This window comes from Pseudomonas sp. NPDC089741 (assembly GCF_044748825.1).
Classification (GTDB): domain Bacteria; phylum Pseudomonadota; class Gammaproteobacteria; order Pseudomonadales; family Pseudomonadaceae; genus Aquipseudomonas; species Aquipseudomonas helmanticensis.
Genome location: NZ_JBIVGT010000005.1, coordinates 169,648 through 279,789, shown reverse-complemented (window position 1 = coordinate 279,789; position 110,142 = coordinate 169,648). Strand labels below are relative to the sequence as shown.

Below are 110,142 nucleotides of genomic sequence, written 5' to 3'. Positions count from 1 at the left end.
AAGTTTGCCCAGCTGCGGGATGCGATTGATCACGATGCCCATCGCGCAGCTCCACTGGTAGTCGATCTGCACGCCTTTGAGTGCCGGGAAAGTCTGCTCGATGCACGGGCGCAGTTCGGCGGCGATATCGCGTGAATCCTTGCCGCTGTAGTTGGCGCCGCCACCGAACAGCAAGCGGCCATCGGCGGTGAGGCGGTAGTAGTCGAGGACGAAGCGGCAGTCGTAGACCGCGAGGTCTTCAGGGTTGATCTGTCTGGCCAGATCGCCAAGCGGCGCGGTGGTGACGATGCCGCCCATGGCCGGGAAGATCTTGCCTTTCAGCTGACCGGGTTCGAGCTTGTGATAAACGTCGCCGGCGAGCATCACCTGATTGGCATCAATCTGCCCGTGAGCCGTGCGTACGCCAGGTGTATCCCCGTGAATGATCTCCAGCACTTCGCTGTTTTCGAAGATCAGGGCGCCGAGGCTTTCTGCCGCTCGCGCTTCACCGATGCACAGGTTGAGCGGGTGCAGATGCATGTTGCGGGTGTTCTTGATCGCGCCGTGATACAGGTCGCTTTGCAGCAAGTCGCGCACCTGGCTGCGATCAAGCAGGCTGACCTCGTCGCCCAGTCCGCGGCGCACGGCTTCTGCGTAATCGCTGCGCAGATCGGTCATGTGGCCGGGCTTGTACGCCGCGTGCAGATGACCGTGTTTGAGGTCGCACTGGATGGCGTATTTTTTCACGCGCTGCTGAATGATTTCATGCCCGCGCCAGCGCAGGTGCCAGATGAAATCATCGACGTCGTCACCGAGTTTCGCGCGCATCTGTTTGCGCATGGCGCCGTCGCCGGAAAGGCTGCCGGTGACTTGGCCGCCATTGCGGCCGGTGGCGCCCCAGCCGATCTTGTTGCTCTCGACGATGGCGACTTTCAGGCCTTTTTCGGCGAGTTCGACAGCGGTGGCGACGCCGGTGAAACCGCCGCCGATGATCACCACGTCAACCTTGTGCCGGCCTTGCAGGGTCGGGTAATCGGTGTCCTGGTTGCGGGTGGCGGTGTAGTAGGAATTGCAGCGTTCGGTCATGTTAAAAGTCCACACAGAATTCGAATTCAGTACGCGGTCCCCTGTAGGAGTGAGCCTGCTCGCGATGACGGTGTGTCAGATAGATATTTGTCAACTGACACACCGTCATCGCGAGCAGGCTCACTCCTACAGAGAATAGGGTGAGGCTTTAGGCTTCAGTGAGATACCAGCGCCAATCCTGCTCACCCACTTCAGCCATGAACTGCCGGTACTCGGCACGTTTCACCGCCAGATACACGCCAAGAAATTCCTGCCCCAAGGCATCCCGCGCCCAGGCTGATTTTTCCAGCGCCTGCAGTGAAGTCAGCCAATCGGTCGGCAGCAATTCCTTCGCTTGCGCGTAGCCGTTGCCCTCGACCGGTGCACCTGGATCCAGGTCTTCACGAATGCCGCGATGAATCCCGGCCAGAATCGCTGCTGCCGCCAGATAGGGGTTGGCATCGGCACCGCAGATGCGGTGTTCGATGTGCCGGGTGTGGGCCGGCCCGCCCGGTACGCGCAGGCTGACGGTGCGGTTGTCGACGCCCCAGGTCGGCGCCAAAGGTGCGTAGCTGTTGGCCTGGAAGCGACGATAGGAGTTGGCGTTCGGGCAGAACAGCAACAACGTATCGAGCAAGGAGGCGAGCATGCCGCCGATCGCCGTGCGCAGCAGCGGGGTGCCGGCCGGATCTTCCGAGGCGAACAGATTACGTCCCTCACCATCGGCCAGACTGACGTGCATGTGCATGCCGGTGCCAGCCAGGTCATCGAACGGTTTCGCCATGAACGTCGCTTGCATGCCGTGCTTGTGCGCCACGGCTTTGACCAGCCGTTTGTAACGCACGGCCTGATCCATCGCCGCCAGCGCATCGCCGTGTTCGAGGGTGATTTCCACTTGGCCCGGCGCGTATTCGGAGATCGCCGTGCGCGCTGGAATGCCGTGCAGTTTGCAGGCGCCATAAAGGTCGGCGAGGAACGGTTCGATCTGTTCCAACTCGCGTAAACCGTAGACCTGGGTGTGTCGCGGTCGCCCACCGTCGGCGTCCAGTGCCGGTTGCGGTCGGCCGTTGTGATCGCGTTTGGCGTCGAGCAGATAGAACTCCAGCTCGCAGGCCATCACCGGGTGATAACCCTCGGCCTTGAGGCTGTCGATGACCTTGATCAGCAAGTGTCGTGGGTCGGCGATGCTCGCCGGCATGCCCTCGGTCGGGTGCATGCTGACCTGTACGGCAGCAGTCGGGATCTGCCGCCATGGCAGGCGCACCAGACTGCCTTCCAGCGGATAGGCGCGGCAGTCGATATCGCCGACGTCCCAGACCAGACCGGAGTTCTCGACGTCTTCACCTTGCACGGTCAGACCGAGGATGGTGCTCGGCAACGGGCGACCGCTTTCGTAGACGGCGAGCAGTTCTTCGCGGTGCAGCAACTTGCCGCGCGGCACACCGTTGGCGTCGAGGATGAACAACTCGATCATGTCGATATCGGGGTTCTGTTCGAGGAACAGGCGGGCGTCTTCAATGGCTGCGAATTTCATGTTCAATCACTCACGATGGCGCCGCACAGGCGCGCAGATTCGGGCCGGACACGACGCAGCAACAGGCGTGGGTGTCCTGGCAGGGATATCAAAAAGAAAAGGTATTTCGCTAATGCCCGATTGTCAGGACTGACTCTGAACCTGTGGCGAGAGAGCTTGCTCCCGCTGGACTGCGCAGCAGTCGCCGGCGTTTCAGATCAAGAGCGAGGGCCGCTTCGCGCCCCAGCGGGAGCAAGCTCCCTCGCCACAATGGTCTCGCCGTCAGGTTGATCGCTGACTGGCAGGCATTAGCGATTTAAAGGGCGATATCCGGCGGGCGTGCGGAGTGACGCAGCTTGGAACGGCGCAGGGCCATGGGGAGATTGACGATACGATTCATGCGCGGCCCCTTTGGCAGAGGATGCACACAGCGGAGACGTTCAACGATTTTAGTTGTTGTGGTGACGTGCTCATAACGCGTGTTTCCGTTGGCGGAAAACGTCGGTGGCGGGATTGACTCGCCGACCGGTGTGCTCTGGATAGTAAGGGGGAATCTGCGGGCGTGTAAACGAGCAATGTGAAATATCTTGAACACCTGCTTGTGACCTCCAGTGCAGGCAAGATTTGGCAGGAGTCCTGTGGTGAGGGGACTTGCCCCCGTTGGGACGCGAAGCGGCCCCAAAAAAGCTGGGCCTGCTGCGCAGTCCAACGGGGGCAAGCCCCCTCGCCACAGGGTGGTGTTTCACACTTCAACCCCAAACAACGTCCGTGCCTCGGCAAAACACTTCTCGGCAATCGCCGATCGCGGTTCGGTCTTGCGCATCACCAACCCCAACGGCGCGAGCACGCTGGCGTCCGGCAACTGCATGAACGACAGGTGTTCGATCGGCTCTTCCAGGCCACTGTCCAGCGGCATGATCGCGCAGCAGAAACCTTGGTGAATCGCCTGCAACAGTTGGTACGTCGAATCGCTTTCCAGAATCGGCTGTGGATTGAGTCCACGACTGCGGAAGCTCAGGTCGATGGATTTGCGGTAATGCATGCCGGTGGTGATCATCCCCAATGGCAATTCGGCGGCGTCTTCCCAGCTCATTTGCGTGCCTTCGAAATGGAAATGTCGATTGTCGTAGAGCAGGCCGACGCGGGTTTCGCCGATCTCGAAAAACTCGAAATAGTTCGGGTTGACGTGGTCCAGGTAACACACGCCGAGGTCGAGTTGATTGTTGCCCAGGCCGGCGATGATCTCGTCGGAACTGAGCGAAGACAGACTGAATTTCAACTCCGGATAAGTCCCCGACAACCCCTGAATGTAATTGACCGGATTGAAGCTGCTCAGCGGCACCAGACCCAACCGTAAGCTACCGACCAGTTGCCCGCGACACGCCGCCGCTTCCGCGAACAAACCGTCATGGGCCGCCAGCAACGTGCGTGCCCAGGCCAGTACGCGCTCGCCGGCCTGAGTAAAACCCTCGAAGCGTTGACCGCGATTGACCAGCACCAGGTCCAGCTCATCTTCCAGATTACGCAGGCGCATCGACAGGGTTGGCTGGGTGATATGGCAGCGTGCAGCGGCCTGGCCGAAGTGGCGGGTTTCATCCAGTGCGATCAGGAACTTGAGTTGTTTGATGTCCACGACGGCACCTGCTCGATGGGGAGTTTTTGATTGAGTATTGACGCAGATGGGTACAGCGCACGGAAAGTGCAGGCTGCGACGATCTCATCTGGGTGCCAGTTCGTCCAATCGGTTGTACTGAAAGACCTGTCGATCACCTCTATCAGCCCCGATTTGATCGGCTTGCAGCGCCGTCGAAGTGACCGATAGAGCAGGTCGATAGGGTGGTTGGCCAGAGTGATTAGACAGTACTGATAAGTGGCACTTAGGCTGCTCGGCAATCTGATCAATGACTGCCGGAGAGTGCCATGAGCGCCAAAGCGGATGCCCTGTTTGTCCCCCTGAACATTGCCGTACTGACCGTCAGCGATACCCGCGACTATGCCAGCGACACGTCAGGCCAGTTGCTGGTCAGTCGTTTGCTGGAAGCCGGTCACACCCTGAGCGAGCGCAATCTGCTCAAGGACGATCTGTACAAGATCCGCGCTCAGGTGGCGAACTGGATCGCCGACGAGGGCACTCAGGTGGTGCTGATCACTGGCGGTACCGGCTTCACCGGGCGTGACAGCACGCCGGAAGCGGTGGCTTGCTTGCTCGACAAGCAAATCGATGGTTTTGGTGAGCTGTTCCGCGCGATTTCGATTCTCGATATCGGCACCTCTACCGTGCAAAGCCGTGCGTTGGCCGGGCTGTCGAACGGCACGCTGGTGTGCTGCCTGCCGGGTTCGACCGGTGCTTGCCGTACTGCATGGGAAGGCATCCTCGCCGAGCAACTCGACAACCGTCATCGCCCGTGCAATTTCGTCCCGCACCTGAAAGCCGTGCAAGCTTGCGGACCGCGCGGATGAGCCGTTCGCCATTGATGCCGGTCGAGGATGCTCTCGAACAGTTACTGGCCATGGCCGATGCGCAACGGCTGGCAGACAGCGAAGTGCTGCCACTGGAGGACGCGCGTGGCCGGGTGTTGGCCAGTGATCTGATAGCGAGCCTCGATTTGCCGCCGTGGCCGAACAGCGCCATGGACGGTTATGCGTTGAACCTGGCTGATCTGGATCAACAGCCGCTGACTGTCTCGCAACGGGTTTACGCGGGTGCCGCTCCGCAGGCGTTGTTGCCGGGAACTTGTGCGCGCATTTTCACTGGGGCTCCTGTACCGCCGGGCGCCAATTGTGTGGAAATGCAGGAAAACGTCGAAGTGCTGGACGATGGTCGCGTGCGGTTTTTGCAGCCATTGAAGCTTGACCAGAACATTCGTGCGCAAGGTCAGGAGAACCGCGTCGGCGATATTTTGCTACGCGCCGGTAAACGCCTCGGCCCGTTTGAACTGGCGGTGGCGGCGGGCCAGGGGCTGGCGCAACTGCATGTTGTGCGGCGCCCGCGCGTGGCGTTGTTGTCGACCGGCGATGAACTGGTCGAGCCGGGCCAGCCGTTGCGTCCTGGCAGCATCTACAACAGTAATCGCATATTGCTCGGGCACTGGTTGCGTGAGCTGGGTTGTGCGGTGATCGATGGCGGAATTCTGCCGGATCATCCGGCGCAGACACGGCTCAAGCTTGAACAATTGCAAGCCTCTGCCGACCTGATCCTGACCACCGGCGGCGTGTCTGCCGGTGACGCCGACTGCCTTGGACAAGTGCTGCGCGACAGCGGCAAACCGCTGTTGTGGAAACTCGCGATCAAACCCGGAAAGCCGCTGACGGTGGGCCATTTCGGCGTGGTGCCGGTGATTGGTTTGCCGGGCAATCCAACGTCGGCGCTGGTAACCTTTGGCTTGCTGGCGCGACCCTATCTGCTGCGGGTGCAGGGCGTGGAAGAGGTCATGCCGCTGAGCTTCACGGTCAACGCAGGTTTCGATTGGCACAAGGCTGGCGGTCGTCGTGAATACCTGCGGGTAAAGCTGGACGCGGGCCATGCGGTGCTCTATCCAAACCAAAGCTGCGGCGTAATGCTCGGCGCGAGCTGGGCCGACGGCCTGGTAGAAGTCCCCGAAAACAGCACGCACAACCACGGCGACCCGCTGCGCTTCATCCCCTTCAACGAACTGTTCTGACCTCCGCATGAATGCAAAACCTGTGGGAGCTGGCTTGCCAGCGATGGCGGTCGGTCAGCTGAAATTGATGCTGGCTGACACGGCCTCATCGCTGGCAAGCCAGCTCCCACAATGTTTTGTGGTGTTCGTAATTCGGCGGTGTACACAGACCCTGTAGGAGTGAGCCTGCTCGCGATAGCGCCAGACCCGCCGACATGCCCGTTGCTGATCCACCACCATCGCGAGCAGGCTCACTCCTACAGTGGTTTTGGGTCGAGACAGAGATCCACTTGCAAGCCACAGTGGGGAAAGGAGATCAGCTCAGGACATAGTCCACCGGCTTCAGCGCCGGCGGTACTTCGGCGCCAAGTTCGGCGAGGATGTCGCGTTCGATGGTGCGCACCAGCGCATCGGTCGGCAGGTCGTTTTCGTCGCGGCCGAAGGGGTCTTCCAGCTCGTCGGCAATCGCATCCAGGCCAAAAAACGTGTAGCTGACAATCGCCGTAAACAGCGGCGTCAGCCAGCCCAGCGGTTCGGCCATGGCGAACGGTAGCAGGATGCAAAACAGATAAATCGTCCGGTGCAACAGCAGCGTGTATGGAAACGGCAGCGGCGTGGTTTTGATTCGTTCGCACACCGCTTGCGCTTGGGTCAGGCTGGTCAGATGGTTGGCCAGCAGCATGTAGCGCCACTCGCTCAACTCGCCGTTTTGATGCAGATCGGAACACTGCTGGCCGACCGTTTGCAGGATCCGTCCGCTGTAGTCCGGCGTCTGCGGATCGGGTTTCGGCGTGACCCACTGGCTGCTCGCGTCCGCCTCGCTTTCCTTGCGCAACCGCGCGTTCAGCGCATGGGCGAAACCGCACAGATTAAGCAACAACGGCTTGCGCGCAACCGACTCACGAATCACATGGGTTTCGCGAATCACCGAGCGAATGTGCACGATCACCTCGCCCCACGCTTTGCGCGCCTCGTACCAGCGGTCATAACAGGCGTTGTTGCGAAAATTCATGAAGATCGACAACGACAAACCGAGCAAGGTAAACGGCGTCGCGTTGACCTTGGTGAAGTTGCTCGGATGGAGGATTTCCACCAGCACGATGGCCGAAGCCAGCAGAGTCACCATCAGCGTGCGCAGGGCGATGCGTTTGGCGATCGAACCCTTGAGGGTGAAGAGAATGGCGAACTGATTGACCTTGGGCCTGATGATCATGTTGTGCGGTTCCGATACCCATGGAGATGGCGGATCAGCCGCCGGTCATATTCATGAAGCGCACGACCTGGACATCGTCGTTCACTTCGAAATTATGTCAATACGGCTTGAGTTTCGTTGCCATCGATGATGGCTTTCTCCAGCCGTTGCGGTTGCCCCGGATAGGCGCGCAATACGGCTTTCAAATCCACCGAATGCTCGTTACCCAGACACAGTAGCAGGCGCCCTTCGACGGTGAGGCGCAGGCGGTTGCAGGTGCCGCAAAAATTGTGGCTGTGCGGGGAGATAAAACCCAGGCGAATCTCCGGCGCCTCGGCCAGCCGCCAATAGCGCGACGGACTTTGAGGAGTTTGGTCAGCGCAGGTTATGAGCAACTTTCAATGCCGTCCAATCACTGTTAATGACCGGCTGATTGATCCCGTCGATGATGAAATTCTTTGCCTCGAAAGCGAAATCGATGGTGAATATGCCGGCCCTTTCGTGAGCAAGCCCACTCCCACTCCCACCTTCGATTTCGGCAATGCCCCAACCCTCCATTCACCTCTAATTCACTGTGGGAGCGGGCTTGTCAGCGATGGCGGTGGGGCGTCGACATCAATGCTGAAGGGGGGGGGCTCATCGCTGGCAAGCCAGCTCCCACAGGGTTTTGTGTCGGACAGAGATGATGGGTTTGCACCGATCATTGTAGGAGTGAGCCTGCTCGCGATGGCGGTGGGTCAGTCGATGGCGATGTTGTCTGGGCCGGCCTCATCGCGAGCAGGCTCACTCCTACAGAGAGTTATTGCGCGCCGAACATCGCGGTCCAGTAGATGCCGGCGCTGCTTTTCGGATCGGTCGCGTAGGCGGCGCCGAGTTCCTTGTATTGCGGGTTCATCAGGTTGGCGCAGTGGCCGGGGCTGGCGAGCCAGCCTTCGACGACCTTGTGCACGGTGTCTTGCCCGGCGGCGATGTTTTCGCCGACCAGTTGGCCGCTGTAGCCGGCGAGCTCCGCGCGGTCGCCCGGGGTGCGGCCGTCGCGGTCCTTGTGGTCGAAATAATTGTTGTTGGCCATGTCGCGGCTGTGATCCTGAGAGATCGTGCCCAAGGTCGCATTCCAGGCCAGCGGTGCAGCAGCGGCAAATGCCTGACCGCCGCACTGACGCGCCTGACTGCGGGCGACGTTGAGTTCACTCAGCAGCTTTTGCCCTTCACTTTGCCCATCACCAAGTCTGGCCGACAGCAGCGGTCGCGCCAACACGATGCGCCAGTCACGGTCGTCGCGGCTGACACCGACATCGACAAACTGCGGATCGAGCACCACCTGACAGAAGCTTTCCTTGATTGCCTGCATCGCCGACGCCGCATCGCGCGGACCGTTAAGGGTGATCGCCTGCACATTGACCATCGGATAGCTCGCGCTGGCCATGGCTTGCTGCAGATCGACGGCACCGGTGGCGCGAAGTCTCAGCCGGGGATCGGCCGACAGCGGTGGCAGTTCATTCGACGCCTGAGTGCCGCAACGCTGCGGCTGGCTGCGATAGCTGTTGATCGATTCGATCAGTTGCGACTCATCGCCGGCCATGGCCGGAATGGCCAACAACACGCCTGCGGACAACGCGGCACAACGCAAAACGAATGGCATGAAGCGCATGGAAATCTCCCTTGAGCTGAATGCGCCCATGATGCGCGAAAGGCCCCCGGTGGGTGCAATGTCTTTTTCTTCATCCGAGTGTTTTTTTCTGCGCAACTTTATCTGGCAGTTTGCCGTCTACACTCAGCGAAGACCCCGGGAGCCGGGCGTCTCACCCACGCAACACCTTGCCCGATGCGGGCGCTGCCGGAAGAAACGACATGGGATTGAAAGGCTGGGCGGGTTGTCTCGTATTCACCCTGTTGGCAGGCGCAGTCTGGGCCACCGATCAGGCCCCGGTCAAAGCCAAGGCCGAAGAGAAAGCCCAGGTGCTGGAAGAGAAAGCCGCGGACAAAGTCAGTGCCGCCCCGGCACCAAAATCCGAGGCCATCACGCCCACCGAAGTGCAAGCCGTCGACCCGGCAGGCACTGCACCGCTGGACGATCCGATCACGTGTCTGGCACGGAGTATCTACTGGGAAGCCAAAGGCAAGGACACTCCGGAAATGGAGGCCGTGGCCAACGTGGTGATGAATCGCCTCGGCCACGACGGTTTCCCCGGCACCGTTTGCGAGGTGGTCAAGCAGGGTTCGGAAACCAAGAGCTGCCAGTTTTCCTGGTGGTGCGATGGCAAGCCCGATCAGGTCAAGGAAGACGCCGAGTACGCGCTGGCCAAGGAAATCGCCGGCAAGGCCTTGAACCGGCAGCTCCCGGATCGCACCCATGGCGCACTGTATTTCCACGACCGCAACGTTCATCCGAGTTGGGCCAAGGAATACACCAAGACCGCCGAAACGAAAAAATTCCTCTTTTACAAACCGGCCGGTGGCGACGCGCGTTAGGCGCAGACTTGCCGCACACACTCGCGCAACCAGCGATGCGCCGGATCGGTGTCCATGCGCGGGTGCCAAAGCATCGACACGCTGATGTCCGGCATCTCGAATGGCAGGGTAAAACTGTGCAGGCCGGTGCGCAGTTTGCTGGTGTGACGTTGCGGAACGGTCGCGATCAGGTCTGACTCCCGCACCAGCGTCAGCGCCGCCGAGAAACCGCCAAATGAGGTGACGATGTCTCGCGTCAGTCCGAGCGCAAGCAGCGCTTCGTCCACAGGGCCGCTGCTGCGGCCGCGTCGTGAAATGAGAATGTGCTCGCCGCCGGCAAAGCGCTTGCTGGTGATTTTTCCCGCGCTCAACGGATGCCCCTCGCGTACCACACCGATCCACTGATCCTGAAACAGGATGCGGCTGTGCAGCGTCGGGTCGGTGCTGTCGTCGACCACGCCGGTTTCCAGATCGACGCGGCCTTCGCGCAGCGGCGTGCTGTCCTTGTCGGCCTTTTGCACAAAACGCAGGCGTACACCCGGCGCTTCTTCGCCGATGCGCGCGAGCAGGGCGGCGGCAAAGGTTTCGACAAAACCGTCGGTGTTGCGCAGGGTGAAGGTGCGTTGCAATCGGCCCGGATCAAGCACTTCGGCCGGCCGCAGAACCGCCTCGGCCTCCTGCACCAGATGACTGACCCGTTCGCGCAACTCCAGTGCGCGCGGCGTCGGCACCAGGCCTCGTCCGGCTCGCACCAGTAACGGATCGCCGGTGGTTTCGCGCAGCCGGGCGAGGGCGCGGCTCATGGCCGACGGGCTAAGCCGCAGGCATTTCGCGGCGCGGGCGACGCTGCCTTCGCGCAGCAATACGTCGAGGGTGATCAGCAGGTTGAGGTCAGGCGCGCTCATGACATGGCGTTCCATGCAGGTATCGAGTGCAAAGCATGCGTCTTGCGCCGTGTGTTGTCGAGGCTCAGGCTATGGCGATTGACCTTTGCACTGCGAGCCCGCCATGCCTCGAGAATCTCTAAGCACTCCCGCCCGATGGGCGCTGACCAGTCTGGCCCTGTCGATGTTGATGCCGTCACTGGACACCAGCATCGCCAACGCCGGCTTGCCGATCCTCGCGGCGGCGTTCGATGCGACGTTTCAACAAGTGCAATGGATCGTGCTCGCCTATCTGCTGGCGATCACCACATTGATTGTCAGCGTCGGGCGTCTCGGTGATGGCTTCGGTCGGCGTCGCTTGTTGTTGACCGGGATCGGCATTTTCACCAGCGCTTCGTTGGCCTGCGCATTGGCCCCGGGACTTGCCTGGCTGATCGGCGCACGGGCAGTGCAGGGCGTCGGTGCGGCGATCATGTTTGCCTTGACGATGGCGTTGGTCGCCGATGCGGTGCCCAAGGCGCGGGCGGGCAGCGCGATGGGTTTGCTGGCGACGATGTCAGCCACCGGCACCACCCTCGGGCCATCGCTGGGTGGACTGTTGATGGCCCATGTCGGCTGGCAGGCGATTTTTCTCCTCAACGTGCCATTGGGTTTGCTCAATGCGTGGTTGGTGTATCGCTATCTGCCGGCGGATCGGCCAACGGGGCCGCGTGTCGCGTTTGATTATCCTGGCAGTGCGGTGCTGGTATTGACGCTGGCGGCCTATGCGCTGGCGATGACGCTTGAAGGTTTCACGCTGCCGTTGCTGCTGGCCAGCCTGGGCGGCGCGGGGTTGTTCCTTGTGGTCGAGAAGAGGGCCAAGGCGCCGCTGATTCGCTTGGCGCTGTTCAGCGACCGTCGATTGAGCAGCAGCCTGGCGCTGACCTTGCTGGTGACGACCGTGATGATGACCACGCTGGTGGTCGGCCCGTTTTACCTCAGTCGCGGGTTGGGACTGAGCAGTGCCGTGGTTGGCTTGGCGTTGTCGGTCGGGCCTTTGTTGTCTGCGTTTGGCGGGGTGCCGGCCGGACGTCTGGTGGATCGCTTCGGTGCGCGACGGATCGTGCCGGGCGCGTTGCTTGCGATGGCCTGTGGTTGCGGTTTGTTGGCGCTCCTGCCGATGAGTCTGGGGCTGTCGGGGTATTTGTTGTCGATCGCGTTGGTCGCCGTCAGTTATGCGTTGTTTCAGGCGGCCAACAACACCGGGTTGATGGCTTGCGTCGGTCAGGATCAGCGTGGCGTGGTGTCGGCGATGCTCGGGCTGGCGCGCAACCTCGGCTTGATCACCGGCGCGGCGGTGATGGGCGCGGTGTTTGCGCTGGCGGCGGGGGATCCGACGCAGGCGCCCGCAAGCGCCATCGCCAGTGGTTTGCACATTACCTTTGGCGTCGCGGTGGCGTTGATGCTCATGGCGTTGATCATCAGCCGAGCGCCGTTCAACAATAGGAGCGAGCCTGCTCGCGAAGAGGCCGGCAAAGCCAGCATCGCTGGTGACTGACACTGCGTTTTCGCGAGCAAGCCCCTGCTCCCACGGGGGTTTGAGCTGGCCAAAGATTCAGGCTCAGCATCACTCATTGTGGGAGCTGGCTTGCCAGCGATGGCGGTTTCACAGTCAATGACGATGCTTGGCGGGCGGGGAAGTAGAGTTCGAAGCAGGTCTCGCCATCCTCACTGCTTGCGCTATAACGGCCCTGATGCAGTTGCATGATGGTCGCGACGATCGACAGGCCCAGACCATTGGATTGCGCCGAGCGTTCGCGGGACTGGTCGACGCGGTAGAAGCGCTCGAACAGTCGCGCCAGATGCTCAGGTGCAATCGTCGCACCCTGATTGCGCACCCGCAGATAACTGCCATCCACTTCGGCAATCGCTTCCACCTGCACCGTCGAATCCGCTGCGCCGTACTTGATCGCATTCGCGCACAGATTGGCCAGCGCCCGCCGCAACAGCATCGGTTCGGCCCAAATCACGCCGCTGCCACGCGCCTCGATGCACACGCCGACATCCGCCGCCAGGCCTTCAAAGTAATCGGCGATGCGCTGCATCTCATCCGCCGCGTCCAGCTCCTGACGCTGGCTCAGGGCACTGGCCGGGTCGGTGCGCGCCAGAAACAGCATGTTGTCGAGCATCCGCGTCAGCCGTTCCAATTCTTCGACGTTGGAGGCGAGCAACTGCTGGTAGGCCTCGATGCTGCGGTTCTGATGCAGCGCGACCTGGGTTTCGCCGAGCAGATTATTGATTGGCGTACGCAGTTCATGGGCCATGTCGGTCGAGACCTGGCTCAACTGCGCAAAGCCTTTGGCGAGGCGATCGAGCATGGCGTTGAACGCCTCGATCATCGGCAGTAATTCGCGCGGTGCGCCGTGGCTGTCGAGGCGCTCGCCGAGGTTGCCGACACCGATGCCATGCGCATGTCTGGCCAGGCGCCGCAACGGCAGCAAACCCCGATACACCAACAGGCAACCGATCAGCGCCAACACCAGCGCTGCCAATGACGCGAGGCCATAAACACTCAGGCGGTAATTGGCGAGCATCGCCGTGCGCTCGCTCATCAGGCGCCCGGTGGTGACTTGCAGATTGCCCAGATCGCCGGAATCAATCCGCGCCGCCACCGCCGAAAACGGCACGCCGGCGACGCTCGGCAGATGCTGCACGTCCTTCAACGTCATCGCCTGATCGATGGGCACCGCCGGCAACGTCGGCGTGGCCAGATTGCCCGGGTTGACCACCAGCAGCGGCGGTTGCCCCGGTGCGCCGATGGTCAGCAGCGCTTCGCGGTTGCCGAGCATGTTCTGGAACAGCGCCGGTTTGTTCTTGATCAGCTCAAGGGTGTTGCTGTCGTTGAGGAACGTGCGCAATTGATCGACGCGGCTGACCAGCGAAATGTCATCGCGCCGAATCAGTTGCTCTTCCAGCTCGCTGTACAGTGCCGCGCCGAGGCCGGCCAGCGACCCGAAGGCGAGCAGAGCGAACACCAGCGCCAGGCGTAAGGTCAGCGAATATGGGCGATTTGTGCTCATGCTTGCGTGTCGAAGCGGTAGCCGATACCGCGCACGCTGTGGATCAGCTTAAGCTGGAACGGGTCGTCGATTTTCGCCCGCAAGCGGCGCACGGCGACATCGACCACGTTGGTGTCGCTGTCGAAATTCATGTCCCATACCCGTGAGGCAATCAACGAGCGCGCCAGCACTTGCCCGGTGTGCGTGGCGAACAATTGCAACAGCGCAAACTCCTTGTTGGTCAGGGCGATGCGCACCCCAGCGCGCGTGACGCGGCGTTTCAGTACGTCGATCTGCAGGTCGGCGACTTGCAATTGTTCGTCTTCATGAATCGGCCCGCGCCGGGTCAGGGTGCGCAGGCGCGCCACCAGTTCGGCAAACGAAAACGGCTTGATCAGGTAGTCGTCGGCGCCCAGCTCCAGGCCTTTGACGCGGTCGGCGATGTCATCGCGAGCCGTGAGGAACAGCACCGGCGTGTCGGCTTCCTTGCGCAGCCGGCGCAGCACTTCCCAGCCATCCATTTTCGGCATCATCACATCCAGCACGATCACGTCGAAGCTGTGCTCCAGCGCTAGGTGCAGGCCGTCGGCGCCATTGCGCGCGAGGCTGACGCTGTAGCCCAGTTCCTGCAAACCGTTGAGCAGGTAATTGCCCGCTTTGGGTTCGTCTTCGACAACCAGAATATTCATCGATCAGCCTCAATGGTCATTGATGCAGCCGCTGCCTTGTACTTCATAGTTCAGCACATGCTCGCGACCCTGATGGTCGAGGTAATTCAATTGCGCCGGCACCACGCCGCACGCCTGTGAAATATCGGTGCTTGCGAGGACTTTGTCGACATCCAGATTGACGTAGAAGCCACTCTTGTCATGAATCACGGCGGTGTCGGGCATGTTCGCAGCGAAAGCAGAACCGGTGGCGAGGAGGGCGGTGATGGCGAGCAGAAGGGTTTTCATGATCAGTCACTCAGTGGTCGGAGTTGATCGGCATTGGCGCCGGGACAACATCAGGCTACCGAGCGATCCGCACGGCAAACCGACAGCTGAATGACAAAACTGTAATCAAAACCACCCCCTGGAGCTGCCGAAGGCTGCGATCTGTTGATCTTGTTTTTTACAGGCAAGATCAAGAGATCGCAGCCTTCGGCAGCTCCTACAGGTTGGGTTTCAGTCCCGACATTTACGGGGGGCAGGTAATGCGGGTCAGCTGGCGTGGGTATTGAGGATGCTCGCCACCTGTTGCGGCTGGCAATTGAGGTACGGCGAGGACTTCAGCCAGCGTTGATCGGGGTACCACGAGAACATGAACTGGCCATTCTTCAGGCGGTCGATCACTTGCCTGGCAATCTGCGGTCGTACCGCCGGGCAGCCCTGGCTGCGACCGATGCGGCCCTGACGCTTGCTCCACAACGGGTTCACGTAACTGGCGGCGTGGATGACGATGGCGCGGTCGCGGGCCATGTCGTTGAAGCCCGGCTCAAGGCCGTCCATGCGCAACGAATAACCGTGGGTGCCTTCGTAGCTTTCCTGGGTGCGGAACAAGCCAAGGCTGGACTGGTAACTGCCTTCACGGTTGGAGAACTGCGTGGCGAAGTTTTCCCCGGAGTTGGAACCGTGGGCGACCAGATCGCGTAGAACCAACTTCTGTTTGCTCAGGTCGAAAATCCACAAGCGGCGCTCGGTCGACGGTTGCGAGTAATCGATGATTGCCAGGTGGCGCGACGGTTTTGCACCGTTGTTGACCGCACATTGCATGGCGTTCAGCGCACCTTTCAGCGCCTGGGGATTGAGTTCTGGCGCGGCGTGCGCGAGGCTGTTGAAGAGAACCGGCGATGGCTTGCCGGCGGCAAATGCTGGACTGGTCACGGCGACGAGGGTCGCGGTGGTCAGCAGAAGTCGGCGCAAAAACGTCAACATTTATAAAGTGTCCTCACTTGCTACTTGTTTGGCACTTGGCTCCTGACTCCCAGTCGTTACCGGCAAGCCCGTTGATCGAGCCTGACTGTTCAGCGCACCTGATGTAAGGTTGACCGTCATCGAGACGGCCATGGATTGGAGTAAAGCAGTTGTTCAAAAAGTACGCATGCTACTTGAGCATTTGCCTGATCGCTGCGCCGTTTGTCGCTTGTGCCGATGAGCCGCTGACGCCCCTGCAAACGCTGCCAACGCCGCCGGCGGAAATGCCCGTCGAGCCGCAAAGTCCGTTGCAGGCGGTGCTGATCAGCCTGCCGCAGTCATGCCCGGCGATTGCTGCGCATCTGAACGGCCCGGCGCTGTCGCAGTTGCAGGGTTTCTATGAGCAGCAGGACTGGATGCCGGTGTGGGCCAGCGAGTCCGGACGATTGCAGACGTTGCAGGCGCAATTGCAGTTGTTGGCTGACGATGGTCTAAATCCGAAACGCTATCCGGTTGCGCCAAGCGCACCGCAGGACGGTGAGTTGTGCGCTGATATCGACATCAGTCGCTACTACCTGCAAGCCCTGCAGGATCTGCATTACGGGCGCCTGCTGCAATCGCATTTCGAACCGCTGTGGCATGCCGACGACACCCCGCGTGACCGTCAGGCGGAATTGTTGGCGATTGCCGTGCCGGGCATGCACGACATCCCGGCGGCGTTTGACCTCGCCCGGCCACGTCTGGCGCAGTACCAGAGCCTTCGCCACCTGTATGCCGCGCAACGCCTGAAAGCCTTGCCGCAATGGCAGTCAGTCGGTAACGGGCCGTTGCTGCGCCCGGCGATGGAAGACAAACGCGTGCCGGAACTGGCCCAGCGCTTGTTCAACGAAGGCTACCTGACGCATGCCGTCGGCACACCCGGCAACGCCTACGAAGGCGTACTGGTGGAGGCGGTGAAGAGTTTTCAGGCCAACCATTCGTTGCAGGCTGACGGCGTGGTCGGGCCGGGGACGATTGCCGAACTCAACATCAGCCCGTTAACGCGCCGCGAACAACTGCGGGTCAACCTCGAGCGTTTTCGCTGGATGGCCCAGGACATGGAACCCGATGGTTTGCTGGTCAACGTCGCCGCCGCCGAACTGACCCTGTATCAGGGCGGCCAGGCGGTGTGGCAGACCCGCACCCAGGTCGGTCGTGCCGAACGCCAGACGCCACTGCTGAAATCCCGCGTCACCCGGCTGACCTTGAATCCGACCTGGACCGTGCCGCCGACCATCTGGAAAGAAGACAAGCTGCCGGCGATCCGCAAGGACCAGACCTTCCTCAGTCGCCAGAACCTGCAGGTGCTCGACGCCAACGGCCAGCCATTGGCGGCTGCGGACATCGACTGGGACAACCCCGGCAACATCCTCCTGCGCCAGGACGCCGGGCCGCGCAATCCGCTGGGGCAAATGGTCATTCGCTTCCCCAACCCGTTTTCGGTGTACCTGCATGACACGCCGAGCAAGGCGTTGTTCGACAAAGGCCCACGGGCGTTCAGCTCCGGTTGCGTGCGGGTCGAGCATCCGATGCAACTGCGTGACCTGCTGCTCAGCCCGGCAGAAAAGGCCCGCACTGAAACACTCTTGGCGACCGGCACCACGCATGAATTCCGCTTGTCTGCGCCGGTGCCGATCCTGATGACCTACTGGACTGCGCAAGTCGGCAGCGATGGCCACGTGCGCTATGCACCCGATATCTACAGCCGCGACAGCGCGTTGCTGGCGGGTCTCGACGGCGCGCACTGACCCTCAGCGCAGGCGGCGCTGCCAGAAGCGACTGGCCAGCGCCGCATCGACACTCAAACGACCGGCTCCGGCAAACACCAGTGGCAGCAGCGCGGCCAGATAGATCGCCGGCAGCTTGAAGTTGCCGAAGCCTTTGTTGGTGATGGCGTAACCCTGCGCCAGCTCGCTGAGGCTCGACCAGTCGGCCGGCCAGTGCACGGCGGCGGTGGCAACGACGGTCACCACGATCAGCGCCAGCGCGGAAATACGCGTACCGAAGCCGAGCAGAATCGCCAGTGCGCCGATCAGCTCTACCCACATCGACAGCTCCCAGTTCAGCGTCGCCGGCAGGTGATCGAAGGGGAACGGGAACTTGTCCTGAATATCTTCGAACCAGTTCTGGCCGTTGAATTTCTCCAGGCCTGACTCGAAAAACTCCCAGGCGATGAATAGCCGCAAGGTCAATGGCGCGAGCCAGAGTCCGGCGCGGTCGAGGTGCAGGTGCAGGGTTTTGAGGGTGAGCATGGGAGTTCTCCGGTGCGAGGGGGGGAAGTGATTTCGACCGGGGTATTTCAGCGTCGCGGTGTATCGGCGATGTGTCGCCGGCGGTCGGCTTTCCACGCCTGGTGTGTCTGCGCGGTCGCCGTATACATTGCAATACACACGCTTCCTACAGGGGAGCAATGTGTCAGCCTGTGTGATGCGATTCTGTTGCGCAGCGTCTAGCCCCAGTGTCCCCGCGATCCCATGGGGCGAGACTTCGGAACCCGGCATGCAAGCGCTGTTGAACGAGATCCTTGACGCTGTCCGGCCCCTGATCGGGCAGGGCAAAGTGGCTGACTACATTCCCGCCCTCGGCACCGTGCCGGCCAATCAACTGGGCATCGCCGTGTACGGCAACGACGGCGAGATGTACTGCGCCGGTGACGCCGAAACGCCGTTCTCGGTGCAGAGTATTTCCAAGGTGTTCAGCCTGGTGCAGGCCATCGATCATTCCGGCGAGGCGATCTGGGAGCGCCTCGGTCACGAGCCTTCCGGCCAGCCGTTCAACTCGCTGGTGCAGCTGGAGTTCGAGCGCGGTCGGCCGCGTAATCCATTCATCAACGCCGGCGCGCTGGTGATCTGCGACATCAATCAATCACGCTTCGCCGCACCGACTCTGTCGATGCGCGACTTTGTCCGACGCCTGTCCGGCAACCCGCAGATCATGATCGACGGCAAAGTCGCCGACTCCGAATACCAGCACCGCGCGCGCAACGCGGCGATGGCGTATCTGATGCAGTCGTTCGGCAATTTCCACAATGACGTCGAGGCGGTGTTGCGCAGTTACTTCAGCCACTGCGCCTTACGGATGAACTGCATTGACCTGGCGCGGGCCTTCTGCTTTTTGGCCAACGACGGTTATTGCAAGCACAGCGGCGAGCAGGTTCTGACGCGGCGCCAGACCCAGCAGGTCAATTCGATCATGGCCACCAGCGGCCTGTATGACGAGGCGGGCAACTTTGCCTACCGCGTCGGGCTGCCGGGCAAGAGTGGCGTCGGTGGCGGGATTGTTGCAGTGGTGCCGGGGCAGTTCACCGTGTGCGTGTGGTCGCCGGAACTGAATGCCGCCGGTAACTCGCTGGCAGGGATGGCGGCGCTGGAGATGCTCAGCTCGCGGATCGGCTGGTCGGTCTTCTGACCTGATCCGCCAAACACCCCAAACCCTGTGGGAGCCGGCTTGCCAGCGATGAGGTCCTGTCAGTCACAATAAATTTGACTGAACCACCGCTATCGCTGGCAAGCCAGCTCCCACAGGTTTCTTTAGTGTTTGAAGAGGTGTATTTCATCGAGTAATCCGCTACATTTTCCGGCCGCCCTTTGCATGGTGAATCCGCTTAATGTCTCTTGCACTCGAACGTCTCGTCGCTGGCACGCCGATCCCTTTCGCCGGTAACCGCGTCACCGTGGTCAGCCCCGAACTGGCCGCGCGTTTTCAGCCCGGTGACCACCTGCTGGTGGAGCAGGTGAGCGGCGAGTTGTTGCTGATTCCGGTGGCTGATCAGCAAGCAGCGGCGGTGGCAATCGAGCGTGCGGCAGCGGCGTTTACCGCGTTGTCGACGGTCTCGGATGAAGCGATCAGCCAATTTTTCGACCTGTTCGCACAACGCCTTGAGACCCCGCAGTGCTGGGCGAACATTGCCTCGGCCAACCTTGCCGATATCGAACGGGCCAAGGCGCGTGGTCGCTCGACCACCCGCTTGCTCGCCGATGAGCGCATGCGCAACGACATGATCGCCGGCCTGCGCGCCTGGCGTGATGCCGCGCCGACCCGGGGCAAAGTCATCAGCAGCGTCGAACACGATGGCTGGAAGGTCGAGCAAGTCGTCTCGCCGTTGGGCATCGTCGCCTTTGTCTTCGAAGGGCGGCCGAACGTATTCGCCGATGCCGCCGGGGTCCTGCGCACCGGCAACACCGCGGTGTTGCGCATTGGCAGCGATGCTTTGGGCACTGCGCAAGCCATCGTTACTCATGCCTTGAACCCGGCGCTGGCCGATGCCGGTTTGCCGGCCGGTGCGGTGTCGTTAGTGGAAAGCGTCAATCATGCGGCCGGCTGGGCGATGTTCGCCGACCGACGTCTGTCGCTGGCGGTGGCGCGCGGTTCGGGGCGTGCGGTCAGTCAACTCGGCAGCATCGCCCAGCAGGCCGGCACCGCCGTCAGCCTGCACGGTACGGGTGGCGCGTGGCTGATTGCCGATCGTGCTGCCGATGCCACACGCTTTGCGGCGGTGGTGCGTAACTCGCTGGATCGCAAAGTCTGCAACACGCTGAACGTTTGCCTGATTCAGCGCGAGCGTGCGGTTGAATTGCTGCCGTTGTTTCTCGGTGCATTGCAGCAGGCCGGCATCGCGCGTGGGCAAGGCTGCAAATTGCACATCGTCGAGGGCAGTGAAGGTTATCTGCCGGCTGAGTGGCAGAACGCGACGGTCGAGGTGTATCGCGCCGAGGGTTATCAGACTGAGGCGTTGGCCGAGGCATTGGCGGAAGCCGATCTAGGTCGCGAGTGGGAATGGGAGGAAACCCCCGAAGTCAGCCTGATGATCGTCGATGACCTGGACCAGGCGATTGCGCTGTTCAACCGCCATAGCCCGCAGTTCACCGTGTCGTTGATCAGTGAAGATGCGCAGGTGCAGGAGCGCTTTTACAACGCGGTGAATGCGCCGTTCGTGGGCAACGGCATCACCCGTTGGGTCGACGGCCAGTACGCGCTGAACAAGCCGGAACTGGGCCTTTCGAACTGGGAGAGTGGGCGCTTGTTTGCGCGCAGTGCGATCTTGTCGGGTGATGGCGTGTTCACTGTTCGTAGCCGCATGACTCAAGTAGACCTCACGGTAAAACGCTGATGCCGCATTTGGTGATCGTTCCCACGCTCCAGCGTGGGAACGCAGCCCGTGACGCTCCGCGTCACTGGACGCAGAGCGTCCCCTGAGGCATTCCCACGCAGAGCGTGGGAACGCTCAATTGCTCAGGCAGCGTGGGTGGTTTGGGCATGAATCGCGCAAGTCGCCGGTTGTTCGGCCAGCGGCACAAACGTTCGGCGGTCCGAGGACAGCGCATCGATCGAGCCGGTCTCGATGTCATACACCCAGCCATGCAGGTTCAGCAGGCCTTTTTCCTGCGCCAGACGCACACTCGGATGAGTCTGGATATTCGCCAGTTGCGCGATCACGTTCTCGCGCACCATCGAGCTCAATTTCGCCGCGTCACTGGCATGCGTTCGCGCTTCATTCACCACTTTTGCCGACTCGGCATGCTGCAGCCAACCGCTGACGGCGGGCAGGTGATCCATGCATTTGCACTTGGCAATCGCGGTCATTGCGCCGCAGTCCGAATGCCCGCAGATCACGATGTCAGTCACCCCGAGCACCGCCACTGCATATTCTACTGTCGCCGAAACCCCGCCTGGATGCGGGCTGTACGACGGCACGATATTACCGGCGTTACGAATCACGAACAGCTCGCCGGGCTCTTGTTGAGTCAGCAATTCCGGCACCACACGGCTGTCGGAACAGGTGATGAACAAGGTGCCGGGCTGTTGCGTCGTCGCCAGGTGTTTGAACAGTTCGGTGCGTTGCGGGAACGCTTCGTTCTGGAATTTCAGGAAGCCATCAATCAGGTTTTTCATGGTGTTGTCCTCTTAGTTTGAGCAACCGCTGCCGAATTCGCTGTATTGAAGAATGTGTTTGCCGCCGTTGCTGTCCAGATACGTCATCTCGACCGGCACCACGCCACACACCTCGGCAACCGGGGTAATGCTCAGCACTTGGGCGATATCCAGTTGCATGCCGTAGCGGTAGGCGACGGCCTCGTCGGCGGCAAATGCCTGGGCGCAAAAACCGCCGAGCAGGGCCAGGGTCAACAGGATTTTTTGCATGGGGCAGCCTCCAGATGTATTGGGTGACGGGTAGCCATTCGAGGTGGGTTGGCCCGCACGCACGGTGCGGGCCGGTGCGGATCAGAACGGACGCAGCGGCAGGAATTTGCCGTCGAGGGTGACCACGGCGCGGGAACCACCTTCCGGGTCTTCGACTTTCTTGATGTCGAGTTTGAAGTTGATCGCGCTGATGATGCCATCGCCGAACTGCTCGTGAACCAATGCTTTGAGCGTGGTGCCGTAGATCTGGATCATCTCGTGGAAGCGGTAGATGGTCGGGTCGGTCGGTACGCCGCTGAGGCTGCCACGCAGGGGGATGATCTGCATCGCCGCGACGTCTTCAACGCTCAGTTCCAGCTTGTCGCCGACCACTTGGGCGGCATTTTCCGGCAGCGGATGCTGGCCGAGCAGAGCGGCGGTGACGTACGCCAGGCTGAGGCCGGTGCCGTCGGCAAGATCCTGCCACGACAGATCTTTGCGTGCCTTGGCGTCGAGAACGCGGGTGGTCAGGGCCAGGCTGGTGTCGTTGTAGGCGTGGGACTGTTGCATGGTGTCACTCCTTTCAGGGTTGGCTTGCTGTGTGGGAGCAATCTTCTGCCGATTGATCCATAGCGTCCAAGACCGATATACAATGCTTCACATAAGTTCTGCCTATAGATGGTGTGCCCCATGCTGCTGCGACATTTGCGTTATCTGCTGGCCGTTGCCGATCACGGCGGCTTCACCCGTGCTGCCGAGGCGCTGCATGTGTCGCAGCCGACCTTGTCGCAACAGATCCGCCAACTGGAAGAGTCCCTCGGTGTGAATCTGTTTGATCGCACCTCGCGCACGGTCAAACCCACCGATGCCGGCGAGGCTTACATCGAATGCGCGCGCCGGGTGCTGGTGGAACTGGAGGCGGGTAAACGCGCGCTGCATGACGTCAAGGATCTGTCTCGCGGGACGTTGCGGCTGGCGATGACGCCGACGTTCATGGCGTATCTGGTCGGGCCGTTGGTGCGCGACTTTGCGGCGCGGTATCCGGGGATTCATCTGCAGATTTTCGAGTTGTCGATGGACGACATTGAAGCGGGGCTGGCGGATGACTCGCTGGATGTTGCGATTGCCTTTACACCGGTGCGTAACCCGGAGATCGAGTGTATTCCGGCGTTTACCGAAACCTTGGGGATCATGGTCGGGCGCGAGCATCCGCTGTATGACAGTCGCTCAGTGCTGACGCCGGAAGATATCGCTGCACTGGACTTTGCTCTGTTGGCGCCGGACTTCATTACGCGTTTATCGGTGGATGAGTATTTTCGGCAGCACGGGATTACGCCGCAGGTGCGGATAGAGGTGAACTCGGTGAGTACCTTGCTGGAGGTGGTGCGTTGTTCGCCTCTGGCGACGATGTTGCCGCAGGCGATTGCGACTGAGGATCGGGCGTTGCGCCGGTTGCAGCTGGAGAGTGATGCACCGCAGCGTGGGGCGGCGTTGTTGCGGCGGCGCAATAATTATCACAGTTCGGCGGCGGTCGCGTTTGCTGAAATGGTGTTGGGCTGGGGGATGCCTCACCCTAACTCTCTCCCAGAGTGAGAGGGGACTGACCGAGGGATGCTGGAGTAATACGCCGACCTGAAAGAGTTTTGCTGAATCCATAATCAACTCGGTGTTCCGGGTTGACGGATGACTTGAGATCACTCGATCGGCTCCCTCTCCCTCGGGAGAGGGCTGGGGTGAGGGGCTGCAATTCCAGTCACGCCAAATCAATGCATGCGAACAAAAAAAGGCCTGCTTCCTTTAAGGAAGCAGGCCTTTCAATTATTTGATGACTAACTCAGCAGAACCGATCAATCACCCGAACTTCATTGTTGTTCTGCATCGAATCCCACGCCTGTTTCAGCGTTTGCAGAACATTACCGATGAAGTCCCTGTCGGCTGCCGCTTTCTTGCCAACATAACCGTGGCCGCGACGGTACATCTTCAGGCGGGCCAGCAGGTTCTGGGTGTTCTGCTCGAATTCTTCTTCGCCAGCATGGGGCGCCAGGCAGTCGATATGCACCTGACCCGATTTGCTGATCCACAGAATATGGCTGTCGTGGCTGTCTTTCTGCGCAGCGAACATACGAGCCAGTTCTTCGATAGTGGGTTGATTGTTCAGATTCATGATTTTGCCCCTTGACCAGTCTGGTGATCTTTCAAAGTTGATTCGCTAATACAGGTAGCCCATCGGTTAGTTGATCCCTGGCACCGAAACCAGGAATTAAGAGCTCGCCCGTGTGAAGTACGTTGTCATGCATCTGTTGCATGTAGTCGTGTTGAATAACTGCTACGCAATAGCGTCACAACGAGGAGAAGCAGCGAAAACCGGGAGGCTCCTTGACGACATATTCAGTGTCGACCACAAGCGTCTTGAGAATTTTCGCCAGCGCTTCTCGTCCTTGTACTGGACGTTCAGGCCAGGTCAGCTTCTTCAATCTGCCTTGTGGGCAGCGTGTATCCGGAAAAAACAACTCGGCGGTCAGACGAGTTTGCTCAAGCATGTTGCCAGTGTTCCCGATCGGGGAACGTCTTCATCATGCAAAAGCAAAACGACGCCGTCAACGGTTTTGTAGTGATTATTTTTGTTCACTACATATTGTCGGACAAAGCTGTTTTGGAATGAGAAAGGATCCGTTCAGGCAACGGAAAAAGGTGCGCGCAGGGCGTAGAAGGTGCACGGATAACCGTCTACCTCGCGCTGCTGCCGGGTGAATTCACCGCCGCTCAATTGCGGGATCAGCCCGGCCCAGAAGCGTTGTGCCGGCAGGTTGGCGTCGATGTGGAAAATCTGCCATTGACCGGGGATGCGGCTCAAGAGGGCAGAGACGACAAACTGCGCGACGCCTTGGCCACGAAAGCGTCGCGCGATGAAGAAGTAGCCGATGTTGTGGTCGGCGCCGTCGATGTGGGTCTCGTTGTCGACGGTCACGAACCCGGCAAGTTCGTTGTCGACGCGGATCAGAAAAGGTTGGGTCTTCGGGTGGCGCCAGTAGTCGAGTTTAGGCTGGATGGCAAAGAAGCCGTGCTCGGCGAGTTTCAGCGGTAGCCATTGGCTGAAGTCGTGCATGTAGAACTGCATGAGGTTCTCGAGGGTGTCGAGGTCGTCGCGTTGCGCGGGGTGCAGTTCGATGGTGGGCATGGGACTTAACTCACTAACCTGACGAAGCCGTTATTGTGCACTCAACCTATTGTGGCGAGGGGGCTTGCCCCCTCGCCACAGGTTTGGTCGTACTCGTGGTTTTGCTGCGGGTCGATTTGCGTTTCTTCTTCCACGGTGTGGCGGCTTTGCCGGCGGGTGGCGGGCCGCTGATGGTCAGGCTGAGTGCGGAACAGCGTGTCACCTGCTTGCTCATCCACGCCGCCTGTTTGGTGACAAATTCTTCCAGGCTCATCTCGCCGCTCTGCACCATGTCCAGCGCCTGTTCCCAGATCGCCGTGGTGCCGGGGTCGGCAATCGCCCGGGGTACGGCGTCGATCAGGCTGAACGCCGCCGGCGTCGCGGCCAGCGCCTTGCCGTTTTTCACCAGATAACCACGATCCAGCAGACCCTGAATGATCGATGCACGAGTCGCTTCGGTGCCAATCCCGGTAGTGTCCTTGAGCTTCTGTTTGAGCAACGGATCTTCGACCAGTTTGGCCACGTTCTTCATCGCCTTGATCAGATCGCCTTCGGTGTAGGGTTTCGGTGGTTGTGTCCACAGATCCTTGAGCCGCACCTCGGCCACCGCGCATTCGACGCCCTGGTTCAGCGTCGGCAAGGTCTGCGGTGCGGGCGCCTCGCGACCTTTGGCGGTTGCGAGTGCCTCGGGCAGGGCGCGCTTCCAGCCCGGCTCGATGATCTGCTTGCCGACCGCGCGCAACGCTTCACCGGCGCAGTCGAAATCCGCTTGGGTGCGATCGTATTCATGATTGGGCAGAAACTGCGCCAGGTAGCGCGCACGGATCAGCGTATACACCGCACGGTGCTTGCCGCTGAGGCGCTCAAGGTTTTTCGCCGCTGCGGTGGGGATGATGCCGTGGTGGGCGCTGACCTTGGCGTCGTTCCATGCGCGCGACTTGCGCTGAGGTTCGAGAAAGCCCTGCAATGCTTCAAGGCCCGGATCTGCCTGCCGCAGCGCCGCGAGAATCGCCGGCGCTTCGCTGTGCTGGCTCACCGGCAGAAAGCCGCAATCACTGCGCGGGTAAGTGATGACTTTGTAGGTTTCGTAGAGCGCCTGTGCGATGTCGAGGGTTTCCTGCGCGCCGAGGCCGAGCTTTTTCGAGCAGACTTCCTGCAAGGTGCCGAGGTCGAAGGGCAGGGGCGCGACTTCACGCATGCGTTCGGTTTTCAACTTGACCACCCGCGCGGTCTCGCTGCTACCGAGTGCAGCGGCCGCTTGCTGCGCCAGTGCCTGATTCAGGCAGCGATCCTGATCGTCACAGGCATCTGATGGCGCGCGCCATTGCGCGGTGAATGGTGTGCCGTTGTGCAGCAGTTGCACATCGATCGCCCAATAGGCGACCGGTACGAAGTCGGCGATGCTGCGATCACGATCCACCACCAGGCGCAGGGTTGGCGTTTGCACTCGGCCCACCGGCAATACGCCTTGATAGCCCGACTGACGACCGAGCAAGGTGAACAGCCGACTCATGTTCATGCCGATCAGCCAGTCTGCCCGCGAGCGGCCCAGCGCCGAGTGGTACAGGCTGAAGGTCTCGGCCCCCGGCTTCAGCGCGGCCAACGCCTTGCGGATCGATGCTTCGTCGAGCGCCGACAGCCACAAACGACGGATCGGCCCGCGATAACGACAGTGCTCGACCAGTTCCCGGGCGATCATTTCGCCCTCACGGTCGGCGTCAGTGGCGATGATCAGCTCGCTGGCCTCGCCGAGCAGGCGCTTGACCGCTTTGTACTGGCTGGCGGTGCGTGGCTTGACGGTCATTTTCCATTTGTCCGGAATGATCGGCAGATCGGCCAGCACCCAGCGCTTGTAACGGGCGTCGTAGGCATCCGGCGGGGCGGTTTCGAGCAAGTGGCCGATGCACCAGGTGACTGTGACGTCCGTTCCCAGCCAGCAGCCGTCGCCCCGGCGCTTGGCACCGAGTACGGCCGCAATGTCTTTGGCCTGGGAAGGTTTTTCACAGAGGTACAGCCGCATATCCACCATCGCCGATCAAGGTCTGAACAGGTGCACAGAATGGCCGGACTTGGCGCCCGGGGCAACTTTTATCTGTATGGATATACAGATAAAAGGATTGCCGCAAGTGACGGTCAAAACCGGGACGCCGCGCCGCACTATCGAGAAATTGATTAGCGCCAAGGGTCTGCGCCGTGTCAGCGTCGGCGCGTTTGCAAACGCGAGTGACAGGACGATCTCGCCAGTAGATCGCTGTGGCCTGTCGGACACTGACTACCCAGAAACAAGGACGTAAACCATGCTTCAAGCCTCTTCCAACACCAGCACTGCCTTCAGCCAAGTCGACACGTTCAGCCATCTTTACGACCGGGGCGGCAGCGCGCTGGTCAACGGTAAACCGTCGTTCACCGCCGATCAGGCCGCCGATGAAATCCTGCGCAAGGGCCTGTCGTGGGGCGACAAGAACGCTGATGGCAAGATCGACCTCAGCTACAACTTCCTCACTGAAAAACCGGCGAACTACAACGCGAAACTGGGCAACTTCAGCGAATTCAGCGCGCAGCAGAAGGCGCAAGCCGTGCTGGCGATGCAATCCTGGGCCGATGTCGCCAACGTCACGTTCAGCGAAGGCAAGGGCGGCGATGGCCACATGACCTTCGGTAACTACGATGTCAGCACCGGTGGCGCCGCGTTCGCTTACTTGCCGAGCGGCAGCAGCTATGACGGTCAGTCGTGGTACCTGATCAACGATCAATATCAGGTCAACAAGACGCCGGACACCAACAACTACGGGCGTCAGACCCTGACCCACGAGATCGGCCATACCCTCGGCCTGTCGCACCCGGGCGCCTACAACGCCGGTAATGGCAACCCGACCTATAACGACGCCAAGTACGCCGAAGACACTCGCGGCTACAGCCTGATGAGCTACTGGAGCGAAGCCAACACCGACCAGAATTTCAGCAAGGACGGCAGTGGTGCGTACGCTTCGGCGCCATTGTTGGACGATATCGTCGCGGTGCAGAAACTCTATGGTGCCAACTACGCGACCCGCGCCGATGACACCACCTATGGTTTCAACTCCAACGCCGAACGCGATTTCTACAGCGCCTCTTCGGCGTCCTCCAAAGTGGTGTTCTCGGTGTGGGATGGCGGTGGTAATGACACGCTGGACTTCTCCGGCTTCAGCCAGAATCAGAAGATCAACCTCAATGAAGGTTCGTTCTCCGATGTTGGCGGTCTGGTGGGCAATGTGTCCATTGCTTACGGTGTGACTGTGGAGAATGCGCTGGGCGGTTCGGGCAATGACCTGCTGATTGGTAACGCCGCTGTCAACGATCTGTTCGGCGGTGCCGGTAATGACATCATTTACGGTGGTGGCGGTGGCGATACATTGTGGGGCGGTGCAGGGGCAGACACTTTCGTGTTTGGTGCAGCCAGCGACTCGACCATGACTGCGCCGGACTGGATCATGGATTTCACCAGCGGCCTAGACAAGATCGACCTGTCGGGCATCGCCGGTTTCGCCACGGGTGCGGCGTCGCTGAACTTCGTCAGCGGCTTCACCGGGCATGCGGGCGACGCGATCCTGACCTACTTTGCGCAGACCAATCAGACCAGCCTGATGGTTGACCTTACGGGGCAGGGGGCGGTGGATTTTGCTGTGGGCGTGGTGGGGCAGGCGCTGGCGACTGATATCGTTGCGTGATGCCTGAAGAGCGGCCCTCACCCTAACCCTCTCCCAGTGGGAGAGGGGACCGAATGGGGGATATTGGCGAAATTCACCGACTTGAACGATTGGCTTTGAATCCATAATCGACTCGATTTTTCAGGTCGATGGATTTCGCCAGACAACTCGGTCAGTCCCCTCTCCCTCAGGGAGAGGGTTAGGGTGAGGTGCTTTTGAAGTGGATGGGCCGTTCGGCTGTAAACCCAACCCAATCCGAACCGATGGGCTATACCTGAACCGGTCTCTTCGCCGTATTCAGGAGAACCCTTATGAAAAGCTCCGGCCCCAGCCCCGTCATCGCCCTCGAACAACTCTCCGGCTGCCTCTTGGTGAAATTCCACGGCATCCAGGTCGCCGCGTCCTCCCACGTGCTCATCCTCAACGAAGCCAACTACCCGCCGGTCTATTACGTGCCCCGCGAAGACATCGACGAAAAGTATTTCGCCCGCACCGACCACACCAGTTATTGCCCATACAAGGGCGACGCCAATTACTTCAGCCTGCAAGTCCCCGGACATGAGGGCGCCAACGCCGTGTGGACTTACGAAAACCCGAAAGTCTCGGTAGCGCCGATTCGCGATTACGTGGCGTTCTATCCCGATCAGGTCAAGTTCGAAGTGATCAAGGCCGAACCTCAGTAATTCAGATCGACAAACGGCTGGAGCAACTTCGCATCAGGGCCGAAGCGCAGCGTGGTGGTCTCGCGCAGACGGACCACCCTCGGCACAGGTTCTCTTTCTTTCAGGTGTTTTTTTAGTGATTTCAGTTCTTGTCGAGGTCGATGTTCTTGGTCTCACGCAAGAAGATCATCCCCACCACCAGACTCACCCCGGTAATCAGCACCGGGTACCACAGCCCGTAGAAGATATCGCCGGTGTACACCACCAGCGCAAACGACACCGTCGGCAGGAACCCGCCAAACCAGCCGTTGCCGATGTGATACGGCAGCGACATCGAGGTGTAGCGAATCCGCGTCGGGAACAGCTCCACCATCAGCGCCGCGAGCGGGCCGTAGCACATGGCCGAGATGATGATCAGTGCGACGATCAGCGCAACGATCATCGGCTTGTTGATCTGCTGCGCATCCGCCTGTTGCGGATAGCCGGCGAGGGTGATCGCGCCGCGTAATGCCGCCTCATCGTAGCCGTCGAGTTTCACGTCGCCGACGCTGATTTGCACGGCGCTGCCAGCAGGCGCAGCGACGCTGGAGTAGGGCAGGCCTTGCTTGACCAGAAAGGTTTTGGCCTTGTCGCACGGGCTGTCGAATTTGGCCTTGCCGACCGGGTCGAACTGGAAGGTGCAGGTCGCCGGATCCGCCAGCACCGTGATCGGCGCCTGACGGCTGGCCTGATCGATCGCCGGGTTGGCGTAATGGGCGAGGGATTTGAAGATCGGGAAGTACAGCGCGGTCGCCAACAGCAAGCCGAGCATCAGCACCGTTTTGCGCCCGACCTTGTCCGAGAGCCAGCCGAAAATGATGAAGAACGGCGCGCCGATCACCACGCTGATGATCAGCAAGGTGTTGGCCACCGCCGGGTCCATTTTCAGGAACTGGGTGAGGAAGAACAGCACGTAGAACTGCGCGGCGTAGAACGTCACCGCTTGCCCGGCGTTGATGCTGAACAGCGCGATCAGCACGACTTTGAGGTTTTCCCATTTGCCGAAGGATTCGCGGATCGGCGCCTTGCAGGTCTTGCCTTCCTCTTTCATTTTCAGATACGCCGGCGACTCGTGCAGGCTCAGGCGGATCCAGGTGGAAATGCCCAGCAGCACAATCGACAGCAGGAACGGAATCCGCCAGCCCCACACTTCAAACTGATCGCCAGTGAAGTAGCGGCAACCGAGCACTACTAGCAGCGACAGCAGCAGGCCGAGGGTCGCCGTGGATTGAATCCAGCTGGTGTGGAAGCCGCGTTTGCCGATCGGCGCGTGCTCCGCCACGTAGGTGGCAGCGCCGCCATATTCACCGCCGAGCGCCAGGCCCTGGAGCATGCGCAGCACCACGAGGATGATCGGCGCGGCAATGCCGATGCTGGCGTACGTCGGCAAGAGACCGACGCAGAAGGTCGCGATGCCCATCAGGATAATCGTCGCGAGAAAGGTGTATTTGCGCCCGATCATGTCTCCCAGACGACCGAACACCAGCGCGCCGAACGGCCGCACGATAAAGCCTGCGGCGAAGGCCATCAGCGCAAAGATGAACGCCGTGGTGTCGTTGACCCCGGCGAAAAACTGCTTGCTGATCACCGCCGCAAGGGCGCCGTAGAGGAAGAAGTCATACCACTCGAACACTGTTCCCAGTGAGGAGGCGAAGATGACTTTCTGCGTGGCATTGCTGGTGCTGGCGCCGCTCGCGGCGTCCAGCGGCTGAGCGTGTTCTGACATAGCGGTATCCCTCACAGTGATTGTTTTTGTTGTTCCACTGGTGCTCGATGTCCATGAATCAAACGCATGTCCCTGTAGGAGCTGCCGCAGGCTGCGATCTTTTGACTTCGGGACGCGGAGCGTCCCCGGCTACGTTCCCACGCGGAGTGTGGGAACGCTCAGTCAACCAAGATCAAAAAATCGCAGCCTGCGGCAGCTCCTACAGGGTTTGGGCCAGCTCCAATTTCAGGGGGCTGCTCCTTGTGGTGGGGTTAAGGATCAATTGCGCGGCTTTCTCGGCAATCATCAGCGTAGGCGAACAGGTGTTGCCCGAGGTGATGCGCGGCATGATCGAGGCATCGGCGATGCGCAAACCGGGCACGCCGTGAACGCGCAACTGCGCGTCGACCACTGCATCACCGTCATTGCCCATGCGACAGGTACCGACCGGGTGGAAAATCGTCGTGCCGATAGTCGCTGCCGCTTGCTGCAACTCTTCTTCACTTTGCAGGCTGGCGCCGGGCAAATACTCGACCGGTTTGAATGCTTGCAAAGCAGGGGCGCTGACGATGCGCCGGGTCAGGCGGATTGCGTCCGCTGCCACGCGCAAATCTTCCGGATGGCTGAGGTAATTCGGCTGAATCAGCGGCGCCTCTTGTGGATCCGCCGAGCGAATGTCGATGCGCCCACGACTCTGCGGACGCAAATCGCAGATAGATGCAGTGAAGGCGGGAAAACTGTGCAACGGCTCGCCAAAACGCTCCAGCGACAGTGGCTGCACGTGGTACTCAAGATTCGCCGAGGTCTGTTCCGGCCCCGAGCGCGCAAACGCGCCCAACTGACTCGGCGCCATCGACAGCGGCCCGCTGCGGTCATACAGATAACGCAGGCCCATGCCCATCTTGCCCCACACGCTGCCAGCGATCTGGTTCAGCGTGCGCGCATTCTCCAGTTTGTAGATCAGCCGCAGTTGCAGGTGATCCTGCAGATTGCCGCCGACGCCCGGCAACTCATGAATCACGCCGATACCGAGACGCTCCAGCAGTGGCCGAGGACCAATCCCGGAGCGTTGCAAAATGCTCGGCGAACCGACCGAACCGGCGCACAAGACGATTTCCTTGCGTGCCTTGAACTGTTTGCTCTGGCCTTCATGCCGCGCACTGACTTTGGACGCGCGACCGTTCTCCAGCAGAACCCGATCGACTTCAACCCCGGTCAGCACCGTCAGATTCGTCCGGTCACGCACCGGTTTCAAAAATGCCTTCGCCGCGTTCCAGCGCACGCCGGATTTTTGGTTGACCTGGAAGTAACCGCAACCTTCGTTATCGCCGTGATTGAAGTCATCGATGCTGGCAATGCCGCTTTGCTCGGCGGCACTGCGAAACGCGTCCAGAATCGGCCACGACAGGCGCTGTTGTTCGACCCGCCATTCACCCTTGGCACCGTGAAATTCAGCGGCGCCGGCAAAGTGGTTTTCGCTCTGTTTGAACAGCGGCAGCACGTCATCCCAGGCCCAGCCCGGATTGCCCTCGGCCGCCCAGCCGTCATAGTCGTTGGCCTGGCCGCGCATGTAGATCATGCCGTTGATGGACGAACAGCCGCCGAGCACTTTGCCGCGCGGATAACTCAGCGCGCGACCGTTGAGGCCCGGTTGTTGTTCGGTCTTGAAGCACCAATCGGTGCGCGGGTTACCGATGCAGAACAGGTAACCGACAGGGATGTGAATCCACGCATAGTTGTCACGCCCGCCGGCTTCGAGCAACAGCACGCGCTGCTGCGGATCAGCCGACAGCCGATTCGCCAGCAGGCACCCGGCAGGGCCGGCGCCGACCACGATGTAGTCATATTCATCGAGGGAAGTCTGCATTCCCTGACCTCGCTTTTTGTTTTTATTGTCGGACACTCTAGTTGTTAGCTTTCGTTAAAAGAATGTTAGTTTTTGCGCAGCCGCTGTGCGTTTTCAAACAGCCTGCATAGACCATAGCCGACAAGGACACGCCATGTTCGACTGGAACGACCTGCGGTTTTTTCTCGAACTGCAACGCAGCGGCCGGCTGCTCACCGCCGCTCGCCGTCTCAACACCACCCACGCCACCGTCGCCCGCCATATCGAGGCCATCGAAAAAAGCCTCGGCACCGCATTATTTGTTCAGCATGCGCAAGGCTATGAGATGACCCCGGCGGGGGAGGCGCTGCTCAAGCACGCCGAGGCGATGGAGAACGTGGCGTTGCTGGCGCAGGAGGAAATCACCCAGTCGACCGCGCCGCTGGGCAAGATTCGTGTGGGGGTGACGGAAGGGCTCGGGATCAAATTTCTCGCCAGCCGCATGATTGGCCTGTTCGAACGTTATCCGGGACTGGAAGTGGAACTGGTCGCGGTGCCGCGCTTCGTCAGCATCCTCAACCGTGAGGCGGAGATCAGTATTCATCTGGAACGGCCGGCGGCGGACATGCTGGTGACGCGCAAACTCACCGATTACCGTCTCGCGCTCTACGCCAGTCAAAGCTACCTCGACAAAGCGCCGCCGCTGCACAGCCGTGAAGACCTCGGGCGGCATGCGTGGATCGGTTACGTCGACGATTTGCTGTTCAGCCAGGAATTGATGTTCCTCAACAGCTTCTGCCGCAGCCCGCGGGTGGTGTTTCACAGCACCAGCGTGATTGCCCAGCAGGAGGCTGCGCGGTCGGGATTGGGGATTGCGGTGTTGCCGTGCTACATGGCGTCATCTGACCCTGACCTTGTCCCATTGCTGCCGGATGAAAGCATCGAGCGCAGTTACTGGATCAGCACGCGGCGCGAGCTGCACAAGTCGGTGCGGCTGCGGGTGGTTTGGGATTATGTGGTGGGGTTGTGTGAGGCGGAGCAGGGGTTATTACGCGGGCAGTCCTGCAGAACATAGATCCCCTGTAGGAGTGAGCCTGCTCGCGATAGCGGTGTACCAGACAACGCAAATGTTGAATGTTATTGGGCCATCGCGAGCAGGCTCACTCCTACAGGGGAAAGGCAAATACGGGATTGATTTATATATATGGATATCCGTATATTCGATTTTCCGTATGTATTGAGCCTGTTCCATGATCACCCCCACCGAAGTCTTCAAAAGCCTCGCCGACGAAACCCGCGTGCGCGCCATCCTGCTTATTTCTGGTCAAGGCGAACTGTGTGTCTGCGAGCTGATGTGTGCGCTCGACGACAGCCAGCCGAAAATCAGCCGCCACCTTGCGCAACTGCGCAGCAATGGTTTGCTGCTCGATCGCCGCCAGGGTCAATGGGTCTACTACCGCCTCAATCCGGATCTGCCTGAGTGGATTGGTGAAATCCTGCACGTGACCTCCAAGGCCAATGTCGATTGGCTCAAGGACAACGCCGCGCGCCTGCAGAACATGGACGGTCGGCCGGTTCGCGAAGCTGCCTGCTGCTGAATCTGATATCGGAGCGACTCATGCGAATCCTGTTTATGTGCACGGCCAACAGCTGCCGCAGCATCCTTTCAGAAGCCCTGTTCAATCACTTGGCCCCCGCCGGTTTCGAAGCCGTCAGCGCCGGCAGTTTTCCCAAAGGGCAGGTGTTGCCGCACAGTCTGCTCACGCTGCAACAGGCCGGTATCGCCATCGACGGCCTATACAGCAAAGGCAACGATGCCTTTGTAAACAATCCGCCTGACATCGTTATCACCGTTTGCGACAAGGCCGCTGGCGAGACGTGCCCGGTGTACTTCGGCCCGGCGTTGAAGGCCCATTGGGGATTGGCAGATCCGTCGGAAGTGAGCGGCGACGAAGCCGCCATTGCCGCTGCCTTCCACGGCACATTGACGCGCATCGGCCAGCGCTGCCAAGCCTTTCTCGATCTGCCTTTTCAAGCACTCAGCCGCGATGAACTCAAAGCCGCACTCGAGCGCATCGGCGCGCAGTAAGGAGTATTTATGTCGGAACATCTGCCCAACCTCGACGCCAGTTTGTTCGAGGCTGCCAAACCATCGGGTCAAGACCCGCACAAACCGCGCATCCTGTTGCTCTACGGTTCAACCCGCGAGCGCTCTTTCAGCCGCTTGTTGGTAGAGGAGGCCGCGCGGCTGCTCGAACACTTCGGCGCTGAAACACGCATATTTAACCCGTCCGGTCTGCCGTTGCCCGACGACGTCCCTGTCGATCATCCGAAAGTGCAGGAACTGCGCGATCTGGTGTTGTGGTCGGAAGGACAGGTCTGGTGTTCGCCGGAACGTCACGGTGCCATGTCTGCGGTGTTCAAGGCGCAGATCGACTGGATCCCGCTGGAACTCGGCGCCGTGCGCCCGACCCAAGGCAAAACCCTCGCGGTGATGCAAGTCTGCGGCGGTTCGCAGTCGTTCAACGTGGTCAACCAATTGCGCGTGTTGGGCCGCTGGATGCGCATGTTCACCATCCCCAACCAATCCTCGGTGCCGAAGGCCTACATGGAATTCGACGACGCCGGGCGGATGAAACCGTCGCCGTTCTATGATCGAGTGGTCGATGTCATGGAAGAACTGGTGAAATTCACCGTGCTGCTGCGTGGCCAACAGACTCATCTGGTCGACCGCTATTCGGAGCGCAAAGAAAGTGCCGAGCAACTCATGAATCGCGTGAATCAGCGTTCGATCCAAGCGCGCCCGGCCGGCTGATCGCAGCCGGCCCATGCAACTAAATTCTCGCGCCACAGGTCACTCAATCAGCGGAGGTTGCTTCAATTCGCCCAACCTCGAACATCGAAGACGCTGCCTGTGGCCACTCACCTCTATCGTCGCAACAACCTGTCACTCGACAGCCTTAATTTCTTCCTTGCGGATGTGCGCGACGGGCTCGGTCCCTATCTGGCGATTTACCTTTTGGCGGTGCATCACTGGGATCCGGCGTTTGGTCTAGGCGCGGCGCTGAGTAACGGTCTTGCCGGGCTGGTGGTTGAGGCGGCAGGTTACCGTGCGGCGTTTCTGACGTTGGCGGCGGTGGCTGCGGTGGCACTGGTTTTGTTGTGGATTGCGTTTCCCGAGACGTTGCAGCGTTCTGCTGAATCAGGTACTCATCGGAGTGAATTGCCTTCTGCGACTGTGCCTTGAAGAAGATCAACAGATCGCAGCCTTCGGCAGCTCCTACAGGGATGAGGGTAGGAGCTGCCGAAGGCTGCGATCTGTTGATCTGGCTTTATTTTTTCGAACGTGCCGCAAATCGCATTGCCCGCAGGCCAGAAATCCTGGTCGTCCGAGCGTTCGGTCAAAGTCGCTTCGCACTGATCTACTTGAGCCACTTGCCGGGACAACAACGCGCGTCCACTCTATGGCAGTCGACAAGGAGCGTCAGCCGATCCTCCGTCGCGATCACAGGGAGCTTGCAGCATGAGCGAAGACAGCAAAGTCAAAGGCCCGGCGTCCTATTTCCCCTCCATCGAAAAGAAGTACGGCCAACCGATTGATCACTGGTTGAACCTCCTTGCCGGCCTCGGCGACAAAAAGCACATGGAACGGGTCGCCTGGCTCAAGACCGAACACGGCATGGGCCACGGCCACGCCAACGCACTGGTTGCGCATCATCTGGCGAACAGTAAACAGTGAGGGCAGGGCGGCCATTGGCTGCGGCGCTCAAGCCTTTATCACAAGACCCGCAGCCAAGGCGCCACCGATGCCGCTGAGCTTCCACAAGATGCACGCCAACGGCGGCGATTTCGTCCTGGTCGACATCCGCAACAGCGCCAACCCGATCACCAGCGAACTGGCCCGGCGCCTGGGCGACCGTCATCTAGGCATCGGCTTCAACCAGCTCGCCGTGGTGCTCGACTGTGATGATGCCGATGCGCGCCTGCAATTCTGGAACGCCGACGGCTCCGCGCTGGATGTCTGCGGCAGCGCAACCCGTGGCGCCGCCGACCGACTGATGCGCGAGGCCAGTCGCAAATCGATCACGCTGCGCACCCAGCGTGGGCTGCTCACCTGCGAACGCACGCCATGCGGATTGATCGCCGTCGACATGGGCTTGCCGCTTTTCGACTGGACAGCGATTCCCCTGGCCCAGGCATACGACACGCTCGTACTGCCGTTGTCCGGCGACCCAAGCGCCTGCAGCATGGGCAATCCCCACTGTACGTATTTCGTCGACGACCTCGGCAGTGTCGACATCGCCAGCCTCGGCCCATCCCTCGAAAACCACCCCTTGTTCCCGCGCAAGACCAACGTCCATTTCGTGCAGATCATCGACCGCCAGCACATTCGCCTGCGCATCTGGGAACGCAACGGCGGCATCCCGCTCGGCTCCGGCTCATGCGCCTGCGGCGCCGCCGTCAATGGCATCCGCCGAGGCCTGCTCGACCACACCGTTGAAGTCGAATGCGACGGCGGTCCCGTCAGCGTCCACTGGAACGGCATCGACAACGTCACCCTCAGCGGCCCGGTCGAACACGTCTACTCCGGCACAATCCCCGACACCCCCCTGTAGGAGCTGCCGAAGGCTGCGATCTTTTGATCCCCCCACCAACCCACCCAACGAGCCGCCTGCAATTACGCAACATCCAACCGCTGGCAAACGTCGACTCACTGCGCACCTGATCCAGAACGGTTTACCCGGCAGCGGTAACCCGCGCAGCCTGCGCAGGGTGGCGCGACGTCACCAGGCCGATAAAGGCAATCGCCAGCGCCAGGCCAAGAGTGGTGGTGACCTCGGTGCGATGCTGCGGGGTGATCATCATCACCGCCAGTGCGGCGCAGATGAACACGATCACCGCCCAGGTCAGCCAGGGAAACAGCCACATGCGAAAGGTCAGCTCGACGTTGCGCTGCCGCAACACCCGGCGCATGCGCAACTGCGATACCGCAATCGCCAGATACACCAGCAGGGCAATCGCGCCAGAGCTGGCCAGCAGGAACTCGAACAGCCCGGCGGGCATGATGTAGCTCCACACGGTAATCGCCGCGCCGAGCACGGTGCTGGCGATGACGGCTGCGCGTGGCACGCCTTCCGAGGACGTCACCTTCAACACTTTCGGCGCATCGCCTCGACGGCCCAGCGAGTAGAGCATGCGCGAGGCAATGTAGATCGAGGAGTTCATGCAACTGGCCACGGCAATCAGCACGACCACGTCGACCATGAATTTGGCATGCGGGATGTTCATGATTTCCAGGGCGCGCTGATAAGAACCGACCGACGCGAGCAACGGGTCATTCCACGGCACCACCGAAATGACCACGAAAATCGACAGCAGGTAAAACACGCCGATGCGCCAGATCACCGAGCGCGTTGCCTTGGCAATGTTGCGCGCCGGGTCATTCGATTCGGCGGCGGCGATGGTCACCGCTTCAGTACCGATAAAACTGAACATGATGGTGATGAATGCGCCGACCACTGCCGACAATCCATTCGGTGCAAATCCGCCGTGCTCCGCCATCAAACCGCTCAACCCGCTGACTTCGCGGTCGGGCAGCCATCCCATCAACACGGCAAAACCCACGCCGATAAAACCGATGATCGCCACGACCTTTGCCATCGCGAACCAGAATTCGAACTCGCCATATTTCGACACGCTGAACAGGTTGGTCACCACCAGCGCAATGATCGACAACAAAGCGAACAGCCACGCATCGATCTGTGGAAACCATTGGTGCAACACATGGCCGGCGGCGAGTGCTTCGATAGGAATCACCAGCACCCAGAACCACCAGTACAGCCAGCCGATGGTAAACCCGGCCCAGCGCCCGATTGCCTGATCGGCATAGGTGGAAAACGAACCGGTGTCGGGATTGGCCACCGCCATCTCACCGAGCATGCGCATGACCAGCACAACGAGCAAACCGGAGAAAAGATAAGCCAGAAGAACCGCTGGGCCGGCCGCCGCAATGGCATGCCCCGAGCCTACGAACAAACCGGCGCCGATGATCCCGGCGATTGACAGCATTGTTACGTGACGAGGCTTGAAGCCCTGCGCCAATTGGCCACTCGAATCCTTGGAGTTCGGGCTAATCATTGGTTTTATTATTCTCTGCTGATCGACATTCAAGCGGGTTGAAAGGGGCCGCCGAGCATCGTTGATGCTTGCTCAACTTCCACGAGGAAGCCCCTTTCAACCGCCGCAGTTCTTATTAAACCCATCATCGCGATGTGATTATTTTGCTGAAAAGACGCTTCACCTTACCCGGCCTGTCCGCTGATTCAGTAGCCTGATCGCGCCATCTCCGTGTCTGATATCGACACGTAACAAGCGTGTGTTTTCGCTGAAAACCACCCGGTCACTGCGGGGCAAGGGCAATGCCCAAGTTCGTCAAACGCCAACCCCGACCTCCCTGAAACAAACACATCCCCCTGTAGGCGTGAGCCTGCTCGCGAAAACGCCAGCCCAATCACCACAAAATCCAACCCCCATCACAACCTCGCGCACCGCCCACAACGGCGCCGCCACCAACGCTCCAGGCACTGCTGCGAAACACCCCCGACCTCGTTATCGAATGAACGCTCGCAAATCACTGGTCAGCTTATCGATCGCCGCCTTGAAGTCATTCGCCGTGATGGTCTGGTTGGCATTTTTCAACTGGGTGCCGAACACTTTGCGCACGACTTTAGCCACCGTCTGTTGGTTGCTGGCGTCGATGAATTCGGCCTCGATGAACAACTCCGTGTCCTGATCGCGATGCCCCGATATGGCTTGAACACCGCCCACCACTGCGGCGACCGGAATCACCTCATACCACTTCATGCCTTCGTTCTCGGCGTTCACTCCGGTAATCGCTGCCCTCAGGATCAAGGTCTTCGAGCCGGCGGCTGATGCAGGGTTGGTCACCACCCGATACTTCTGCCCGAGTACGCCCTTAGCCTGATTGGTCATGTAGTTCTGCAACTCATCCAGCGTCTTGCGGTTTACCCGCTCGTTCGGCTGCGGTGCCGGATACAGTTCCAGTTTGTTGAAGACCACTGTGGTGTAGGCATTCGGGTTCCACGACGGAATCACCCAGCGCATGGCTTTCTCGCCGCTGGTGGTGGTCACTTCCTGCAGATTGTTGTAGTTGGGCAGAAAGCCTGAATACTGCTGGCGCTCAGTGACTTTCGAAGTGCAACCGCCGAACAAGAGGCTGGTCAGTGCTACGCCGATGAACAGTTTTCGTGACGGGGTCATGGTGTTTGCTCCGAAGGGTGATGGGTCATGTTTTTAAGGGCGGGGCGTCAGAAACGCCAAGTCATGTTGCCGGTCACGGCTTGAATCCAGGCGTTGTCGAACTGACCGGAAGTTCGCGTGCCCGAAGTGGTTTTGGTCTGATCCACCGGCATATCGCCAAGCCAGACAAGTGCCCAGCTGACGTTGATATCAGTGTCCTTGTTGAGCGCATAAGTGGCACCGGTAGCAATGCGCCAGGATTCGCCCATGGGCACGCTGAACGTGCGGTTACCGTCCGAGACAGCACTGCTGTCGTAGGCTACGCCGACATTCCACAGCAGTTGTCGCGTGGCTTGGTACTGAGCGCCGAGCGCCAGTTGCCAAGTGTCTTTGTAATGGCCGTCGATGGTGGTCGATTGCGCGCCGACGGCGCTGGTGTCGACCTGCACCGCGACGTCACCGAACTCGGACCAGTCCTGCCAATTGACCGAAGCGAGGAGCGCCCACTGCGGATCGAGTTGCTGGAAAAGGCTGAGCGTCACGGTTTGCGGCACAGTCATGTCGAGGCGTGTGTCGGTGCCATCCAGTCTCGTCAGCAGTGGTCCGTTGCCCTTGACGTCCAGTCCGTCCTCGAATTCCAGATCGACCTTGCTGGTGTAGGCCAGACCGATGCGCGTACCGGATTGCGGGGCATAGATCACGCCCACATTTGCACCGAAGCCCCAGTCGTTATCCTTGTATTTGAACTGCCCGTCGGCACGGTCGGTCAGGCCGAAAGGCGAGCGGTCGATGGCGGTTTGCGCCTGAAGCATGCCGTACATGGCCTTCACGCCGACGCCTAGCGACCATTGTTCGTTGAAGCGATAAGCCACGCTGGGCACGAACGACAAACCGGCGAGGCTGGCGTTCTGCGCGAAGTAGCGCCCGGACCAATCGTTGTCGTAATTGGCTGCCAGCCCGAAGTCTGCGTAGTTGCCGAAACCTACACTCCAGTGTTCATCCAGTTCATGGCTTATGAAAAAGCTACCGCCCGGAATCGGGTCCAGGGCATTGCCACTGTTGCTGCCTGTGCCGTTGGTGTTGCCGTCGCGATTGAACGACAGGTTGCCGTAGAGCACCTGTAAACCGCCGGTTATTTGCGTGCCGGGCAGGTAACTCATGCCCGCCGGATTGCTGGCAATGGTCGACGGGCCTTGAGCCCGGGCGGCAGCGCCGGCGTTTGCCAGACCGGTGTTATCGGTACCGATTTCGTAGAGCATGATGCCGCCGGCGTAAGCCTGCTGACAGCACAGTGCGAGCAGGGTCAGAGTGGGCAAGGTGGTGGTTTTTATCTGCATGGAAGACCTCGGCAAATGTCCGCTGGGAACATGGGCGACCGGCCTCGGTCACCCATGTTTCGCCTGAAGTGCTACTTGCCCATGGCCGCCCGGGCAGCCTCGATCTTGGCTTTTACCGCTTCGAGGTTGAAGCTTGCGCCTTTTTGCATAGGCGGATATTCAACAGCGGTCATTGCCAGTTTGCTGACCTGATCCTGCACGAATACGAAGCGCCAGAACTGATATTTGAACCACTCGAAATAGGACAGCGAGCCATTGGCTGTGAGGTTTTCGGACCAGCCCATGCGTTCAAAGGGATCGAGCCGCAAATTGGTCAGCACCGGCATGTCTGGTTGTTCCTTGGCGCCGAGCCAGCCACCTGGCTGATTGATAAAACGGTATTTGAAGTCATCGATGCGGATCGCACCGAGAGTACTTTCACCGAAGTAGAAGATTTCGTGGCGATTCGATGGACCATTCCCGGTGATCATCGGCGTCTGGTCATAGCCGTCCAGGTGCACCTTGTAGGTGGTGTCACCGAGCTGTTTGCCCTTGAGCAGCTCTTGCGTAATGTTCGGGTTACCGGCCGCCGCAACGAAGGTCGGGAACCAGTCCATACCGGACATGATACCGTTGCCAACCGTGTTGGCCGGCACTTTGCCGGGCCAGCGAACGATCGCCGGAACCCGGAAACCACCTTCCATGACTGTGCCTTTGCCCATGGCAAACGGAGTTGTGCCGCCATCCGGCCAAGTGAAGTTTTCCGCGCCGTTGTCGGTGGTGAACACCACGATGGTGTTGTCATCCATGCCTTCTTTTTTCAGCTTGGCGAGCACGTCACCGACGATATCGTCGAGCTGCGCCATGCCGGCTTCCTGTTCCGACCAGCCATTTTCCGAGTTGCGCAGTTTTTCATACTTGTCGGAAAGGTGAGTGACGATGTGCATCCGCGTCGGATTGAGCCAGAGAAAGAACGGTTTGTTGTCTTGTCTGGCTTTATCGACAAAGGCAAAAGCCTTGTCACGAATCTCGTCGTCAACGGTTTTCATCCGTTCCGGATAGAGCGTGCCGGCGTCTTCGATCTTCTGTTTGCCGACCTTGCCCCAGCGCGGCATTTCGGTGGTGTCATCGGTGTTGGTGGCCCAACTGTGAACCATGTTGCGCGGACCGAATTTTTCCAGTTGATCCTGCGGATAGTTGGGGTGTGCAGGGTCTTCCATTGCATCGAGGTGATAGAGGTATCCGAAGAACTCGTCGAAGCCATGCACGGTGGGCAGGAATTGATTGAGGTCGCCGAGGTGGTTCTTGCCGAACTGTCCGGTCGCATAGCCCATGGCTTTGAGTGTGGTGGCGATGGTCACCGCTTCGGCGGGAATACCAATCGGCGAGCCGGCCTGACCTACCGTGGTCATGCCGGTGCGAATCGGCAGTTCACCGGTAATGAAGTTCGCGCGCCCGGCGGTGCAACTGGCTTCGGCGTAATAGTCGGTAAAACGCATGCCCTCTGCGGCTAACTGATCGAGATTAGGTGTGCGCCCGGCCATCATGCCCTGGTTATAGACGCCAATATTCGACCAGCCGATGTCATCGCCCATGATGACAACAATGTTCGGCGGGGGCTTGTCGGCGGCCATTGTCAGCTCGGGTATGACCATTGCAGTCAACAACAATGAAACAGAGAACAACCGGGATAAATATGTCGGCTTCATGAGGCGCTCCTGTGTACTTGCGTAAGTACCGAAGACAGGCCCCCCGACCGTCTTGCAACTGGTTATCCCCCGCAGGAGCGTAGGTTCGATCCCTGAAATAGCCAGTATTCTTTTTTCGACGCCAATCAGCGTCTTATGGAAACGGTGACTTTATTTGGCGAATCAGATGAAGAATGTCATGTAAATGACCTTGGTCCCGTTTCCAGCACCCACCACAACCCAACACCTTATTCGGCCAACAGGTAGGAGCTGCCGAAGGCTGCGATCTTTTGATCTCCCCCCGCCAGATCCTTCTACCTCTGGAAGACAGCCAAAATGAAAACCTCGCCTAACAGCGTTCTCAACAACAAATACCAGAGCTGTTTAATAGAAGCCTCCGGTAACTACCCAAGCCCTACAACGCCTTGCGCCGTTGCCTACGACTAAGCCAGAATCCGCCGGCTTGTGCGTCTAGGGCGCGGGTTCTATCGTCTGTCGGTCACTGAAAAGCAGTGATCGGGTTTGGTAGCCCGTCATAACTAGTCGCATCGCGCACCGTTCGCAGACCGCTTCAGGTCTCTGCTCAATGGTGGCCATGCGCAGGACACCTTCGGGTGTGCCGGGTCCTAGTTACCGGTCTACCAACCCGCGTATGGCCGCCACCTTCGTTTGGTAGCGAAAGTGAAGGCTCCTTTTTATTAACTAGGAGTTTCACCATGATCAAACCAACACCCAACCCGCCAGAAACCGACCCCACATCCCCCTACGAGTCCCCCGACTCCAAGCGATTCCACGAAGCCGCCGAACGCGCCCTCAACCACTATCTCGGCCCCGCGCAAATCATGGCCAGCACCCACCAGCCCGAACGCATGTACCTCGCCAACCCGAAGTACGACAACGAATCCCTGCTCGCCAACGCCAGCGAAACCCTCGGCTCCGCCAGCGAAATGTTGATCAACTTCGCCGCCATGCTCGACACCTCCCACCGCAAAACCGCGCTCGGCATCGCCCAAGTCGTGATGCTCGGCGAAATCGCCGTCAACCAAGCGCTGGATAACGTCGAAATCGCCAATTAACCGCCCCCACCGACGAGGGGAAACCCTCGTCGCAACACGCGGTCTCAACAGCGCTGGCACAGGGCCACGGCTTGTGCCTCACAGCCTCGGCTGTCACCCTTCGCGCCGTTCTTCAGGGATCAGAACAAGGAATCACGGATGAGTGGCTACGTACCCAACCCGCCGAAAAATTTTCGTTACGAAGAAGCCAAACCCGTCGATATTCATGCCCAGCGTTGGGCTGAGTATGAGAAACATGGGAAAGAGCCTGCGCCTGAGCCTGAAAAAATCGGCATCGCGTTGAGGATTGGGGTTTTCTTTGATGGGACTGGGAATAATGCGAATAACACGGCGGCTGGATTGCTGTGTGGGGCGCAGCATCCGATTGCGCCGCAGGATATTCCGGCTAGTTGCCAGCCGTATATGAGCGATCCCGACAGTAGTTACGGCAACGATGTCAGCAACGTGAAAAAGCTGAGCGAACTGTATGAGGCACCGCGACTGGCTGAGGGGGCGGGGCCTCGAAAGAAAGCTTTCGGTATGGTCTACGTCGAAGGCATAGGCACCCGGTCAGGTGAAGAAGACAGTAAATTTGGCGCCGGTACAGGACGTGGCGAAACCGGTGTTGCCGGGCGTGTCCAATCTTCTTTCGCGTTGATCGAACAGCGTATCACTGAGGTATTGAATAAAAATCCCGATAGTGAAATTGCGTCGTTGACCTTCGACACGTTTGGCTTCAGTCGCGGTGCGGCAGCCGCCAGACATTTCGCCAATGAGATCGTGCGTGGCAAACAAGGCCCTCTGGGCGAGATTCTTCGCAGCAAATCAGATGTCCTCAGTCCTACCTTTGTTGATCAATACAACCGCGACATCAATATGGGCTTCATTGGTTTATTCGACACTGTACCGTCGATTGCTGGATGGTCCAATTTAGGCAACATCAAAAGTGCAGTCGCAACAGGGATCAAACTCTACCTCGATCGACGTTATTTCACCGACGTTGTGCAGTTGGCTGCGCGGGATGAGTGCAGGGCTAACTTCGCTCTTAATCGAGTAGCGATGGATCATCCGGAAATTGTCTTGCCAGGTGTGCATTCCGATGTTGGGGGCGGTTATCTTGAGGACGCCGAAGAATGTGTGCTCATTAGCCCAATGCAAACTCTAGACATCGGCAAGTACGCGGATGTCACCACCACATCGGTCTACCAGGATGCGGTCAATGTCAGAAACCAGTGGTTAGCCAACGGCTGGCCTTCCGAAATGCTGGAAGTCGTTACTCCACCTCCTTTACTGATGCCGATCAGCCCTCAGGATCGACTGAGTCCTCGAGTCAAACGAGTCTATGCCGCCGTTCAACTCAAGCGTCCGGTGAGTGGATTACTGTCGAGAGTGAGCCTGCGCGTGATGCATCAACTCGCCAAAGCCAAAGGCGTGCGCTTAGAAGACATCCCCGAGACACCAGACTTCGCAGTTCCTGAAGAACTTCAGCCCATGTGTGATCGTTTTGTCTCCGGCGACTACAGCACCACGCCAGAGGAGGAACAAATCCTCAAACTCAAGTACATTCACACGTCCGCCAATTGGAACCATCCGCTTGGCAGGAGAGATGGAAGTGGCATCAGAGCTGTTTATATCAATGCCCCCACGGAAGATGCAATCCGCGTAAAACACCCACACGTACCCGACTGGACGCTTTGGTAATGAAGTTATTTACAGCACTGCTGTGCGCGCTCTTTGTGGCTGGCTGTAATGCCGACCCGCTGTCAGCAAAAAATGACCCTAAGTCCCCATGGTGGGAACTCGGTTTTACCGAACCCAACTACATGAAAGTTTGGGTTGAAGACACTGCTGTGGAAGACATTAAGGGCAAGACGTTTCTGCGCACGGGTGGAGGTTCTGCGTCGGGCGGGTACCCAGAAGATGGTACTGAGTCGGCCCGAGGCTGGGACGGAGTGGGCGCGTCCGCAAAAGCGGTGGTTGGCGCTGGTCTTCCAAAACGAATTTTCGTTCGCTGGCAGTCCATCGTAGAGCCTCAGACCTATCGCGCATGGGTGGACATACCCGAAGAAGCCAGACAATTGATGCTGACCTCGGTCAACCAGCGCTGCGCGAAAACACCAGAGCAGCGGAGCACCTATATTTCATCGATCTATTTGGGGTTGGCGCCTGGAGGGGTTGTGCAGGTTTGGGTCAGAGACGAGTGCCACCATCCGGTCAAAGTCGCGAGAGCACAGGCGGAGATTGAGCCGCTAGGGCCTAGTCAAGGCAAGAACCAAGGGCGCTACGCGTATCCTGTCAGCGAAAAGTCCAAGCGGTATATCGAGAATTTTGGCATCCCTTACGGGAGTTGGTAACCCGTCTGCCAATGAAGCAAATCATATTAACGTTGAGTGGTTTACTGGTAGCTGCCGCCAATGGCCAATTAGCTCACCAATGCCTAATTTCAATTTGATGCAGCCTGTTGACCGCCACTTGAGCTGCGTCCAGTGCGCCTTCCATGTAGCCATTGTGCTCCAATGAGGCCTCAGTGCCTGATACCAGAAGTACATCCGACCAGACATCTTGGGTAGTAATAACGGTGCGCCCGGTGTGATGCACTTGGGTTGCCAAACGATCCCCGTCTGCGGCAGTGAAATCATCCCATGCCCAGTCTTTGATGTAGTGCGCCAGAGGAGTGGTTGCGGCGGTGCCGAACAGCCGCCCCATTTGCTGATTGCAGGCTGCAAGCAGCGCGCCTTGATCCATCGTCTTTCTGACGGATGCAGGTAAGCCAATAAACCCGAACAATGCGGCGCTGCCTGCTGGGTCGCAGGCGTCATGGATTTCCACCATTGGCCCGATATGGCTTTGAGCCGATCCTGATAAACCAGCCGCCCTCCAGAACGGCGCTGAGTACAACGCGACATATTTGGCGTGCGCCGCCATCCAGGTCGGGGTCTCAGCCCACTGTGCCATCCGCGAAGCAGCAGTTGGCGGTTCGAATTCGATGCTCTGAGCCATCAGTCGCAACGGCATTGCACTGATGACATGGGTGAACTCCATGTTTTCCAAAGATGACGATCCATCGGATGCCATTAAAAAGACTCTGGAGTTGCGTAGCGTCACCTTGGTAATCCGGCAGTTCAGGAGAATGCGCTCAGCGGGCACTTTAGTGGCAAGCGCGTCTATTAATTGCTGCACGCCGCTATGGATGCGCATTGAGGTGTTTCCTGATTCCCAGCCAACCATGCGCCTCGGTGGCTGCAGGGATGAGCGCTCCATTAGCGTTGCGCCCTCTGTATGTTGCGCGAAGGTGGCAATCTCAAGCTCTTCTACCAGCGCAGCCATGCGCGGCTGGAAGTCGGGCCACATCCATGCGGGACCCAAGTCATGCCTTGACCCCGGGCCAGGCGTCGATAAAATTCGGCCACCGAGCCGGTCACGAGCCTCAAACAGTTGGTACTCCACGTTCATTTGCGACAACAGGTACGCCGTATAAAGGCCGCTGAGACCGCCGCCTATGATTGCTACCTTGACCGTGTTCATGGTGTTCCTCGAAACGAAAACCCGCAGGCCAATTGCTTGATCCTGCGGGCAGGCTTGTCAGCAGTTGATCACTTGTCGTCGAGTGCTGCGTAGGCGTCCAGCACCCGTGCCGAATAGGTGACGGCCGCTCCAGCATTGAGGGCGATAGCAACGCCCAGCGCCTCGGCGATCTCTTCGCGCGTAGCACCGTGTTTTGCCGCCGCCTTGGTATGCACCGCGATGCAGCCATCACAGCGGGTAGTGACGGCGACCGCCAAGGCGATCAGTTCGTGAGTCTTGGCATCGAGATGACCGGTTTTTGCCCCGGCACCGTCCAGCACTTGTAGGCCCCGAACCGTATCCGGCGAAAGTTTGGCAAGATCGCCAACGCGGCTCAGGAGTGTTTCCCGATAATCATTCCAATCCATCATCATGGCTCGCTCCTTTAGATTCGGCCGGCAGTCACACCGCCATCGACTGGCAACAAGGTGCCGGTGATCCACGAAGCCTGTTCTGAAGCGAGAAACAACATCGCCTCGGCCACATCCGCTGGCTGGCCGTTACGCCCCAAAGGGTGGAAGGCATTAAAAGTCGGTAGCACGGCTGCAACCTGATCTTTGTCCATGAAGGTGTTGTAGACCGGTGTCTCCACCACGGCGGGGGCAACGGTGTTGATGCGGATGTTGCTCGCCGCCAACTCGATGGCCAGATTACGCGTCAGCGCGTGAACGCCAGCGTTCGCCGCTGAGTAAGCAGCCGACGGCGTGGCACCGATGGCTTGAATGGCCCACAGCGAGCCAGTCTGTACGATGGCTCCGCCGCCGCGTTGTTGCATGGCCTTCGCCGCCGCCTGGGCCATGAAAAATTTGCCCTTGAGGATGATGTCGACGAAGCCGTCGTATTCCTGCTCGCCCACTTCCAGGAAGGGTTTTGGATTAAAAATGCCGGCATTGTTGATCAGGATATCGACGCCACCGAACTCGGCAGTTGCCAACGCGACGAGTGCCTGGGCAGTGGCAGGCTGGGAAATATCGGCGGCGAGTGTGCGCACATTAGTGCCGGTCGGGTCGATCTGAGCGGCGGCTTTTTCGAGTTTCGCAGCATCACGCCCGGTAATCACTACGCTGGCGCCTTCGGCAACCAACCGCGCTGCGACCTCTTTACCGATACCTGAACCGCCGCCGGTAACGATAGCTACTTTGGAAGAAAATCTTTTCATCGTTGTGTTCCTTTTGCTAAAGAGAGGGAGTCGCCGGAATGAACGGGTCGACTTGGTCACCGGGCCTTTTGGCTGTAATGCTTCGGCATGGCTGCTATTCTTCGCCCAGTACGCAATGGCGACAAATCAGAAGATTTTTCCAATCATTAAAGAAATTCTTTTCCATATGACTACGCCAACCTATCTCAATGCACTGCGAGCTTTTGAAGCCGCCGCTCGTCACCAGAGTTTTTCAGCCGCGGCGACGGAGTTGCATGTCACCTCGGCAGCGGTAGGGCAGCAGGTGCGCACCCTTGAAGCCTGGCTTGGCGTGACGTTGTTCCATCGCGCATCGAGCGGCTCTACGCGTCTGGTTCCGACCGATGTGGCGAGGGAGGCGCTGCCAGATATACGCGAGGGTTTTGATCGCTTGCGCGCAGGGTTGGAGCGTTTGAAAGAGGGATCGCTTAACACTGGCCTGACCGTAACCGTCAGTCCGGCGTTTGCGGCGAAGTGGCTGCTACCCCGTATCGAGCGTTTCCAGCTGGCTCATCCGCAAACCGATGTCCTGCTGGATACCAACCTGCGCCCGGTGGACTTCGTCGTCCAGGGTGTGGATGTTGGCGTTCGCTATGGCGCCGGACAGTGGCCCGGATTGACGGCCTCCAAGTTGATGGATGAAGAAATGTACCCGGTGTGCGCGCCGGGTTATTCGTTGCTCAAGAAAGGACGGTTGCCGAAGGGGAAGCTTGCCGAAGCGACATTGATCCATGATCTGTCGATGGCGGCTGACCCTGCCTATCCCACTTGGCGTACCTGGCTCGATGCCGCAGGCTACGTGGATATCAATGCCGATCACGGCCTGCGCATCAATAATTCGGCGGCCGTCTTGCAAGCAGCGATTGACAGACAGGGATTGGCGCTGGGGCGCAGTGTGATGGTGCGCGAGGATTTGGCGGCGGGGCGGCTGATCCGCCCCTTCGGTGAAACCACTTGTCCGCTCGCATTTGCCTATTACGTGGTTCACCGTCCAGAAGTGGCGGAGTTGGCGAAGATCAAGGCGTTCCGCGACTGGTTGATCAGCGAAGCCGACGCTTGAGCAGGATCAAGGCGCAGTGCATCGCTTGATCCACAAACGTGTGCCGGCTTGCCCGGCTTGCGCTTGCAGGGGCATGCCTCTGGGCAGGCGAAGCCAGGTCATTCGCTCAAGCAGATCCTTGCCTTCAACGATGGATCCGGCCAGTACCAGAACTTCCATCCCGTAAGGGTTGGCTAAAGACAGCAATGCGCCAGCCTCCAATCGCTCAAGCTTGACTTGCTCGCTAGTGCTACAGAACAGCAACTGTGCAGATGACGTGTCATCTTCGCGCTCAGACTGCACAACGCATTCCTGGGTATCTTGCGGATCGAACTGTTGCAGCCTCACAAATATCACGCAGCCCTGGTCGGAGCGTGGGGTGTGCCGGCTACCTGGAGGGTTGCGAACGTAAGTACCGGCAGGGTAATCGCCTCTCTCGTCCTGGAACGTGCCCTCAAGAACGAAGAACTCTTCGCCACCGGGGTGGCTATGTACAGGGAACACGCTTCCAGCTGCGTACTTTACTAGCGAGGTTGCTCGGGCCTTTTCTCCTCCGACACGATAGAGCATGCGTCGCTCGACGCCGGAGGAGGGAGAGGGCACCCACGGCAGGAGTGCCCCATGCACCAGCGTGCGATGATCGAGATCAGTGTTCAATTGCATGGCTTATAGCTCCGAGCGCCCGCCGTCGACCACCATTTCAGCCCCAAGCATGTATCGAGAATGGTCGCTGGCCAGAAAACATACAGCTTCGGCTATTTCTTCAGCTTGAGCCATTCTCCCTATAGGCACCTGGCTTCCCGTTCTCGAAACGTAAGCAGCAAACTGTTCCTCGGTTTGACCTGATTGGCGATGCAGCGGTGTGATAACCGAACCTGGGCTGACAGCATTGACTCGAATCTGTTGATCCAGCAATTCTGCTGATAACGTGCGAGCGAATGACCGCACAGCGGCTTTGGACGCGGAGAGTAGCGATCTACCGGGCGCGCCAATCTGGTTTAGCCAGGAGGTGTTGAGGATGATGCTGCTGCCTTTGGGCATCACCGGCACCAGCGCCTGCACGGTGAAGTACACACCTTTGACGTTTACGCCCAGCAGATGGTCGATCATGGCGTCATCTGTTGCTGCCAAAGGCGTTCCATAAGCGACCCCTGCGTTGGCGAACAGAATATCCAGACCGCCGAACGCCTGTTCAACCTGTTGGCGAACCCGTTGCATATCGGCCTGAATGCTGACGTCGGCCTGGATAGCAATAACCCCAGAGCCAAGACCGCTGGCGGCTTCCATCAAGCGATTCATATTCTGCCCGGTGATAGCGATCTTCGCGCCGTACGCGACCATCCGCTGAGCCGTAGCCAGGCCAATTCCTGAAGAACCGCCAGTGATCAGTGCTGCTTTTCCAGTCAACATGTCGAAACCCTGTGCAGAAAACATTTCAAGACAGGGTGTCTTGTGCGGTCTCGACTGGCGAGGCAGATTTTTGTGTGGTCATCTAAAGAAAAAATTGCGGGACGGCGGGGTAGTCTCGACCCATCGCATTAGACAGAAATCGACCCAATGCAGTCGTTCTCAAACTCGCGTTATTACAGAGTGTTTTCGAGTGATTAACGTGAGATAGGTTTTGCGTACCCAGTGACCTGATGCAAAATGCGGAATGGTCAATTCAACGCCGAGCCTAGCATGAACGTTATCAGTGCAGCGATGTATCAATCGAAACACACCAGAGCGCCGCATCCGGTGTTTACGATTGACTCCATTCCACTTGGAAACTGGATCAAGGGCGTCATTTACGACGCCATCGGTAACGACGACACAGATGGACTGGTTCCCGCACAAGGCTGGCTGACCGATGACGATCACTCGCGCTACGCGTGGCAAGTTCTCGAACCTAACGCAGAAGACTCCTCGACGATAGTACCGCTATTGATTTGCCCGGATGATATGGACTTGAGCTGCACTGTTGCGGTGGTTGAGCAAGTGATTCGTGGTGAGACTGTAATTTGGGAGCGTTTTGGCAGGGCCGTCGACATCGTTTCCGGCGTCATCACTGCGGTTGCCTGGAATGAAAAAAATCAGAGGGCTTTATTCCAGAAGGTTCAGTTTCAAGACGCGTTGTCAGCATTCAAAAGGCTCACTGAACATGAGTGGGTTTGATCGAACCAGAACAGTCGTTCAAAGTACGACTTGTACCGGCCTGTTCGATCAAGGCACTAGAGAAAAACTCAATATGAATCTGACAATCCGCAACGAACAATCTGAAGACATCCAGCGCATTGCCGCGCTGACCCTCACGGCGTTTGAGCACGAAGAACATTCCAGCCACACAGAACACTTGATTGTCGATGCGCTGCGTCGCGCCGGGCAATTAACTATTTCACCGGTCACTGTGTCTTCGGATGCGACAGGCTGGTACGGGCTCGGGCCAATATCCGTGTGACGAAACCGGCAAGGCCAAGGTATCGGTTCAGCCCTGATGAAAGCCTCTCTGGCGCAGTTGCAAGACCTGGGCGCAACTGGCTGCGTAGTGCTGGGTGATCGTGATTACTATAGTCGCTTTTGTTTCAAAGCCAATGCTGGATTGGAGTTGCCCGGGGTTCCTCAAGAGTATTTCCAGGCGCTTTCCTTCAGTAGTGATTTACTGGTAGGCACAGTGCTGTATCACGAATCTTTCGACGCCACGGAGTAAGCTCTGAGACCACCAGTTGTACATTTTCAATGGGCCAAAAACAGGGCGAGTTGAACGTCTGCTTCTGGCCGAAAGCTGCCCTATGCGCAACTCCCTATCACTCCGAGTATTGCCAAATCAACGAATCCACACACGGCCTCATCCAGAAACAATGTCAAACGCAGCGCTACCCAACACCACCCCATTAACCATCACCCGCACCCCATGCCACCCCACAAAATGCTTGCGCGTCGTAAAATCCTTAATCACCTGCCGCCGCCCCACAACCACCTCCCCAAACCCCACCAAATCCATCACCTTCAACTTGAAAACCTTCCGCGAAACCCCGCCATTCGCCTTCACATAGTCAATCGCATAATCAATCACCAACCGCTGCTCATGCGCCACGGTCGACTTCACCGTAAACGACAAAACAATCGCATCCCCCAGCCGCAACACCGCCGGCTCAACCCGCACATCCAACAACTCAACCTCAGCCTTCGCCCCCGCGCCAATCACCGTCAGCGCCCGCAAATCCCCCTGCTTGATCAAACTCCGCAACGCATGCTTGGCAATCCACGCCGTGTGCTTGTTCTCCAACGACCAACCTTCAATCCTGTCCAGCACCCACTCCGGATGCACCTTCGTCACATCATTCAAATGATTCGCCACCGACTTGCGCACGTACAAACTTTCGTCCGCCTTCAACCGATTCAATATCCCCGCCGTCAATCGCGGGTCCGCCTGCACGGCTTCCAGTCGAAACGACCAAGGCAGGCGAGGGCGGCTGCCTTCGCTGGCTAAGCGACGCACATGGTGATTCTCATCCAAAGCCCAGTCGTGCATCAGTTCCAGCGCGCGTTCCAGATCACTGCGCAGAAAGTGGCGGATGGCAAATTCGGATGAGCCGAACGTGGTGAAGTACTTCAGCGCATCCATCGAGGTAGCAAACGCATGCCCGCCATAGCTCGCGACGTAATGCGGCAGGCACATGCTGACGAATCCGCTGTTCAGCCTTGGCGCGAGTTCACGCAATACATCGAGGGTGTCTTCGTACCCCATCGGCAGCACGGCGTGCAGACTTTCGCTGACACGGGCCATGCGCTGCATCACCGATAGCTCGGCGAGGCCTTCATTGGCGTGCTTGAGAAATGCCTTGGCTTTGAACGCGGGATACACCGCGCTCATTTCGTCGGCGATATGCCGCAAGCGTTCGGCGTTGAAGATTTCCTTGAGGGCGGGAGCGGCAGTTTCGGTGGCGCTCATGGTCAGGTCATCGGTGTGCTGATGAAGGCTTCGAGGCTTTCCGCGTATGCAGTGTATTGGGCGATGCGCGGGTAGCGGTCGTTGTCGATCTGGTCGGGCACGACGAGGCCGGTGAAGCTCCAGGCGACAGCAAGGCTGATGCCGTCCTGGGCGAGGGTGCCGTCGGTGGGCAAGTGGTGGGTGTCGAGTTCTGTTTCCAGCGCGGTGAACGCGGCGGCGAGTTGGCTTTCGACGCGTTCGATCCACGGCTGGTATTGGATGTCGGCCGGGCGCAGGTTGCGTTCGTAGTAGAGCTGCACGGCTTTTTCGCAGGCGGCGAGGCTCAGGCCGATCAGGCGCAGGGCGCGGGCGCGTTGGCTCAAGTCGGTCGGCAGCAAGCTTTTGCCTGTAGCAGATTCGAGGTAGTCGAGGATCAGCGTGGAGTCCATCAGCACCACGCCGTCATCGAGAATCAGCGTCGGCGCTTTGACCACCGGGTTGATCTGCTGGAATTGCTCGAAGTGGCGGAACACCGAGACCGCCTCGTGTTCGAGGTCGATGCCTAAGCGTTTGGCGGAGATCGCCACGCGCCGCACGTAAGGAGAGTCGAGCATGCCGATCAGTTTCATGACGCGTTCCTTCAAGTCGAACCGGTGGGAAGGCATAACCTAGCCGAGCTTGAAGGAATTGTCAGTCGTCGAAGCCGACCTGTTCGTGAATTTCGTCGACCTTGAGTTCCAGGCGATAGGCGACGGCGATGAACAGCGCCTGGCACAGGCACAACGTCGCGCTCAGCGAGCGGAAGGCGAAGGAGCTGCCTTCGTTGACCAGCAACACGGTGTTCGCGCGTTTGGCCAGCGGCGAGAGGTTGCTGTCGGTGAGGATCAGGGTTTTCGCCTGCTGGTGCTGGGCGATGCGCAGGCAGTGTTGGGTTTCCTTGGCGTACGGGGTGAAGCTGATTGCGATGACCAGATCGTTGGCGCGCACGCTGCGCATCTGTTCGCGGTAGCTGCCGCCGAGACCGGAGACCAGGTGGATGCGCTTGTTGGTGTGTTGCAGGTTGTAGACCAGGTAGTCGGCGACCGCGAAGGAGCGGCGCACGCCAACCACGTAAATGTTGTCGGCGTTGACGACGAGGTCGACGGCTTTTTCGAACGCGGCGTCGTCGAGTTCCTGGCCGAGACGTTCGATGCCGGAGAGGGTGGCGTCGATGCATTCACGGGCGAGGTCGCCGCCGCTGGCCTTCTGCGACTTGTTGGCGATCATGCTGCGGATGCGTTGCTGGTAGTTCTGCACCGGCGTGGCTTTGTGCGTGTAGGCCTCGCGGAACAAGGCCTGCATTTCGCTGAAACCGCTGAAGCCGAAGCGCTGCGAGAAACGCACGATGGCCGACGGGTGCACTTCGCACTCGCGGGCGATGTCGCTGATGCGATCGACCATGATCCGGTCGCTCTGCTGGCTCATGTAACTGGCGATGCGTTTGAGCTGGCGCGGCAGGGCTTCATATTCTTCGGTGATCAGTTGCAGCAGGCGCTCGGCATTGATCGGGGGGCTGGCGAGGTCGCGCTCGGACGTTGGCTCGTCGGTAGCCGGCTGATCGGTGCGGGACATAAAGAATCCTTCTGGCTTGTTCTTATAGGGCTGACGAATCGGTCAGCCCCTGACAATAGGTGGGCTGTGCGCAGTCTACAGGGTAGGCCGGAATAAAATCTCCGGCATGCAATCGGCGCTCACGCTGCTGAATCGATGCACTGCGGCTAGGACGGTCGTACAAAAGTTTATTGGAAAAAATATTCCACGTAAAAATTATTTGGAATATTTATTGATTGTTCGGTTCCAGTCGTTTTAGTCTGCATCCACCAAGAGTGTTCGGCACGGCCACCGTCCCGAACGCAGGCTGATAAAAATAACAGGAGCCAGCATGGGCCAGACTCGTTTTGCCAGTGGGCGTCAATTGGATCTGATTTGCCTGGGGCGCCTTGGCGTCGACCTCTATGCGCAGCAAGTCGGCGCGCGGCTGGAGGACGTGTCCAGCTTCGCCAAATACCTCGGCGGCTCCTCCGCCAATATCGCCTTCGGCACCGCGCGGCTGGGCCTCAAGTCGGCGATGTTGAGCCGGGTCGGCGACGACCACATGGGCCGTTTTCTGCTTGAATCGCTGGCCCGTGAAGGTTGCGACGTCAGCGGTATCAAGGTCGATCCGGAACGTCTGACCGCCATGGTCCTGCTCGGTCTCAAGGACCGCGAAACCTTTCCGTTGGTGTTCTACCGCGAGAACTGCGCCGACATGGCGCTGCGCGCCGAAGACATCAGCGAAGCCTTTATCGCCTCCAGCAAAGCCTTGCTGATCACCGGCACGCATTTCTCCACCGACGGTGTCTACAAGGCGAGCATCCAGGCCCTGGATTACGCCGAGAAGCACAACGTCAAACGCATCCTCGACATCGACTATCGCCCGGTGTTGTGGGGCCTGGCCGGTAAGGCGGACGGCGAAACCCGTTTTGTCGCCGATCAGAACGTCAGCCAGCATGTGCAGAAAATCCTCCCGCGTTTTGACCTGATCGTCGGTACCGAAGAGGAGTTTCTGATTGCCGGTGGCTCGGAGGATTTGCTCACCGCGTTGCGCAATGTGCGGCGGGTCAGTGCGGCGACATTGGTGGTCAAGCTCGGCCCGAAGGGCTGCACGGTGATTCACGGGGTGATTCCGGTGCGTCTTGAAGACGGCGCGATTTACCCCGGCGTGCGCGTTGAAGTGCTCAACGTGTTGGGCGCTGGCGATGCGTTCATGTCGGGCTTCCTCGCCGGTTGGCTGGAGGATGCGAGCGACGAGCGTTGCTGCCAGCTCGCCAATGCCTGCGGCGGTCTGGTGGTGTCGCGGCATGCCTGTGCACCGGCGATGCCGACCCGTGCCGAACTCGATTATCTGTTCGACAGCCCGGTGCCGATCACCCGGCCGGATCAGGACGTCACCTTGCAGCGACTGCATCAAGTCAGCGTGCCGCGCAAACAGTGGAAGCAGCTGTTCATCTTTGCCTTCGATCATCGCGGGCAACTGGTGGAACTGGCGCACAAGGGCGGACGCGATCTCGACGCGATCTGCCAACTCAAACAACTTTTCATCCAGGCCGTGGAGCGCGTCGAAGCCGATTTGCGTGAGCAGGGCATTGAGGCCGACGTCGGGCTGCTGGCCGATCAGCGTTTTGGTCAGGACTCGCTGAACGCTGCCACCGGGCGTGGCTGGTGGGTGGCGCGCCCGGTGGAGGTGCAGGGTTCGCGGCCGCTGGCGTTCGAGCACGGGCGCTCGGTAGGCAGCAATCTGATTGCCTGGCCGCAGGAGCAGATCATCAAGTGTCTGGTGCAGTTTCACCCGGACGATGAACCGCTGCTGCGCCTGGAGCAGGAAGCGCAGATCAAGGGTTTGTATCAGGCGTCGCTGGTCAGTGGGCATGAGTTGCTGCTGGAGATCATTCCGCCGAAGGATCTGCCGTCGGCGCACCCGGACGTACTTTATCGCTCGCTGAAACGCCTCTACAACCTGGGCATTTATCCGGCGTGGTGGAAGATCGAGGCGCAAAGTGCCGAGGAATGGCAACAGCTCGATGAGTTGATTCAAGAGCGCGATCCGTACTGCCGTGGCGTGGTGCTGCTGGGGCTGAATGCGCCGGCGGCGGAATTGGCCGCAGGCTTTCAGCAGGCGAGTCAGAGCCGGACTTGCCGAGGGTTTGCCGTGGGCCGGACGATTTTCCAGGCGCCGAGCCGGGCGTGGATGGCCGGCGAGATCGACGATGAAACGCTGATCAGGCAGGTGCAGGACACGTTTGTCGAATTGATCGAGGCGTGGCGCTCATCGCGCAGCTAAGCATTCAACCGAACACTGTAGGAGTGAGCCTGCTCGCGATTGCGGTGCGTCAGGTAACCCTGAATTGAATGTGCCACCGCTATCGCGAGCAGGCTCACTCCTACAGGAGAGCGGTGGTGGTCTTAATGATTGATGTAAAAACAATAAAAGGTGCAGCCATGCCCGCTATCCGAATTGGCATCAACCCGATCTCCTGGAGCAACGATGACTTGCCGTCCCTGGGTGGCGAGACGCCGCTGAGCACGGCGCTGAGCGAAGGCAAGGAGATCGGCTACGAAGGTTTTGAGCTCAACGGCAAGTTTCCCAAGGATGCCAAAGGCGTCGCTGACGTGCTGCGGCCTTACGATCTGGCGTTGGTCTCCGGCTGGTATTCCAGCCGTCTGGCGCGCCGTTCGGTGGCCGAAGAAATCAACGCCATCGGCAGCCACGTCGAGCTGCTGGCGAAGAATGGCGCCAAGGTGCTGGTTTACGGTGAGGTCGCTGACTCGATTCAAGGCCAGCGCATTGCCTTGGTCGAACGCCCGCGTTTCCACACCGAACAAGCCTGGCAGGCATACGCCGACAAGCTCACCGAGCTGGCGCGTTTCACCCTGTCGCAAGGGGTGCGTCTGGCCTATCACCACCACATGGGCGCCTATGTGGAATCGCCGTCGGACATCGACAAGTTGATGGCGCTGACCGGCAGCGAAGTCGGCCTGCTGTTCGATTCGGGCCACTGCTACATGGGCGGCGGCGAGCCGTTGCAGGTGCTGCGCAAACACATCGAACGCATCTGCCACGTGCATTTCAAGGACGTGCGCAAACCGGTGGTGCAACTGGCGCGCAATAATCTCTGGAGCTTCCCCGACTGCATCATCAACGGCACGTTCACCGTGCCGGGCGATGGCGATATCGATTTCGGCGCGTTGCTCGATGTGCTGCTGGCCGCCGATTACCACGGTTGGCTGGTGGTCGAGGCCGAGCAGGATCCAGCCGTGGCGCCGAGTTATGTCTACGCGAAAAAAGGCTTCGACACCTTGCGTGCGCTGCTCGACGAGAGGACCCGCTGATGAGCCTTTTGGTCAAGAGCAACGCCAGTGGCCGAAGCATGGTCGAGTTGGCCAAGGGTGAGTTGGAATACGTCGGGTTCGCCGCGTATCGCTTGAGTCTCGGCGAAACCTTGCCGGTGGCTGCCGGCGATAAGGAGTTGTGCCTGGTGCTGCTCAGCGGGCGCATCAGCCTCAAAGGCGAAGCACCGGGGCAGGGCGCGTTCGACTGGGACAACCTTGGCGATCGGCAATCGGTGTTTGAAGACAAGTCGCCGTTCGCCGCCTATTTGCCGCCGGGCAGTCAGGCCCAGGTGACCGCGCTCAGCGACGTGCAAATCGCCGTGTGTGCCGCGCCCGGCTCGCCCGACCACGCTTTCGGCCCACGGCTGATCAGGCCCGACAGCATGAAGCGCAGTGTGCGTGGTAAAGGCGCAAACACCCGTTACGTCTGCGACATCCTCCCGGACACCGAGCCTGCGCATTCGCTGTTGGTGGTGGAGGTGCGCACGCCGTCCGGGCATTCGTCGAGCTACCCGCCGCACAAGCACGACACCGATGACCTGCCGCATCAGAGCTTTCTCGAAGAAACCTATTACCACCGGATCAACCCGCCGCAGGGCTTTGTGTTCCAGCGCGTGTACACCGACGACCGCAGCATCGATCAGGCCATGGCCGTGGAAAACAGCGACCTGGTCGTGGTGCCCAAGGGCTATCACCCGGTCAGCGTGCCTTACGGCTACGAGTCGTATTACCTGAACGTGATGGCCGGGCCGAAGCGGGTCTGGCAGTTCCATAACGATCCTCAGCACAGTTGGCTGCTCGACCTCTGAATTCCAGCACTTGCACGGAGAACAACAACAATGAGCGACACCCAGGTTTTGGGCCATTACATCAACGGTCAGGTGCAGGACGGCGGCGAACGCATCAGCAATGTGTTCAATCCAGCCACGGGCGCGGTGCAGGCGCGTGTTGCGCTGGCCAGCCAGAAGACCGTCGACGAAGCGGTAGCCTCGGCGCTGCAGGCGTTCCCGGCGTGGTCGGAGCAGTCGTCGCTGCGCCGTTCACGGGTGATGTTCAAGTTCAAGGAACTGCTCGACCGCCACCACCACGAGCTGGCAGAAATCATCAGCCGCGAACACGGCAAAGTGCTCTCCGACGCCAAGGGTGAAGTGACCCGTGGCATCGAGATCGTCGAGTACGCCTGTGGCGCGCCGAACCTGCTGAAAACCGATTTCAGTGACAACATCGGCGGCGGTATCGACAACTGGAACCTGCGTCAGCCACTCGGTGTGTGCGCCGGGGTGACGCCGTTCAACTTCCCGGTGATGGTGCCGCTGTGGATGATTCCGCTGGCGCTGGTAACCGGTAATTGCTTCATCCTCAAACCGTCGGAACGCGATCCGTCGGCAAGTCTACTGATGGCGCGATTGCTCACGGAGGCCGGTTTGCCCGATGGCGTGTTCAACGTCGTTCAGGGCGACAAAGTTGCGGTGGACGCCTTGCTGCAACACCCGGACATCGAGGCGATCTCGTTTGTCGGGTCGACGCCGATTGCCGAATACATCCACCAGCAAGCGACTGCGCGCGGCAAGCGTGTGCAGGCACTGGGCGGCGCGAAAAATCACATGATCGTCATGCCCGATGCCGATCTCGATCAAGCCGCAGACGCTTTGATCGGCGCGGCTTATGGCTCGGCGGGCGAGCGCTGCATGGCGATTTCGATTGCCGTCGCGGTGGGTGATGTCGGCGACCAGCTGATCGCAAAACTGTTGCCACGCATCGATCAGCTGAAAGTCGGCAACGGCATGCAGGGCGACAGCGACATGGGGCCGTTGGTGACGGCTGACCACAAGGCCAAGGTTGAAGGTTTTATCGATGAAGGCGTGGCGCAAGGTGCGCAACTGATCGTCGATGGGCGCAACTTCAAGGTGCCGGGCGCGGAGAACGGTTTCTTCGTCGGGGCGACGCTGTTCGATCACGTCAGCACCGAGATGAGCATCTACCGACAAGAAATTTTCGGCCCGGTGCTGGGCATCGTTCGCGTCCCCGATTTCGCCAGCGCCGTGGCGTTGATCAATGCCCATGAATTCGGCAATGGCGTGTCGTGCTTCACCAGTGACGGCGGCATCGCCCGGGCGTTTGCACGCACGATCAAGGTCGGCATGGTCGGTATCAACGTGCCGATTCCAGTGCCGATGGCGTGGCACTCGTTCGGTGGCTGGAAGCGCTCGCTGTTTGGCGATCATCACGCTTATGGCGAGGAAGGCATTCGTTTCTACAGCCGCTACAAAAGCGTGATGCAGCGTTGGCCCGACAGCATCGCCAAAGGCCCTGAATTCAGCATGCCCACCGCCAAATAACGTCTTTCTGCGGAGAACCACTGTCATGAGCAAACCCCCGCGTTTCGCCCTGAACCGTATGGTCGCGCCACGCTTGTCCCTGCCGGCCTTCATTGAACTGGCGGTAACCCTGAAAGCCGACGCCATCGAGATTCGTAACGACCTCAAGGGTGTCGAGATCGAAGACGGCACCGCTCCGGAGCAAGTGCGTGAATTGTGCGCGGCGAAAGGCATCACCGTGCTGTCGATCAATGCGCTGTATCCGTTTGATGTGTGGAATGACCAGCGTCGTGCGCAGGCCTTGAAGCTCGCCGCGTATGCCCGCGATTGCGGCGCGCAGGGCCTGGTCATGTGCCCGCTGAATGATCGTGCCGACCGCCGCAGCCAGGCCGAACGCGCGGCGGGTTTGCGCACCGCGTTGTCTGAACTGGCGCCGATTCTGCGCGATCACGGCATCCTTGGTTTCGTCGAGCCGCTGGGCTTCGAAGAGTGTTCCCTGCGTCGCAAATACACGGCGGTGGAGGCGATCAAGGCGGTCGGCGGGCTGGATGTCTTCCGTCTGGTGCATGACACCTTCCACCATCATTTGGCCAGGGAGCAGGAGTTCTTTCCCGAGCTGACCGGGCTGGTGCATATCTCCGGCGTCGAAGATGCCGAGGCACCGCTGAACAGCATTCGTGATGGTCATCGCGTGCTGGTGGGCGAGGGCGACATACTCGGGAATGCCGCGCAGATCGAACAGCTGCTCGCCAGTGGCTACGACGGTTACCTGTCATTCGAGCCCTTCGCCGACAGCGTGCATGGCCTGACGGATATCCGCCAGGCCATCGGCGCCAGCATGGCTCACCTGCAAAACTCCCTGACCTGACAATCCCCCGGCCCGAGCCTGCGGCAGCTCCTACGGGGGTAGTTGTACTTTTGAAGGATTGGTTATGACCACAACAAGACTGACCATGGCCCAGGCCCTGGTGAAATTCCTCGATAACCAGTACATCGAGGTCGATGGGGTTGAAAGTAAATTCGTCGCCGGGATCTTCACTATTTTCGGTCACGGTAACGTGCTCGGCCTCGGTCAAGCGCTGGAGCAGGACAGCGGCGACTTGATCGTCCATCAGGGCCGTAACGAGCAGGGCATGGCGCACGCTGCTATCGGTTTCGCCAAGCAACACCTGCGGCGCAAGATCTACGCCTGTTCCTCTTCGGTCGGCCCCGGCGCGGCCAACATGATCACCGCTGCCGCCACGGCCACCGCCAACCGCATTCCCTTGCTGCTGTTGCCCGGCGATGTCTACGCCTGTCGCCAACCCGACCCGGTGTTGCAGCAGATCGAGCAGTTCCACGACTTGAGCATCAGCACCAACGACGCCTTCAAAGCCGTGAGCAAATACTGGGACCGCATCAACCGTCCCGAGCAGTTGATGACGGCGGCGATCCACGCCATGCGCGTGCTCACCGATCCTGCCGAAACCGGCGCCGTGACGCTGGCCTTGCCGCAAGACGTGCAAGCCGAAGCCTACGACTACCCGGATTATTTCCTGCAAAAACGCGTGCACCGCATCGAACGTCGTCCGGCCACCGAAGCGATGCTCGGCGACGCGCTGGCACTGTTCAAAGGCAAGCGCAAACCGCTGATCATCTGTGGTGGCGGTGTGCGTTACTCCGGGGCCAATGCGGCGTTGCAGGCGTTCGCCGAACGCTTCGACATTCCTTTCGCAGAAACCCAGGCCGGCAAGAGCGCGGTGGTGTCCAGCCATCCGCTGAACGTTGGCGGCATCGGTGAAACCGGTTGCCTGGCGGCGAATCTGCTGGCCAGTGAGGCCGATCTGATCATCGGTGTCGGCACCCGTTACAGCGATTTCACCACGGCGTCGAAATCGCTGTTTCAGCACCCGGACGTGCAATTTCTCAACCTCAACATCAGCCCGTGCGATGCGCTGAAACTCGACGGCGTGCAATTGCTCGCCGACGCCAAAACCGGTTTGCAGGCGTTGTCGCAAGCTCTGGGCGATTACCGCTCGAGCTGGGGCGAGCAACCGCGCCAAGCCAAGGCGCAACTGGATGAGGAGGTCGAGCGGATCTATCAGGTCGACTACCAGGCCAAGGATTTCGTCCCGGAAATCAACGACCACATGGACCCGGCCGTGCTGCGTGAATTCATCGAACTCACCGGTTCGTGCCTGACCCAAAGCCGCGTGCTCGGCGTACTCAATGAAACCCTGGCCGACGACGCGGTGATCGTCGCCGCTGCCGGCAGTCTTCCCGGCGACTTGCAGCGCAGTTGGCGCAGCAAGGGCGTCAACACTTACCACGTTGAATACGGCTATTCCTGCATGGGTTACGAAGTCAACGCCGCGTTGGGCGTGAAGCTCGCCGAGCCTGACCGCGAGGTCTACGCACTGGTCGGTGACGGCTCCTACATGATGTTGCACTCGGAGCTGGCGACCTCGATTCAGGAGCGCCGCAAGATCAACGTGGTGCTGTTGGACAACATGACTTTCGGTTGCATCAACAATTTGCAGATGGAACACGGCATGGACAGCTTCGGCACCGAGTTCCGTTTTCGCAATCCCGAGACCGGTAAGCTCGACGGCGGTTTCGTGCCGGTGGATTTCGCCATGAGTGCGGCGGCTTATGGCTGCAAGACTTACAAGGTGAATAACGTCGAAGAGCTGCAAGCGGCACTGGGCGATGCGCGCTTGCAGACGGTGTCGACGCTGATCGATATCAAGGTGCTGCCGAAGACCATGATCCACAAATACCTGTCGTGGTGGCGGGTCGGTGTGGCGCAGGTGTCGACCAGCGCACGCACCGATGCGGTGGCCAAGACCCTTAATGAACGACTGGCCAAGGCCCGTCAGTACTGATTGCCCCTGAATCGAACAATAATCTCGCAGGAGAGAATCGCATGGCTTTGAAGATTGGCGTCATCGGAACCGGGGCCATCGGCCAGGATCACATCCGTCGTTGCAGCCAGACCTTGCTCAACAGTCAGGTCGTCGCGGTCACCGACATCAATTTGCAGCAAGCAGCGAAAGTCGTTGCCGATCTGAAACTGACCGCCGAGGTCTATCCCGACGGCCATGCGCTGATCAAGGCGCCAGAGGTCGAGGCGATCCTCGTCACGTCCTGGGGGCCGAGCCACGAAGAGTTCGTGCTCGCAGCGATTGCCGCCGGTAAACCGGTATTTTGCGAGAAGCCGCTGGCGGTCACTGCAGCCGGCTGCCGCAAAATCGTCGAAGCCGAAGTCGCCCACGGCAAGCGTCTGGTGCAGGTCGGTTTCATGCGGCCGTACGATGAAGGTTATCGCGCGCTCAAAGCGGTGATCGACAGCGGCCAGATCGGCGAACCGCTGATGCTGCACTGCGCCCACCGCAACCCGAGCGTGGGCGAAAACTACAAGACCGACATGGCGATCACCGACACGCTGATCCACGAACTGGATGTGCTGCGCTGGTTGCTCGATGACGACTACGTGTCGGTGCAAGTGGTGTTCCCGCGCAAATCGAGTAAAGCGCTGGCGCATTTGAAAGACCCGCAAATCGTCCTGCTGGAAACCGCCAAGGGCACGCGTATCGACGTCGAGGTCTTTGTGAATTGCCAGTACGGCTACGACATTCAGTGCGAAGTGGTGGGGGAGACCGGGATCGCCAAACTGCCCGAGCCGCAACAGGTGCAAATGCGCAGCGGCGCGAAGCTGTCGAACGCCATTCTGATGGACTGGAAGGATCGCTTCATTGGCGCCTACGACGTTGAGTTGCAGGCCTTCATCGACGGCGTGCGCGCAGGCCAGGTCGGTGGCCCTTCGGCGTGGGATGGCTTCGCCGCAGCGGTCGCAGCGGACGCCTGCATCGAAGCGCAAAACAGCGGGCAGATCGTCAAAGTCACCCTGCCAGAACGCCCACATTTCTACGGCTGATTGATCGTTCCCACGCTCCGCGTGGGCATGCATCCCGTGATGCTCTGCGTCACAACACGGACGCAGAGCGTCCATGGCGGCGTTCCCACGCAGAGCGTGGGAACGATCAACAGGAGAAAGACATGCGCATCGCACTGGATCCTTACATGTACCGCAATCTGTCCCTGGGCAAGATGGTCGACAAGGTTGCCGAGCTCGGTTACGAACACATCGAGCTGTCCCCCCGGGAAGATTTTCTGCCGTTCTACAAGGCGCCGCGCGTCGACAAGGCGCGCATCAAGGAGTTTCGCAAAGCCCTGAGCGACACCGGGGTCAAACTGTCTTCGTTATTACCGATGTACCACTGGGCTGCCGCCGACGAAGGCTTGCGCGTGGCCGCCGTGCGTAACTGGAAACGCGCGATTCAGATTGCCGTGGCGATGGATTGCGAGCTGGTCAACACGGAATTCACCGGTCAATCGGATAACCCGCTGGTGTGCGAAAACCAGTTCATGCGCTCCATGGATGAATTGATCCCCGAGTTCGAACGCGAAGGCATCAAACTGGATATTCAGGCGCATCCGTATGACTTCTGTGAGCGCAACAACGAGTCGGTGGACATCATTCGCGGGCTGGACCGCGACTGGGTCAACTACCTCTATGCCGCGCCACACACGTTTTTCTACGACGACGGCGTCGGTGACATTGACTCGATGCTCAAGTACGCCGGTTCGAAACTCAGCCACCTGATCATCGCCGACACCTACAACCACAAGGCCTCGTCCGGGTTGCGCTATATCGTCAATCCGCCGGGCGTCACCGCCACCGTGCATCAGCATCTGGACATCGGTCAGGGCGAAGTCGACTGGGCAGCGTTTTTCGGCACGTTGCGCGAGATCAAGTTCGACGGCATCGCCACGGTCTCGGTGTTCGCCTGGGAAGACCGGCCGGACGAGTCCAACCAGATGATGCTGGAGCGGGTCAAAAGCGAACTTTGCCGCTGAGGCCGCACCTATCCCTTGACTGATCGTCCCTACGCTCCGCGTGGGAATGCAGCCCGGGACGCTCCGCGTCCCACCAGCGGACGCAGAGCGTCCATTGATGCGTTCCCACGCAGAGCGTGGGAACGATCAAGAAGGAGTCGAATCATGCGTATCGGACTTGTCGGTTACGGCCATGGCGGCCGGTTTTTTCATGCACCGCTGATTAGCAGTTTGTCCGGGGCGACCTTCGCCGGTGTGGTCACGCGTTCCGCCGAGCGCCGACAGTTGCTCGCTGCCGAGTACCCCGGCGTGCCGGCCTTCGACAGCATTGGCCAACTGGTCGAGGCGGGTGTCGATGTATTGGTTATTTCCACGCCGCTGAAGGGGCGGCCGGCGCTGGTGCTCGATGGCCTCGAGCACGGGGTGATGGTGGTCAGTGACAAACCCTTCGCCGCCGATGCGCAACAGGCGCAGACCTTGATCACCATGGCCGAACGCCAAGGCGTGCGGCTCAGCGTTTATCAGAACCGCCGCTGGGATTCCGATTTCCTCACGGTGCGCAAACTTATCGAGTCCGGTGCGTTGGGGCAGGTCACCCGCTTCGAATCGCGGGTCGAACGCTACTCGCCGCAATCGGTGAACAACGGCAGTGGCGGCGGGTTCCTGCGCGATCTCGGCAGCCATCTGGTCGATCAAGCGCTGCTGCTGTTCGGCCCGGTCAGCCGCGTGTACGGCGAACTGGATTACCTGGAAAAAGCGCAGACCTACGACAACGGTTTTTTCGTCTCGCTGACCCATGCCAGCGGAGTGATCTCGCACCTGGGCGGCAGTTGCCTGCAAAACACCCCTGGCCCGCGCTTTCGCGTCACCGGCACACAGGGTTGCTACAGCGTCGATGGCCTCGACGGTCAGGAAGCTCAGGCGTTGGCCGGGCTTTCGCCGAAATCGGCGGGCGAGCGCTGGGGCGTCGAAGAGCATCGCCGTTGGGGCTGGTTCGAACAGGGCGAGATTCGAGAGCGGGTGCCGTCGGAACGGGGCTGCTGGAATCAGTTCTATCTGCAGCTACAAACCGCGTTACACAACGGCGGCCCATTGCCCGTGGAGGCCCGTGATGCACTGGCTGCCACCCGCGTTCTGGACGCCGCACGGCTGAGTGCCGAGCGTGGCCAAGTGATCGATTTGCCGGCGTTCGAAGCGGTTGGAACAAATTTAGAATAAAATTCTAAAATGAGTTGAATTAGAATTAAATTTCCAATAATGTCGTTTGCAGGTTACCGACATCCACGTCCGATCTCAGTTTTGAATGAGAGCAGGGCGAACCAAAAACAAGAAACAGAAACCAGGTACCGTCGATGAAAACCTTCAACGCTGCACTGTCTGTTTTACGCCTCGCGCAACGCTTCTTTCGCGACCTGCCTCGCGCCTCGTTACATTTCTTCGTTCGCCTGCTCTGCGTCGAGCGCAACGGTGCCCTGGTCTGCTGCATCCCCGGCGCCCCGATCGTCCGTTTGCCCGTTCACTGAAATCGTCACGCCTCATCCATAAAACCAACAAGAATGTGGAGAAAGACCTTTCATGAAGACCCCGATCCGTTTCACCGCACTTGCCCTGTCCCTGCTGTTCGCCAGCGGCGCAGCATTGGCCGACATGCGCATCGGCGTGAGCATGTCGCAGTTCGATGACACCTGGCTGACGTACCTGCGCGAATCCATGGACAGCAAGGCCAAGTCCTATCCCGATGGCGTCAAGTTGCAATTCGAAGACGCGCGCAGCGATGTGGTCAAGCAGTTGAGCCAGGTCGAAAGTTTCATCAGTCAGAAAGTCGATGCGATTGTCGTCAACCCGGTGGATACCGCCGCGACCCGCAAAATCACCGAAGCCGCGGTGAAGGCGGGTATTCCGCTGGTCTACGTCAACCGCCGTCCCGATGATCTGAAGCTGCCCAAAGGCGTGGTCACGGTCGCTTCCAACGATCTTGAAGCTGGCGAAATGCAGATGCAGTACCTCGCCGACAAAATGGGTGGCAAGGGAGAAATCGTCATCCTGCTCGGCGACCTCGCCAACAACTCCACGACCAACCGCACCAAGGGCGTGAAAGAGGTGCTGGCGAAATACCCGAACATCAAGGTCGAGCAGGAACAGACCGGTATCTGGCTGCGCGATAAAGGCATGACGCTGGTCAATGACTGGCTGACCCAGGGCCGCAAGTTTGATGCGGTGGTCTCCAACAACGATGAAATGGCCATTGGCGCCGCCATGGCCCTGCAACAGGCCGGGGTCGACAAGGGCAGCGTGCTGATCGCCGGTGTCGACGGTACGCCCGACGGGTTGAACGCGATCAAGAAAGGCAGCATGGCGGTCTCGGTGTTCCAGGACGCCAAAGGCCAGGCTGACGGTTCCATCGACACCGCCGTGAAGATGGCGAAAAACGAGGCGGTCGAGCAGAACGTCTGGGTACCGTATCGCCTGATCACTCCGGAAAACGTCGACACCTTCAAATAGTCCGTCGGTTCAATAACAACAATAAACACGCAAGGTGGCTGCGGCGACCTTGCTGATGGAGTACCTGATCATGTTCGCTTCAGCGACTGCTTCGAGCACCCTCCCGTTGGCGGGCATCCAGCCAGCAACGACCTTTGTCGATGAGCCGTACCTGCTGGAAATCACCAACATCAGCAAGGGTTTTCCGGGTGTGGTGGCCTTGTCCAATGTGCAATTGCGTGTGCGCCCGGGCTCGGTGCTGGCGCTGATGGGCGAGAACGGCGCGGGTAAATCGACGCTGATGAAAATCATCGCCGGTATCTACCAGCCCGACGCCGGCGAACTGCGTCTGCGCGGCAAACCGGTGGTATTTGAAACACCGTTGGCGGCGTTGCAGGCGGGGATCGCGATGATCCACCAGGAGCTCAACCTGATGCCGCACATGAGCATCGCCGAAAACATCTGGATCGGTCGCGAACAGCTCAATGGCCTGCACATGATCGATCACCGCGAGATGCATCGCTGCACCGCGCAATTGCTCGAGCGCCTGCGCATCAACCTCGATCCCGAGGAGCAGGTCGGCAACCTGAGCATCGCCGAACGGCAGATGGTCGAGATCGCCAAGGCGGTGTCCTACGACTCCGACATCCTGATCATGGATGAGCCGACCTCGGCCATCACCGACAAGGAAGTGGCGCACCTGTTCTCGATCATTGCCGACCTCAAGGCACAGGGCAAAGGCATCATCTATATCACCCACAAAATGAACGAAGTGTTCGCCATCGCCGATGAAGTGGCGGTGTTTCGCGATGGCGAATACATCGGCCTGCAACGCGCCGACAGCATGGACGGCGACAGCCTGATTTCAATGATGGTCGGCCGCGAACTGAGCCAGTTGTTCCCGGTACGCGAGAAGCCGATCGGCGACCTGCTGCTGTCGGTACGCGACCTCAAGCTCGACGGGATTTTCAAAGGTGTCTCGTTTGATCTGCATGCCGGCGAGATCCTTGGCATCGCCGGGTTGATGGGCTCCGGGCGCACCAACGTCGCCGAAGCGGTGTTCGGCATTACCCCAAGTGACGGCGGCGAGATTCGCCTCGATGGCGAAGTGGTGCGCATCACCGATCCGCACATGGCGATCGAGAAGGGCTTCGCGCTGTTGACCGAGGATCGCAAGCTCAGCGGGTTGTTCCCGTGCCTGTCGGTCTTGGAAAACATGGAAATGGCGGTGCTGCCGCATTACGCCGGCCACGGTTTTATCCAGCAGAAAGCCTTGCGCGCGCTGTGCGAAGACATGTGCAAGAAGTTGCGGGTGAAGACCCCGTCGCTGGAGCAATGCATCGATACCTTGTCTGGCGGCAATCAGCAGAAAGCCTTGCTGGCGCGCTGGCTGATGACCAATCCGCGCATCCTGATTCTCGATGAGCCGACCCGTGGCATCGATGTCGGTGCCAAGGCCGAGATCTACCGGCTGATCTCGCTGCTGGCCAGTGAAGGCATGGCGGTGATCATGATTTCCTCGGAGCTGCCGGAAGTGCTCGGCATGAGCGACCGCGTGATGGTCATGCACGAAGGCGACCTGATAGGCACCCTCGACCGCAGCGAAGCGACGCAGGAGCGGGTAATGCAGTTGGCATCAGGCATGACGCTCAATAGTTGATCCAATTCCCTGTGGCGAGGGAGCTTGCTCGCGCCGGGTTGCGAAGCGACCCCAAAAAAGCCTGGGCCTGCCGCGTAGTCCAGCGCGAGCAAGCTCCCTCGCCACAAAAGGCTGTCCGCAGATTTCATTTTTGAAGGGTAAGTGGCTATGAACGCGATACTGGAAAACAAGCCAGCAACGGTGCCGACCAAGAGTCGTCGGCGCTTTCCGACTGAACTGAGCATTTTCCTCGTGCTGATCGGCATCGGTCTGGTTTTTGAAGTGTTCGGCTGGATCGTCCGCGACCAGAGCTTCCTGATGAACTCGCAGCGCCTGGTGCTGATGATCCTGCAGGTGTCGATCATTGGCTTGCTGGCCATTGGTGTGACCCAGGTGATCATCACCACGGGTATCGACTTGTCCTCGGGTTCCGTATTGGCCCTGTCGGCGATGATCGCCGCCAGCCTGGCGCAGACCTCGGACTTTGCCCGGGCGGTGTTTCCGTCGCTGACCGACTTGCCAGTGTGGATTCCAGTGATCGCCGGGCTCGGCGTCGGCTTGCTGGCGGGTGCGATCAACGGCAGCATCATTGCAATCACCGGGATCCCACCGTTCATTGCGACCCTTGGCATGATGGTCTCGGCGCGTGGTCTGGCGCGCTATTACACCGAAGGTCAGCCGGTGAGCATGCTCTCCGACTCCTACACCGCGATTGGCCATGGCGCGATGCCGGTGATCATCTTTCTGGTGGTGGCGGTGATCTTCCACATCGCCCTGCGCTACACCAAATACGGTAAATACACCTACGCGATCGGCGGCAACATGCAGGCGGCGCGGACGTCCGGGATCAACGTCAAGCGCCATCTGGTGATCGTCTACAGCATTGCCGGGTTGCTCGCAGGCCTGGCCGGTGTGGTTGCCTCGGCGCGTGCCGCCACCGGGCAGGCGGGGATGGGCATGTCGTATGAACTGGATGCGATTGCCGCAGCGGTCATCGGCGGCACCAGTCTGGCGGGGGGCGTAGGGCGCATTACCGGTACGGTGATCGGGGCGTTGATCCTCGGGGTCATGGCCAGCGGCTTTACCTTTGTCGGTGTGGATGCGTATATTCAGGACATTATCAAGGGATTGATTATTGTTGTGGCGGTGGTCATCGACCAGTACCGCAACAAGCGCAAACTCAAGCGCTGATTCCGAAGCACACTGCAAAATGTGCCACGCCTGCCCGCGTGGCGCAGCCGTTTGTCTTCTATATAAAGCCGCTTGACTGAATTTCTTGCTATAAACGCACTCCGATGACCGCTGTGAAGCCTGTGTCAGAGCAGTTTCCGGGCGTTGTCGGACAAATTCCCGGTATTTACAGTTGCTGAGGCCTCAAGTCGGCCTTAGACTGCCGCCCCTCGTAAATTGAGTGCCGGGTGGCATTTGCAATAAACGATGCCTTTTCGATGACCGCACGCGGATCGCCGAAACGCTCCCTAATTCGCCTTAATGCACGTTTTTTTATAGAGATATCAATGACAAAGGACAAGTTGCTGGCCATGCCGGCAGATGACTACATGAATTCCGAGCAACACGCTTTCTTCACTGAGCTGTTGCAGAACATGAAAGTCGAAACCCACGAGCGCATTGAGCAAAACCGTATCGCCATCGAAAGCCTGGACACTCCGGCCGACCCGGCAGACGCGGCTTCGGTTGAAGAAGAGCGCACTTGGCTGGTCAACGCGATCGATCGCGACCAGCGCATGCTGCCACAACTGGAACAAGCCCTTGAGCGCATCAAGGAAGACAGCTTTGGCTGGTGCGACGACAGCGGCGAGGCCATTGGCCTGAAGCGCCTGCTGATCAGCCCGACCACCAAATACTGCATCGAAGCTCAAGAGCGTCACGAGCAGATCGACAAGCACCAGCGTCAGGCCTGATTCTGTGAGGTGCCCTTTTAATTAGGGGCGCCTGGAAAAGATCGCAGCCTTCGGCAGCTCCTACAGGGGGTTGTTGGGGGCTGCGATCTTTGCTTTTGTTCGTCTGCGATATTCCACGCGGTTCATTGACCTGCTGCAGACCCCACGACTAACGGACCATGGATAATGGCGTTGTAGTGGCGTTTAATGCAGGCACAATAATGAGAACAAGCGTGGGGTGTTGATATGACGAGAGATGGATCTCTGGTTGGGGCTTTGCCTGCACCAGTGCTTTTGCCGAAAAACCGCTGGCTCGCACCGACGTTGCAAAGCATCGCCCTGATGCTGTTGCTCGCCGGCATGACGCTGGGTGAGTGGTCGCTTTACTTGGGCATGCCGTTGGCCGTGCTGATTGTCTGGCTGCCGCGCCTGCGTTCGCGCACGGTCACCGATGTCGCGCCTGCCGATAGCGGCAACGCGATGTCGGAACTGACCCGTGATCTTTCCTATACCACCAGCCATAACGCGTTGTCGGCGGCCGGTGTGGCGTTTTCGGTCAAGGAACTGGCGAGCAAACTCGAATCGCAACTCGATGCGGCAGCACGGATCGTCAGCAACGCCGAGGTGATGATTGCCACCGAACAGGCCACTTCGCAACTCAGCCGAGAAGCGCTGGAGGCCGCGAGCGAGGCGCATCACAGCAGCGCCGCCGGGCGTACCGAACTGGCCGATTCGATCTCGCGGATGCATCAACTCAGTCAACGCGCCAACGCCAGCCGCGAATTGATCGAAGCCTTGAGCGTGCGCAGCGACGACATCCAACGCGTGACGCTGGTGATTCAGTCGATTGCCAGCCAGACCAATCTGTTGGCGCTGAACGCGGCAATCGAAGCGGCGCGGGCCGGCGAGCATGGCCGTGGTTTCGCTGTGGTCGCGGACGAGGTGCGTGGTCTGGCGGCGCGTACCGCGTCGGCGACCGGCGAGGTCGGCGAGATGGTCGCCGACATTCAGCAGCGTACGGCGCAAGTGGTCGAGCAGATCCGCCAACTGTCGAGCGATTTGCACACCGGCGTCGAGCAGGTCGAACACACCGGCCAGCATCTGGACAACATCGCCCGGCTGGCTGCCGGCGTGGAAACCCAGGTTGGCGAAATCGCCCGAGGTGCAGAAACCAACCGCGAACAACTCGACAGTCTGTTCAAGGCTGTCGGGCAGATGCGCAGCGATCTGGCGATCAGTGATCAACAGACCCGGCGCCTCGCCGACGCTGCGGTGCAGATGGAAGGGCAGGCGGAGACCATCAGCGAACGCCTCGCCGAAGTCGGTCTTGATGACTATCACCAGCGTATCTACGACCTCGCGCGGGAAGGCGCGAACCAGATCGCGGCGCGTTTCGAAGCGGATGTCGAGCAGGGGCGGGTCAGCCTGGAGGATCTGTTCGATCGTCAATACCAGCCGATTGCCAATACCCAACCGGCGAAGTTTCAAACCCGCTTTGACCGCTACACCGATCAGGTGCTGCCGGCGATTCAGGAACCGTTGTTGCCGCGCCATGAAGGCCTGGTGTTTGCGATTGCCTGTACGCAGCAAGGTTATGTGCCGACACACAATCAGCTGTTCAGTCAGCCGTTGACCGGTGATGCGCAGATCGATGCGATCAACAATCGCACCAAGCGCAAGTTTGCCGACCGCACCGGCATTCGCTGCGGCAGCCACCAACAACCGGTACTGCTGCAAACCTACACGCGCGATACCGGCGAGCTGATGCACGACCTGTCGGTACCGATCATGGTCAAGGGGCGCCACTGGGGTGGATTGCGTTTGGGCTACAAGCCGGAAAGTCCGCGCTGAGCAATTGTTACCGCTGGTGCAATGAATCTGTGCACGAGGGTTGCTGTTTCCTTGCGAAAGAAAGCATTAATCTGCCTACATAGTTAGGCAGCTAATGATTTCGCGAGGTCAGTATGCAATCAAGAGTCGATGTCGCAGTAATGATCGGCAGTGGCGTGCCCGCCTGTTTGCGCGCATTGGGTCAAAGCGTCTGCTGGGTCGTGCTGCTCAATGGCGAGCGGCGCGGTACCGCGTTCGCCAGTCGCGACGAAGCCGAGGAGTGCAAGGCTGCATGGCTCGCGCAATTGCAAGCCGAGCCGGGCGACAGCCTGCACTGATCCGGATTATTTACCGCGGTGCAGACGCACGTTCAGCTCGTCGACCATCACGGCTTCCTCGCCGTCGGCGCGCAGCCACTCCTTGAGCAATTGCGCCTGTTGCGGCGTCCAGAAGTCGGCTTCGATCAGTTTGATCTCGGCAGCCAGCGGGTGCGCTTCGATGAAGTCGTCGATTGCGCCGTCTTCCGATGGCAGTCCCAGTTGATCGAACAGGGTTTTCAGGTCGTATGCAGGCAGTTCCATCGTGTGCTCCTTGGTGGGTGCGCCGGTATGGCGCAGTCGATCTCTCTCTTTATCTGAGGCAGTCGCTGGCGCGGAGTTCGATTTGTGATTCAAGTGAACGGGCGAGGGCGCAGGCTTCGTTATGATCCTCGCGGAAACCTCTTACAAGTCCCGTCGATTTTTCCTTGATGTGAAAGAAGGCATTGCCGGCAGGGATTACCTGAAAGCGTGGGGTTTGCTCGTATTGCCCGGCGCTGGACAGATCGCTCATGCCGTTCACATGCAGGATGAGTGACGACTTTATGCTGGCGTCAGCGGGCCGGGCGAAGTGAGTCAAAGTGCACATATGAAGTCCTTTTCATGGGGCGGCCGGTATTTACAGGCCGTTTTGGGTAGTCGTAGTGAGCATCGCTGCTCTAGAATCGCCAGTACCTGTTGACGACTGCGCTTATCTAAAGCAATTTTTCGCGAGCGATATGTCGGAAAAGAGCTTTTTTTCGTGAGAATTTTCCCTAAAGTTCGTAGTCAGCTTTCTCTGTGCACCGTTAAGGAATTTTCCTTCGAGTTTTGGCGACATCGGGGCAAGTTTCGCGAGTGACAATCCAGTAGTCTTACGAACCTCGCGATGATTGAGCAGTCTGCTCAGTTCGAGCTTTTTATTTGAGTCACCGGCAGTTCCATCGGCCTGGCCGTTTTTTGCCGTGCGCGTTTTCCGTGCACGGTTTTTTCAGATGTGGGGATGTTTCTTTGGCAGTCAGTAACCTCGATATGCATGCTTTGTTCGTGCTGGGTGATTTGCGTGCAAAGCTGGTCAAGCAGTTCCAATCGCGTTTTGTTTACATCACCGAGCAAAACGCCGAAGGCATCTACGTCGCCGAGATCGATACCGAAAGCGCCTTGGTAGTCGATGACAAACCCGGGCTCAAGCTCAAGGTCGGCGATCATTTCAGCGCTTCGGTCCTGCCCAGCCGTGAAGGCGGCAAGATGGACATCCGTTTTCGCGAAATCAAACTGACGGTCTATGGCCTGGGCGATTACGCCTTTGTCTCGACGGCCGACGGTCAGGCGATTCTGTTCAAGGAAGGCCACAGCGTGGTGACGGTGTTCGCCGCCAATCAACAACTGCAGGAAGGCCTGACCAAAACCCTGAAAGCCGTCACCGCCAAAGCCGCGAAGTGGCGCAAGGGCGAGCTGATTACCTTCAAGGCAAGCGAGTGAGCACAGCGTTGAGTCGCGCCGATTTCCATTCGCAAAACCTCGACAGCGCACGTGATGAAGCCCGCCGCCTGTTTGCCGCTAAGGCCCAAATGCAAGGCGCGTGGCTGGGTTGGGTCGCCGCGCAGATCTACACGTTGCGCCCCGCGGCATACGCCAGCATGGTCAGACGCGAGCTACAAAGCTTGCAGGAAAAGTCTGATTCGTAACCTCGTCCGGGCTCGGGCCCGGAAAAAGCAGGAACCTCGGCTACAGTCAGTTGACTGAGTATTCAGAGGCTTGCGGTCTTCTGTCAGGCCATCCTGCCATTGCTGTGAACAGCACGAGGTGCAATGCATGAACGGATTTCGACGGTTGTTGGCCGCGAGCGTGGCCACATTCGGCTTGCTGACGTCAGCACAAACGGTGATCGCGGCAGAGACGCCGATCCATTTTGCCGACCTCAACTGGGAGAGCGGCAGCTTGATCACCGATGTCCTGCGGATCATCGTCGAGAAGGGCTACGGGCTGCCGACCGACACGTTGCCGGGCACTACCATTACCCTGGAAACCGCCCTGGCGAACAACGACATTCAGGTGATCGGCGAAGAGTGGGCAGGACGCAGCCCGGTCTGGGTCAAGGCCGAGGCTGAAGGCAAGGTCGTCAGCCTGGGCGATACGGTCAAGGGCGCCACCGAGGGTTGGTGGGTGCCGGAGTACGTGATCAAGGGCGACCCGGCCAAGGGCATCAAGCCGCTGGCGCCGGACCTGCGCAGCGTCAGTGATCTGAAAAAATACAAGGATGTGTTCAAGGACCCCGAGAATCCGAGCAAAGGTCGTTTCCTCAACAGTCCGATCGGCTGGACCTCGGAAGTGGTCAACAAGCAGAAGCTGACGGCTTACGGCTTGCAGGATGACTTCACCAATTTCCGCAGTGGCTCGGGCGCCGCGCTGGATGCCGAGATCAGCTCTTCGATCCGTCGCGGTAAACCGGTGCTGTTCTACTATTGGTCGCCGACGCCATTGCTCGGCAAATTCAAACTGGTGCAGCTGGAAGAACCGCCGTTCGATGCCGAGGCGTGGAAAACCCTGACCGACGCCGATAACCCCAATCCGAAACCGACCCGCTCGCTGGCGTCGAAGCTGTCGATTGGCGTGTCGACACCGTTTCAGAAGCAGTATCCGCAGATCACGGCGTTCTTCAGCAAGGTCGATTTTCCGATTGAACCGCTGAACAAGGCGCTGGCGGAAATGAGCGAGAAGCACACGGCGCCACGCGATGCGGCGGTGGCGTTCATGAAGGCGCATCCGGATGTGTGGCAGGCGTGGTTGCCGAAGGATGTGGCGGACAAGGTTTCCGCCAACCTCTAACGGCTTGCCTTATGTAGGAGCTGCCGCAGGCTGCGATCTTTTGATCTTGATTGTTAAAAACAAGATCAAAAGATCGCAGCCTGCGGCAGCTCCTACAAATCGGTTTTTGAATCGGTTTTGTATGGCAGGTTGGTTTTAGAATCGGGTTTGTACGGCCAATTCAAAAGTCCGCGGCGATCCCAGGTAATACGCCGGGGAAACATGCGCAAACTCGGCATACACCTCATTGGTCAGATTGCGCACACGCCCGGTCACGGTGGTGTGCGCGTCGATCTTGTAGCTGAGGAAACTGCCGAACAACGTGTACGACGGCACCGTCATGGTGTTAGCCGTGTCAGCGAACACCGACGCCACATACCGCGCATCGACCCCTCCCTGCCATTGCGGTGAAAAATCATAAGTCAGCCACAGATTGCCGACCCGATCCGGCACGTTGGTCGGCGTATTGCCCTTGCGCGACACCACCACACCCGCGGCATTTTTCTCGGTGAAGTCGTCGTACTGCGCATCGACCCAGGCGAAGTTGCCCTCCGCCAGTAGCTTGTCGGTGATGCGCAACGAGCTGGCAATCTCGATGCCTTTCGACGTCTGTTGGCCGACCGGAATGCTGCTGGCCGGATCGAGCGGATCGGTGACCGCGAAGTCCTTGCGCTCAATGGTGTACGCCGCCACGGTCGCCGAGCCGCGGCCATTCAGGTAATCGAACTTGCTGCCAATCTCCCATTGCTTGCCGGTCGAGACATCGAAGTTCTGCGTGCCGCCCGGTTGCTCGGCGGCTGTGCTGTATTGCAGGTAAACGTTGGCAGTGGGGATGAACTGATAGGTCAGGCCCGCGCGACCGGTGACCGGTTGCCAACTTTGCTTGAAGTGCTTGGGATTGGCGGCGGTCACGGTACGGTGATTGGTCACGTCAAGGTCGATATCGTCGTAGCGCAGGCCGGTGAGCAGGGACAATTTGTCGGTCAGCGCCAGACGATTTTCGACGAACAGGGCCTTGGTGGTGACCTCGTTGGTTTTGTCGCTGATCAGCGTCGGGTTGGTGCCGGGAATGTCATAGAAACGCCCCGGCCGGTAGTTGTTCGGGTCAACCGTGCTCGCGCCTTTGATGTTGAGCGGTGAGTTGGTGGTCTGGTTGACCTTGTATTCGAAACCGCCCGACCACGTCGTATCGAGCCCGAACAGGCTGTTGTCGTGACGCAGTTCGAACTGGTTGCCGTTCTGTTCGCCCTGATGCCGTACCTGATACGCGGTTGAGCGGTTCACCGCGCTGTTGTCGGCGTTGTACTGATAGGTCTCGAGGTTGCGGTAGTCGCGCTGGCTGTCGAGGTGATACAGCGTGTTGCGCAGGGTAGTGCTGTCGTTGATCCGGTAGTCGATGATCGAACGCACCCAGACCGTCCGTTGTTCGTAGCGACCATCCTCGACGTTGTAGTTGTTGAAGCGGTTGTGTCGATCAATTTTCAACTCGCCCGCCTTGGGATTGAGCACCGGGGTGCCCCAATACGGACTGTCTTCGTGCTCGTCCTGATATTCCAGCGCGAGGGTGTGCGACAGATCCGGCGTGAGATCGCTGAGCAGCGAGAACGCCACGCTCCAGGCATCGCGCTCCTGACGGTCGATGTAACCGTTGCTGGTGTTGTGGCTGACATCCAGTCGCGCGTAATGCTGCACGTCAGCGTCAGGCTCGGTCAGGGCATGGTTGAGGCCAAACGCGGTTTCCGTGGTGTCGTAGGTGCCGTAGCTGACGCGGCCTTCAACGGCCTGTTCATCGCGCGTGGCCAGTTTGGTCACGTAATTCAGGGAGCCACCGACGGAACCGGCACCATTGATAAGCGACGACGGGCCGCCGACCAGTTCCACCCGATCGTAGATCCACGCGTCGACCGGCCGCGCGAGACCACCGGAGACGTTGATGCCGTTGAACATCTGGGTGATCTGGCTGCTGGTGAAGCCGCGATAGGAAACGAAGCCGCCGAAACCCGGCGGCGCACTGGCGTTGACTCCGGGCAGGGTGTTGGCGGCGTCCTGGAAGTTTTGCGCGCCACGGCGTTCGATGTCGTTGCGATTGGCGATGGCGACCGAGGCGGGTGTGTCGCGCACGCTCAAGCCAAGCCGCGAGGCCATGCCGCTGGACTGGTCGAGGCTCAGACCGGGTTCCGCGCCGGACTCGCCGTCGATGGTGATGGGCGCCAGATCCACGGTGGATTGCGCCCAGACGTTGACGGACAGGCAGCCGCACAGGCTCGCCAGCAAAGTGAGTTGTTTCATCATTGAATCCTGAATGCTTGTCTAGGAGTCAGCGCACAGACAAACGCCGCGCGTTGGCGCAGTGGGCTGACAAATCAAAAACGTAGAAACACTCAGGCGAGCGGCGGGGCGCGAGGGTTGGCTGAAGGCCAGGTGAAACGGGCAGGCAGGTCGGCGCTGACAATCGGTGCCAGCGGTGGGCTGTGCTGTTCGGGCAGGATCGCCAGGGTCAGGCTGGAATTGAACGCCGGACCCATGCCGCCACCGACGGAACACAGTGGGCAGCCGAACGCCTTGGACAGCGTCGGCAGTTGTTCTTCGCTGGGGTTGCTGGCGAGCGGCGCCTGCGTGGCCGGGTCGACCGTACAGAACTGACCACCGATACCGTTCAGCTGCATGCCGACCATTTGTCCGTGACCGATACTGCAGGCGAACACGTTGAACAGGACGCAGCAATAGAGCATCCAGGCCAGCAGTGAGCGATCGGAACGGGAGAATTTCATGGGGCGGCACTTTACCGTACCGCTGATCGGTCGTGCACTTCAAAAAATGCCGACTAGGATGATTTGTTCAAATCCCTTTCAAGGATTTCAACCATGACCTTGGTGTTGGCTCAATGGCTGGTGACAATTTTCGCAGTAATCGCCTTGATGCATGTGTATTGGGCGTTGGGTGGGCAGTGGGCGGCGGCAGTGGTTGTGCCACAAATACCGGTGGACGGTTTTGTGGCGACGGTGCGCCCGGCGTTCAAACCGTCAGGCTGGCTGACGCTGGTGGTAGCGGCGGCGTTGTTGGTGATTGCTGCGCTGGTGTGCATGCGTGTCGGCTGGGGCATGCCGGCGGTGAATCACAAGGCGTTGCAGTGGCTGATCAGTGCGATTGCGTTGATGATGTTTGCCCGCTCGATTGGTGATTCGAATCTGGTGGGTTTTTTCAAGGAGGTGAAGGGATCGCGGTTTGCGCGGCTGGATACGTGGGTGTATTCGCCGTTGTGCGCGATCTTGGGTGCAGGGTTGTTGGCGGTGGCTTGGGTGTAAGAGCGGGATCAAAAGATCGCAGCCTTCGGCAGCTCCTACAGGGATCAATGTAGGAGCTGCCGAAGGCTGCGATCTTTTACGGGTTAACTACCGCTCTCGGTCCGCCGGCTACTGACCTCAGCCGGCACATCATCCCCGGCCATGCGCTTGCGGAACAACGCCGCCCGCGCCAGCAGCAGCGTAGTTACCGGTACGGTGATCGCCAACAGAATCGGAATCAGCCAGGCATGCACTACCGGCGCGGATTTCAGCGCCGAGAAGCAAATGATCGACGCCAGCGCGACACACCAGGCGCCCAGTGTCGACGCCAGTGCCGGCGGGTGCATGCGCTGGAAATAATCCTTCATCCGCAACAACCCGACTGCACCGATCAGGGCAAACACGCCACTGAGCACCAGCAGGGTCGCCACTGGAATCTCGATCCATAGCGATAATTCAGCATTCATTCGATCACCTCGCCACGCAGCAGGAATTTCGCCAAGGCAAATGAACCGACGAAGCCGAACAGCGCAATCAGCAGCGCGGCCTCGAAGTAAGTGTCACTGGAATAACGGATGCCCAACGTCAGCATCATCAGCATCGCAACGATGTACAGGTAGTCCAGCGCGAGTACCCGATCCTGTGCCGACGGCCCTTTGAACAGGCGGACCAGCGTCAGCACCATCGCCAGCGAGAACAGGAACAGCGTCAGCAGAATCGCGTTCGACAGTAATGGGCTCATTCGAAAATCTCCATCAGCGGCCGCTCGTAAGTGCTCTTGAAGTGCTCGATGAAATGCGCTTCGTCATCCAGATCCCACACGTGCAGCAACAGAATGCTGCGATCCAGCGCCAGCTCCGACCAGACCGTGCCGGGCACCACCGTGCAGATCATCGCCAGCGTCGCCAGGCCATGGGCGTCGCGCAGATCCAGCGGCACTTTGACGAAGCGCGAGCGCGGTGGCCGGCGACCGGCATTGAGCACGCCCCAAGCGACGATCAGGTTGGACATCACCACGTCGCGACCGACGAGGAAGAACAAGCGCAGGATTGTGCCTGGACGGCGAATGCGCGCGCGTTTCGGGCGCAACTTGCGCATCATCAAGGGCGCGGCGAAACCCAATATCGCGCCGAGCAACAGATTGCCCGGGCTGATCGACAGGTTCAGCGTCAGCCACAAAGCCCACAGTGCCAGCGACAACCACGGGGCAGGAAATACACGCTTCATGGCTGCACCTCCAGCATCGCCGCCTTGGCTTCGGGGCTTGGCACCGCGCGGGTGCCGAGCACCGCCATGACGTATTGCTGCGGATTGTTCAGCGCATCGGCGGTGGCCTGGGTGTAGCGCAGCAGCGGTTCCGCCTTGAAGGTCAGGGCGATACTCAGCCCCAGCAGCAGAAAGATCGGCGCGCATTCGAGTTTGCGCAGCAGCGGCGACGGGCGCTCCTCGGGTGTCCAGAAACGCTGGATGCCGAGGCGCGAGAACGCCATCAGCGACGCCAGCCCCGACAGGATCAGCAGCGCCAGCAGCGCCCATGCGCCAGTGGAAATCGGCGCGGCGGTGCCCAGGCCCAACGGATTGAGCAACGCGCCGATCAGGCTGAGCTTGCCGATAAAACCGGACAGCGGCGGCATGCCAATGATCAGCAGTGCGCAAGCGATGAAGCTCAGGCCGAGAAATGCCATGGTCCACGGGATGACCTGACCGACTACGGCTTTCTGCTCGTCATCGAGGTTGATGCCTTTGGGCGGTTGCAGGGATTCCTGCGGACGCGGCAGCAGTTCGCTTTCGTCTTCCAGCGGGATCTCGTTGGCCGAGCGCGAGCGCTCGATCAACTCAGCCAGCAGGAACAGCGCACTCAACGCCAGAGTCGAGCTGACCAGATAGAACAGCGCGGCGCCGATCAGGTTCGGCTGGGCGAAACCGATCGCCGACAACAGAATTCCCGCCGACACCAGAATGCTCAGGCTGGCCATGCGCTCCAGGCGTTGCGCGGCCAGTATCGCCAGCGCCGCGCAGGCCATGGTCACCATGCCGCCGTAGATCAGCCAGTCACCTCCAAAGAACGCCGAGGCACCGGCCTGACCGGAGAACAGCAGCGTCCACAAACGCAGCAGCGTGTAGATGCCGACCTTGGTCATGATCGCGAACATCGCCGCCACCGGTGCGCTCGCCGAAGAATAGGCCGGCACCAGCCAGAAATTCAGTGGCCACATGCCGGCCTTGGCCAGGAACGCTACCGCGAGAATTGCCGCACCTGCGTGCAACAGGCCACGGTCGGCTTCCGGCACCAGTGGAATCTTCAACGCCAGATCGGCCATGTTCAACGTGCCGGTAACGCCGTAGATCAGCGCGGCGCCGATCAGGAACAGCGACGAGGCGAGCAGGTTGATCGAAATGTAATGCAGCCCCGACGACACTCGCGCCCGGCCGGAGCCGTGCAGCAACAGGCCATAAGACGCGGCGAGCAATACTTCGAAGAACACGAACAGGTTGAACAGATCCGCCGTCAGGAACGCGCCATACAGGCCCATCAGCTGAATCTGGAACAGCGCGTGGAAACTCGAACCGGCACCGTCCCAGCGCGCCATCGCAAACAGCAGAGCGCTGACGCCGATGATCCCGGTCAGCACCAGCATCAGCGCCGACAGGCGATCGACCACCAGCACGATGCCGAATGGCGCTTGCCAGTTGCCCGGCAAGTACACGCCGATGGAGCCGGGCACGCCGGTGGTTTGCGTCCATTGCAGCAGCATCACCGAAATGAACAGGCCGACGAGACTGGAGAACAGGTTGATTTTCGCCTTCAACGGCCGGTGCCGCTCGCCAAGCATCAGCATGATGGCGGCGGTCAGCAGCGGCAGCAGGATCGGTGCGGCGATCAGGTGAGTCATCGCCATCATTCTTTAGGCTCCCGGCCGTCGACGTGGTCGGTGCCGGTCAGGCCGCGCGAGGCGAGCAGAACGACGAGGAACAGCGCGGTCATGGCGAAGCTGATGACGATCGCCGTCAGTACCAGTGCCTGTGGCAGCGGATCGGTGTAGTGCAGCAAGTCTTGCGTGACGCCGTCCTTGATTACCGGCTCCTTGCCGATGAACAGGCTGCCCATGCTGAAGATGAACAGATTGACCGCATACGACAGCAGGCACAGGCCCATGACCACCTGAAAAGTCCGTGGCCGCAGGATCAGCCAGACGCCGGAGGCGGCGAGCACGCCGATGGCGATTGCGATGACTTCTTCCATCAGACGGCTCCTTTGCTGGCGACGGACTTGGGCAGCGATGCGGTCTTGTGGCCTCGCACCGATTGGTGGGCGAGGGCGGTGAGGATCAACAGCGTCGAACCGACCACCACGCCGTACACGCCGATGTCGAAGAACAATGCGCTGGCGATATGGATGTCACCGAGCAGCGGCAAGCTGAAATGCCAGGTGTGCGTGGTCAGGAACGGATAACCGACCAGCATCGCGCCCAGGCCGGTGGCCGTGGCGAAGAGCAGCCCGGTGCCCATCCAGCGCAGCGGCCGCAGGCTCATTTGCGCCTCGACCCACTGCGTACCGGCGACCATGTATTGCAGGATGAACGCCACCGACATCACCAGCCCGGCAACAAAACCGCCACCCGGCTGATTGTGTCCGCGCATGAACAGGTAGAACGACACCACCAGCGCAATCGGCAGCAGGAGGCGCACCAGCACGGCCGGCACCATCATGAAGCCGAGCGCGGTGTCGCTGGCCGAACGCGGGTTGACCAGGTCGGTGACCACGTCTGGCGCGAGCAAACGTTGCTGGGCTGGCAGTTGCAGGCTTTCTTTCGGTGGGCGGAAGCGTCGCAACAGGGCGAACACGGTCAGCGCCACGGCGACCAGCACGGTGATTTCGCCGAGGGTGTCGAAGCCACGGAAATCCACCAGCATCACGTTGACCACGTTACTGCCGCCGCCTTCAGGCATGGCGCGGCTGAGGTAGAACGAGGAGATGTCGTTCGGCGTCTGCCGCGTGAGCATGGCGTAGGACAACAGGGCCATGCCGCCACCGACGGCAATCGACAGCAGCAAGTCGCGCAGACGACGAATGCGCGCCTTGCGCAGGCTGCTTGGCAGTGGCGAGACTTCTTCGATACGGCGTGGCAACCAGCGCAGGCCGAGCAGGATCAGCACCGTGGTCACCACTTCGACCGCCAGTTGCGTCAGGGCCAGATCGGGCGCGGAGAACCAGACGAAGGTCACGCAGGTCATCAGGCCGCAGACGCTGACCATGGTCAGTGCCGCGAGACGGTGATACTTGGCTTGCCAGGCGGCGCCGAGGGCGCAGGCGATGGCCAGCAGCCAGAGAGTCACGAAGACGATCGAGCCGGGGATCTTCGGTCGGTCGCCCCAGCTCAGGCTGCTGTGCAGCATCGGGATCAGGCCGGCGAGCACCGCCGCCAATACCATCAGGAACAATTGCATTTGCAGGCGTCGGGTGCCAAGTCGCCGCTCGACGCGGCGGGCCATGCGCATCATCACCACCAGGCTGCGCTCGAACAGGCGCTTGCCGTTGAAACGGCCGATCAGCGGCGGGTATTTGAAGCGGCCACGCTTGAGCTGATTGCGCAGCAGCAGATAGACGACGATACCGCCGGACATGGCGATCAGGCTCATGATCATCGGCGCATTCAGGCCGTGCCAGATTGCCAGGCTGTATTCCGGCAGCACGCCACCGACTACTGGCAGCGCTGCCGCCGCGAGCAGCGGGCCGACGATCTGCGCCGGGAAAATCCCCACCAGCAGGCAGGTGAACACCAGCAACTCGACGGGCGCGCGCATCCAGCGTGGCGGTTCGTGCGGGGTGTGCGGCAGGTCGGTGGCCGGTGGCCCGAAGAACACATCGACAGTGAAGCGCAGCGAGTAGGCAACGCTGAATGTACCGGCAATGGTCGCGACAATCGGCAGCGCCGCTTCGACCCACGCCGTGGCGTTGATGAACACGGTTTCGGCGAAGAACATTTCCTTCGAGAGGAAACCGTTGAGCAACGGCACGCCGGCCATCGAGGCGCTGGCGACCATCGCCAGGGTCGCCGTGAACGGAATCAGTTTGATAAGGCCGCTGAGCTTGCGGATGTCACGGGTGCCGCTTTCGTGGTCGATGATGCCCGCCGCCATGAACAGCGAGGCCTTGAACGTGGCGTGGTTGAGGATGTGGAACACCGCCGCGACGGCCGCCAGCGGACTGTTCAGGCCCAGCAACAGGGTGATCAGGCCAAGGTGGCTGATGGTCGAATAGGCGAGCAGCCCTTTGAGGTCGTTCTGGAACATCGCGCAATACGCGCCGAGCAGCAGCGTACACGCGCCGGCGCCGCTGACGATGTAGAACCATTCTTCGCTGCCGGACAACGACGGCCACAGACGCGCGAGCAGGAACACCCCGGCCTTGACCATGGTCGCCGAGTGCAGATAAGCGGAGACGGGTGTCGGCGCCGCCATTGCGTGCGGCAACCAGAAATGAAAGGGGAATTGCGCACTTTTACTGAGTGCGCCAATAAGAATCAGGGGTAGCAGAACAGGGTAGAGGGCATGTGCGCGAATCAGATCGCCGGCGGCCAGGACCTTGTCGAGGTCATAGCTGCCGACGACATGGCCGAGAATCATGACCCCCGCCAGCAGGCATAATCCGCCGGCACCAGTGACCATCAACGCCATGTAGGCGCCACGACGCGCGTCGGCGCGGTGGTGCCAATAGCCGATCAGCAAGAAGGAGAAGAGGCTGGTCAGTTCCCAGAAGAACACGATCTGAATCAGGTTGCCGGAGATCACCAGACCGAGCATGGCGCCCATGAACGCCAGGAAAAACGCGAAGAAGCGCGGCACCGGATCATCCGGCGACATGTAATAGCGGGCATATAAAGAGACGAGGGTGCCGATGCCGAGGACCAGCATCGAGAACAGCCAGGCGAAGCCGTCCATGCGCAGGACGAAGTTCAGGCCGAGGCTGGGCAGCCACATGAATTCTTCGCGGATCACGCCGCCATGGGCAATTTGCGGGTACAACAAGGCGACCTGGACGGTGCCGATCAAAGCGACCAGACCTGCCAGCAGGGATTCGGTATTACGCGCGTTGTGAGGCAGCACCGCTGCCAGACAGCTGCCAATGAATGGCAGAAGCAGTAGAACTATCAGGGACATAGGCTTCTAATCTGCGGAAGTTTGTGAAGCATCATACGTGCCAGCTCCCCGATCACCAAACGCCAGGATGTCTCAGAATCCTACAAAGTAGTCTGAATAGTTAATGTTTAGCCTTGTTTCGAAGAAATCAAAAGGGCCGAAAAGATCGCAGCCTGCGGCAGCTCCTGCATTGATCCCGTGTAGGAGCTGCCGCAGGCTGCGATCTTTTGATCTTGCTTTCAGTTACTGCTCTCGCTCTCCAACCCTTCATCGACCTCTGCTACAACCTTACCCTTGGTCTTCAACTCACTGACAATCACCGCCGCAACAATCAACCCGGCCCCCACCAGCGCAATCGCCGGCAAGCGCTCGCCGGCAATCCGCCCGACAATCCCGGCCCACACTGGCTCCCCGGCATAGATCAACGTCGCCCGCGTCGGCGAAACACTTTTCTGCGCCCAGTTCATCGCCACCTGAATCGCCGCGCTCGCGGCGCCCAGGCCCAGCGCCGTCACCAGCAGCGTCCAGGAAAAGTCCGCAATCATTTCGCCCGTCGGCACCACCAGCAGAAACGACAGCACCGACGTCGTCGCGAGTTGCACCACGGTGACCCGGCGCACATCCACTTGGCCGGCATAGGTGCTGATCAAAATGATCTCGGCGGCAATCGCGATGGCGCTGATCAGCGTGGCAATCTCGCCGGGAGTGAAATTCAGCGAGGCCCCGGACGGCCCCGACAACAGCATCAAACCGGTAAACGCCAGCATGATGCCGATGCTCGGCATCAACCCCGGTCGGCGCCCGAGCACCAGCCATTGCAATAACGGCACGAAGGGCACGTACAACGCCGTGATGAAGGCTGACTGACTGCTCGGAATCGTTTGCAAACCGACGGTCTGCAAGCCGTAACCGAGCATGATCGCCACGCCGATAAAGGCGCCGGCCTTGAGTTCGAACAGGGTCAATTCGCGCAAGTGACGCCATGAGAACAGCGCCACGATGCACGCTGCCGCCGCAAAGCGCAGGCCAACGAAAAACATCGGCCCGCTGACGGTCATCGCGTGCTGAACCAGCAAAAACGTGCCGCCCCAGACCATGGTGATCAGCACCAGCACGCACTCGGCCTTGCTGAAGCGGGAGAAGCGGAGGGAGGTGGGGGAAGTGTTCTGCGACGTCATGACCTTGCGCACTATAAAAAGGAGGACGCACAATGCGCCCAACGTTGCGCAGTATACTGCCCAACCTCACCAAGTGAGCAATATAGTGCACAAAGATTCGACTCAACGAACCTCCGTTCTGCAACATGTCAGCCAGAATGTTCGACGCCTGCGCCACGCCGCGGACATGAGCCAGACCGCGCTGGCGGAAAAATCCGGAGTCAGTCGGCGGATGCTGGTGGCGATCGAAGCGGGCGAGAAGAATGTCAGCCTGACCACCCTCGACCGCGTCGCCGAGGCGCTCGACGTCGCCTTCAGCGATCTGATCCAGGCGCCGGACGCCCGCGACCCGAGTCGGATCAACGAAGTGGCATGGGCGGGATCGATTCCCGGCAGTAAAGCGGTGCTGCTGTCGAAAGCCACCGCCACCCGCGAAGTCGAACAGTGGGAGTGGTGCCTGCAGCCGGGCGAGGTCTATCCCTCGCAAGCGGATGCCGAGGGCTGGAGCGAGCAGATTTTCGTCTTCGAAGGGTGCCTGACGCTGATGCTCGGCGATCAGCCGCAACAAATCGGCACGGGGGAGTTTTTCATGTTTGCCAGTAACCAACCGCATTCCTATCGCAACGATGGCGAAGTCGCGGCGCGGTTTGTGCGTAATGTGGTGATTTGAATGGCGTGCGACGCGGACATTATGATCATCGGTGGCGGCCTCAGCGGCACGATGCTGGCCGTGCAATTGCTGCGTCAGGCAGGGCGGCGAACAATCCTGATCATCGAGCCGCGTGCCGAACTCGGACGCGGCGAGGCGTATAGCGCAGTCGAGCTGGGCCATACGCTGAATGGCAATGCGGCGCGGATGAGCGTCGATCCGGATAACCCCGATGACCTCACGCAATGGCTGACTGAACATATTGCGGCTGGCGGCTGGCCAGAGTCTGCCGAACAGAACGTGCCGATCAGCGAGCTGTTTCCACCGCGCGGACTGTTTGGCGTGTATGTGCAGCAGCGCCTGGCTGAAGCCCGACGGGTGGGGGCGCAGCAGGGGTCGACGGTCGAGCACATTTGCGCCGAAGTGCTGGACCTGCAAACCGATGCCGATGCGGTGTTGCTCAGCTTGAGCGATGGCCAATCGTTGCGAGGTGCTTGTGCGGTACTCGCCACCGGCATGTTCCCTGCCGCGCGCACTGCGCAGAAACACTCCAGTGGCCTCAACGCCGCCGCGCTGGACCCATGGAACGTCGCGGCCATGCGCCAACTCGATCCGCAGGCGAGCGTGCTGATCATCGGTTCCGGACTGACCATGGTCGACGCCGTGGTATCGCTCGAGCAGGCGGGGCATCGCGGGCCGATCGAGGTGTTTTCCCGGCATGGCCTGTTGCCCCATGCGCGCCGCCAGCCGCCGGCGTGGCCGGACTTTCTCGGCGACGATCAGAGCATACGTACACCACGGCAGTTGCTGCGCGAGTTGCGCCGACACTGTCGTGACGCGATCGCCCAGGGTGTCGACTGGCAGGCACCGCTGGACACGGTGCGGGTGCATATCGCCCGCTTGTGGAGTCAGGCGACTGACGTGCAGCGGCGACAATTCGTACGCCATGTGCGGCCGTGGTGGGAGAGCCATCACCATCGCTCGCCGCCGTTGAGCGCGGCGTTGGTCGAGCGCTTGCACGGCGAAGGGCGTCTGCGGATTCAGGCGGCTTCATTCAAAGGGCTTGAGCCGAATTCGAAAGATGGCATCAGCATTCGCATTCGACGTCGCGGCGAGTCTGAAACCTGCGTGGTGCAGGGGGCGGCGCTGATCAATTCCAGTGGCATCGAATACGACTGGCGCCGAGTGGCGCGGCCGTTGCCACAACAATTGCTGGCGCGCGGCTTGATACAGCCGGGGCCGTTGGCGTTGGGGATTGCGGCGGCGGTTGACGGCGCTGTGCTGGATGCCGATGGGCGTGCGTCCAGCCGGGTGTTTGCGATGGGGCCGCCGTTACGCGGAATGTGGTGGGAGAGTACGGCGGTGACGGATGTGGCGTTGCAGGCGAAGGCGTTGGCGTTACGGTTGGTGGGCTGAGGTTGTTCCTTCAGGCGCCATCGCCAGCAGGGCTGGCTCCCACATTGGATCTGGGTGAGTGCAAAATTTGTGTGCACCCAAATCCCTGTAGGAGTGAGCCTGCTCGCGATAGCGGTGGTTCAGTCATATATAAGGTGACTGACAGATTGCTATCGCGAGCAGGCTCACTCCTACATTTGTCGCGTCGTGGCTGAAAGTGTTACGCCACCACGCGATAACACGGCACATACGCCGCGCCACCCGGCAGTTTCATCCGGTGCTGGGCGACGAAAGCTTTGAGCAGCGCATCGAGCGGTTGCATGATCGCTGCGTCACCACGGATCTGGTACGGCCCGTGTTCTTCGATCAGGCGAATGCCCTTGTCCTTGACGTTGCCGGCAACGATACCTGAGAACGCCCGACGCAGATTCGCCGCCAGTTCATGCGGTGGCTGGTCGCGGTGCAGTTTCAGGTTGGCCATGTTTTCGTGGGTCGGATCGAATGGACGCTGGAAGCCTTCGTCGATCTTCAGCAGCCAGTTGAAGTGAAACGCGTCGTTGCGCTCGCGACGGAACTGCTTCACCGCTTTCAGCCCTTGAGTCATCTGCCGCGCGACTTCGGCCGGGTCGTCGATGATGATTTCGTAGTGCTGCTTGGCCGCTTCGCCGAGGGTCGCGGTGACGAAGGCGTCGAGCTGCTCCAGATACGGCGCGGCATGCTTCGGCCCCGTGAGGATCACCGGGAACGGCAGGCCGGCGTTGTCCGGGTGCATGAGGATGCCGAGCAGATAAAGGAACTCCTCAGCCGTACCGGCGCCGCCCGGGAAGATGATGATGCCGTGGCCGACACGCACGAAGGCTTCCAGACGTTTTTCGATGTCCGGCAGAATCACCAGTTCGTTGACGATCGGGTTCGGCGCCTCAGCCGCGATAATGCCCGGCTCGGTCAGACCGAGATAACGCCCGCCATGAATACGCTGTTTGGCGTGGGCGATGGTTGCGCCTTTCATCGGGCCTTTCATCACACCGGGGCCGCAACCGGTGCAGATGTCGAGGCTGCGCAGGCCCAGTTCGTGGCCGACTTTCTTGGTGTATTTGTATTCTTCGGTGTTGATCGAGTGGCCGCCCCAGCACACCACGATTTTCGGCTCAACGCCCGGGCGCAGGGTGCGCGCGTTGCGTAGCAGGTGGAAAACGTAGTCGCTGATGCCTTGCGAGGTGCTGAGGTCGATGCGTTGGCTGTCGAGTTCGTTTTCGGTGTAGACGATGTCGCGCAGGGCGCTGAAGAGCATTTCACGGGTGCTGGCGATCATCTCGCCGTCGACGAACGCGTCGGCCGGAGCGTTCAGCAGCTCCAGGCGTACGCCGCGATCCTGTTGGTGAATGCGGATTTCGAAGTCCTTGTAGGCTTCGAGGATGGTCTTGGCATTATCGACATGGGCGCCGGTATTGAGGATGGCCAGGGCGCACTGGCGGAAGAGGGTGTAGGTGCTGCCGGATCCGGCTTCGCTCAGTTGCTGGACTTCACGTTGAGAAAGGGTTTCCAGGCTGCCTTTCGGGCTGACCGAGGCATTGATTACGTGTCGTTGGGTCATGCAATGATCCTTAAAACGATGTCATCTCAAGACTAGGCGATGGCATCCGAATAGTGTGTATCCATGAATGAAGATGGCACGATCTGCGCTGTACCGCCATGTCCCCGTTGGACGCTGAAAAGATGAAAAGGAGCCCCAGCATAGCTAAATCCCTCGTAGAGGCGATAATGCGCCGGCGAGTTTTTTCCGTTGCCCCTTTTGTCGCTCAAGGAAGTCATTTGTGATGTTCGAGATTCAGCCAATGGACGCCGCCACTTTTCGCCAGCAGACCCGGCGCAGCACGATCATCATCGCTGTGTTGTTCCTGGTGCTGGCGATGTTGTTTTCCAGCGTCGCAGTGGCGCTGTTCGGTGAGCCTGGTGGCGATAATCTGCGGTTCAACGTCGGTGGAGTGTTCGTCGCGTTCCTGCTGACGGCGGCGTTGCTGCGCGGGCGCTTCTGGAATCAGAGCTGGATGGCCCCGGCGGTGTACAGCTGGCGGCTCAAGCGCAACCTGATGAGCATCACCAATGTGATGCATCAGGTGACGGCAGCCGTCGAGAACAATGATCCAACGGCAATGAAAGTGTTGCGCTTCTATCATCTGGGGCTGACACAAATGCATGAACTGGACGGTAACTCCAGCGATCATGGGCAACTGTGGCGCGAAGTCGAAGCGCACAAGGAGCGGATGCAGGCGTTGGGTCTCGACACTGAGCAGAAGCGACTCGACCCGGCCTGGCTGGAAGCCCTGAAGCAGAAGTCGCGTTGATTACAGCGCTCGGCGCAGCTTCCATGAGCGGATCAAACGGCCATACACCAGCAGGTTGACCGCCAGCACCACGCTGCCCAGTGCCAGTTGAATCTGCGGGGTCAGCCCGGCCGGATAGATGATCGGCCAGACGTAATGCTCGATGAAACCGCCGGCGTATTCGGTCTGCCCGGCGGCGTGGCGCATGAGGTTTTCCCAGTAGGTCAGCGGGCAGGTCAGGTGCAACACCTCGACCGCCACGCCCCAGGCCGCTGCCGGCAAATGCAGCCACATCATACGCGGCCATTTCAGCACCAGCAACCCGCCAAACAGCACGAACAAAATAAAGCACAAATGAAACAGCACCAGCCCGTCGGCTGCGATTCGGTACAGCATGTGGTCTCCCTGACGCGAGTGTGAATGGCGCTATGTTACGCCCGTCAGCGGCTTAAACGTCAGTGCGAAAATCAGCGAATTCGGCGCGCATGCGCCCGTTGTGCTTGGCTTGATAGAGCAGTTTGTCGACCTGTTCGACGAAGTGCAGAGGGTCGTCGCCGGCAGCGGCTTGCGTCGTGCCAACGCCCAGGCTGAGGCTGACCAGCGACGACACCGCAGAATGCGCGTGTGCAATCTGTTGCTGACGAATCAAGTGCAGGCATTTGCGCGCCACCAGACGCGCCGACTCGGCATCGGTTTCCGGCAACAGCCAGACAAACTCTTCACCGCCAATACGCGCGATGAAATCCCGTGGCCGGTTGGCCGCGAGCGATAGCGTCTTGGCGACCTGGCGCAGGCATTCGTCACCTTTGATGTGGCCGTAATGGTCGTTGTATTGCTTGAAGTAGTCGATGTCGAGCACCAGCAGTGACAGCGGTAATCCGCTGCGTTGTGCACTGGCCCACTCGCGTTCGAGAATCGTGTCGAACATGCGACGGTTGGCGATGCCGGTGAGCCCGTCCTGAAAGGAATACTCTTCGAGTTGCTTCTGCAATCGGATCAGATGCTCTTCGGTTTTCTTGCGTTCGCTGATATCGAACATGAAGCCGACCAGCGCTTCGACTTCGCCGTCCTTGCGCACCACGTGCACCACATCGCGGATCCACACGTAGTCGCCGCTGCTGGTGAGGGCACGATAATCGGCTTCATGATCGACGCCGGCACGCGACTGCGACACGCAGAATTCGACGACGTAATCGCGATCGTCCGGGTGCATGCGCTCGACCCAGTCATTGACCCCGACCCAACTGTCCTGCTGCCAGCCGAGCAGGGTTTCGATCTGCGGGCCGATGTAGCTGAAGGTCATGGTTTTCCAGTCGATCCGCCATGGAATGGCTTTGGTCGATTCCAACAGGGTCTTGTACACGTCATTGTCGATAGCGGTCATGGCGGGTTTGGTGTCCTGGGGAAAATGCAGCGCCAGCATGTTGCTAGCATCGAAGGCTTGCAAGCGGTGGGCCGATGAACGGCCAGTCCAAGCGATTTCCTCCAAGTGCGCAAGATTGTTCAAGCCAGAAAACAGCGTTTACTGGCACAGTCTGCGACCGTTTCTCTGGTTGAAGAGCGTTATGTCTGACTCACTTTTGCCGCGCAGTGCGTTTCTTCGCGGCGCGGCGGCGATCATGCCGTTGTCTCTGGCGACTGCGCCGTGGGGGCTGCTGGCCGGTTCCATGGCGATTGAAGCCAATCTCACCCCGCTGCAAGGGCAGGGCTTGTCGAGCATCGTCTTTGCCGGCGCTGCGCAACTGGTTGCGATTGGCATGCTCAAGGGCGGCGCGGGGATTTTCTCGATTCTGCTGACGACCGTGTTGCTGACGTCGCAGCATTTGTTGTACGGCATGAGCATGCGTTCGGTGATTTCACCGCTGCCGGGGCGTTGGCGAATCGGCCTGGGCTTTTTGCTCACCGACGAGTTGTTCGCCTTGACCAGCCAGCATGACCGCCAGCAGTTCAATCGCTGGTACGCGTTGGGCGTCGGCCTGACGTTCTACATCGCCTGGAATCTCTTCACCCTCGCCGGCATCGTTCTCGGCAGCAGCATTCCTGGGCTTGAGCATCTGGGCCTGGACTTCTCGATCGCGGCAACCTTCATTGCCCTGATCACTCCGGTGGTGCGCAACGTGCCGACCGTGGTGTGCGTGGCGGTGTCGCTGTTCTGCTCGGTGTTGTTCAGTTATTGGCAATGGGGTTCGGCGCTGGTGTTGTCGGGGCTGGCGGGTATGACCGCCGGATTTATCTGCAACAAACTCTATCGGGGGCGCACATGATGGTCTGGGCAGTGATTTTCGGCATGGGGATTCTGGTGTTCCTCAACCGCTACGTGTTTCTCGAACCGCGCTTGCCGGTGCGTTTGAGCAGCAATGCCCGGCAGTTTCTCGGGTTTGCCGTGCCAGGCATGTTGACTGCGATCTGCGGGCCGATTGTATTCATGCCCGACAAACAGCTGAATCTGCAGTGGGACAACCCCTATCTGCTTAGTTCGCTTGTGGCGATCGGGCTGGTGATATACACGCGCAGCACTTTGCTCAGTATGTTGTTGAGCATGGCGTTCTTCTTTGTGTTGCGCTGGTGGTTGTAAGTTGGCCGATTAAAACTGTTCTACGCTGTAAGGATGGCAGTTTACTTGTGACGGGAGGTGGGCATGGCGACTGAGCAAAAACATCCGGAGCCGGATGACGAAGACACAGACGAGCCGACGCAAGAGGAAATCGAACGCGAGAAACACAAGGAACAGACATGGAAGCACGACGATGGCAGGGAGCTGTCCGATCCTGATCGCAAGTTCTGACCCATTGATATGAAAAAGCCCCGCATGAGCGGGGCTTTTTGTTCGTTTCAAAGATCGTCCATCTGCGTGAAATCGGGGTGTGACGCCCGATATCCCAAGGTTTTGTCGATCCAGGCATTGAGCTCGTTGACCATCACCGGCGGATGGCCGGGATATCCTTCGAGGGTGGTGCGCAGGATACGTTCGATGTCGGGAACGGATCGCAGGTTTCGGGTTTTGATGTAATGGCCGATAAAACAGTCGAGTTCAAAGCGTTCTGTCATCGACAGAAAAATACACTCCAGGCCGCTGACCTGTTTGATTGCAAAATCGTCGCGCAACTTATTTCTCTGCAAGGCTTGTAGAAGTTGTGGGGAGATTCCTGATTTATTGACTCTTTGGTCAACTGGTATGCCAATCGGAAATGCGGCGCGCATGCTATCCGTAGTGCATCTAAATGTATGTATGACGATTGAAATGTCAGACCAGTGGTTAATTCATTCGAACGCTTGTTTCAAGGGCCTTGATTCAAGAATGAAACACCACCTGTAAAGCCCGTGCGTCACGTGTAGGAGCTGCCGAAGGCTGCGATCTTTTGACTTTGCTGATCAACAGCAAAAGATCGCAGCCTGCGGCAGCTCCTACAGGGGATAGACGCGAGGGGCGCGGAGATATTTAGGGTTGTTCGAGAATCAGGCTCGCGCCTTGATTGCGCGCATTGCCCACGGCTTTGCCGACTTTGTGCCAGGCGAAGTTTTCGCTGCTGTCGCCTTCGAACAACAGCATCTGTTCGGCGCGTTCGACGGGCGTGGCGGGGTCGAGCCATTCGTGCACCAATTCTGCGCAGAACACCACCGGGCGCCGGTCATGGATATCGAGCATGCCGCCGGCACTGTCAGCGGTGATGATCACGAATCCATCGTCATTGCGCGCTTCGGCACCCGGTGTCGGCAACTGGCCGATAGCCGCGCAGAAAACCGGCGCGTGATCGGCGCGACGAATCAGCCACGGCTGTCGGCTTTTGTCCTCGGCATCGACCCACTCGAACCAGTTGTCGACAGGTACGATCAGACGCTGACGCCAGATCGCCCGGAAGAACGGGCCATGCGCAACTTTCTCCACCCGCGCATTGATCGGTGCCGCGCGATCCTTGGCCCAATGCGGGCGCCAACCCCAGCGCAGATTGTCGGCATGCACGCGTTGTTCGTGTTGATGGAGCACCGCCAGCGCAGTGGTCGGCGCCGCGTTGTAGCGGCCCAGCGGTGCATCGCCGACATGGTTGATCAGCGCATCGGGAATGCTCAGCACGGCGACGAAGTCGTGAATGCCACGGTACTGCGAGAGTCTTCCGCACATGAGCTGAACCTCCGGTTGGACGACTTCAGCTTAGTTGCCCTTGCGCATTCAATCCTTGCCGTCTTGTCCGGTGAACGTATCGCGCCACGCCAGCCAGCGTCGTTCGAGCGCCGCGAGCAGGCCGTCGCTGAGTTTGCCCAGCAGGGCGAGGACGATGATCGCCGCCAGGACAATGTCTGGCCGCGACGTTTCGCGACCGTCACTGAGCAGGTAGCCGAGGCCTTTGGTCGCGGCGATCAGTTCGGCGGCGACGAGAAACATCCACGCCAGGCTCATGCCGCTGCGCAGTCCGGTGAACAGGCCGGGCAGGGCGGCCGGCAAAAGGATCCGCCGCACCAGTTGCCAGCGACTGAAGCCGTAGATGCGCCCGACTTCCACCAGTTTGCGATCGATATTGCGGATCGCCGCAACGACGTTGACGTACACCGGAAAGAACGCGCCGATCGCGATCAAAACGATCTTCGAAGTCTCGTCGATGCCCAGCCACAGCAATAACAGTGGCACCCAGGCCAGGCTGGGAATCGAGCGTAATGCGGCAAAAGTCGGTTCCAGGTAAGCCTCGGCCTCGCGGCTCAAACCGACCCATGCGGCAAATACCAGTGCCAGGCTGGCGCCGATGGCGAACCCGAGCAACACGCGAATCAGACTGGCGCCGATGTGTTTCCACAAGGCACCTTCAGCGAGGTCGGTCAGCGTCACGGCGATCTCGCTGGGCGCTGGCATCTGGTAGGACGGCAGCCAGCCGATGCGTACGATAATTTCCAGCGCGACGACGATCAGCAGTGGCAGGGCGAGGCCTTTGAGGCGGCGCTGCCATGCCGGGTTGAAAACGGCGGATGGCCGGCGCGACAAGGCGAGCGGCGCGGGCAGGTCTTTGCTGTGACTGGGCATGATGCAGGCTCCGCTCCCGAGCAATCGGCGGCGCGCGCGGATTGCTCGGGAGTCTGGTCAGTTACTGGCGGGCGACGGCTTGCTGCACACCGCTGTCGAGCAACTGATCGATGACTTGATCGACGTTGACGCCACGGCGCACCAGTTCTTCGGAGACCAGAATTGGCGCGGCAGCTTTAGAAGCGCTGACGTCGTTGGCGGTCAATTGCGGGCTGCTCAGGTCGGTACGTGACAGTTGCAGTTTGGCCACGTCCAGCGGCAATCCGGATTCCTTGGCGAGCAGGGCGGCGAACTCTTCAGGGTTTTTCAGCGACCATTCACGTGCCTGTTCGTAAGCCTTGATCACGGTGTCGATGGTGTGTGGATGCTCCTGGGCGTATTGCTCGGTGACACTGACCACGCCGTAGCTGTTAAAAGCTGGATTGCGGTAGAGCAGTCGCGAGCCAGCCTGCACCTGGCTGGCAGCCATGTGCGGATCGAGACCGGCCCAGGCGTCGACGTCACCCTTTTCCAGCGCGGTGCGACCGTCCGGATGTTGCAGATGGACCAATTCCACATCGTCTTTTTTCAGCCCGGCCTGTTGCAGGCTGCGCAAGGTGAACAGGTACGGATCGGTGCCTTTGGTGGCGGCGATTTTCTTGCCCTTGAGATCGGCAACGGTCTGCAACGGCGAGTCTTTACGCACCACCAGCGCGGTCCATTCGGCGCGGCTGTAAACGTAAACCGATTTGATCGGGCTGCCGTTGGCGCGACTGAGCACGGCAGCGAGGCTGGCGCTCGAGGCAAAATCGACGCCGCCGCTGTTGAGGTATTCCAGCGAGCGGTTGCTGCCTTGGCTCAACACCCAGCTGACTTTGGTTTGCGGCAGAGCTTTCTCGAGGAAACCAAAGTGCTTGAGCACCAGGCTTACCGGTGAGTAATAGGCGTAGTCGAGATGCACTTCCGCTGGAGCGGTTTCAGCCGCGTGCGCCAGCGGTTGCAGGCTCAGGGCCATCGCGCCAGCGGCCAACAGGGTTTTGAGGCGGGTTAACGGAAAGAACGAGGTCATGGGGCGCTCCGGCAAAGGCACAGGTTTCTTATGTCCAAAAAGATATTTTTGTCGAATGCTTCCTGCATCAATGGAATATTGCAGGCTCTGTGCCATGTGTGCTGAGCGCCGGTTTACAAGGCTTTCAGGGATTTACGCGTTTTTCAGTTGTTGCCTGGCGAACAGTCTGGTGCGGCACTGTTGCTGGACAAACAGTCACAATCGTCAGTGATGAGCTTATGCATTAATAGAATTTCAGAAGCGGATATTAAGAGCGTTATGGTCTATGCAATCCCCATTTGCAGGACGTGCCATGAAGCTTTCCCGTTTCCTTCGCAATGCGCTGACTGTCGCACTGATCACCGCGCCACTTGCCTACGCCTCTGAGCCTGTGGTCCTGCATGTCGGTGACCAGAACTACTACAACATCCGCGCCTCGATCGAGGCATCGGGTGTATTGAAAGATGCGCCTTACACGGTCGACTGGAAACACTTCCAGGCCGCTGCACCGCTCGCCGAAGCGTTGCAAACCGGTTCGCTCGACCTGGGCTTTCTGGGCGACTCCGGTTTTCTGTTTCTCGCCGCAAAACAGGCGCCGGTGAAACTGATCGGGGTGTCACGGCAGAATCCGGACACCATCGCCTTGCTGGTGCCGAAGGATTCCCCGGTGAAAACCATCGCCGACCTCAAGGGCAAAAAAGTTGCCTATTGGCCCGGTGCCTGGAGCCAACAATTGACCTTGCGCGCGCTGGAGCAGGGCGGTCTGCCGGAAAATTACGTCGACTTCGTCAAGCTGATGCCGATTGATGCGGCAGCCGCTTTGCCGCAAGGCAGCATCGATGCCTTTCCGGTGTGGGAACCGTACATTTCCCAGCAGATCGTGTTCTCCGGTGCACGGCCGATTCTCACCGCGAAAAACCTGATGCCGGGCCTCAGCGCGATTGCCGCCTCTACGCCGTCCATCGACAGCAAGCGTGCGGCGATCGCTGATTTTCTCGGGCGTTTGAAGCAGGCGCGGGCTTGGGTCGACAGCCACACTGACGAGTACGCCGATCTGTGGGCGAAGAAGGCCAACCTTGATCAGCAGGTATCGCGCCACTGGTTGCGCCAGGCACACATGACCGTAGGCCCGGTGGATCAACAGGCGTCGGCCGATCTGCAAAGCACCGCCGACTTCCTCTTCAAGGTCAAGGCATTGCCAGCGCCGCTGGCCACAGCGGCGATTATCGACCCGTCCTTTGCGCAGGCATTGGCACACTGAACGAGCGCTGGAACCAAACCCTGTGTACCTTATCCAACCTCGGCTCGCAGATCGGAGCGCAGGGATGGATAGGGGCGAGGGAGTTTTGCCAATCGACAACATGACCAGCGCGGTCGGGCTCAAGGCAAAACATGACATCGGCATTCAAATTCATATGCGCAGCGGCCATCGCTCTGGGGCTGGCCGGTTGCATCGCCGCGCCCATCGAAATGACTGCGCAGACCGAAACCCGCCTCAAGGCTCAGGCGCCGGTGCGCTTTCTGCTGACGTTCGATGACGGCCCCAGCGCTTCGAGCTTGTGGAACCCGTCGGCAACAGTGCTCGACAGTCTCAAGGACAATCCGCTGCAAGCGAATATCAAAGCGGTGTTTTTCGTCCAGACCCGTGCGCCCCGGGCCGGCAACAGCGAGATTGGCCGAGGCATCATGCGCCGCGAATACGCCGAAGGGCACATCCTCGGGTTTCACACCGCAACCCACTGGCACACCAATCATCGCTCGCTCGACCCGCAGGAGCTCGAAGCCTCACTGAGCAATGGCACGGCGGACATTGCGGCGATCACCGGGGCGCCACCGACGCTGTTGCGTCCGCCATTCTGGAATTACGACAAACGCACCTTCGGCGCCTATCAGCAGCACGGCTTGCACGTGCTGCTCACCGATTTGAGCGCCAATGACGGCAAGATCTGGGGTTTCAACGCCAGCCCGCGTCGACGGGCGAACCTGTTGCGCCAGCTCTCGGAAGTGCGCGAGCGCATTGCCCTCGGCGAATTTCCCAGCGTGGACGGGGTGACGCCGGTGGTGGTGACCTTTCATGACCTCAACCGCTACACCGCACGGCACACTCGCGAGTACTTGCAAATCCTCCTCGACAGCGCCGCGGCGACGGGCGTGAAACTGGCGGACAAGCCGTTCTATGACGACCACGACGCACTCGAGAAAGCCGCGCTGGCACGCACGGTTCAGCAGAGTTCGGAGTCGGTCGAATTGCCGGGGATCTGGAACTGGATCTGGGATCACGACGCTCATTGAGAGGTTGCGCAGGAAATGTGATGGGCTTGGCATTCTTGTATCGGGCAGGACACAAATTGCTCATCTATGCTCTATCGATCGAATCGATCCATCGCCTGCGAGGCGTCCGTCCATGCTTGCCATAACCGACATTTGCCGCATCGTCGAGTCAGGCTTTCCTGCATTCAAGTGCGACTGCATTCCGACGAACCAGGGACTGCTGCAAATCAAGGTTTATGAGCCAGACAGCGGACGTGTCGAGTTGCTGCTCAATGGGGTATCCCCGGAACACCTCGTCACGATCCGTGACATCTCCAACTTTATCGGTGAGCTGCGCACGGAAATGAGTGCGGGGCGGCGGGCCTTCGCCGGTTAACCCTCATAGACGCCGGCGAAACGCCTCGATGATGCGCACCGTTGCATCGTTGGTGTTCAAGTTGTGCACGGCGTCGAGCGGATGCCAGATGCAATCGACGATTTCGTTTTGCGGGCGCACGTCGTCGATATTCAGCACGGATGCCTCGTAGACGTGATGCCGCGTGCTGCCGGTTTGCAGTTCCATGAGATACAACACAGCCTCGGCATCCAGCCCGGTTTCTTCCTGCAATTCACGCACGGCAGCGTTCGCCCGGGTTTCCCCTGGCTCGACTTTGCCACCGGGCAAGGTCCAGCAGCAGCGGGGTTTGCGCACCAGGAGGACGTGGCGATCCTGTTCGCAAATGACGGTTGCGCGTACTTTCATCTGTTACCTGTTTGTTGCCTGTCACAATAATGTAATGAAACTGCAATATTCGAGCCGCGAGCCCATTTCAAGGTTCCGTCGGAATATGGAGCGCTCGCCTGTGCGAAAAGTGCCAGAGCCCTGACCGGCAATCGCCGCGACGCCCGGTTGGCACCGCAGCGCAAACTCGGTGTAAGGTAAATGCGTGAGGCTGAACCCACCGTTAGCAAAAACAGGAGGTGCCCATGAGCATTGCGATGTTGAACAAGATGCACATGAATGGTTACGACGTGCTCAGCGTAAACAACGGCCCCTGGCGGGTTTGTACCGAGGGCGACCGGCTGGCGTCTTTCGCCAGCAGAGAGGAGGCGCTGGCGTATGCCGCAGCTCTTCCCGGCTACAAAAAACGCTCGCCGCGCGCGCAAAGTCACACGGCCAGTTGAAGCCATAATGGAAAAGCCCCGGTATTTGCCGGGGCTTGTTGTTTGGGCGTTGCCTTGAAGGGTGTCAGTGGACCTTGGTGCGGCTGATCGCCCGGGCCTTCACTTCCTTGGCATACAGTTGCAGCCGTTCCTCATCGCTCTGCAACACTTCGCAAGACCTCAAAACAGTCTGGGCGTCTGCTTCGTTGCCGGATTTGCGCAGTTGTTCGGCGATCCGCTTGAGGTCGACGGCCGACCAACGCAGATCCGATGCGACACTTTGCAGGTCGCGCTGAAGTTCGTGTTCGTATTCATTGAGCCGCATGATCACCTCCGGAACATTCTCGGTAAAACAGAGTAGTCGCATTTTTCAGCGGTCGCAGGTCTCGTCCGTCGCCGGGCTCGGTGGATGTGAAAAATTGTCCAAACTTCCCCCGAAGCGTGTTGCAGCGATGGATGTCCACACAGTTAAACGGTACATTCGCTTTTTTTCAGAACAGGGCAACAGCATGCGGATTTGGATCGGGAGTTTGGCGTTGGCCATGTTGGCAGGTTGTTCGTTGCCGGCATCGCTGGTACCGGGTGAGCCGAATGTCAGCAAGACCAGTGACAAGGCACCCAAGGATTATGCCGCGTGTGTATTACCGTTGTGGCAGCAGGACGTTGCGAAGACCACGCAGACGTCGATCTCCAACGGTTACCGCATCACTGCGCCGAGCATCATCACCGCTGATGAAATTCTCGATGTCGTCAAATACAAGAATGGCAGCCGGGTTTCGTTGTATCAGGGGCCACCGTGGGCGAAGTCCGGCTCGTTGCGCAAATCGGTGCGGGACTGCCTGTAACGATCGCATCGGCGGATAACAATCAGGTGCAAAAAAAGCAGAAACCGGATCAACGGTTTCTGCTTTTTTTTGCTTGCAGGTTCGGCGAGGTTCAGTCGGTGATGTCGGTTAAAGGGATGCTGCCGACGTTGCCCTTTTTCTCGCGGCGCTCCTGAATCCAGTCTTCCACTTGCTGGCCAAACTCCGCCGGCGCCTTGCGGCCAACCTTTCTGGCGATGTCGAGGATGGTCTGTTGCGCGAGGGCTTCTTCCATGCGTTTTTGCGCAGTCATCATCGCGCCGTGGATCGAGCAGGTGCCCTCAATGGCCCATTCCGGCGGATTACCCTCAAACAGGGCGCAACGCCCACGAATATCGCGGCATTCGAAAATATTCTTGCGCCCGTCGATGGCATTGACGATGTCGAGCAGGGTGATTTCGTCTGCCGGTCGCGCCAGGCTGAAGCCGCCGCGCACGCCTTCACTGGCGACCACCAGTTTGCCTTTGGCCAGTTTGGTGAAGATCTTCGCCAGGTATTCCACCGGTACGCCCTGCAATTCGGCGAGATCGCGCACGCTGGCCTCGCGACTGTCGCCGCCGTTGCCTACCAGAAAGGCCAGGCAATGTATGCCGTATTCGACACCTGCACTGTAAAGAGACATAGATAAGTCCGACTTGATTTGTCGTAAATACTATCATCCTGAGCGACCCTCGACAATCTCCTGTGCGGGACCGAATCCCGGTGTTTTCGGGCTTTAACCCAACAAATAAGCGGTAAAATTTGCCGTGTTCAATTTTAAAAGTATCGTTATTTTAGATCAAACCTATCGAATAATCTGACTTGTCGGCTGTATGTCCGACCAATACAGTCGGCGCTATCGGAAGGGCAGCAACAAGCCTCCGGCAAATTTCGTGACACCTCTTTCCACGGTTCGGCTTTTCTGGAGACACACAATGAAGCAGCAGATTCTGGTGATCGGCGCAGGTTTTGGCGGTATGTGGTCAGCATTGAGTGCGACACGCCTGGTTGATCTGCACGGTCGCGACGACGTCGAAATCAGCGTTCTGGCACCGCAGGCAGAGCTGCGCGTGCGTCCGCGTTTCTACGAACCGAACGCCCATCAACTCGCGGCACCGCTGGCGGAACTGTTCGAAGCAGTCGGCGTTCACTTCATCAAGGGTGCCGCCGAAACGATCGATGTCGCCGCTAAAACCGTCGGTTATCGCGATGCGACAGGCGTGCAGCAGGTGTTGCACTTCGACAAACTGGTGTTGGCCAGCGGCAGCGGTCTGGCCCAATCCGCCACCCCGGGCGTTGCGCAACACGCTTTCGACGTTGATCAGATCGAGGCGGCGATCCGTCTGGAGACGCATCTGAAATCCCTCGCGAATCTGCCTGACAGCCAGGCACGCAATACCGTGGTAGTCGCCGGTGGCGGTTTCACCGGCATTGAAACGGCGACTGAAATGCCCGGGCGTCTGCGCGAAATTCTTGGCGAGCAGGTCGACATCAAAGTGATCGTCGTAGATCGCGGGCAGAAGATCGGCGCTTCGATGGGCGAAGAGATCAGCCAGTCGATCATCGAGGCCAGCGCAGAACTGGGCGTTGAATGGCGTTTGGGTGTGTCGGTGCAATCGGTCGATGCTGACGGCGTGACGCTGTCGGACGGGCAACACATCGAAGCGAAAACTGTGGTCTGGACCACCGGCGTACGCGCCAGCTCGCTGACCGAGCAGATCCCGGCCGAGCGCGACAAACAGGGACGACTGCACGTCGACGCGCACCTGAAGGTCATCGGCCAGGACGACATCTTTGCCACCGGCGACGTGGCCTACGCCGCCACCGACGACATCGGCAACTACGCGCTGATGACCTGCCAGCACGCTATTTCGCTGGGCCGTCACGCCGGTAACAACGTCGCGGCGCAGCTTCTCGGCATCGATCCGACGCCGTACAGCCAGCCGAAATACGTGACCTGCCTGGACCTTGGCGCATGGGGCGCGGTTTACACCGAAGGCTGGGATCGCCAAGTGAAACTGGTCAAGCAGGAAGGTAAAACCCTGAAGACCCAGATCAACACCCAGTGGATTTATCCGCCAGCGGCTGATCGCGTGAGTGCGCTGGCGGCGGCTGACCCGATGATTCCTGTGGTCGCGTAACGAAAGCCTTGACCAACAAATCCCGCTCACTGAGCGGGATTTTTTTTGCCTGCACTGATTCCTGCACGACAGGGCTATGACTAAAAGTCATTGCCCCATGATTTTTAATGGTTACGGCCGGCTCATTACCCGGTGTTAAAAAATCGCAAACACAGCTCATCAATAACAACCAGAGAGCGTTTGCAGCCATGTCGCATTTGTCCCGCCGCATTTCCCCACGCCCGTTATTGACCGCGCTCGCCATCCGGCCGGCGTGAGCTATCGAACATCCCTCGTATCGCAAGAGAGTAATGACTGATGAAAGAACTCGACCTGTACATCGGTGAAGGTTTCGAAGGCCCGGGCGTGAACGCCGCGCACATCAACATCCTCATCGGCCCGCGCAACGGCCCGGCCGGGCAGGCGTTCGCCAACAGCCTGGCGTCGCCAAGCCAGGGTCATTGCCCGTTCATGGTGATCGCGCAGCCAAACATTCCGGTCAAGCCGATGACCCTGTATGTGAACAAAGCCGCGATCAACAGCGACCTGCACGGCAATGCCACGTGGGGCGCCTCGCAAGCCGGAATCGCCAAAGCGGTACTCGAAGCGTTGCTCGACGGCACCTTGCCGCCGGAAGCCGAGGACGAGTGGGCGATCGTCACCGCCAACTGGGTCAACCCGGCCTGCGACGACCTCGATGCGGTGTACCAGAACAACTACAACGCCTGCCGCACTGCGATCCGCGCGGCGCTGACCGGCAAGCCGCAAATCGCGCAACTGAAAGATGTCGTGGCGCACATCAGCAACCCTTTCTACACGCCAAAAGCCTGAGGTCCGCGCCATGCAATATATTCGTTTGGGCAACTCCGGCCTGCAAGTTTCGCGTCTATGCCTGGGCACCATGAACATGGGCACGCCAGACTGGAAACCGTGGATCTTCAATGAAAAACAGAGCGAGCCGATTGTCGCGCACGCATTGGCCAACGGCGTCAATTTCATCGACCTGGCGGACTTCTATTCCGCCGGTGTCGGCGAAGAAGTGGTCGGGCGCATCGTCAAGCGCCTGGCCCGTCGCGAAGATCTGGTCATCACCACCAAGGTCGGTTACGGCACCCGTAGCGGCATCAACGCCAGCGGCCATTCGCGCAAGCACATCATGGACAGCATCGACGCCTCGCTGAAGCGTCTGGACATGGATTACGTCGACGTGTTCATGCTGCATTACTTCGACGTGAACACCCCGGTCGAAGAGACCATGGGCGCGCTAAACGACATCGTGCGTTGCGGTAAAGCCCGCTACATCGGTGTGTCGACGATGCTGACCGGGCAACTGGCGAAGATCCTCATGGCCTGCGAGCGCAACGGTTGGGTCAAGCCGATCAACATGCAGCTGCAACTGAACTGCGCCTACCGCGAAGAAGAGCGCGAAATGATTCCGTTCTGCCGCGATCAGGGCATCGGTGTCTCGGTGTTCAGTCCTTTGGCGCGCGGTCTGTTGACCGGTGACGTGCAATCGACCCGTAACCAGACTGACTTTTTCACCCAGCAGATGTACAGCGACGAAGCCTCGTTCGAGATCGCGCATTCGGTGCAGCGCGTGGCCCGTGCTCGCGGCGTATCGAATGCGCAGATCGCGCAGGCGTGGGTGGCCAATCATCCGGGTGTCGATTGCATGCTGGTCGGCGCCGACACCACGGCGCAATTCGACAGTGCGCTGGCCGCACTTGAAACCAGGCTCGATGCTGACGAGTTGCACGAGCTGGAGCGCAATTACACCCCGTGCGACGTGATCAACGACTACACCGCTGGTAAACGCATTCTGCGTTCGGCCCGTCCGGGGCTGGAGCGTTTCACTCTGCAAGGGGCAGTGGCATGAGCGATTTGATCCGTCACGGCAACTTCATCGACGGCCAGTGGGGCAAGGGCGGCGTGACCTATGCGGTGCGCAACCCGGCCAATAATGAGCTGATCGCCGAGGTGCAAAAGGCTGGTGCCGAAGAAACCGGCCTGGCCATCGACGCCGCTAACCGCGCACTGCCGGCATGGCGCAAATTGACCGCGAAGGAACGCAGCCAGCGTCTCAAGCGCTGGAGCGATTTGCTGCTCGCCAACCAAAGGGATCTGGCCACCTTGCTCAGTCGCGAGCAGGGTAAACCGTTGGCCGAGGCGATGGGCGAAGTGGTCTACGCGGCGAGTTTCCTCGAATGGTTTGGCGAGGAAGCCAAGCGCGCCTACGGTGATGTAATCCCGAGCCACAAGGCGGATGCGCGGATCATTGTGGTCAAGGAAGCCATCGGTGTGGTCGCCGCGATTACACCGTGGAACTTCCCGCTGGCCATGGTCACCCGCAAGGTCGGTCCAGCCTTGGCGGCCGGTTGCACAATGATTCTCAAGCCGTCTGAAGAAACGCCGTTGTCGGCCTTCGCTTTGGCGGTGCTGGCCGAGCAGGCGGGTATTCCGGCGGGCGTATTCAACGTCGTTTCCGGCGATGCCGTGGCGATTGGCGGTGCGCTGCAAGCGTCGAGCGTCGTGCGCAAATTGTCTTTCACCGGCTCGACCCGTACCGGCAAATTGCTTATGCGCCAGGCGGCCGACACGCTGAAAAAAGTCTCGCTGGAACTGGGCGGCAACGCGCCGTTCATTGTCTTCGACGACGCCGATCTGGACGCGGCAGTCAAAGGCGCAATGGCCTCGAAATTCCGTAACACCGGGCAGACGTGCGTGTGCGTGAATCGCTTCTTTATCCAGGATGGCGTCTATGAAGCCTTCACCGGCAAGCTCGCCGAAGCAGTCGCAGCGATGCGCGTCGGCAGTGCGCTGGAGGGAGAAACCGAGCAAGGCCCGTTGATCAATGCGGCGGCGCTGGCCAAAGTCGAAAGGCATGTCGGCGATGCATTGGAGAAGGGCGCCACGCTGTTGTGCGGCGGCCGTCGTCACGCGCTCGGCGGTACGTTCTACGAGCCGACCATTCTGACTGAGGTCAGCGGCGACATGCTCATCGCCCAGGACGAAACCTTCGGCCCGGTGGCAGCATGCTTTCGTTTCAAGGACGAGGCCGAAGTGCTGGCACGGGCCAATGACACGCCATTCGGTTTGTCGGCGTACTTCTACAGCCGCGATATCGGCCGGGTCTGGCGCATGGCCGAAGGGCTGGAGGCGGGCATGGTCGGGATCAACGAAGGGATCATCTCGACCGAAGTGGCGCCGTTCGGCGGGATCAAGGAATCGGGCCTTGGGCGCGAAGGGTCGAAGTACGGTCTGGATGACTATCTGGAGATCAAGTACCTGTTGATGGGCGGTCTCTGACCCTCAGCGAAGATCCCCTTTGCGGGAGCGCGCATGCTCGCGAATGAGGTGTATCAGTCAACGCTTATATGAACTGACACTCAGCCTTCGTGAGCAGGCTCGCTCTCACATAAAGTCAAAGCAAGAGCAATCGGTTTCTCCGTCAATAACAACAATTGGAGACGAACATGTCCGCTCAACCCATAAAAATCGATGACCTGCCCATCGGCCGTTTTCACCTCAAGATCGCCGGCCTGACCTTCGGCGCGCACTTCACCGACGGCTATATCCTTGGCCTGATCGGCATCGCGTTCACCTTGCTCAGCCCGCAGATGCAGCTGGATGCGTTCTGGCAGGGATTGATTGGCGCCTCGGCGTTGATCGGGCTGTTTCTCGGCAGTTTGTTTTTCGGCTGGATCTCGGACAAGGTCGGTCGGCAGAAAATCTTCCTGGTCAGTTTCGTGCTGATCACCATTGCCTCGGTGATGCAGTTCTATGCCGAAACAGCCATGGGCCTGTTTCTCTGTCGGGTGTTGATCGGTATCGGTCTGGGCGGAGATTTCAGTGTCGGTCACGCCATGCTGGCCGAGTTCTCGCCGAAGAAGCATCGCGGCGTGCTGCTCGGCTCGTTCAGTGTGATCTGGACCTTCGGCTACGTCGCTGCAACCTTCGTCGGCACCGCAATGCTGAGTCTCGGCGACGATGCCTGGCGCTGGATGCTCGCGTCGTCGGCAATCCCGGCGGCGTTGATCCTGATCGCGCGCATTGGCACGCCGGAATCGCCTCGCTGGCTGGTCAATCAGGGGCGCATCGCCGAGGCGCGAGCGATTGTCAAAAAGCACTTGGGCGCCAACGTCGAGCTGGACGAAACACCCTCCAGCGAAACCCGCTCTGGCTATGCGGTGCTGTTCAGTCGCGAATACCGCAAGCGCACGGCATTCAATTGCCTGTTCTTCGTGTGCATCGTGATGCCGTATTTTGCGATCTACACGTTTCTGCCCTCGATCCTGCAGAAGATGGGCCTGGCCGAAGGCTTCGGCACTGAACTGATGCTCAATATGCTGCTGATCCTCGGCGCGCTGATCGGCATCTGGTGCACGATCAAATTCACCCGGCGCGGGTTCCTGATCAACTCGTTCATCATTCTCGCGGTGGCGCTGTTTCTACTGGCGGTGTTGCCGGGCAGTGCGGCGTGGTTGATGGTGCTGGTGTTCGGTGTGTTCACGCTGGTGCTGTCGGCGGTGAGCAATCTGGTCGGAGTGTTTCCGGCGGAGAGCTTTCCCACCGAAGTGCGTGCCAGCGGGATTGGCCTGGCGACGGCAGTGAGCCGCCTCGGTTCGGCAGTCAGTACCTTCCTGTTGCCGGTGAGTGTGGCCGGGATTGGCCTGAGTCCGACCATGGCCATTCTCGCGGCGATCCTGGCGATTGGCGCGTGGCTGTCGTGGGCGTGGGCGCCGGAGACCAAGTCGCTGACGCTGAGTCAGGCGTGCAAGGCGCAAAGTCCGGTGGACGGCCCTGCAATCGCAGTAAGCAAAATCGCCACGCCGATTTGATGTGTAGGGCTTCAAAGGCCTACCCCCTCACCCCAACCCTCTCCCCAAGGGGCTAGGGGGAAGGGAGCCGATCTTCGCGGGGTTCAAAATTTGAGTTCCGCTCGATATTTCAGGTCGCCGCACTTCGCACATTCACCTCGGTCAGTTCCCTCTCCCTCCGGGAGAGGGCTAGGGTGAGGGACTCTTTCAGGGGTTACTCACCAGACTCAACCAATCAGTAAACAACTTCACCTTCGACAATCCCCGCTTGTCATTCGCCACATCCAGCCAATACCCATAAGGCCCGATCACTTCAATCGGAGTGATCGGCACCAGGCTGCCATTGGCCAATTCCTTCTCGATCATCTGCCGGTCAATCACCGCCAGTCCGCCACCGGCCAGTGCGGTGTGAATCACCTGATCCAGCGTGCTGAATTCCAGCCCTTGTCCCGCATCGATATCCTCACGACCCATCGCCGCCAGCCAGTTCTCCCAGACCTTCAGGCGCTTGCCGTCATGCAGGATGTGCAGCAGTGCAAACTCATGTAGATCCGGGGCTTGATCACCATTGAACAGCTCCGGGCTGGCCACTGCGATGTGCCGCTCCATCACCAGCAACTGACTGGCGCATTGCGTTGATGCAGCGAGGCCGAAACGAATGTGGCAATCGATTTCCGCGAGGCTGTCGTGGCTGGCCTGATTGGTCACGCTGAGACTGATGTCCGGATAGCGCTGGCAGAACGCGCGCAAGTGCGGCGACAGCCAGCGCGTCGCCCAGGTTGGCGGTGCAAGTACGCGCAGGCGTTGCCGCAGATTCGGTACGCGGACGGCTTGCAAGGCACGCTCCATGTGGTCGAACGCTTCAGCAAGATGCGGCTTGAGATTGCTGCCGGCTTCGGTCAGCGACAGGCCTTGGGGCGTGCGCACGAACAGGGCGACGCCGAGGTAGTCTTCGAGTTGTTTGATCTGGCGACTGACCGCGCCCTGGGTGACGTTGAGGCC

Annotated in this window: 111 protein-coding genes and 3 pseudogenes (2 of these 114 cut by a window edge); 59 read left to right on the top strand and 55 right to left on the bottom strand. The window is 59.7% G+C overall.

Annotated features, from left to right (window positions below; all coding sequences use genetic code 11):
* From ACIPZE_RS08410 to ACIPZE_RS08400, 3 genes are all read right to left on the bottom strand, one after another.
* A protein-coding gene (locus ACIPZE_RS08410; protein WP_400772380.1) for an NAD(P)/FAD-dependent oxidoreductase crosses the window boundary here: on the bottom strand, positions 1-1,065 show its 5' portion. 219 nt of this gene lie to the left of the window's left edge; 1,065 of the gene's 1,284 nt are visible here — the first part of the coding sequence; the start codon lies at positions 1,063-1,065; its stop codon lies beyond the left edge, outside the window.
* A gap of 148 nt (positions 1,066-1,213) precedes the next feature.
* Positions 1,214-2,578, bottom strand: coding sequence for a glutamine synthetase family protein (locus ACIPZE_RS08405; RefSeq protein WP_283436903.1), 1,365 nt, complete (start codon positions 2,576-2,578; stop codon positions 1,214-1,216).
* A gap of 721 nt (positions 2,579-3,299) precedes the next feature.
* Complete coding sequence (locus tag ACIPZE_RS08400; RefSeq protein WP_400772379.1) at positions 3,300-4,190, bottom strand: LysR family transcriptional regulator; 891 nt, start codon at positions 4,188-4,190, stop codon at positions 3,300-3,302.
* Positions 4,191-4,477: 287 nt separating this feature from the next.
* On the opposite strand from ACIPZE_RS08400, the gene moaB reads away from it, so the two are divergent.
* Positions 4,478-5,017 carry a molybdenum cofactor biosynthesis protein B gene (gene moaB, locus ACIPZE_RS08395; RefSeq protein ID WP_400772377.1) on the top strand — a complete coding sequence of 180 codons (540 nt, stop codon included), beginning with the start codon at positions 4,478-4,480 and terminating at the stop codon, positions 5,015-5,017.
* The gene (glp, locus tag ACIPZE_RS08390; protein ID WP_400772375.1) at positions 5,014-6,219 is read left to right on the top strand and encodes a gephyrin-like molybdotransferase Glp; all 1,206 of its coding nucleotides are present in this window, start codon (positions 5,014-5,016) and stop codon (positions 6,217-6,219) included. Before moaB ends, glp begins: the two co-directional genes overlap by 4 nt.
* A 295-nt stretch (positions 6,220-6,514) precedes the next feature.
* On the opposite strand, the gene ACIPZE_RS08385 is transcribed toward glp, so the two are convergent.
* The 3 genes and pseudogenes from ACIPZE_RS08385 to ACIPZE_RS08375 form a co-directional block, all read right to left on the bottom strand.
* Complete coding sequence (locus ACIPZE_RS08385) at positions 6,515-7,411, bottom strand: bestrophin family protein (RefSeq protein WP_400772374.1); 897 nt, start codon at positions 7,409-7,411, stop codon at positions 6,515-6,517.
* Between the two features lie 34 nt (positions 7,412-7,445).
* Positions 7,446-7,749, bottom strand: a pseudogene (locus ACIPZE_RS08380) (GTP 3',8-cyclase MoaA); the annotation flags it as partial.
* A gap of 440 nt (positions 7,750-8,189) precedes the next feature.
* A complete protein-coding gene (locus ACIPZE_RS08375) occupies positions 8,190-9,032 on the bottom strand; it encodes a CAP domain-containing protein (RefSeq protein ID WP_372238479.1) in 843 nt (280 codons plus the stop codon).
* Positions 9,033-9,241: 209 nt separating this feature from the next.
* On the opposite strand from ACIPZE_RS08375, the gene ACIPZE_RS08370 reads away from it, so the two are divergent.
* A complete protein-coding gene (locus ACIPZE_RS08370) occupies positions 9,242-9,862 on the top strand; it encodes a cell wall hydrolase (protein WP_283436900.1) in 621 nt (206 codons plus the stop codon).
* On the opposite strand, the gene ACIPZE_RS08365 is transcribed toward ACIPZE_RS08370, so the two are convergent.
* The gene (locus ACIPZE_RS08365; protein ID WP_283436899.1) at positions 9,859-10,746 is read right to left on the bottom strand and encodes a LysR family transcriptional regulator; all 888 of its coding nucleotides are present in this window, start codon (positions 10,744-10,746) and stop codon (positions 9,859-9,861) included. The genes ACIPZE_RS08370 and ACIPZE_RS08365 overlap by 4 nt on opposite strands.
* Positions 10,747-10,849: 103 nt before the next feature.
* Between ACIPZE_RS08365 and ACIPZE_RS08360 the strand changes: the two genes are divergently transcribed.
* On the top strand, positions 10,850-12,262 hold the full coding sequence (locus ACIPZE_RS08360) for an MFS transporter (protein WP_400772371.1): 1,413 nt from the start codon (positions 10,850-10,852) through the stop codon (positions 12,260-12,262).
* A 73-nt stretch (positions 12,263-12,335) separates the two neighbouring features.
* On the opposite strand, the gene ACIPZE_RS08355 is transcribed toward ACIPZE_RS08360, so the two are convergent.
* The 4 genes from ACIPZE_RS08355 to ACIPZE_RS08340 all read right to left on the bottom strand — a co-directional run bounded on the left by ACIPZE_RS08355 (position 12,336) and on the right by ACIPZE_RS08340 (position 15,679).
* Positions 12,336-13,784 carry a heavy metal sensor histidine kinase gene (locus ACIPZE_RS08355; RefSeq protein WP_283436897.1) on the bottom strand — a complete coding sequence of 483 codons (1,449 nt, stop codon included), beginning with the start codon at positions 13,782-13,784 and terminating at the stop codon, positions 12,336-12,338.
* Complete coding sequence (locus ACIPZE_RS08350) at positions 13,781-14,452, bottom strand: heavy metal response regulator transcription factor (RefSeq protein ID WP_283436896.1); 672 nt, start codon at positions 14,450-14,452, stop codon at positions 13,781-13,783. The genes ACIPZE_RS08355 and ACIPZE_RS08350 overlap by 4 nt, the downstream gene beginning before the upstream one ends.
* Positions 14,453-14,461: 9 nt before the next feature.
* Positions 14,462-14,719 (bottom strand): DUF2790 domain-containing protein, encoded by a 258-nt coding sequence (locus ACIPZE_RS08345; RefSeq protein WP_129392394.1) that lies wholly within the window; start codon positions 14,717-14,719, stop codon positions 14,462-14,464.
* A 246-nt stretch (positions 14,720-14,965) separates the two neighbouring features.
* Positions 14,966-15,679 (bottom strand): murein L,D-transpeptidase catalytic domain family protein, encoded by a 714-nt coding sequence (locus ACIPZE_RS08340; RefSeq protein ID WP_283436895.1) that lies wholly within the window; start codon positions 15,677-15,679, stop codon positions 14,966-14,968.
* A 149-nt stretch (positions 15,680-15,828) separates the two neighbouring features.
* Between ACIPZE_RS08340 and ACIPZE_RS08335 the strand changes: the two genes are divergently transcribed.
* Entirely contained in the window at positions 15,829-17,445 is a 1,617-nt protein-coding gene (locus ACIPZE_RS08335) for a murein L,D-transpeptidase (protein ID WP_400772369.1), read from the top strand.
* Positions 17,446-17,448: 3 nt separating this feature from the next.
* Here the strand turns inward: ACIPZE_RS08335 and ACIPZE_RS08330 are convergent, their stop codons facing one another.
* Positions 17,449-17,949: a DoxX family protein gene (locus ACIPZE_RS08330; protein WP_400772367.1), complete on the bottom strand. Its 501-nt coding sequence runs from the start codon at positions 17,947-17,949 to the stop codon at positions 17,449-17,451.
* A 247-nt stretch (positions 17,950-18,196) separates the two neighbouring features.
* On the opposite strand from ACIPZE_RS08330, the gene glsB reads away from it, so the two are divergent.
* Together glsB and ACIPZE_RS08320 are read left to right on the top strand one after the other, a co-directional pair.
* Positions 18,197-19,105, top strand: a complete 909-nt coding sequence (gene glsB / locus ACIPZE_RS08325) for a glutaminase B (protein ID WP_400772365.1) — start codon at positions 18,197-18,199, stop codon at positions 19,103-19,105.
* Positions 19,106-19,304: 199 nt separating this feature from the next.
* Positions 19,305-20,807 carry an aldehyde dehydrogenase family protein gene (locus ACIPZE_RS08320; RefSeq protein ID WP_400772363.1) on the top strand — a complete coding sequence of 501 codons (1,503 nt, stop codon included), beginning with the start codon at positions 19,305-19,307 and terminating at the stop codon, positions 20,805-20,807.
* 122 nt (positions 20,808-20,929) lie between these two features.
* Here the strand turns inward: ACIPZE_RS08320 and ACIPZE_RS08315 are convergent, their stop codons facing one another.
* The 3 genes from ACIPZE_RS08315 to cynS form a co-directional block, all read right to left on the bottom strand.
* Positions 20,930-21,589 carry a carbonic anhydrase gene (locus ACIPZE_RS08315; protein ID WP_129392413.1) on the bottom strand — a complete coding sequence of 220 codons (660 nt, stop codon included), beginning with the start codon at positions 21,587-21,589 and terminating at the stop codon, positions 20,930-20,932.
* A gap of 12 nt (positions 21,590-21,601) precedes the next feature.
* Positions 21,602-21,838: a DUF2790 domain-containing protein gene (locus ACIPZE_RS08310; RefSeq protein WP_283436891.1), complete on the bottom strand. Its 237-nt coding sequence runs from the start codon at positions 21,836-21,838 to the stop codon at positions 21,602-21,604.
* 81 nt (positions 21,839-21,919) lie between these two features.
* The gene (gene cynS, locus ACIPZE_RS08305) at positions 21,920-22,387 is read right to left on the bottom strand and encodes a cyanase (protein WP_129392419.1); all 468 of its coding nucleotides are present in this window, start codon (positions 22,385-22,387) and stop codon (positions 21,920-21,922) included.
* A 120-nt stretch (positions 22,388-22,507) separates the two neighbouring features.
* On the opposite strand from cynS, the gene cynR reads away from it, so the two are divergent.
* The gene (gene cynR, locus ACIPZE_RS08300) at positions 22,508-23,410 is read left to right on the top strand and encodes a transcriptional regulator CynR (RefSeq protein ID WP_400772360.1); all 903 of its coding nucleotides are present in this window, start codon (positions 22,508-22,510) and stop codon (positions 23,408-23,410) included.
* Between the two features lie 241 nt (positions 23,411-23,651).
* Here cynR and ACIPZE_RS08295 read toward each other — a convergent pair whose 3' ends face one another.
* The 4 genes from ACIPZE_RS08295 to ACIPZE_RS08280 all read right to left on the bottom strand — a co-directional run bounded on the left by ACIPZE_RS08295 (position 23,652) and on the right by ACIPZE_RS08280 (position 26,994).
* The gene (locus tag ACIPZE_RS08295) at positions 23,652-23,981 is read right to left on the bottom strand and encodes a hypothetical protein (RefSeq protein WP_283436889.1); all 330 of its coding nucleotides are present in this window, start codon (positions 23,979-23,981) and stop codon (positions 23,652-23,654) included.
* A gap of 175 nt (positions 23,982-24,156) precedes the next feature.
* A complete protein-coding gene (locus tag ACIPZE_RS08290; protein WP_164979426.1) occupies positions 24,157-24,357 on the bottom strand; it encodes a hypothetical protein in 201 nt (66 codons plus the stop codon).
* 134 nt (positions 24,358-24,491) lie between these two features.
* Positions 24,492-24,995 carry a GNAT family N-acetyltransferase gene (locus tag ACIPZE_RS08285; RefSeq protein ID WP_400772357.1) on the bottom strand — a complete coding sequence of 168 codons (504 nt, stop codon included), beginning with the start codon at positions 24,993-24,995 and terminating at the stop codon, positions 24,492-24,494.
* 46 nt (positions 24,996-25,041) lie between these two features.
* Positions 25,042-26,994: a DNA topoisomerase III gene (locus ACIPZE_RS08280; protein ID WP_400772354.1), complete on the bottom strand. Its 1,953-nt coding sequence runs from the start codon at positions 26,992-26,994 to the stop codon at positions 25,042-25,044.
* Between the two features lie 277 nt (positions 26,995-27,271).
* Between ACIPZE_RS08280 and ACIPZE_RS08275 the strand changes: the two genes are divergently transcribed.
* Both ACIPZE_RS08275 and ACIPZE_RS08270 read left to right on the top strand, forming a co-directional pair.
* Entirely contained in the window at positions 27,272-28,681 is a 1,410-nt protein-coding gene (locus tag ACIPZE_RS08275) for a serralysin family metalloprotease (RefSeq protein WP_283436886.1), read from the top strand.
* Between the two features lie 290 nt (positions 28,682-28,971).
* A complete protein-coding gene (locus ACIPZE_RS08270) occupies positions 28,972-29,343 on the top strand; it encodes a DUF427 domain-containing protein (RefSeq protein ID WP_283436885.1) in 372 nt (123 codons plus the stop codon).
* Positions 29,344-29,464: 121 nt separating this feature from the next.
* Here ACIPZE_RS08270 and ACIPZE_RS08265 read toward each other — a convergent pair whose 3' ends face one another.
* Positions 29,465-31,087, bottom strand: a complete 1,623-nt coding sequence (locus tag ACIPZE_RS08265; RefSeq protein WP_400772351.1) for an MFS transporter — start codon at positions 31,085-31,087, stop codon at positions 29,465-29,467.
* Positions 31,088-31,286: 199 nt separating this feature from the next.
* The gene (locus tag ACIPZE_RS08260) at positions 31,287-32,933 is read right to left on the bottom strand and encodes a GMC family oxidoreductase (RefSeq protein WP_400772349.1); all 1,647 of its coding nucleotides are present in this window, start codon (positions 32,931-32,933) and stop codon (positions 31,287-31,289) included.
* A 133-nt stretch (positions 32,934-33,066) separates the two neighbouring features.
* Between ACIPZE_RS08260 and ACIPZE_RS08255 the strand changes: the two genes are divergently transcribed.
* The 7 genes and pseudogenes from ACIPZE_RS08255 to dapF all read left to right on the top strand — a co-directional run bounded on the left by ACIPZE_RS08255 (position 33,067) and on the right by dapF (position 37,507).
* Positions 33,067-33,966 (top strand): LysR family transcriptional regulator, encoded by a 900-nt coding sequence (locus tag ACIPZE_RS08255; RefSeq protein ID WP_400772348.1) that lies wholly within the window; start codon positions 33,067-33,069, stop codon positions 33,964-33,966.
* Positions 33,967-34,141: 175 nt separating this feature from the next.
* The gene (locus tag ACIPZE_RS08250) at positions 34,142-34,489 is read left to right on the top strand and encodes a metalloregulator ArsR/SmtB family transcription factor (RefSeq protein WP_400772346.1); all 348 of its coding nucleotides are present in this window, start codon (positions 34,142-34,144) and stop codon (positions 34,487-34,489) included.
* Between the two features lie 20 nt (positions 34,490-34,509).
* Complete coding sequence (locus tag ACIPZE_RS08245; protein WP_400772343.1) at positions 34,510-34,980, top strand: arsenate reductase ArsC; 471 nt, start codon at positions 34,510-34,512, stop codon at positions 34,978-34,980.
* 9 nt (positions 34,981-34,989) lie between these two features.
* Positions 34,990-35,706, top strand: coding sequence for an arsenical resistance protein ArsH (arsH, locus tag ACIPZE_RS08240; RefSeq protein ID WP_400772341.1), 717 nt, complete (start codon positions 34,990-34,992; stop codon positions 35,704-35,706).
* 99 nt (positions 35,707-35,805) lie between these two features.
* Positions 35,806-35,937 (top strand): annotated as a pseudogene (locus tag ACIPZE_RS08235) (MFS transporter); the annotation flags it as partial.
* A gap of 477 nt (positions 35,938-36,414) precedes the next feature.
* Positions 36,415-36,630, top strand: a complete 216-nt coding sequence (locus ACIPZE_RS08230; protein WP_283436878.1) for a DUF4287 domain-containing protein — start codon at positions 36,415-36,417, stop codon at positions 36,628-36,630.
* A 67-nt stretch (positions 36,631-36,697) separates the two neighbouring features.
* Positions 36,698-37,507, top strand: coding sequence for a diaminopimelate epimerase (gene dapF, locus ACIPZE_RS08225; protein ID WP_400772338.1), 810 nt, complete (start codon positions 36,698-36,700; stop codon positions 37,505-37,507).
* Between the two features lie 121 nt (positions 37,508-37,628).
* Here dapF and gabP read toward each other — a convergent pair whose 3' ends face one another.
* The 4 genes from gabP to ACIPZE_RS08205 all read right to left on the bottom strand — a co-directional run bounded on the left by gabP (position 37,629) and on the right by ACIPZE_RS08205 (position 43,176).
* Positions 37,629-39,029, bottom strand: coding sequence for a GABA permease (gene gabP, locus ACIPZE_RS08220; RefSeq protein ID WP_400772336.1), 1,401 nt, complete (start codon positions 39,027-39,029; stop codon positions 37,629-37,631).
* 471 nt (positions 39,030-39,500) lie between these two features.
* Positions 39,501-40,172 (bottom strand): DUF3313 domain-containing protein, encoded by a 672-nt coding sequence (locus tag ACIPZE_RS08215; protein ID WP_400772334.1) that lies wholly within the window; start codon positions 40,170-40,172, stop codon positions 39,501-39,503.
* 47 nt (positions 40,173-40,219) lie between these two features.
* The gene (locus tag ACIPZE_RS08210; RefSeq protein WP_400772332.1) at positions 40,220-41,488 is read right to left on the bottom strand and encodes an OmpP1/FadL family transporter; all 1,269 of its coding nucleotides are present in this window, start codon (positions 41,486-41,488) and stop codon (positions 40,220-40,222) included.
* Between the two features lie 71 nt (positions 41,489-41,559).
* Positions 41,560-43,176: an arylsulfatase gene (locus ACIPZE_RS08205; protein WP_400772330.1), complete on the bottom strand. Its 1,617-nt coding sequence runs from the start codon at positions 43,174-43,176 to the stop codon at positions 41,560-41,562.
* A 695-nt stretch (positions 43,177-43,871) separates the two neighbouring features.
* Between ACIPZE_RS08205 and ACIPZE_RS08200 the strand changes: the two genes are divergently transcribed.
* The 3 genes from ACIPZE_RS08200 (at position 43,872) to ACIPZE_RS08190 (ending at position 46,564) form a co-directional block, all read left to right on the top strand.
* Positions 43,872-44,231: a DUF6124 family protein gene (locus ACIPZE_RS08200; RefSeq protein ID WP_129392470.1), complete on the top strand. Its 360-nt coding sequence runs from the start codon at positions 43,872-43,874 to the stop codon at positions 44,229-44,231.
* A 138-nt stretch (positions 44,232-44,369) separates the two neighbouring features.
* Positions 44,370-45,911 (top strand): phospholipase effector Tle1 domain-containing protein, encoded by a 1,542-nt coding sequence (locus tag ACIPZE_RS08195; RefSeq protein ID WP_400772327.1) that lies wholly within the window; start codon positions 44,370-44,372, stop codon positions 45,909-45,911.
* Entirely contained in the window at positions 45,911-46,564 is a 654-nt protein-coding gene (locus tag ACIPZE_RS08190; RefSeq protein WP_400772325.1) for a DUF2931 family protein, read from the top strand. Before ACIPZE_RS08195 ends, ACIPZE_RS08190 begins: the two co-directional genes overlap by 1 nt.
* Positions 46,565-46,637: 73 nt before the next feature.
* Here the strand turns inward: ACIPZE_RS08190 and ACIPZE_RS08185 are convergent, their stop codons facing one another.
* The 3 genes from ACIPZE_RS08185 to ACIPZE_RS08175 all read right to left on the bottom strand — a co-directional run bounded on the left by ACIPZE_RS08185 (position 46,638) and on the right by ACIPZE_RS08175 (position 48,933).
* On the bottom strand, positions 46,638-47,735 hold the full coding sequence (locus ACIPZE_RS08185; protein WP_400772322.1) for a flavin monoamine oxidase family protein: 1,098 nt from the start codon (positions 47,733-47,735) through the stop codon (positions 46,638-46,640).
* A 68-nt stretch (positions 47,736-47,803) separates the two neighbouring features.
* Positions 47,804-48,145 carry a carboxymuconolactone decarboxylase family protein gene (locus ACIPZE_RS08180; protein WP_283438641.1) on the bottom strand — a complete coding sequence of 114 codons (342 nt, stop codon included), beginning with the start codon at positions 48,143-48,145 and terminating at the stop codon, positions 47,804-47,806.
* 14 nt (positions 48,146-48,159) lie between these two features.
* A complete protein-coding gene (locus ACIPZE_RS08175) occupies positions 48,160-48,933 on the bottom strand; it encodes an SDR family NAD(P)-dependent oxidoreductase (protein ID WP_283436871.1) in 774 nt (257 codons plus the stop codon).
* Between the two features lie 166 nt (positions 48,934-49,099).
* Here ACIPZE_RS08175 and gcvA point away from each other — a divergent pair, with 166 nt between their 5' ends.
* Positions 49,100-50,011, top strand: coding sequence for a transcriptional regulator GcvA (gene gcvA / locus ACIPZE_RS08170; RefSeq protein ID WP_283438640.1), 912 nt, complete (start codon positions 49,100-49,102; stop codon positions 50,009-50,011).
* A gap of 6 nt (positions 50,012-50,017) precedes the next feature.
* Here gcvA and ACIPZE_RS08165 read toward each other — a convergent pair whose 3' ends face one another.
* Positions 50,018-50,653, bottom strand: a complete 636-nt coding sequence (locus ACIPZE_RS08165) for a cupin domain-containing protein (RefSeq protein ID WP_283436870.1) — start codon at positions 50,651-50,653, stop codon at positions 50,018-50,020.
* A 3-nt stretch (positions 50,654-50,656) separates the two neighbouring features.
* The gene (locus ACIPZE_RS08160) at positions 50,657-51,400 is read right to left on the bottom strand and encodes an SDR family oxidoreductase (protein ID WP_400772319.1); all 744 of its coding nucleotides are present in this window, start codon (positions 51,398-51,400) and stop codon (positions 50,657-50,659) included.
* Between the two features lie 270 nt (positions 51,401-51,670).
* On the opposite strand from ACIPZE_RS08160, the gene ACIPZE_RS08155 reads away from it, so the two are divergent.
* Together ACIPZE_RS08155 and ACIPZE_RS08150 are read left to right on the top strand one after the other, a co-directional pair.
* Positions 51,671-52,144: a hypothetical protein gene (locus ACIPZE_RS08155; RefSeq protein ID WP_283436868.1), complete on the top strand. Its 474-nt coding sequence runs from the start codon at positions 51,671-51,673 to the stop codon at positions 52,142-52,144.
* Between the two features lie 73 nt (positions 52,145-52,217).
* Positions 52,218-52,676: pseudogene (locus ACIPZE_RS08150) on the top strand (GNAT family N-acetyltransferase).
* Between the two features lie 138 nt (positions 52,677-52,814).
* Here ACIPZE_RS08150 and ACIPZE_RS08145 read toward each other — a convergent pair.
* From ACIPZE_RS08145 to ACIPZE_RS08135, 3 genes are all read right to left on the bottom strand, one after another.
* Positions 52,815-53,921 carry a DNA alkylation repair protein gene (locus ACIPZE_RS08145; protein WP_283436867.1) on the bottom strand — a complete coding sequence of 369 codons (1,107 nt, stop codon included), beginning with the start codon at positions 53,919-53,921 and terminating at the stop codon, positions 52,815-52,817.
* A gap of 2 nt (positions 53,922-53,923) precedes the next feature.
* On the bottom strand, positions 53,924-54,529 hold the full coding sequence (locus ACIPZE_RS08140; protein WP_283436866.1) for a glutathione S-transferase: 606 nt from the start codon (positions 54,527-54,529) through the stop codon (positions 53,924-53,926).
* A gap of 61 nt (positions 54,530-54,590) precedes the next feature.
* Complete coding sequence (locus ACIPZE_RS08135; RefSeq protein ID WP_400772316.1) at positions 54,591-55,511, bottom strand: MurR/RpiR family transcriptional regulator; 921 nt, start codon at positions 55,509-55,511, stop codon at positions 54,591-54,593.
* Between the two features lie 310 nt (positions 55,512-55,821).
* Here ACIPZE_RS08135 and iolC point away from each other — a divergent pair, with 310 nt between their 5' ends.
* The 16 genes from iolC to ACIPZE_RS08055 all read left to right on the top strand — a co-directional run bounded on the left by iolC (position 55,822) and on the right by ACIPZE_RS08055 (position 74,193).
* The gene (gene iolC, locus ACIPZE_RS08130) at positions 55,822-57,759 is read left to right on the top strand and encodes a 5-dehydro-2-deoxygluconokinase (RefSeq protein ID WP_400772313.1); all 1,938 of its coding nucleotides are present in this window, start codon (positions 55,822-55,824) and stop codon (positions 57,757-57,759) included.
* A 158-nt stretch (positions 57,760-57,917) separates the two neighbouring features.
* Positions 57,918-58,808, top strand: a complete 891-nt coding sequence (iolE, locus tag ACIPZE_RS08125; protein WP_400772311.1) for a myo-inosose-2 dehydratase — start codon at positions 57,918-57,920, stop codon at positions 58,806-58,808.
* Positions 58,808-59,617: a 5-deoxy-glucuronate isomerase gene (iolB, locus tag ACIPZE_RS08120; protein ID WP_400772308.1), complete on the top strand. Its 810-nt coding sequence runs from the start codon at positions 58,808-58,810 to the stop codon at positions 59,615-59,617. The genes iolE and iolB overlap by 1 nt, the downstream gene beginning before the upstream one ends.
* Before the next feature lie 30 nt (positions 59,618-59,647).
* Positions 59,648-61,147 carry a CoA-acylating methylmalonate-semialdehyde dehydrogenase gene (locus ACIPZE_RS08115; protein WP_400772306.1) on the top strand — a complete coding sequence of 500 codons (1,500 nt, stop codon included), beginning with the start codon at positions 59,648-59,650 and terminating at the stop codon, positions 61,145-61,147.
* A 25-nt stretch (positions 61,148-61,172) separates the two neighbouring features.
* Positions 61,173-61,994 (top strand): TIM barrel protein, encoded by an 822-nt coding sequence (locus tag ACIPZE_RS08110; protein WP_400772303.1) that lies wholly within the window; start codon positions 61,173-61,175, stop codon positions 61,992-61,994.
* Positions 61,995-62,058: 64 nt separating this feature from the next.
* Positions 62,059-63,990, top strand: a complete 1,932-nt coding sequence (gene iolD / locus ACIPZE_RS08105; RefSeq protein WP_400772300.1) for a 3D-(3,5/4)-trihydroxycyclohexane-1,2-dione acylhydrolase (decyclizing) — start codon at positions 62,059-62,061, stop codon at positions 63,988-63,990.
* A gap of 41 nt (positions 63,991-64,031) precedes the next feature.
* Positions 64,032-65,042 carry a Gfo/Idh/MocA family protein gene (locus tag ACIPZE_RS08100; protein WP_283436860.1) on the top strand — a complete coding sequence of 337 codons (1,011 nt, stop codon included), beginning with the start codon at positions 64,032-64,034 and terminating at the stop codon, positions 65,040-65,042.
* Between the two features lie 122 nt (positions 65,043-65,164).
* Positions 65,165-66,025 carry a sugar phosphate isomerase/epimerase family protein gene (locus ACIPZE_RS08095; protein WP_400772298.1) on the top strand — a complete coding sequence of 287 codons (861 nt, stop codon included), beginning with the start codon at positions 65,165-65,167 and terminating at the stop codon, positions 66,023-66,025.
* 144 nt (positions 66,026-66,169) lie between these two features.
* Complete coding sequence (locus ACIPZE_RS08090; RefSeq protein ID WP_400772295.1) at positions 66,170-67,222, top strand: Gfo/Idh/MocA family oxidoreductase; 1,053 nt, start codon at positions 66,170-66,172, stop codon at positions 67,220-67,222.
* Positions 67,223-67,356: 134 nt separating this feature from the next.
* A complete protein-coding gene (locus tag ACIPZE_RS08085) occupies positions 67,357-67,527 on the top strand; it encodes a hypothetical protein (RefSeq protein WP_283436857.1) in 171 nt (56 codons plus the stop codon).
* A 52-nt stretch (positions 67,528-67,579) separates the two neighbouring features.
* Positions 67,580-68,506 (top strand): sugar ABC transporter substrate-binding protein, encoded by a 927-nt coding sequence (locus ACIPZE_RS08080; RefSeq protein WP_129392526.1) that lies wholly within the window; start codon positions 67,580-67,582, stop codon positions 68,504-68,506.
* Positions 68,507-68,576: 70 nt separating this feature from the next.
* Complete coding sequence (locus ACIPZE_RS08075; RefSeq protein ID WP_400772292.1) at positions 68,577-70,145, top strand: sugar ABC transporter ATP-binding protein; 1,569 nt, start codon at positions 68,577-68,579, stop codon at positions 70,143-70,145.
* A gap of 147 nt (positions 70,146-70,292) precedes the next feature.
* Entirely contained in the window at positions 70,293-71,315 is a 1,023-nt protein-coding gene (locus ACIPZE_RS08070) for an ABC transporter permease (RefSeq protein ID WP_105704970.1), read from the top strand.
* Between the two features lie 326 nt (positions 71,316-71,641).
* Positions 71,642-72,046 carry a TraR/DksA family transcriptional regulator gene (locus ACIPZE_RS08065; RefSeq protein WP_008084239.1) on the top strand — a complete coding sequence of 135 codons (405 nt, stop codon included), beginning with the start codon at positions 71,642-71,644 and terminating at the stop codon, positions 72,044-72,046.
* Positions 72,047-72,271: 225 nt separating this feature from the next.
* Entirely contained in the window at positions 72,272-73,876 is a 1,605-nt protein-coding gene (locus ACIPZE_RS08060) for a methyl-accepting chemotaxis protein (RefSeq protein ID WP_400772288.1), read from the top strand.
* 113 nt (positions 73,877-73,989) lie between these two features.
* Positions 73,990-74,193, top strand: coding sequence for a hypothetical protein (locus tag ACIPZE_RS08055; protein WP_129392535.1), 204 nt, complete (start codon positions 73,990-73,992; stop codon positions 74,191-74,193).
* A gap of 6 nt (positions 74,194-74,199) precedes the next feature.
* Here the strand turns inward: ACIPZE_RS08055 and ACIPZE_RS08050 are convergent, their stop codons facing one another.
* A complete protein-coding gene (locus tag ACIPZE_RS08050; RefSeq protein WP_129392538.1) occupies positions 74,200-74,436 on the bottom strand; it encodes a DUF2789 family protein in 237 nt (78 codons plus the stop codon).
* A 49-nt stretch (positions 74,437-74,485) separates the two neighbouring features.
* Positions 74,486-74,761: a hypothetical protein gene (locus tag ACIPZE_RS08045; RefSeq protein ID WP_400772286.1), complete on the bottom strand. Its 276-nt coding sequence runs from the start codon at positions 74,759-74,761 to the stop codon at positions 74,486-74,488.
* A 422-nt stretch (positions 74,762-75,183) separates the two neighbouring features.
* On the opposite strand from ACIPZE_RS08045, the gene ACIPZE_RS08040 reads away from it, so the two are divergent.
* The 3 genes from ACIPZE_RS08040 (at position 75,184) to ACIPZE_RS08030 (ending at position 76,980) form a co-directional block, all read left to right on the top strand.
* Complete coding sequence (locus ACIPZE_RS08040) at positions 75,184-75,633, top strand: hypothetical protein (protein ID WP_164979468.1); 450 nt, start codon at positions 75,184-75,186, stop codon at positions 75,631-75,633.
* Positions 75,634-75,641: 8 nt separating this feature from the next.
* On the top strand, positions 75,642-75,839 hold the full coding sequence (locus ACIPZE_RS08035; RefSeq protein ID WP_129396114.1) for a hypothetical protein: 198 nt from the start codon (positions 75,642-75,644) through the stop codon (positions 75,837-75,839).
* Between the two features lie 127 nt (positions 75,840-75,966).
* Positions 75,967-76,980 carry an ABC transporter substrate-binding protein gene (locus ACIPZE_RS08030; protein WP_129392548.1) on the top strand — a complete coding sequence of 338 codons (1,014 nt, stop codon included), beginning with the start codon at positions 75,967-75,969 and terminating at the stop codon, positions 76,978-76,980.
* Positions 76,981-77,115: 135 nt separating this feature from the next.
* Here the strand turns inward: ACIPZE_RS08030 and ACIPZE_RS08025 are convergent, their stop codons facing one another.
* Both ACIPZE_RS08025 and ACIPZE_RS08020 read right to left on the bottom strand, forming a co-directional pair.
* Positions 77,116-79,248 carry a TonB-dependent receptor gene (locus ACIPZE_RS08025; RefSeq protein ID WP_400772282.1) on the bottom strand — a complete coding sequence of 711 codons (2,133 nt, stop codon included), beginning with the start codon at positions 79,246-79,248 and terminating at the stop codon, positions 77,116-77,118.
* Positions 79,249-79,340: 92 nt separating this feature from the next.
* Positions 79,341-79,730: a DUF2946 domain-containing protein gene (locus tag ACIPZE_RS08020; RefSeq protein WP_129392554.1), complete on the bottom strand. Its 390-nt coding sequence runs from the start codon at positions 79,728-79,730 to the stop codon at positions 79,341-79,343.
* A gap of 93 nt (positions 79,731-79,823) precedes the next feature.
* On the opposite strand from ACIPZE_RS08020, the gene ACIPZE_RS08015 reads away from it, so the two are divergent.
* Positions 79,824-80,264: a DUF3995 domain-containing protein gene (locus ACIPZE_RS08015; RefSeq protein ID WP_283436851.1), complete on the top strand. Its 441-nt coding sequence runs from the start codon at positions 79,824-79,826 to the stop codon at positions 80,262-80,264.
* Positions 80,265-80,347: 83 nt separating this feature from the next.
* Here the strand turns inward: ACIPZE_RS08015 and ACIPZE_RS08010 are convergent, their stop codons facing one another.
* The 7 genes from ACIPZE_RS08010 to ACIPZE_RS07980 form a co-directional block, all read right to left on the bottom strand.
* On the bottom strand, positions 80,348-80,710 hold the full coding sequence (locus ACIPZE_RS08010) for a Na+/H+ antiporter subunit G (protein ID WP_283436850.1): 363 nt from the start codon (positions 80,708-80,710) through the stop codon (positions 80,348-80,350).
* The gene (locus tag ACIPZE_RS08005; protein WP_007910754.1) at positions 80,707-80,985 is read right to left on the bottom strand and encodes a K+/H+ antiporter subunit F; all 279 of its coding nucleotides are present in this window, start codon (positions 80,983-80,985) and stop codon (positions 80,707-80,709) included. Before ACIPZE_RS08005 ends, ACIPZE_RS08010 begins: the two co-directional genes overlap by 4 nt.
* Complete coding sequence (locus tag ACIPZE_RS08000) at positions 80,982-81,470, bottom strand: Na+/H+ antiporter subunit E (RefSeq protein ID WP_283436849.1); 489 nt, start codon at positions 81,468-81,470, stop codon at positions 80,982-80,984. Before ACIPZE_RS08000 ends, ACIPZE_RS08005 begins: the two co-directional genes overlap by 4 nt.
* Positions 81,467-83,146: a monovalent cation/H+ antiporter subunit D gene (locus tag ACIPZE_RS07995; RefSeq protein ID WP_129392566.1), complete on the bottom strand. Its 1,680-nt coding sequence runs from the start codon at positions 83,144-83,146 to the stop codon at positions 81,467-81,469. Before ACIPZE_RS07995 ends, ACIPZE_RS08000 begins: the two co-directional genes overlap by 4 nt.
* Positions 83,143-83,487 (bottom strand): Na+/H+ antiporter subunit C, encoded by a 345-nt coding sequence (locus ACIPZE_RS07990; protein ID WP_008085854.1) that lies wholly within the window; start codon positions 83,485-83,487, stop codon positions 83,143-83,145. The genes ACIPZE_RS07995 and ACIPZE_RS07990 overlap by 4 nt, the downstream gene beginning before the upstream one ends.
* Positions 83,487-86,405 (bottom strand): monovalent cation/H+ antiporter subunit A, encoded by a 2,919-nt coding sequence (locus ACIPZE_RS07985; protein WP_129392569.1) that lies wholly within the window; start codon positions 86,403-86,405, stop codon positions 83,487-83,489. The genes ACIPZE_RS07990 and ACIPZE_RS07985 overlap by 1 nt, the downstream gene beginning before the upstream one ends.
* Positions 86,406-86,623: 218 nt before the next feature.
* Positions 86,624-87,562: a DMT family transporter gene (locus tag ACIPZE_RS07980; RefSeq protein WP_283436846.1), complete on the bottom strand. Its 939-nt coding sequence runs from the start codon at positions 87,560-87,562 to the stop codon at positions 86,624-86,626.
* Between the two features lie 85 nt (positions 87,563-87,647).
* Here ACIPZE_RS07980 and ACIPZE_RS07975 point away from each other — a divergent pair, with 85 nt between their 5' ends.
* Positions 87,648-88,211, top strand: a complete 564-nt coding sequence (locus tag ACIPZE_RS07975; protein ID WP_400772278.1) for a helix-turn-helix domain-containing protein — start codon at positions 87,648-87,650, stop codon at positions 88,209-88,211.
* A complete protein-coding gene (locus tag ACIPZE_RS07970) occupies positions 88,212-89,606 on the top strand; it encodes an FAD/NAD(P)-binding protein (RefSeq protein ID WP_400772276.1) in 1,395 nt (464 codons plus the stop codon).
* Between the two features lie 199 nt (positions 89,607-89,805).
* Here ACIPZE_RS07970 and ppnN read toward each other — a convergent pair whose 3' ends face one another.
* The gene (gene ppnN, locus ACIPZE_RS07965) at positions 89,806-91,179 is read right to left on the bottom strand and encodes a nucleotide 5'-monophosphate nucleosidase PpnN (protein ID WP_047598267.1); all 1,374 of its coding nucleotides are present in this window, start codon (positions 91,177-91,179) and stop codon (positions 89,806-89,808) included.
* Between the two features lie 223 nt (positions 91,180-91,402).
* On the opposite strand from ppnN, the gene ACIPZE_RS07960 reads away from it, so the two are divergent.
* Positions 91,403-91,930, top strand: coding sequence for a DUF3087 domain-containing protein (locus ACIPZE_RS07960; RefSeq protein WP_400772275.1), 528 nt, complete (start codon positions 91,403-91,405; stop codon positions 91,928-91,930).
* Here ACIPZE_RS07960 and ACIPZE_RS07955 read toward each other — a convergent pair whose 3' ends face one another.
* Positions 91,931-92,305: a DUF2784 domain-containing protein gene (locus ACIPZE_RS07955; protein ID WP_400772273.1), complete on the bottom strand. Its 375-nt coding sequence runs from the start codon at positions 92,303-92,305 to the stop codon at positions 91,931-91,933. It abuts the gene before it with no gap.
* A 52-nt stretch (positions 92,306-92,357) separates the two neighbouring features.
* Positions 92,358-93,293 (bottom strand): sensor domain-containing diguanylate cyclase, encoded by a 936-nt coding sequence (locus ACIPZE_RS07950; protein ID WP_283436842.1) that lies wholly within the window; start codon positions 93,291-93,293, stop codon positions 92,358-92,360.
* A gap of 181 nt (positions 93,294-93,474) precedes the next feature.
* Here ACIPZE_RS07950 and ACIPZE_RS07945 point away from each other — a divergent pair, with 181 nt between their 5' ends.
* The 3 genes from ACIPZE_RS07945 (at position 93,475) to ACIPZE_RS07935 (ending at position 94,694) form a co-directional block, all read left to right on the top strand.
* Entirely contained in the window at positions 93,475-94,173 is a 699-nt protein-coding gene (locus ACIPZE_RS07945; protein WP_129392590.1) for an AzlC family ABC transporter permease, read from the top strand.
* Positions 94,170-94,484, top strand: a complete 315-nt coding sequence (locus ACIPZE_RS07940; RefSeq protein WP_064389414.1) for an AzlD domain-containing protein — start codon at positions 94,170-94,172, stop codon at positions 94,482-94,484. Before ACIPZE_RS07945 ends, ACIPZE_RS07940 begins: the two co-directional genes overlap by 4 nt.
* Positions 94,485-94,547: 63 nt before the next feature.
* Complete coding sequence (locus ACIPZE_RS07935; RefSeq protein WP_164979428.1) at positions 94,548-94,694, top strand: hypothetical protein; 147 nt, start codon at positions 94,548-94,550, stop codon at positions 94,692-94,694.
* Positions 94,695-94,741: 47 nt separating this feature from the next.
* Here ACIPZE_RS07935 and ACIPZE_RS07930 read toward each other — a convergent pair whose 3' ends face one another.
* The 4 genes from ACIPZE_RS07930 to ACIPZE_RS07915 form a co-directional block, all read right to left on the bottom strand.
* A complete protein-coding gene (locus ACIPZE_RS07930; RefSeq protein WP_129396115.1) occupies positions 94,742-95,014 on the bottom strand; it encodes a hypothetical protein in 273 nt (90 codons plus the stop codon).
* Between the two features lie 334 nt (positions 95,015-95,348).
* Positions 95,349-96,029 carry an SOS response-associated peptidase gene (locus ACIPZE_RS07925; protein WP_400772270.1) on the bottom strand — a complete coding sequence of 227 codons (681 nt, stop codon included), beginning with the start codon at positions 96,027-96,029 and terminating at the stop codon, positions 95,349-95,351.
* A 48-nt stretch (positions 96,030-96,077) separates the two neighbouring features.
* Positions 96,078-96,920, bottom strand: a complete 843-nt coding sequence (locus ACIPZE_RS07920; RefSeq protein WP_283436840.1) for an ABC transporter permease — start codon at positions 96,918-96,920, stop codon at positions 96,078-96,080.
* Between the two features lie 61 nt (positions 96,921-96,981).
* Positions 96,982-97,968: an aliphatic sulfonate ABC transporter substrate-binding protein gene (locus tag ACIPZE_RS07915; protein ID WP_283436839.1), complete on the bottom strand. Its 987-nt coding sequence runs from the start codon at positions 97,966-97,968 to the stop codon at positions 96,982-96,984.
* Between the two features lie 292 nt (positions 97,969-98,260).
* Between ACIPZE_RS07915 and ACIPZE_RS07910 the strand changes: the two genes are divergently transcribed.
* The 3 genes from ACIPZE_RS07910 to ACIPZE_RS07900 all read left to right on the top strand — a co-directional run bounded on the left by ACIPZE_RS07910 (position 98,261) and on the right by ACIPZE_RS07900 (position 100,594).
* Positions 98,261-99,208, top strand: coding sequence for an ABC transporter substrate-binding protein (locus ACIPZE_RS07910; protein ID WP_400772268.1), 948 nt, complete (start codon positions 98,261-98,263; stop codon positions 99,206-99,208).
* 131 nt (positions 99,209-99,339) lie between these two features.
* The gene (locus ACIPZE_RS07905; protein WP_283436837.1) at positions 99,340-100,239 is read left to right on the top strand and encodes a polysaccharide deacetylase family protein; all 900 of its coding nucleotides are present in this window, start codon (positions 99,340-99,342) and stop codon (positions 100,237-100,239) included.
* Between the two features lie 112 nt (positions 100,240-100,351).
* On the top strand, positions 100,352-100,594 hold the full coding sequence (locus ACIPZE_RS07900) for a DUF1652 domain-containing protein (RefSeq protein WP_400772266.1): 243 nt from the start codon (positions 100,352-100,354) through the stop codon (positions 100,592-100,594).
* 3 nt (positions 100,595-100,597) lie between these two features.
* On the opposite strand, the gene ACIPZE_RS07895 is transcribed toward ACIPZE_RS07900, so the two are convergent.
* Positions 100,598-100,960: an NUDIX hydrolase gene (locus ACIPZE_RS07895; RefSeq protein ID WP_283436835.1), complete on the bottom strand. Its 363-nt coding sequence runs from the start codon at positions 100,958-100,960 to the stop codon at positions 100,598-100,600.
* Positions 100,961-101,184: 224 nt separating this feature from the next.
* Between ACIPZE_RS07895 and ACIPZE_RS07890 the strand changes: the two genes are divergently transcribed.
* Complete coding sequence (locus ACIPZE_RS07890) at positions 101,185-101,382, top strand: DUF2188 domain-containing protein (RefSeq protein WP_129392615.1); 198 nt, start codon at positions 101,185-101,187, stop codon at positions 101,380-101,382.
* Positions 101,383-101,446: 64 nt separating this feature from the next.
* Here the strand turns inward: ACIPZE_RS07890 and ACIPZE_RS07885 are convergent, their stop codons facing one another.
* Positions 101,447-101,686 carry a hypothetical protein gene (locus ACIPZE_RS07885; protein WP_008085812.1) on the bottom strand — a complete coding sequence of 80 codons (240 nt, stop codon included), beginning with the start codon at positions 101,684-101,686 and terminating at the stop codon, positions 101,447-101,449.
* A 184-nt stretch (positions 101,687-101,870) separates the two neighbouring features.
* Between ACIPZE_RS07885 and ACIPZE_RS07880 the strand changes: the two genes are divergently transcribed.
* A complete protein-coding gene (locus tag ACIPZE_RS07880; protein ID WP_129392619.1) occupies positions 101,871-102,206 on the top strand; it encodes a hypothetical protein in 336 nt (111 codons plus the stop codon).
* Between the two features lie 91 nt (positions 102,207-102,297).
* Here ACIPZE_RS07880 and ACIPZE_RS07875 read toward each other — a convergent pair whose 3' ends face one another.
* Positions 102,298-102,846, bottom strand: coding sequence for an Rrf2 family transcriptional regulator (locus ACIPZE_RS07875; protein ID WP_129392622.1), 549 nt, complete (start codon positions 102,844-102,846; stop codon positions 102,298-102,300).
* A 292-nt stretch (positions 102,847-103,138) separates the two neighbouring features.
* On the opposite strand from ACIPZE_RS07875, the gene ACIPZE_RS07870 reads away from it, so the two are divergent.
* From ACIPZE_RS07870 to ACIPZE_RS07850, 5 genes are all read left to right on the top strand, one after another.
* On the top strand, positions 103,139-104,344 hold the full coding sequence (locus tag ACIPZE_RS07870) for an NAD(P)/FAD-dependent oxidoreductase (protein ID WP_283436834.1): 1,206 nt from the start codon (positions 103,139-103,141) through the stop codon (positions 104,342-104,344).
* 297 nt (positions 104,345-104,641) lie between these two features.
* Positions 104,642-105,154, top strand: a complete 513-nt coding sequence (fae, locus tag ACIPZE_RS07865; RefSeq protein WP_129392628.1) for a formaldehyde-activating enzyme — start codon at positions 104,642-104,644, stop codon at positions 105,152-105,154.
* 10 nt (positions 105,155-105,164) lie between these two features.
* Positions 105,165-106,199, top strand: a complete 1,035-nt coding sequence (locus ACIPZE_RS07860) for an aldo/keto reductase (protein WP_129392632.1) — start codon at positions 105,165-105,167, stop codon at positions 106,197-106,199.
* Complete coding sequence (locus ACIPZE_RS07855; RefSeq protein WP_283436833.1) at positions 106,196-107,629, top strand: NAD-dependent succinate-semialdehyde dehydrogenase; 1,434 nt, start codon at positions 106,196-106,198, stop codon at positions 107,627-107,629. The genes ACIPZE_RS07860 and ACIPZE_RS07855 overlap by 4 nt, the downstream gene beginning before the upstream one ends.
* Positions 107,630-107,796: 167 nt before the next feature.
* On the top strand, positions 107,797-109,161 hold the full coding sequence (locus ACIPZE_RS07850; protein WP_400772264.1) for an MFS transporter: 1,365 nt from the start codon (positions 107,797-107,799) through the stop codon (positions 109,159-109,161).
* A 186-nt stretch (positions 109,162-109,347) separates the two neighbouring features.
* On the opposite strand, the gene ACIPZE_RS07845 is transcribed toward ACIPZE_RS07850, so the two are convergent.
* A protein-coding gene (locus ACIPZE_RS07845; protein ID WP_283436831.1) for a LysR substrate-binding domain-containing protein crosses the window boundary here: on the bottom strand, positions 109,348-110,142 show its 3' portion. Its footprint extends 81 nt past the window's final position; only the last 795 of its 876 coding nucleotides appear in the window; its start codon lies off the right edge, out of view — the gene reads right to left on this strand; the stop codon is at positions 109,348-109,350.

Excerpts from the sequence above, each read along its gene's own strand:
- ACIPZE_RS07875 (WP_129392622.1), bottom strand. The coding sequence starts at position 102,846 with ATGTCTCTTTACAGTGCAGGTGTCGAATACGGCATACATTGCCTGGCC.
- ACIPZE_RS08045 (WP_400772286.1), bottom strand. The coding sequence starts at position 74,761 with ATGTGCACTTTGACTCACTTCGCCCGGCCCGCTGACGCCAGCATAAAG.
- ACIPZE_RS08285 (WP_400772357.1), bottom strand. The coding sequence starts at position 24,995 with ATGCCCACCATCGAACTGCACCCCGCGCAACGCGACGACCTCGACACC.
- ACIPZE_RS08140 (WP_283436866.1), bottom strand. The coding sequence starts at position 54,529 with ATGAAACTGATCGGCATGCTCGACTCTCCTTACGTGCGGCGCGTGGCG.
- cynS (WP_129392419.1), bottom strand. The coding sequence starts at position 22,387 with ATGCAACAGTCCCACGCCTACAACGACACCAGCCTGGCCCTGACCACC.
- ACIPZE_RS08310 (WP_283436891.1), bottom strand. The coding sequence starts at position 21,838 with ATGCAAAAAATCCTGTTGACCCTGGCCCTGCTCGGCGGTTTTTGCGCC.
- ACIPZE_RS08355 (WP_283436897.1), bottom strand. The coding sequence starts at position 13,784 with ATGAGCACAAATCGCCCATATTCGCTGACCTTACGCCTGGCGCTGGTG.
- ACIPZE_RS08010 (WP_283436850.1), bottom strand. The coding sequence starts at position 80,710 with ATGAATGCTGAATTATCGCTATGGATCGAGATTCCAGTGGCGACCCTG.
- ACIPZE_RS08185 (WP_400772322.1), bottom strand. The coding sequence starts at position 47,735 with ATGAACACGGTCAAGGTAGCAATCATAGGCGGCGGTCTCAGCGGCCTT.
- ACIPZE_RS08085 (WP_283436857.1), top strand. The coding sequence starts at position 67,357 with ATGAAAACCTTCAACGCTGCACTGTCTGTTTTACGCCTCGCGCAACGC.
- ACIPZE_RS08330 (WP_400772367.1), bottom strand. The coding sequence starts at position 17,949 with ATGCTCACCCTCAAAACCCTGCACCTGCACCTCGACCGCGCCGGACTC.
- ACIPZE_RS07950 (WP_283436842.1), bottom strand. The coding sequence starts at position 93,293 with ATGACCGCTATCGACAATGACGTGTACAAGACCCTGTTGGAATCGACC.
- ACIPZE_RS08060 (WP_400772288.1), top strand. The coding sequence starts at position 72,272 with ATGACGAGAGATGGATCTCTGGTTGGGGCTTTGCCTGCACCAGTGCTT.
- ACIPZE_RS07960 (WP_400772275.1), top strand. The coding sequence starts at position 91,403 with ATGTTCGAGATTCAGCCAATGGACGCCGCCACTTTTCGCCAGCAGACC.
- ACIPZE_RS07855 (WP_283436833.1), top strand. The coding sequence starts at position 106,196 with ATGAGCGATTTGATCCGTCACGGCAACTTCATCGACGGCCAGTGGGGC.
- ACIPZE_RS08375 (WP_372238479.1), bottom strand. The coding sequence starts at position 9,032 with ATGCCATTCGTTTTGCGTTGTGCCGCGTTGTCCGCAGGCGTGTTGTTG.
- ACIPZE_RS08290 (WP_164979426.1), bottom strand. The coding sequence starts at position 24,357 with ATGCTTGAGCAAACTCGTCTGACCGCCGAGTTGTTTTTTCCGGATACA.
- ACIPZE_RS07880 (WP_129392619.1), top strand. The coding sequence starts at position 101,871 with ATGCGGATTTGGATCGGGAGTTTGGCGTTGGCCATGTTGGCAGGTTGT.
- ACIPZE_RS08340 (WP_283436895.1), bottom strand. The coding sequence starts at position 15,679 with ATGTTGACGTTTTTGCGCCGACTTCTGCTGACCACCGCGACCCTCGTC.
- ACIPZE_RS08385 (WP_400772374.1), bottom strand. The coding sequence starts at position 7,411 with ATGATCATCAGGCCCAAGGTCAATCAGTTCGCCATTCTCTTCACCCTC.
- ACIPZE_RS07850 (WP_400772264.1), top strand. The coding sequence starts at position 107,797 with ATGTCCGCTCAACCCATAAAAATCGATGACCTGCCCATCGGCCGTTTT.
- ACIPZE_RS08205 (WP_400772330.1), bottom strand. The coding sequence starts at position 43,176 with ATGAAGCCGACATATTTATCCCGGTTGTTCTCTGTTTCATTGTTGTTG.
- fae (WP_129392628.1), top strand. The coding sequence starts at position 104,642 with ATGAAAGAACTCGACCTGTACATCGGTGAAGGTTTCGAAGGCCCGGGC.
- ACIPZE_RS08175 (WP_283436871.1), bottom strand. The coding sequence starts at position 48,933 with ATGAAAAGATTTTCTTCCAAAGTAGCTATCGTTACCGGCGGCGGTTCA.
- iolC (WP_400772313.1), top strand. The coding sequence starts at position 55,822 with ATGGGCCAGACTCGTTTTGCCAGTGGGCGTCAATTGGATCTGATTTGC.
- ACIPZE_RS08295 (WP_283436889.1), bottom strand. The coding sequence starts at position 23,981 with ATGAATCTGAACAATCAACCCACTATCGAAGAACTGGCTCGTATGTTC.
- ACIPZE_RS08100 (WP_283436860.1), top strand. The coding sequence starts at position 64,032 with ATGGCTTTGAAGATTGGCGTCATCGGAACCGGGGCCATCGGCCAGGAT.
- ACIPZE_RS08350 (WP_283436896.1), bottom strand. The coding sequence starts at position 14,452 with ATGAATATTCTGGTTGTCGAAGACGAACCCAAAGCGGGCAATTACCTG.
- ACIPZE_RS08210 (WP_400772332.1), bottom strand. The coding sequence starts at position 41,488 with ATGCAGATAAAAACCACCACCTTGCCCACTCTGACCCTGCTCGCACTG.
- ACIPZE_RS07920 (WP_283436840.1), bottom strand. The coding sequence starts at position 96,920 with ATGCCCAGTCACAGCAAAGACCTGCCCGCGCCGCTCGCCTTGTCGCGC.
- ACIPZE_RS08135 (WP_400772316.1), bottom strand. The coding sequence starts at position 55,511 with ATGTCCCGCACCGATCAGCCGGCTACCGACGAGCCAACGTCCGAGCGC.
- ACIPZE_RS08095 (WP_400772298.1), top strand. The coding sequence starts at position 65,165 with ATGCGCATCGCACTGGATCCTTACATGTACCGCAATCTGTCCCTGGGC.
- ACIPZE_RS08230 (WP_283436878.1), top strand. The coding sequence starts at position 36,415 with ATGAGCGAAGACAGCAAAGTCAAAGGCCCGGCGTCCTATTTCCCCTCC.
- ACIPZE_RS08025 (WP_400772282.1), bottom strand. The coding sequence starts at position 79,248 with ATGAAACAACTCACTTTGCTGGCGAGCCTGTGCGGCTGCCTGTCCGTC.
- ACIPZE_RS08250 (WP_400772346.1), top strand. The coding sequence starts at position 34,142 with ATGATCACCCCCACCGAAGTCTTCAAAAGCCTCGCCGACGAAACCCGC.
- ACIPZE_RS08110 (WP_400772303.1), top strand. The coding sequence starts at position 61,173 with ATGAGCAAACCCCCGCGTTTCGCCCTGAACCGTATGGTCGCGCCACGC.
- ACIPZE_RS08155 (WP_283436868.1), top strand. The coding sequence starts at position 51,671 with ATGAACGTTATCAGTGCAGCGATGTATCAATCGAAACACACCAGAGCG.
- ACIPZE_RS08195 (WP_400772327.1), top strand. The coding sequence starts at position 44,370 with ATGAGTGGCTACGTACCCAACCCGCCGAAAAATTTTCGTTACGAAGAA.
- ACIPZE_RS07980 (WP_283436846.1), bottom strand. The coding sequence starts at position 87,562 with ATGACGTCGCAGAACACTTCCCCCACCTCCCTCCGCTTCTCCCGCTTC.
- ACIPZE_RS08040 (WP_164979468.1), top strand. The coding sequence starts at position 75,184 with ATGCATGCTTTGTTCGTGCTGGGTGATTTGCGTGCAAAGCTGGTCAAG.
- ACIPZE_RS07915 (WP_283436839.1), bottom strand. The coding sequence starts at position 97,968 with ATGACCTCGTTCTTTCCGTTAACCCGCCTCAAAACCCTGTTGGCCGCT.
- ACIPZE_RS07990 (WP_008085854.1), bottom strand. The coding sequence starts at position 83,487 with ATGGAAGAAGTCATCGCAATCGCCATCGGCGTGCTCGCCGCCTCCGGC.
- ACIPZE_RS08180 (WP_283438641.1), bottom strand. The coding sequence starts at position 48,145 with ATGATGGATTGGAATGATTATCGGGAAACACTCCTGAGCCGCGTTGGC.
- ACIPZE_RS08020 (WP_129392554.1), bottom strand. The coding sequence starts at position 79,730 with ATGAAATTCTCCCGTTCCGATCGCTCACTGCTGGCCTGGATGCTCTAT.
- ACIPZE_RS08005 (WP_007910754.1), bottom strand. The coding sequence starts at position 80,985 with ATGAGCCCATTACTGTCGAACGCGATTCTGCTGACGCTGTTCCTGTTC.
- ACIPZE_RS08270 (WP_283436885.1), top strand. The coding sequence starts at position 28,972 with ATGAAAAGCTCCGGCCCCAGCCCCGTCATCGCCCTCGAACAACTCTCC.
- ACIPZE_RS07890 (WP_129392615.1), top strand. The coding sequence starts at position 101,185 with ATGAGCATTGCGATGTTGAACAAGATGCACATGAATGGTTACGACGTG.
- ACIPZE_RS07900 (WP_400772266.1), top strand. The coding sequence starts at position 100,352 with ATGCTTGCCATAACCGACATTTGCCGCATCGTCGAGTCAGGCTTTCCT.
- ACIPZE_RS08360 (WP_400772371.1), top strand. The coding sequence starts at position 10,850 with ATGCCTCGAGAATCTCTAAGCACTCCCGCCCGATGGGCGCTGACCAGT.
- ACIPZE_RS08215 (WP_400772334.1), bottom strand. The coding sequence starts at position 40,172 with ATGACCCCGTCACGAAAACTGTTCATCGGCGTAGCACTGACCAGCCTC.
- ACIPZE_RS07905 (WP_283436837.1), top strand. The coding sequence starts at position 99,340 with ATGACATCGGCATTCAAATTCATATGCGCAGCGGCCATCGCTCTGGGG.
- ACIPZE_RS08090 (WP_400772295.1), top strand. The coding sequence starts at position 66,170 with ATGCGTATCGGACTTGTCGGTTACGGCCATGGCGGCCGGTTTTTTCAT.
- ACIPZE_RS07860 (WP_129392632.1), top strand. The coding sequence starts at position 105,165 with ATGCAATATATTCGTTTGGGCAACTCCGGCCTGCAAGTTTCGCGTCTA.
- ACIPZE_RS07885 (WP_008085812.1), bottom strand. The coding sequence starts at position 101,686 with ATGCGGCTCAATGAATACGAACACGAACTTCAGCGCGACCTGCAAAGT.
- ACIPZE_RS08275 (WP_283436886.1), top strand. The coding sequence starts at position 27,272 with ATGCTTCAAGCCTCTTCCAACACCAGCACTGCCTTCAGCCAAGTCGAC.
- gabP (WP_400772336.1), bottom strand. The coding sequence starts at position 39,029 with ATGATTAGCCCGAACTCCAAGGATTCGAGTGGCCAATTGGCGCAGGGC.
- ACIPZE_RS08345 (WP_129392394.1), bottom strand. The coding sequence starts at position 14,719 with ATGAAAACCCTTCTGCTCGCCATCACCGCCCTCCTCGCCACCGGTTCT.
- ACIPZE_RS07955 (WP_400772273.1), bottom strand. The coding sequence starts at position 92,305 with ATGCTGTACCGAATCGCAGCCGACGGGCTGGTGCTGTTTCATTTGTGC.
- ACIPZE_RS08115 (WP_400772306.1), top strand. The coding sequence starts at position 59,648 with ATGAGCGACACCCAGGTTTTGGGCCATTACATCAACGGTCAGGTGCAG.
- ACIPZE_RS08050 (WP_129392538.1), bottom strand. The coding sequence starts at position 74,436 with ATGGAACTGCCTGCATACGACCTGAAAACCCTGTTCGATCAACTGGGA.
- moaB (WP_400772377.1), top strand. The coding sequence starts at position 4,478 with ATGAGCGCCAAAGCGGATGCCCTGTTTGTCCCCCTGAACATTGCCGTA.
- ACIPZE_RS07940 (WP_064389414.1), top strand. The coding sequence starts at position 94,170 with ATGATGGTCTGGGCAGTGATTTTCGGCATGGGGATTCTGGTGTTCCTC.
- ACIPZE_RS08365 (WP_283436899.1), bottom strand. The coding sequence starts at position 10,746 with ATGAGCGCGCCTGACCTCAACCTGCTGATCACCCTCGACGTATTGCTG.
- ACIPZE_RS07985 (WP_129392569.1), bottom strand. The coding sequence starts at position 86,405 with ATGTCCCTGATAGTTCTACTGCTTCTGCCATTCATTGGCAGCTGTCTG.
- ACIPZE_RS08055 (WP_129392535.1), top strand. The coding sequence starts at position 73,990 with ATGCAATCAAGAGTCGATGTCGCAGTAATGATCGGCAGTGGCGTGCCC.
- ACIPZE_RS08075 (WP_400772292.1), top strand. The coding sequence starts at position 68,577 with ATGTTCGCTTCAGCGACTGCTTCGAGCACCCTCCCGTTGGCGGGCATC.
- ACIPZE_RS08030 (WP_129392548.1), top strand. The coding sequence starts at position 75,967 with ATGAACGGATTTCGACGGTTGTTGGCCGCGAGCGTGGCCACATTCGGC.
- dapF (WP_400772338.1), top strand. The coding sequence starts at position 36,698 with ATGCCGCTGAGCTTCCACAAGATGCACGCCAACGGCGGCGATTTCGTC.
- ACIPZE_RS08265 (WP_400772351.1), bottom strand. The coding sequence starts at position 31,087 with ATGTCAGAACACGCTCAGCCGCTGGACGCCGCGAGCGGCGCCAGCACC.
- ACIPZE_RS08200 (WP_129392470.1), top strand. The coding sequence starts at position 43,872 with ATGATCAAACCAACACCCAACCCGCCAGAAACCGACCCCACATCCCCC.
- ACIPZE_RS08260 (WP_400772349.1), bottom strand. The coding sequence starts at position 32,933 with ATGCAGACTTCCCTCGATGAATATGACTACATCGTGGTCGGCGCCGGC.
- glp (WP_400772375.1), top strand. The coding sequence starts at position 5,014 with ATGAGCCGTTCGCCATTGATGCCGGTCGAGGATGCTCTCGAACAGTTA.
- ACIPZE_RS07970 (WP_400772276.1), top strand. The coding sequence starts at position 88,212 with ATGGCGTGCGACGCGGACATTATGATCATCGGTGGCGGCCTCAGCGGC.
- ACIPZE_RS07910 (WP_400772268.1), top strand. The coding sequence starts at position 98,261 with ATGAAGCTTTCCCGTTTCCTTCGCAATGCGCTGACTGTCGCACTGATC.
- ACIPZE_RS08080 (WP_129392526.1), top strand. The coding sequence starts at position 67,580 with ATGAAGACCCCGATCCGTTTCACCGCACTTGCCCTGTCCCTGCTGTTC.
- ACIPZE_RS07925 (WP_400772270.1), bottom strand. The coding sequence starts at position 96,029 with ATGTGCGGAAGACTCTCGCAGTACCGTGGCATTCACGACTTCGTCGCC.
- ACIPZE_RS07945 (WP_129392590.1), top strand. The coding sequence starts at position 93,475 with ATGTCTGACTCACTTTTGCCGCGCAGTGCGTTTCTTCGCGGCGCGGCG.
- ACIPZE_RS07935 (WP_164979428.1), top strand. The coding sequence starts at position 94,548 with ATGGCGACTGAGCAAAAACATCCGGAGCCGGATGACGAAGACACAGAC.
- ACIPZE_RS07870 (WP_283436834.1), top strand. The coding sequence starts at position 103,139 with ATGAAGCAGCAGATTCTGGTGATCGGCGCAGGTTTTGGCGGTATGTGG.
- cynR (WP_400772360.1), top strand. The coding sequence starts at position 22,508 with ATGCTGCTGCGACATTTGCGTTATCTGCTGGCCGTTGCCGATCACGGC.
- ACIPZE_RS08190 (WP_400772325.1), top strand. The coding sequence starts at position 45,911 with ATGAAGTTATTTACAGCACTGCTGTGCGCGCTCTTTGTGGCTGGCTGT.
- ACIPZE_RS08255 (WP_400772348.1), top strand. The coding sequence starts at position 33,067 with ATGTTCGACTGGAACGACCTGCGGTTTTTTCTCGAACTGCAACGCAGC.
- ACIPZE_RS07995 (WP_129392566.1), bottom strand. The coding sequence starts at position 83,146 with ATGATGGCGATGACTCACCTGATCGCCGCACCGATCCTGCTGCCGCTG.
- gcvA (WP_283438640.1), top strand. The coding sequence starts at position 49,100 with ATGACTACGCCAACCTATCTCAATGCACTGCGAGCTTTTGAAGCCGCC.
- ACIPZE_RS08015 (WP_283436851.1), top strand. The coding sequence starts at position 79,824 with ATGACCTTGGTGTTGGCTCAATGGCTGGTGACAATTTTCGCAGTAATC.
- ACIPZE_RS07895 (WP_283436835.1), bottom strand. The coding sequence starts at position 100,960 with ATGAAAGTACGCGCAACCGTCATTTGCGAACAGGATCGCCACGTCCTC.
- ACIPZE_RS08370 (WP_283436900.1), top strand. The coding sequence starts at position 9,242 with ATGGGATTGAAAGGCTGGGCGGGTTGTCTCGTATTCACCCTGTTGGCA.
- iolB (WP_400772308.1), top strand. The coding sequence starts at position 58,808 with ATGAGCCTTTTGGTCAAGAGCAACGCCAGTGGCCGAAGCATGGTCGAG.
- ACIPZE_RS08315 (WP_129392413.1), bottom strand. The coding sequence starts at position 21,589 with ATGAAAAACCTGATTGATGGCTTCCTGAAATTCCAGAACGAAGCGTTC.
- ACIPZE_RS08320 (WP_400772363.1), top strand. The coding sequence starts at position 19,305 with ATGTCTCTTGCACTCGAACGTCTCGTCGCTGGCACGCCGATCCCTTTC.
- ACIPZE_RS08070 (WP_105704970.1), top strand. The coding sequence starts at position 70,293 with ATGAACGCGATACTGGAAAACAAGCCAGCAACGGTGCCGACCAAGAGT.
- ACIPZE_RS08280 (WP_400772354.1), bottom strand. The coding sequence starts at position 26,994 with ATGCGGCTGTACCTCTGTGAAAAACCTTCCCAGGCCAAAGACATTGCG.
- iolD (WP_400772300.1), top strand. The coding sequence starts at position 62,059 with ATGACCACAACAAGACTGACCATGGCCCAGGCCCTGGTGAAATTCCTC.
- arsH (WP_400772341.1), top strand. The coding sequence starts at position 34,990 with ATGTCGGAACATCTGCCCAACCTCGACGCCAGTTTGTTCGAGGCTGCC.
- ACIPZE_RS08000 (WP_283436849.1), bottom strand. The coding sequence starts at position 81,470 with ATGAAGCGTGTATTTCCTGCCCCGTGGTTGTCGCTGGCACTGTGGGCT.
- ACIPZE_RS08165 (WP_283436870.1), bottom strand. The coding sequence starts at position 50,653 with ATGCAATTGAACACTGATCTCGATCATCGCACGCTGGTGCATGGGGCA.
- ACIPZE_RS08065 (WP_008084239.1), top strand. The coding sequence starts at position 71,642 with ATGACAAAGGACAAGTTGCTGGCCATGCCGGCAGATGACTACATGAAT.
- ACIPZE_RS08405 (WP_283436903.1), bottom strand. The coding sequence starts at position 2,578 with ATGAAATTCGCAGCCATTGAAGACGCCCGCCTGTTCCTCGAACAGAAC.
- iolE (WP_400772311.1), top strand. The coding sequence starts at position 57,918 with ATGCCCGCTATCCGAATTGGCATCAACCCGATCTCCTGGAGCAACGAT.
- ACIPZE_RS08245 (WP_400772343.1), top strand. The coding sequence starts at position 34,510 with ATGCGAATCCTGTTTATGTGCACGGCCAACAGCTGCCGCAGCATCCTT.
- glsB (WP_400772365.1), top strand. The coding sequence starts at position 18,197 with ATGCAAGCGCTGTTGAACGAGATCCTTGACGCTGTCCGGCCCCTGATC.
- ACIPZE_RS08160 (WP_400772319.1), bottom strand. The coding sequence starts at position 51,400 with ATGTTGACTGGAAAAGCAGCACTGATCACTGGCGGTTCTTCAGGAATT.
- ppnN (WP_047598267.1), bottom strand. The coding sequence starts at position 91,179 with ATGACCCAACGACACGTAATCAATGCCTCGGTCAGCCCGAAAGGCAGC.
- ACIPZE_RS08145 (WP_283436867.1), bottom strand. The coding sequence starts at position 53,921 with ATGAGCGCCACCGAAACTGCCGCTCCCGCCCTCAAGGAAATCTTCAAC.